Source organism: Streptomyces sp. NPDC026417, assembly GCF_055567695.1.
This window is the reverse complement of the sequence record NZ_JBVHPY010000016.1, coordinates 116,208-224,938: the sequence shown is the minus strand read 5'-3', so window position 1 is coordinate 224,938 and position 108,731 is coordinate 116,208. Positions and strand designations below refer to the sequence as shown.

Below are 108,731 nucleotides of genomic sequence, written 5' to 3'. Positions count from 1 at the left end.
CGCATACACGGCAACGCTCGCGATCCCGGCATCCCGGCACGCCCGGGCCACGCGGACAGCGATTTCGCCACGGTTGGCGATGAGCACCTTGCGCACGATGGCTCCCTCCTTGAAACAAGCCGAGTTTAGGGACTGCCGACACGACCTTTCGACCCGTCCCCAATGGTGAGCTTGCCCACACGGAGCGTGATTCGAGGCTCGCTCGACCCGCGAAATCCCTTGTCGCACCGCGGTACGCAGGAATCCTCCCCTGAACCCTAGCCCTCCGATGTGGTCAAGGTCTCTGTGAGAGCGTGCTGCGGCCCACAGGGTTTCTTTGTGGAGTCCCTACGAATGGCCCAATGATTCTTTGCCCTGCGCCGGGCCCTTGTCCCGCGGTTTACCCGTTAGTAGCGTTCGCTTGTTCGGACGTACTTGGGGTAACAGCACGCGGAAGTGGGTGGGGACCGGTGGTGCGCAGACCGGCGGCGTGGGTGGCGGCGATCGTGCTCTTCGTGGAGGCGTTCGGCATCGCGCTGCTGAACTGGTACCTCGGCATGGTCGTCGACCGGCAGGACATGTCCCTGGCCGGGCTCGACCCGCACAAGATGTCCGTCTCGTCGAAGGTCGGCGGACTGGTCTTCGGCCTGTACTTCGCGCTGTGCGGGCTGGCGGCACTGCTGGTGGCCCTGCGCAACCGGCCGCCGGCCGGCGTCGGCCGGATCCTGCTGATCAGTGCCGCCGTGGTGCACGCCCTGCTCGGCGCCTTCGCCGTGGGTCTGGTCGGCTGGGGCGCGTTCGCCTTCATGATGGTGGTGCTCGGGCTGATCGTGCTCGTCCTGATGGCCTACGACCGCCGGACGGGACCGGCGGACGCGCCGCCGGAGAAGGGCGCCGGTGGCGGCGGGGAAGCGCCGGTCACGGCACCTCCGGCACCCCCGGCCCCCACGGCGACCTGATCACCTCTCGCTCGGCGTCCACAACTCCGTGATGCCCACGCCGAGCCGGGCCAGCAGCCGGCGCACCGTGGGCAGGGAGATGCCGATGACGTTGCCGTGGTCGCCCTCGATGCCCTCGACGAAGGGGGCCGAGCGGCCGTCGAGCGTGAACGCCCCGGCGACGTGGAGGGGTTCGCCCGAGGCGACGTACGCGGCGATCTCGGCGTCCGTGGGCTCCCCGAAGTGGACCACGGTGGAGGCGGTCGCCGAGACGTGGCGCTTGGCCGTGGTGTCCCAGATGCAGTGTCCCGTCTGGAGCGTCCCGGCCCGGCCGCGCATCGCCTTCCAGCGGGCGGTGGCCTCCTCGGCGTCGGCGGGCTTGCCGAGCGCCTCCCCGTCCAGGTCCAGGACCGAGTCGCAGCCGATCACGAGGGCCCCCTGCACCTCGGGCCTGGCCGCCACGACGGAGGCCTTCGCCTCGGCCAGGGCGAGCGCGAGTTCGGCGGGGGTCGGGGCGGTCACGGCGTCCTCGTCGAATCCGCTCACGATCACCTCGGGGGCGAGTCCGGCCTGGCGCAGCAGGCCGAGCCGGGCGGGGGACTGGGAGGCGAGCACGAGGCGGCGGCGCGGCTGATCGGTCATGCGATCAGGGTATCGGCGCGGCCCGGATGTCCTGCCGGCCTTCGGCGCGCCGTCACTTCACGCCGAGGACGATCATGGCGAGCACCATGGCGAGCGCCACGAAGAGCCCGAGGCGGCGCATCTTGTCCTGCATGTCGCGCAATTCCTCGGGCGGCTCGTTCTCGGGGTCGGACCACAACATGCCTCCGATCGTGCGGCGGCGCGCCGCCGGGCGCCTGAGTACGCGTACTCAACTTCCCTAAAAGGGTCCAGGGTTCCATTAGTTAGTCACCCAGTGCTACCGTCATGGGCATCACTAAGGGAACTCCAGTCCCTTTTAGGGAGGGAACCGTCGTGTTCACCACTGCCTGGACCGCCTCGCCCCAGCTCCCCGCCGAGGGCTTCACCCCCAACCGGTCGCGGGAGGGCTTCTGGCGCCAGTCGCTGCGCCAGGTCGTCCGCGTCACCGCGGGTGGCGACCGCCTCCGCGTCCACCTCTCGAACGCCTACGGGACCTCGCCGCTGCGCATCGCGGGTGCCACCGTCGCCCGAACGGCCGCGGGGGCGGCCGTCGAACCGGCCTCGCTCCGACGGCTCACGTTCGCCGGGGCGGACGCCGTCGTGGTCCCGCCGCACGGCCTCGCCGTCAGCGACCCGGCCGGGCTCGTCCTGGCAGCGGGGCAGTCACTGACCGTGACCCTCCACCTCGACGCCGTCACGGGTCCCGCGACCTTCCACGCGCAGGCCTTCACCACCGGCTACCGGGGTGCGGGGGACCGGCTGCAGGACGTCACGGGCGACGGCTTCGACGAGACCGACGCGTCCTGGTACTTCCTCTCCGCCGTGGAGGTCGACGCGGGCCGCGGAGACGCCGTCGCCCTGCTCGGGGACTCCATCACGGACGGCTTCGGCTCCACCCCGGGCACCGACCGCCGCTGGTCCGACGCGCTGGCCGGGCGCACCGGACGGCCCGTGCTGAACGCGGGCATCGGCGGGAACCTGCTGCTCAACGACTCGGCCTGGTACGGCGAGCGGGCCGTCCACCGCCTCGCCCGCGACGTCCTCGACCATTCCGGCGTCGACACGCTGGTGGTCCTGGCGGGGCTCAACGACATCGGTTTCAGCGAGACGGACGCACAGCCCACGTACCAGCCCGCCCCGCGCGTCGAGGCCGGCGAACTCGTCGACGGCTACCGCGCGTTGATCCGGCAGGCCCGCGCGAGGGGGCTGCGGGTGATCGGCTCGACGCTCCTGCCGTTCGGCGGCTCCGACCACTGGGGCGAGCGCGCGGCGAAGGTGAGCCACGAGGTCAACGAGTGGATCCGCACCTGCGGCGAGTGGGACACGGTGGTGGACCTGAACCGGGCACTCGCCGACCCGGCGGACCCCGAACGGCTGCACCCCGCGTACGACTTCGGCGATCACCTGCACCCGAACGACGCGGGATACGCGGTGATGGCCGAAGTCCTCGCGGAACTCCTCTGACCGGTACCGGTCCTGGCGGATCCGGCCGGTACCGGTCCCGGCGGACCTAGTGGGGCCAGTACGTGCGGCCCCAGGCCTGTGGGCCCGGTGCGGGGAGCCGGTACTGGGCCACCCGCGCCGGATCCGCCCAGGCGTCCCGCTCGCGGGGCGCGCCGGACGGCGTGTCCGCCGCCGCGGCGCGCACCCGGACCACCGCCAGTGCGGCGGCCAGCTCCTCCGGGGTCGGATTGCCCCGTACGACCTTGATCGTCATGACCACTCCCTGGGGCCTAGAGGGGGATGTTGCCGTGCTTCTTCGGGGGCAGCGAAGCCCGCTTGCTCCGCAGCTGACGCAGACCGCGCACGACGTGGGCACGGGTGTCGGACGGCATGATCACACCGTCGATGTAGCCGCGCTCGGCCGCCGTGTAGGGGTTGAGGAGGGTGTCCTCGTACTCCTGGATGAGCCGGGCCCGGGTGGCCTCCTGGTCCTCCGCGGCGGCGATGGTCCGGCGGTGCAGGATGTTGACCGCGCCCTGCGCGCCCATCACCGCGATCTGCGCGGTCGGCCAGGCCAGGTTGAGGTCGGCGCCCAGGTGCTTGGAACCCATGACGTCGTAGGCGCCGCCGAACGCCTTGCGGGTGATGACCGTGATCAGCGGGACCGTCGCCTCGGCGTACGCGTAGATGAGCTTGGCGCCGCGGCGGATGATGCCGGTGTGCTCCTGGTCGACGCCCGGCAGGAAGCCCGGCACGTCCACGAAGGTGAGGACCGGGACGTTGAAGGCGTCGCAGGTGCGCACGAAGCGCGCGGCCTTCTCGCTCGCGTCGATGTCCAGACAGCCCGCGAACTGCATCGGCTGGTTGGCGACGATGCCCACCGGACGGCCCTCCACCCGGCCGAAGCCGGTGAGGATGTTCGGGGCGAACAGCGCCTGCGTCTCGAAGAACTCCGCGTCGTCCAGCACGTGTTCGATCACGGTGTGCATGTCGTACGGCTGGTTGGCGCTGTCCGGCACGATCGTGTCCAGCTCGCGGTCCTCGTCCGTGAGGGTGAGGTCCGCCTCCTCCGGGAACACGGGGGGCTCGCTGAGGTTGTTCGACGGCAGGTACGACAGCAGCTGCTTGACGTACTCGATGGCGTCCTTCTCGTCGCCCGCCATGTGGTGGGCCACGCCGGACGCCGAGTTGTGCGTACGAGCGCCGCCGAGCTCCTCGAAGCCGACGTCCTCGCCGGTGACCGTCTTGATGACGTCCGGGCCGGTGATGAACATGTGCGAGGTCTGGTCGACCATGATCGTGAAGTCGGTGATGGCCGGGGAGTAGACCGCGCCGCCCGCGCAGGGCCCGACGACCAGGCTGATCTGCGGGATGACGCCGGACGCATGGGTGTTGCGGCGGAAGATCTCGCCGTACATGCCGAGCGCGCTCACGCCCTCCTGGATGCGGGCGCCACCGGAGTCGTTGATGCCGATGACCGGGCAGCCGGTCTTCAGCGCGAAGTCCATGACCTTCATGATCTTCTGTCCGAAGACCTCGCCCAGGGCTCCGCCGAAGACGGTGAAGTCCTGCGAGAACACGGCGACGGGGCGCCCGTCGACCGTGCCGTACCCGGTGACGACACCGTCGCCGTACGGGCGGTTGTTCTCCATGCCGAAGTCCGTCGAGCGATGCCGCGCGAACTCGTCCAGCTCGACGAAGGAGCCCTCGTCGAGGAGCAGTTCGATACGCTCGCGCGCCGTCAGCTTGCCCTTGGCGTGCTGCTTCTCGACGGCGCGCTCCGAGCCGGCGTGCGTCGCCTCTTGGATGCGGCGCTGCAGATCCGCGAGCTTGCCCGCGGTGGTGTGGATGTCGGGGTGGTGCAGCTCTTCCGGCTCGGACATCGGGATGCGGCTCCCTGCCTGCTCAGTGGGGACGTGAGGGTGACGTGCTCAGGGCTTTGCTACTGACTCGTAGGGTAGTGGCGGCGATACCGTTCGGCAGTGCGGCGTTTACCACACCTAGGGTGGGTTGCATGACGCCGCGAGATTCCTCCGACCCGACCGAAGAGCCCGGCAACGGCCCGCGCGAGAGCCGCTGGTCGGACCTGGACCGCCCGCCCCTCAACGCCGTCGCCCTGCGCCGGGCGCTGGTGCGCGAGGGCGGCTTGTGGACCTCGCTCGACGTGGTACCCGTGACCGGCTCCACCAACACCGACCTGGCCGGACGGGCCGGGACCGCGGCCGAGGGCGCCGTCCTGGTCGCCGAGGAGCAGCACGCCGGACGCGGCCGCCTGGACCGCCGGTGGACCGCGCCGCCGCGCTCGGGCCTCTTCTTCTCCGTGCTGCTGAGGCCCGCCGAGGTGCCCGTCGAGCGCTGGGGCTGGCTGCCGCTGCTCGCCGGGGTGGCGGTGGCGACGGCGCTGCCGAGGGCCGCGGGGGTCGACACGGCACTCAAGTGGCCCAACGACCTGCTGGTCACCGTCGACGGCGAGGAGCGCAAGACGGGCGGCATCCTCGCGGAGCGCGCCGGCGGCGACGGCGTGGTCATCGGGATCGGTCTCAACGTGACCCTGCGCCAGGAGGAACTGCCCGTGCCGGGGGCCGGATCGCTCGCCCTGGCCGGGGCGGTGTCGACGGACCGCGACACCCTCCTGCGGTCGCTGCTGCGGTCGCTGGAGGAGTGGTACGGCACGTGGCGCGCGGCGGGTGGCGACCCCGACGCGTCCGGTCTGCAGGCGACGTACGCCGCCGGGTGCGCGACGCTGGGACGACTGGTCCGGGCCGAACTGCCCGGAGGCACGTCGATCAGCGGTGAGGCGGTGGCCGTCGACGGGGACGGCCGTCTGGTGCTGGCCACCGAGGAGGGCATGCAGCAGCCGGTGGGCGCGGGAGACATCGTGCATCTGCGACCCGTCTGACCGGCACCGCGCGACGGGGGCCGCCGGGCACCGGAACCCCGGGCGTTCGGGGCGCGCGCCCCGGGGCAGGAGTCCCAGGTCGGCACGGGACGGGCGGCCGGAGCGAAAGGTTTCGAGGCGGGACCTCCGCGCGTACGAGTCAGGAGTGAGCCAGCGCACACCTGCCGTAGAGTTGAGCGCGGTCGATACCTGACCGCGGCAGATCGGAAGGGCAGCAGGCGTGACCGTCGACGACACCGGCTCCGGCACGGGTGCACACCCCGATCCCGACGGCGAGCAGGGGCGCACCGCCGGGCCGGCCGCCGAAGGGTCGCGGGGCCGGGTCGACGCGCACGGGCGCACGGACGCCTGGCCCGGCCGGACCGAGGCGCCCGACCCGGTGGACGGCGAGGACGAGCAGGGACCCGAGGGCGATCCGCTGGCCCTGCGGCTCGAACAGCTCATCCTCGGCGCCGAGCGCCGGTACACCCCTTTTCAGGCGGCGCGCAGCGCAGGCGTCTCCATGGAGCTGGCCTCCCGGTTCTGGCGGGCCATGGGATTCGCCGACATCGGCCAGGCCAAGGCACTCACCGAGGCGGACGTGCTCGCCCTGCGCCGGCTCGCCGGTCTCGTCGAGGCGGGGCTGCTGAGCGAGGCGATGGCCGTGCAGGTCGCCCGCTCCACCGGACAGACCACGGCGCGTCTGGCCGAGTGGCAGATCGACTCCTTCCTGGAGGGCCTGACCGAGCCGCCGGAGCCGGGGATGACACGCACCGAGGTGACGTACCCCCTGGTCGAGCTGCTCCTGCCCGAGCTGGAGGAGTTCATCGTCTACGTCTGGCGGCGTCAGCTCGCCGCCGCGACCGGCCGCGTCGTGCAGGCCGCGGACGACGAGGAGATGGTCGACCGGCGGCTGGCCGTGGGCTTCGCCGACCTGGTCGGGTTCACGCGGCTGACCCGCCGGATGGAGGAGGAGGAGCTCGGCGAACTCGTCGAGGCCTTCGAGACCACCGCCGCCGACCTGGTGGCGGCGCACGGCGGCCGGCTCATCAAGACCCTGGGCGACGAGGTGCTCTACGCGGCGGACGACGCCGGGGTGGCCGCGGAGATCGCCCTGCGGCTCATCGAGACCATGGCGAACGACGAGACGATGCCGGAACTGCGCGTCGGCATCGCCTTCGGCACGGTCACCACCCGGATGGGCGACGTCTTCGGCACGACGGTGAACCTGGCCAGCAGGCTGACGTCGATAGCGCCCAGGGACGCCGTCCTGGTGGACGGCGCGTTCGCGGAGGAACTGGTCCGTACGAGCGAGGCGCCCGCCTCCGAGGCGGAGGCGGCCGAGGCCGCGGCCGCCGCGGAGAAGGAGGGCGAGGAGCCGCCCACCTACCGCTTCGCGCTGCAGCCGATGTGGCAGCGGCCCGTGCGCGGGCTCGGGGTGGTCGAGCCCTGGCTCCTCACCCGCCGGAGCGCGACCCCCTGACCAGCGGGTCGACGCACAGCCCGATGACCGGCACGCACAGGCCGGGGTCGGCCGGTCCGGGTTCCGGGGCACGGCTGCTGTGACTCGGCGAGGGCCGCGGCGCGGGGGAGGCGGGCGCAGGCTGCGAGGGGGCCGGCGGCGGCGGGGTCACCCGGTCCGCGGGGGCGTCCGGGATGCCGGTCCTGTCGGTGGCGGGCTCCGCGCGCCGGGACGGCGAGGGCGCGCCCGCGGTCGGTGAGGGCGCAGCCGTCGCTCCCGCGGTGGGCGTGGGGCTCGCGCCGCCCATCACCGCCGTCGCCGAGGCCCTCGCGGAACCCGGTGCCGGGGCCGGCTCCACCGTCGCCGCCGCGTTGCCCGCCGCCGTGCCCGCCGGGTCGGCCGTCGCGTCCGGTCCGGGGGACCCTGCCTCGGTGTGCGCGGCGCCGCCGCCGAGCGGTTCGGGCACGAGTCGTACGAGGCTGAGGGCGCCGGCGGCCAGCGCGAGGCCGCTCACGGCGAAGAGCGTCCGGCGGGGCCGCGGCCTGCGGTGCCGTCCCCGGACGGGCCGGGTCCACAGCGGAGCGCCGTTCCCCGCGCCCGCCGGGATGGCCGGCCGTGCCGGGGTCGTCTGCTGCGCCGGGATCGCCGGTTGCGCCGGGCGCTCCGTGTCGGCCGGTCTCGTCGCTTCCGCTGTCTTCGCCATGGCGATCCTTCCCGATGCGTCGGCGCTCCCCGGTGCGCTGTGGCGGTGCGCAGGTTATGCGCGGCTTGCGTGTGTACGGGAGGAGTTGGGGTCACTGTCACCCGAATGAGGAGCCCAGCGGGACGGGACGCCTTTTCCTGGGCGGGCTCGGCTGCGATGATCGGTGCGTCGGAAGTTAACCCGCGTTAACCAGGAGGGCGTCATGGCGGAGCAAGCGGACGAGCGGCGGTTCGGGGAGTTCGTCGTCGTACGGCGGCACGGACACGTCGCAGAGCTCGCGCTCGACCGGCCCAAGGCCATGAACGCGGTCTCGACGGACATGGCCCGCTCCCTCGCCGGTGCCTGCGACGCCCTCGCCGCCGACCGGGACGCGCGAGTGGTGGTGCTGACCTCCACCCATGAGCGCGCCTTCTGCGTCGGCGCGGACCTCAAGGAGCGCAACTCCTTCAGCGACGCCGACCTGGTGCGCCAGCGCCCCGTGGCGCGGGCGGCGTACACCGGGGTGCTGGAGCTGCCGATGCCGACCGTCGCCGCCGTGCACGGGTTCGCGCTGGGCGGCGGTTTCGAGCTCGCGCTGGCCTGCGACCTGATCGTGGCCGACCGTACGGCGGTGGTCGGACTGCCCGAGGTGTCCGTCGGGGTCATCCCCGGCGGCGGCGGCACGCAGCTGCTGCCCCGGCGCGTGGGGGCGGCCCGGGCCGCGGAGCTGATCTTCACCGCCCGTCGGCTCCCGGCCGGCGAGGCGCGGGAGCTGGGCCTGGTGGACGAGCTGGTGGACGAGGGCCGGGACCGGGAGGAAGCCCTCGCCCTCGGCGCCCGGATCGCCGCGAACTCGCCGGTCGGCCTGCGGGCCGCCAAGCGCGCGCTGCGCCTCGGGCACGGGCTCGACCTCCGCGCGGGCCTGGAGGTCGAGGACGCGGCCTGGCGCTCGGTCGCCTTCTCCGGCGACCGTGCGGAAGGCGTGGCCGCCTTCAACGAGAAGCGGACCCCGGACTGGCCGGGGGAGTGACACCGGGCACGGCCGTGCTGCGCCCGTGACGCACCAGCCGGCCGTGCGCCCCGGACGGCGGGACGGTACGGCCAGTCGGGCGTCTGTTCGTGGGCCCGAGTGCCCTGATTGTCGGAAATTTACCTAGCCTGTGGTGATGGGAGAGGACAGACGGCTGAGGGCCGTGGTGGCGCTGGCGCAGGGGATGGCGGCGGCGCACAGCCCGCGGGAGTCCTGGCGGGCCGCGGCGCTCGGCGCGTGCCGCGCGCTGTCCGGGAGTTTCGCCGCGCTCTCCGTGTGGGAGCGCGAACTCGGCCGGCTCCGCGTCCTGGCGAACGTGGGCGAGCGCGCCGCCGACGAGGCGGAGTTCCCCGAGGGGGAGGCCTACCCCGTCCACCAGTTCCCGGAGATCACCGAGTTCCTGCACGAACGCTGGGCCTGCGGCGGCGAGCCGAACGCATGGGTGGAGACGGCGGAGGGCCCGGCCGAGGGCCGCGCCGAGTACTGCCACCAGCGGGTCGCCGCGCTGCGACGCCGCGGCCGGGGGTGCTGCGTCGTCGCCCCGATCGTCCTGCACGGCCGCGCCTGGGGTGAGCTGTATGTGGCGCGGCCGGTCGGCGAGCCCGTCTTCGACGGCGCCGACGCGGACTTCGCCACCGTCCTGGCCTCCGTCGTGGCGGCCGGCATCGCCCAGACCGAGCGCCTGGAGGAGGCCCGCCGGCTGGCCTTCACCGACGCCCTGACCGGCCTGGCGAACCGCCGCGCCGTCGACGTGCGCCTCGACGAGGCCGTCGAGCTGCACCGGCGCGACGCCGCGGTGGTGAGCCTCGTCGTCTGCGACCTCAACGGCCTCAAACGGGTGAACGACACCCGCGGGCACGCCGTCGGCGACCGGCTGCTGGAACGTTTCGGGTCCGTGCTGTCGCTGTGCGGGGCGATGCTTCCCGGCGCCCTGGCCGCCCGGCTGGGCGGGGACGAGTTCTGCCTGCTGGCCGTCGGGCCGGCGGCGGACGAGGTCGTCCGGGTGGCCGACGAGCTGTGCCGGCGGGCGGCCGAGCTGGAACTCGGGGACGGCGTGGCCTGCGGGGTCGCCTCCACCGAGGACCCGATCGGTCCCGTACGGTCCGCGCGGCGGCTCTTCCGGCTGGCCGACGCCGCCCAGTACCGCGCGAAGGCCGTCCGGGCCACCAGGCCGGTGGTCGCCGGCCGCGAGGGTCCCGACGACCCCGTGGTGCGCCTCGCGGACACCCCGTCGCCCGCCGCCGCGGAGCGCCGCCGCTTCCGCGGCCGTCACGAACCCCGGCCGTGAGCGGCGCCCGGAGCGCCGCTGTGACGTACCTCGGAGTAAGGGGTCAACCCGCCACCCACTAGTGACATCATCGAATTCACTGCGTACGCTCCTGAATATGGATATGCACACTGTGGTGGTGGGGACGTCGGGCGTGACCGCGTCCGACGTGCTCGCCGTGGCGCGCGGCGGCGCCCGGATCGAGATCTCCGGCGAGGCCGTGGCGGCCCTCGCCGCGGCCCGCGGGATCGTGGAGGCGCTGGCCGCCAAACCGGACCCCGTGTACGGCGTCTCGACCGGCTTCGGTGCCCTCGCGACCCGGCACATCAGCCAGGAACTCCGCGCTCAGCTGCAGCGCAACATCGTCCGCTCGCACGCCGCCGGCATGGGCCCGCGCGTGGAGCGCGAGGTGGTCCGCGCGCTGATGTTCCTGCGGCTCAAGACCGTCTGCTCGGGACACACGGGCGTACGGCCCGAGGTCGCGCAGACCATGGCCGACATCCTGAACGCGGGCATCACCCCGGTCGTCCACGAGTACGGCTCGCTCGGCTGCTCCGGCGACCTGGCGCCGCTCTCGCACTGCGCGCTGACCCTCATGGGCGAGGGCGACGCCGAAGGCCCCGACGGCACCGTCCGGCCCGCCGGCGACCTGCTCGCCGAGCACGGCATCGCGCCCGTCGAGCTGCGCGAGAAGGAAGGCCTCGCCCTCCTCAACGGCACCGACGGCATGCTCGGCATGCTCGTCATGGCCCTCGCCGACCTGGACATGCTCTACAAGTCCGCCGACGTCACCGCGGCCCTCTCCCTCGAGGCCCTGCTCGGCACCGACAAGGTCCTCGCCCCGGAGCTGCACGCCATCCGCCCGCACCCCGGTCAGGGCGCCTCCGCGGCCAACATGCTGGCGGTGCTGAAGGGTTCCCAGCTCACCGGGCACCACCAGGACGACGCGCCCCGCGTCCAGGACGCCTACTCCGTGCGCTGCGCCCCCCAGGTCGCCGGCGCCGGACGGGACACCCTCGCCCACGCCCGCACGGTCGCCGAGCGCGAACTGGCCTCGGCCGTGGACAACCCGGTCGTCCTGCCCGACGGACGCGTGGAGTCGAACGGCAACTTCCACGGCGCCCCGGTCGCGTACGTCCTCGACTTCCTGGCCATCGCCGCGGCCGACCTCGGCTCGATCGCCGAGCGCCGCACCGACCGCCTGCTCGACAAGAACCGCTCGCACGGCCTTCCGCCGTTCCTCGCCGACGACGCCGGCGTCGACTCGGGCCTGATGATCGCCCAGTACACGCAGGCCGCCCTCGTCAGCGAGATGAAGCGGCTCGCCGTACCGGCCTCGGCGGACTCCATCCCGTCCTCGGCGATGCAGGAGGACCACGTCTCGATGGGCTGGTCGGCGGCGCGCAAGCTGCGGACGGCCGTGGACAATCTCACGCGCATCGTCGCCATCGAGCTCTACGCCGCCACCCGCGCGATCGAGCTCCGCGAGGGACTGGCCCCGGCCCCCGCCTCCCAGGCGGTCATCGAGGCCGTGCGCGTGGCCGGCGTCCAGGGCCCCGGCCCCGACCGCTTCCTGGCGCCCGACCTGGCCGCGGCCGACGCATTCGTCCGGGGCGGTGGTCTCGTGGCCGCGGTGGAGCCCGTGACGGGACCGCTCGCCTAGCCGCCGGACACCCCGGCGCACCGGTGACAAAGGTGCTGGTGGGGCCGCTGCCGACCGGGCGGTGGCCCCACCTGTGCTAAAGTCCCGTTGATACGCTATTCAGTTATCCCCTTACTTCTGCGCCTGATCGGAATCTTCCGCAGGCGCGTTTTGTTTTGCAGAACGACGCCCCCCTCCGACAGCCGGGGACGCTCTTCTTTTGAGCCGGGGCCCGCGCCTTACGGGTGCGGGCCCCGACTCCTGCTCTTTATGGGGCCCAGGAAGGAAATCCAGAGCCAGCATGACTCGATCCGAACGCGCCGCCCGCACCACTTCTTCGGGCCGGCCCACCGGCGCCGCCGCCCGGCGTCCCCAGAGGAACGGCACCCGGGGCGCAGGCAAGGGCGGCCCGGTCCGCAAGGCGGTGGCGCCGCAGGAGTTCTCGCTGCCCGAGACCGTCACGCCCGCACTGCCCGCCGTCGAGTCCTTCGACGCGCTGGACATGCCCGCCGCGCTGACCAAGACGCTGGCGGCGCAGGGCGTGACCGAGCCGTTCCCGATCCAGGGCGCCACCCTGCCGAACACCCTCGCGGGACGCGACGTGCTCGGCCGCGGACGCACCGGCTCGGGCAAGACGCTCGCGTTCGGACTCGCCCTGCTGGCGCGGACCGCCGGCCGCCGGGCCGAGCCGAAGGCCCCGCTCGCGCTGGTCCTGGTGCCCACCCGTGAACTCGCCCAGCAGGTCTCCGACGCCCTCACCCCGTACGCGACCGCCGTCAACCTGCGGCTGACCGTCGCGGTGGGCGGCATGTCGATCGGGCGGCAGGCCGGATCGCTGCGCCGCGGCGCCGAGGTGCTGGTGGCCACCCCCGGCCGCCTCAAGGACCTCATCGAGCGGGGCGACTGCGCCCTCGACCGGGTCTCCATCACCGTCCTCGACGAGGCCGACCAGATGGCCGACATGGGCTTCATGCCGCAGGTCACGGCGCTGCTGAAGCAGGTCGAGCCGGACGGGCAGCGGATGCTCTTCTCGGCGACGCTGGACAAGAACATCGACCGGCTCGTCCGGATGTTCCTCACCGACCCGGTGGTGCACTCCGTCGACCCGTCCGCGGGCGCGGTGACGACGATGGAGCACCACGTGCTGCACGTCGCCGACGAGACCGACAAGAAGGCCGTCGCGATGCGCATCGCCGCCCGCGAGGGCCGGGTGATCCTCTTCGTGGACACCAAGCGCGGCGCGGACCGGTTCACCAAGCGGCTGCTGGCCAACGGCGTCCGCGCCTCCGCCCTGCACGGCGGCCGGAGCCAGCCGCAGCGCAACCGCACGCTCGACCAGTTCAAGAACGGCGACGTCACCGCGCTCGTCGCGACGAACGTGGCGGCCCGCGGCATCCACGTCGACGACCTGGACCTGGTCGTCAACGTCGACCCGCCGACCGACCACAAGGACTACCTGCACCGCGGCGGGCGCACCGCCCGCGCGGGCGAGTCCGGCAGCGTCGTGACCCTGGTCCTGCCCGAGCAGAAGCGGGAGATGACGCGGCTGATGGCCGACGCCGGCATCAGCCCGCGCACGGCCCGCGTCACGTCGAGCGACGCGGAACTCGCCCGGCTCACCGGGGCGCGCGAGCCCTCCGGCGTCCCGATCGTCATCGAGGTGCCCCAGCCCGTCGAGCAGCCGAAGCAGCGCCCCAGGTCGAGGCCGAGGACCGGGGCCGGCACCGGCACGGGCCGCCGCACCGGCGGTACGGGAGGCACGGCCGGCCGCACGGGCGGCACCGGCTCCGCGGGCGGCCGCTCCGGCGGCACCGGGGGCCGCGGCGGATCCGCCGCCGGGGGCCGTACGGGCTCGGGTGCGACGGGCCGTACCGGCTCGGGCACCGGTGGCCGTGGCGCCGCCGGCGCGGGTGCGGGCGGTACGCGTTCGGGTTCCGGGCGGGGCCGCGGTCGCGCCCCGCAGCGCGGTGGCCAGGGCGGCGGCGGGCGCAGCGCCGCGTAGGCGCTGTCCGGTTCCGGCCGGTCCTCGCACCCGCGACGACCGGCCCCCCGGGCCACCCGGCCGTGGCCGGGTCCCGGGTGAAAATCCGGGCCCGGCACGCATCCGGCCTGCCGGACGAAGTCGGGCTCCCGGAGGCCCGGGGCAGCGGCTAGACGTCGCCCAGGAATCCCGGGTCCACCGAGTCGAGTTCCTGGCAGAAGTGCCTGCTCACGCCGAGCAGTTCGGCGAGGGGGACCGCGCGGCGGCTGGTCGCCCCCAGGTCCCGGCGGGCTTCGGCGGACCACAGGAACGGCACGACCGAGATGCCCTGCGTCCCCGTCAGGGCACCCGACTCGGCGCGCCAGCCGGGCCAGCGCAGCGTCTCGTAGAACTGCTCCATGCCGCCGGTCAGCAGCCAGGTGAGCCACGGGCCGTACCCGGCGCCGAGGGCCTCCCAGCGCAGCGAGTCCGGCGCGAAGTACACGACCTCGCCCGGATCGCCGGGGCGCCCCGACGGCCGCGGGTCGGCCCCGTTGAGCGTGAAGACGCCGCCCAGGACGTCATGGCCGATGACGAGGCTGTCGCGCGGGCGCCAGGCGGGGTCGAAGTGCTCGGGGAAGCCGTTGACCCCGGCCAGTGACGGCACCCCGCGCAGTCCCGGCGGACCCGAGAGCGCACCGGGTCCCGGACTGCCGTAGACGCGCAGCCACCCGCTGTCCAGCACCAGGCCACCGGAGTTGAGGACGAGCGCCCCGAGCCGGGAGCGGGCGGTGATCTGCAACTGGAGGAGGGACGCGCGCGCCCGCTCCGGGTCCACGGGGAGGACGTCCACGTGCACCTCGCTCGCGGCCAGGTCCGCGGAGACGAGGGGCCAGGCGGGCTCCTCGACGTCGGTCAGCTCGATCAGGTCTCGCATGGGTCCCACCCGGGGGTCTAGCGGGCCGCGGCCGCCGTGCTCAACGGGCCGTCGTACGTTGCTCAGCAGGCCGTCGCCGCTCAGTAGGCCGTGGCGCGTTCCCGGCGCACCGAGTACGCCACGAACCCGGCCCCGAGGCCGAGGAAGAGCGTGCCGCCGACGACGTACGGCGTGGTGTCGACGCCACCGGTGTCGGCGAGCCGGGCACCGTCGTCGGCCGACTCGGCGGAGGTCCGGGTGACGTCCGTGGACGTCGCGGATCCGGACGCGTCGGACCAGGCCGCCGAGTTCGGGGAACTCGCGGAGGTCCGGGTCATGGACGCCGAGTGCTGCGCGGGTGCGTCCTGCGTGGCGTTGGCGGACGGGACGAACCACAGGGCCCCCAGGAGGGTCCCGGCGGCGGTGGCGGTCAGCAACGATCGACGTGCGGCGGACACGGAATATCGATCCCCTTGTGGCGCTGGCGAATTGGCCGTGTGGGGCGATGCTAATGAAAGGCGCGGGTCGTGGGAAAGTCGCGCATCGTCCGGGTCGTACGCTCCCTCCCATGAGTACTCCTGAGACATCACGGTTTGTACGGCTTCGTGTCGAACTGGTGCTGGAGGTCGACGACACCGACGCCGTCACCAAGGCCGCTCTGCAGCGGATCGCCGGCGACACCGACATGCCCTCGGACGAGCGGTCGCACGCCGAGGGTGCAGTGACGGAAGACACTGCCGAGGCCCTCGCCTATCTCGTCGACCCGTTCGACCTGGTCAGTGAGGTGCCGGGGATCGAGCTCGCCCAGGCGTCGTGGAGCAGCGAGCAGATCGACTACGACCCCGATTCGCCGGATTGGGACCTGGACGAGGATGATGCAGCGGAGGACGACGAGGAGAACGGGCTCGGCTGACGCGGCTTGGGGAAAATCGTGACCCCGGGGGGCAACCGCCGTCCGGGGTTTCTTCGTCTCACCAGGCGCACTGACCACTTCCGCACCACGTTCGGTCCCGGTCCCGCCAGTCGGCCCGGTCGATTCGACGTGGCGTGCCCCACACATCCGAGGGATGTGGAACGGGATGTACCGGTCGTAGCGTTGACAGTTCTTACGGGGACTCTCGGGACTTCGGGTTTTCGGCAACGATGGAGAAGCGTGTGATGACGGACAGTAAGCGGCGCAAAGGTCTGATGGCCGCGTCCGCGCTGCTCGGCGGGGTGCTGGTGCTCTCTGCGTGCAGCGGGGGCGACGACAAGGCCGGCGCGTCGGACGGCGGTGACAGCACCTCGCAGGCCAAGGTCGACGAGGCGGCCGCCAAGAAGACGTCCGAGGCGCAGATCAAGATCACGCCCAAGGACGGCTCCGACAACGCCTCCATCAACACCGGCACCAAGGTCACCGTGAGCAAGGGCAAGCTCACGGAGGTCACGCTGAAGACCGCCGCGGGCACCGCGGTGGCCGGCCAGATATCCGCGGACAAGAAGAGCTGGGCCCCCACGGGCCAGCTGGAGCGCGCCACGACCTACGAGATCACCGCCGAGGCGAAGGACTCCGCAGGCCGCGCCGCCCACGAGAACGCCACGTTCACCACGGTCTCCCCGGACAACAGCTTCATCGGCAACTTCACGCCCGAGGACGGCTCCACCGTCGGCGTCGGCATGCCGGTCTCGATCAACTTCGACAAGGCGATCACCAACAAGGCCGCCGTGCAGAAGGGGATCACCGTCTCCTCCAGCAGCGGCCAGGAGGTCGCCGGCCACTGGTTCAGCCCGAACCGTCTGGACTTCCGTCCGGAGGAGTACTGGCAGAGCGGCTCGACCGTCACCCTGAAGCTGAACCTCGACGGTGTCGAGGGCGCGAACGGCGTGTACGGCGTGCAGCAGAAGACGGTCACCTTCAAGGTCGGCCGCAACCAGGTCTCGGTCGTCGACGCGGAGACCAAGACCATGAAGGTCACGCGGGACGGCAAGACCGTCAAGACCATCCCGATCTCCGCGGGCGCTCCGGAGAACAAGACGTACGAAGGCCAGATGGTGATCTCCCAGAAGTTCAAGGAGACCCGGATGGACGGCTCGACCGTCGGCTTCACCAAGGAGGACGGCAAGGGCGAGTACGACATCAAGGACGTGCCGCACGCCATGCGCCTGTCCGCCTCCGGCACCTTCATCCACGGCAACTACTGGGGAGCCAAGTCCATCTTCGGCTCGGTGAACACCAGCCACGGCTGCGTGGGCCTGTCGGACACCAAGGGCGCCAACGACCCGAACACGCCCGCGGCCTGGTTCTACAACAACTCGCTGATCGGTGACGTGGTCGTCGTCAAGAACACCGGCGACAAGACCATCGCCCCGGACAACGGTCTGAGCGACTGGAACCTCGACTGGGCGGCCTGGAAGGCCGGTTCGGCGGCCTGACCCCCTGCGCGACCGAGCGCGGCGGCCTCCCCGGCAGGGGCGGCCGCCGCTTTCGCGTTCTCGGGAGGGGCAGGGGGCGGAAGCCCGGGCGGCACACGGGGTTGCGAGCCGGCGCACACCCCGCGGTGACTGTCATCCACAGCCTTCTCATCGTTCTCTTATGGCGCCCTTATCCCCGCATCACGCGCCGTGCCTAGCTTGCGGCCATGTTCTTCACCTACCTGAGGCGCGAACTGCGCCGCCGCAGAAAAGCGGCCCTCGTCGTCGCCTCCGGACTCGCCCTCGGCATCGCCCTGGTCATCGTGGTCAGCTCGGTCTCCTCGGGCATGGAGAAGGCGCAGGGCAAGGTCCTCCAGTCGCTCTACGGGCTGGGCACGGACATGACGGTCACCAAGGCCGCCGCGGCCCAGGGCGACGGCGACGGCCGCCCGCGCTTCAACTTCGACGCCCGCTCCGAGGACTCCGACGAGGAGCAGAGCAGCGACCGCGTCATGGTCCAGGGATTCCAGACCCTGTCCGCCAAGACGGTCGCCGAGGTCGGTGAGCAGCCGGGCGTCTCGGACGCCGTCGGTGGCCTGAGCCTGCAAGTGGTCAAGGTCAGCGGCCAGTTCAGGCAGGGCCGGTTCCGCCAGGACCAGAACGGCGGCGGCCGGCAGGGCGGCGGGCCCGGAGCGCAGCCCTCGCCGCAGGGCCGGGTGGAGGGCGGCGGCGCCGAGTTCGACGTCAACAGCTACTCCGTCTACGGCACCGACGTCACCAAGCCCGCCCTCGGTCCGCTCACCTCCTCGAAGATCACCAGCGGACGCACCTTCAAGACCTCGGAGACCGACGCCAAGGTCGTCGTCGCCGACACGTCGTACGCCAAGGAGAAGAAGCTCGCGCCGGGCGACACGGTCACCGTCAAGGGCGTCAAGTACAAGGTCATCGGCATCGCGACGCCGGACAGCGGTGACGCCGCGGCCAACCTCTACATCCCGCTGGAGCAGGCCCGGACGCTCAGTGACTCCAAGGGCAAGGTCACCACGATCTACGTCAAGGCGTCCGACTCGCAGCAGATCGACGCCGTCAAGAACACCATCCAGAAGAACATCTCCGGCACGACGGTCACCACGTCCGCCGACCTCGCCGACACCGTCTCCGGCTCCCTGTCGACCGCGTCCGACCTCGCCTCGAACGTCGGCAAGTGGCTGTCCGTCGCCGTGCTCGTGGCCGCGTTCCTGGTCGCCGGGCTGCTCACCTCCTCGGCCGTGTCCCGCCGCGTGCGCGAGTTCGGGACGCTCAAGGCGCTCGGCTGGAAGTCCGGCCGGGTGACCCGCCAGGTCGTGGGCGAGGCCGTCGTCAACGGCCTCGTGGGCGGCGCCCTCGGTATCGCCCTCGGCCTCGCCGGCGCGTACGCCGTGACCGCGATCAGCCCCACCCTGCAGGCACAGCTGGGCGGTTCGGCCGGCGGCCCAGGCGGTGGCGGCCCCGGGGGCGGCATGGGGGGCCCGGCCCGGCAGACCGCGTCCAAGGCCCTCGACGTCGCGCTCACCGCACCGGTCAGCCTCGGCACGATCGCGCTGGCGGTCGCACTCGCCGTCACCGGCGGTCTGATCGCCGGTGCCTTCGGCGGCTGGCGGGCCTCCCGGCTGCGGCCCGCGGACGCCCTGCGCCGCGTCGAGTAGCCCTCGCCGCCCTTGGCCGCCCATCGCCCGCATCAATTCCAGGAGTTGCACCATGTACGAACTCAGAGGCGTCACCAAGCGCTATCAGCGGGGCAAGGAGACCGTCGACGCGCTCGCCGGTGTCGACCTCACCATCGCGGACGGCGACCGGCTCGTCATCCAGGGGCCCACCGGTGGCGGCAAGTCCACCCTGCTGCAGATGCTCGGCGGACTCGACCGGCCGACCGCCGGCAGCGTCGAACTCGACGGCACGGACCTCGCCAAGCTGTCCGAGGCCAGGCTCACCAGGGTCCGCAGCGAGAACATCGGCTTCGTCTTCCAGAGCTTCAACCTCATTCCGACGCTCACCGCCCAGGAGAACGTGGAGACCGCCCTGGTCCCGATGAGGCCGAAGGCGGGGGAGCGGCGCCGGCGGGCCGCCGAGGCGCTGGAGTCGGTGGGCCTCGCCGAGCGGCTCGGGCACCTGCCGGCCGAGCTGTCCGGCGGGCAGCAGCAGCGCGTCGCCATCGCCCGCGCGCTGGTGAAGCAGCCGAAGGTGCTGCTCGCCGACGAGCCCACGGGCAACCTCGACGAGTCCATGCGCGACGAGATCATGGACGTACTGGAGACCATGTGGAAGGAGCACGGGCTCACGTTCATCATGGTGACGCACGATTCGGCGATCGCGAGGAAGGCACCGAGAGTCGCGACGATCCGCAAGGGCCGGATCACCGTCAAGGAGAACACGTCGGCCTGAGCGCGCGCCCGGCTCCGCACCGCGCGAGAAGCGGCGTTTTGCGCAGCAAACGGAAGGCAGGCGTCAACTCCTCACTCCCATCACACTATTGAGCGACTGATCACCCCCCGGCATACTGCGTCATCCGGGGGGTGTGCGTACACAGGTACGAGACTGCCCCTGGCCGGATGAATGGGGAATTCATCCGGACCTCATCTCCAGGGGGAGACTTGCGCAAACAAGTGAAGAGAGCAGGCGCGGCCACGGTCGCCACGGCGGCCGCGGTGGCACTGGCGGCGGGCATGACCAGCCCGGCGTCGGCGGCCAGGGCCGACGGGACGAGCGGCGCTGCGACACCCGCCCTCACGGCCAAGCACCGGATCACGCTGGTCACGGGCGACCGTGTCGTCGTCGGCGCCAAGGGCCGCGTCGTCGGCTTCGAGCGCGCCAAGGGGCGCGAACACATACCCGTCCAGGTACGCAAGACCGACGGGCACACCCTCGTGATACCGGCCGACGCGCAGCGTCTGATAGCAGGCGGCAAGCTGGACCAGAGGCTCTTCGACGTCACCGAGCTGAACAGGTCCGCCAGCCGAAAGGCCCAGAAGCAGGGCCTGAAGCTGATCGTCGGTTACCGGGGCGCCGCGGCCGGCGCGAAGGCGGACGTCCGGGACGCCGGTGAGACCAAGGTCCGCAGGACCCTGAAGTCCCTGAACGCGGACGCGGTCCTCACCCCGAAGGGGGACGCGGGCCGGCTGTGGACCGCGGTCACCGACGAGGGCTCCGCCGCCTCCGGCATCGCGCACGTCTGGCTGGACGGCGTCCGCAAGGCCAGCCTCGACAAGTCCGTGGCGCAGATCGGTGCCCCCAAGGCCTGGGCGGCCGGCTACGACGGCAAGGGCGTCAAGATCGCCGTCCTGGACACCGGTGTCGACGCGACCCACCCGGACCTCAAGGACCAGGTGCTGGAGTCCAAGAACTTCTCCACCTCGGCCGACGCCACCGATCACTACGGCCACGGCACCCACGTCGCGTCCATCGCCGCGGGCACCGGCGCGAAGTCGAACGGCAAGTTCAAGGGCGTCGCGCCCGGCGCGAAGATCCTGAACGGCAAGGTGCTCAGCGACGAGGGCTACGGCGAGGACTCCGAGATCCTCGCGGGCATGGAGTGGGCCGCCGCACAGGGCGCCGACGTCGTCAACCTCAGCCTGGGCGGCGGTGACACCCCGGAGATCGACCCGCTCGAGGCCGAGGTCAACAAGCTCTCGGCGGAGAAGGGCATCCTCTTCGCCATCGCCGCAGGCAACGACGGCGACTTCGGCGAGCAGACGGTCGGCTCCCCGGGCAGCGCGGCCGCCGCGCTCACCGTCGGCGCCGTCGACGACGCCGACAAGCTGGCCTCCTTCTCCAGCCGCGGCCCCGGCCTCGACGGCGCCGTCAAGCCCGACGTGACCGCGCCCGGCGTGAACATCACGGCCGCCGCGGCGCCCGGCAGCGTCATCGACAAGGAGGTCGGCCAGAACCCGGCCGGCTACCTGACCATCTCGGGTACGTCGATGGCGACCCCGCACGTCGCGGGCGCCGCCGCCATCCTGAAGCAGCAGCACCCGACCTGGACGTACGCCGAGCTCAAGGGCGCGCTGACCGGCTCCACCAAGGGCGGCGCGTACACGCCGTTCCAGCAGGGTTCGGGCCGTATCCAGGTCGACAAGGCCATCAAGCAGTCCGTGATCGCCGACCCGGTCTCGCTGAACTTCGGTCTCCAGCAGTGGCCGCACACCGACGACACCCCTGTCACCAAGGCGATCACCTACCGCAACCTCGGGACCACCGACGTCACGCTGAACCTCTCGGTGGCCGCCACCAACCCCAAGGGCCAGGCGGCTCCGGCGGGCTTCTTCAGCCTCGCGGCCAAGACGGTCACCGTCCCGGCGGGCGGCAAGGCCTCCGTCGGCCTCACGGCCAACACCAAGCTCGGCGGCACCACGGACGGCGCGTACTCCGCGTACGTCACGGCGAGCGGCAGCGGCCAGAGCGTCCGCACGGCCGCCGCGGTGCAGCGCGAGGTGGAGTCGTACACGGTCACGCTCAAGCACATCGACCGTGACGGCAAGCCGGCCGTGAACTACGGCTCGGATCTGACCGGCGTCTCGGGCCTCGCCAACGAGAAGTGGTTCTCTCCCTACGACGCCTCGGGCACGGTCAAGGTCCGCGTCCCCAAGGGCGGTTACATCCTCAACACCGGTCTGTACGTGGACCCCGCGGACTTCACCAAGGGCGCCGACTGGATCGCCCAGCCCAAGCTGAACGTCGCCAAGGACACGACGATCACGCTGGACGCGCGGACCACGAAGCCGGTGGACATCACGGTGCCGGACGCGGCCGCCAAGTCGGTCTTCGCGTCGCCGGACTTCACCGTGGACACCGACCGCGGTTCCTACTCGTACGGCTGGTGGCTGGACACGTACGAGAACTTCCGCACCGCGCACCTCGGTCCGCAGATCACCGACGGTTCGCTCTCCCAGCAGTGGGACGCGCACTGGACCAAGGGTGACGACGAGCAGTACGACACCACCACGGCCGCGAAGGTCAAGCAGGTGGCCACCGGCTACACCAAGCACTACAAGGCGAGCGAACTGGCCACGCTGAAGATCGGCCTGGGCGCCTCGTCGAGCGGCAAGAAGGGCGCGATCACCGCGTTCGGCTGGCTGCCCGGCAGCTCCGGCGGCTCCGCCATCGGCATCCAGCAGAGCCTCCCCGGCACCCGGACGCTGCACGTGTCCACCGGTGGCGGCGTGAAGTGGAGCATGGAGTTCGAGCAGTCCGCCGGGGTCGACGAGGACGGCTGGCCCATCAGCGAGGCGTACTACACGCTGGGCAACTCGCAGAGCTTCACCGGCGGCAAGAGCTACGAGAAGACCTTCAACACGGCCGTGTTCGGTCCGCGCATCGGCGGTTCCTACGGCGTGTTCCGCGAGGGCAACGGCATCTACGGCTACCTGCCGCTGTTCGCCGACGGCAAGACCCACGCCGGCTCCTCGGCGTTCACCTCGGTGACCACGACGCTGTACCGCAACGGCACCAAGGTCGGCTCGAACGAGGACCCGCTCTTCGGCGACGCCCGGTTCAAGGTCCCGGCGGGTGAGGCCGAGTACAAGCTGACCAGCTCGGTCAAGCGCAGCGTCAAGGTCGCCGCGGCCTCCACCCGGATCGACGCCAGCTGGACCTTCCGCTCCAAGAAGGCGGACTTCGCCAAGCTGCCCGCCTCCACGGTCCGCTTCAACGCCGCGACCGGTCTGGACAGCCGGGTCGAGGCCGACAAGAAGGTCTCTGTCCCGGTCACCGTGCTGGGCGCGGCGGCGGGCAGCAACCTCAAGTCGCTGTACGTGTACGCGTCCTACGACTACGGCCAGACGTGGACCCAGCTGACCGTGAAGAACGGCAAGGTCACCGTCAAGAACCCGGCGAAGGGCCAGGGCATCTCCTTCCACGCCAAGATCACCGACAAGAAGGGCAACAAGTCGACGATCTCGATCTACAACGCGTACTACGGGAAGTGACCGTGAACCGTCCGGTGCGATCCACGTGATGCGCCGGACGGGTCCGGTCCCGTGATCCACCCGCCGCTGACCGGTTTCGCCCAGCGCGGACATGCGCGACGGCCCGTCGGAAGCAGAGCTTCCACGGGCCGTCCGTGTTTGTGTGGGGGCATGACCGTATCGACCGTGGAGTACATCCGGTACCGGATCCCCGAGCACCAGTCGGCGGAGTTCCTGGCCGCCTACACCCGGGCCGCCGCCCAGCTCGCCGCGGCCCCGCAGTGCGTGGACTACGAGCTGGACCGCTGCGAGGAGGACTTCGAGCACTTCGTCCTGCGGATCACCTGGACCTCGACCGAGGATCACCTGGAGGGTTTCCGGAAGTCGGAGCTCTTCACCGACTTCCTCGCCGAGATCCGCCCCTACATCGGCGACATCGAGGAGATGCGCCACTACAAGCCGACGAGCGTGCGCGGCACCGGCGCGGCCGTGCCCACCCTCTACTCCTGGGCGGGCGGCGCCGAGGCGTTCAGCCGGCTCACCGAGGCGTTCTACGAGAAGGTGCTCAAGGACGACGTGCTCGCCCCCGTCTTCGCGGGCCTCGCACCCGAGCACGCCGCGCACGTCGCGCTCTGGCTCGGGGAGGTCTTCGGCGGACCGCCGGCCTACTCCGAGACCCAGGGCGGTCACGGCCACATGGTGGCCAAGCATCTGGGCAAGGGCATCACGGAGCCCCAGCGCCGGCGCTGGGTCAACCTGCTCCAGGACGCGGCCGACGACGCGGGCCTCCCCACCGACGCCGAATTCCGCTCCGCGTTCGTTGCCTACGCGGAGTGGGGCACCCGCCTCGCCGTCCACTTCTCCGGCCCGGACGCCACACCCCCCGCCGAGCAGCCGGTACCCAGGTGGACGTGGGGGGCCGCGCCGCCGTATCAGGGGTGAGGGCGCGTCCCGGCCCGACCCGTGCGGGGTCCGAGGATGCCTTCTTCGCGGGGGGTGGTACAGCCCGTGCGGCGTCCGAGGACGAGGCCGTCCAGGCCGAAGCGGGGGTCCGGGGGCGGCAGCCCCGGGACATCCGCGGCGCCGTGCGGGTGCCGGGCCGGGGGCGGCGTACCCGGGGCGAGGACTACGGCGGGGTCACCGACCCCGCACGCGTCGCATCCGCCCCCCAAGCCGCCAGCAACCTCAGCGCCTCCGCCGAAGCGGACCCCGGCTCGGCGTGATACGTGATCATCGCCTGCTCCCCGTCGTCCGGGAGCCGGAACGTCTCGAAGGACAGGGTCAGTTCGCCCACCAGCGGATGCTGCAGCCGCTTCACCCCGTGGCTCTTCTCCTTGACGTCGTGCGTCGCCCAGAGCCGCCGGAACTCCTCGCTCTTCACGGACAGTTCGCCCACCAGGGCGGACAGCCGCGGATCGTCGGGATGGCAGCCGGCGTCCATCCGCAGGAAGCTGACGATGTCGCTCGCCTTCTGCTCCCAGTCCACGAACAGCTCGCGGTACTCGGGCCGCAGGAACACCATCCGCGCCCAGTTCCGCTCCTGCGGAGGCAGCTCGGCCCAGTCGCCGAAGACGGCCGCCGCCATCCGGTTCCAGACGAGGATGTCCGAACGCCGCCCCGTGATGTACGCGGGAACCCCGTCCAGCGTGTCCAGCTGCCGGAGCGCCCCCCGCACCTGCTGCGGCCGGGCCGTCTGCTTCTTCTTGTGCTGCTTGGGCTTGGCGAGGTGGGTCAGATGCGCGTGCTCGGCGTCGCTCAGCCGCAGCGCGCGGGCGATCGCGTCCAGGACCTCGGCGGACACGTTCCGCCCGTTGCCCTGCTCCAGGCGCGTGTAGTACGCCACGGAGACCCCGGCCAGCTGGGCCAGCTCCTCGCGGCGCAGTCCGGGCACCCTGCGGTGCCGCCCGAACTCCGGCAGCCCCACGTCCTCCGGCTTCAGCCGGGCCCGGCGCGTACGCAGGAACTCGCTGAGCTCGGCGCGCCGGTCCAGCGACTGCCCCGCGTCCCCGGCGGGCTGATGGGTGGGCTGTTCGTCCATACGTCCAGTATTCACGGTCGTACGCCCAGGAACCTGACCCCGCCAGTAGTAGGACCAGTGGACGTAGGCAGAGCCGTGACCTGGGTGAATGTCGGGCGAGGGGGCAGGCTGGACGACGTGCCCGGTCAGCAGGCGACCGGGCGCGACACCCCTCCTGAGGAGAACCCCCGGCATGACCACTGTTGCTGCGTACGCCGCCCCCGCCGCCAAGGCTCCGCTGGAGCGCACCACGATCGAGCGACGGCCGGTCGGCGAGTTCGACGTACTGATCGAGATCAAGTTCGCCGGCATCTGCCACTCGGACATCCACCAGGCCCGTGAGGGCTGGGGAGAGGCCATCTTCCCGATGGTGCCGGGTCACGAGATCGCGGGCGTCGTCACCGAGGTCGGCTCCGGCGTGTCCAAGTTCGCCGTCGGTGACCGCGTGGGCGTCGGCTGCATGGTCGACTCCTGCCGCGAGTGCGACAACTGCAAGGCCGGCCTGGAGCAGTACTGCGCCAAGGGCATGACCGGCACGTACAACGCGGTCGACAAGAACGGCGAGCCCACCCACGGCGGCTACTCGACCCACATCGTCGTCGACGAGAACTACACCGTCCGCATCCCCGAGGGCCTGGCCCTGGACGAGGCCGCGCCGCTGCTCTGCGCCGGCATCACCACGTACTCCCCCCTGAAGCACTGGAACGCGGGCCCCGGCAAGAAGGTCGCCATCGTCGGCATGGGCGGCCTCGGCCACATGGGCGTCAAGATCGCGCATGCGCTCGGTGCCGAGGTGACGGTCCTCTCCCAGTCGCTGCGCAAGCAGGAGGACGGCCTGAAGCTCGGCGCCGACCACTACTACGCGACCAGCGACCCGAAGACCTTCGAGGAGCTGCGCGGCACGTTCGACCTGATCCTGTCCACCGTCTCGGCCCCGCTGGACCTGGACGCCTACCTGTCCCTGCTGCGGACGGACGGCGCCTTCGTGAACGTGGGCGCGCCCGAGGAGCCGGTCGCGCTCAACCTGTTCTCCGTCATCGGCGGTCGCAAGACCCTCGCGGGCTCCGGGATCGGCGGCATCCGGGAGACCCAGGAGATGCTCGACTTCTGCGCCGAGCACGGCTTCGGCGCCGAGATCGAGCTGATCAGCGCCTCCGAGATCAACGAGGCGTACGAGCGGGTCCTGGCGAGCGACGTCCGCTACCGCTTCGTCATCGACACGGCGACGATCTGACCCCACGGAACCCACCCCGAGGGCGCCCCCGGAACCCGGCCCGGCGCCCTCGGCCTCTTCCCCCGTCGCGTCGTGGGGCGAGTCGGGCAACCATTCGGCGTGCCGGTGTGTCAGATCTGGACCGGAAGAGGTCTGGAGAGGCATGAGCGATCACTGGAACGCGACACCCGTCGGGCCCCGCCCCGCACCCGGGAAGTGGTTGCTGCGCATTGCCGCAGTGGGCGCCTTCATCGCCGCCCCCGGGGTGGCCGTCGGCTACTTCGAGGGGTTCCGGGACGGTACCGAGGCCGGCGCCTTCGCCTGGGTCACGATGTTCGTCGGCGGTCTGGTGACCGGCTTCGCGGCGTGGGTGGCCCTCCTCCGAGGACTCGACCCCGAGTCGAGGAGGGAGCGCCGCCGCAGGGTCGCCGCGATACGTTCCCGGCAGGCGGTCCTGCCGGCCACCGAGCTCAGCCACCGTGCCCTTGCCGACGCGGCCCCGCGTTCCGCGGACCGGTCCCGCAGGCCGCGGCCGGCCGCACCCGCGAGCGGCGGCCGACGGCAGGTGACCTGGTGGCGCGAGGGCGACCTGCTCGCCGCCTTCGGTCTCCGTGGCATCGCTGCCTGGACCGGCGCCATGGCGCTCGCCGGGTGCGGCGGAGTGCTGCACCTCATCGGCGGGACCGGCCGCGGCTGGTTCTTCCTGCTGCTCTCGGCCGGCGGCCTGGTGGTCGGCGTGTTCGAGGCGCGGGTCGCCCGCGGTCTCGCGCGCGTGGCCGTCGGCGAGGACGCCCGCCCCATGCACTGGGTGCTGCTGCGCGAACCGGAAGGGGGCGAGGCGTACCTGGTCCTGTACCGGGCCGACGGCGATCCGGACGAGGCGGCGCCGATGCTCCTGCGGCTCGCCGGGAAGCGGCAGGCGCGACGCCTTCCGCCGACGGGCGTCGCCGACGTCCACGGTCTGCTGCGCCCCGTCACCGTGCTGGTGCCGTGGATCGACGGCTCGCCCGTGTGGACCCGGCATCCCGTGACCGCGCTCGACCTGACCACTGCCCGCGACCGGGCACGGCTGACCTACCTCAAGGGGCCCGAGCCCGGGCCCACGGCCGGTGAACGCTCTTCGTGAGTGTCCGCGGTCATCCACGCCCGTGGAATCGCTCGGCCGTCTCGCGTGTTGATGCCGGTGGTAGGGGATGCCGGTCGTGTGCGGGCCGCGTAGCCCGAGTGACCGAGCTGACAGAGAGTGGAGGGGCCGTAATGGCTGCGCAGACGCAGAGGGCCGTGCTGGCGGGCGGATGCTTCTGGGGGATGCAGGACCTGATCCGCAAGCTCCCGGGGGTGACGGCGACCCGGGTCGGATACACCGGGGGTGACGTGCCGAACGCGACGTACCGCAACCACGGCACGCATGCGGAGGCCATCGAGATCCTCTTCGACCCGGAGAAGACCGACTTCCGTACGCTCCTGGAGTTCTTCTTCCAGATCCACGACCCGAGCACCAGGAACCGTCAGGGCAACGACATCGGCCTGAGCTACCGCTCGGCGATCTACTACGTGGACGACGAGCAGAAGCGGATCGCCGAGGACACGATCGCGGACGTGGACGCCTCCGGGCTCTGGCCGGACAAGGTCGTCACCGAGGTCGAGCCCGTGGGCCCGTTCTGGGAGGCCGAGCCCGAGCACCAGGACTACCTGGAGCGGTACCCGGACGGCTACACCTGCCACTTCCCGCGTCCCGGATGGCGGCTGCCCACCCGCGCGGCGGGCTGACCGCACCGAGCGGCCCGGTCGAGCCCGAGGGCTCACCGGGCCGAGGCGTGTCCTCGCCCCTCGGGGCCGCCGGGCCGCAACCGCACCGGCCACGCGCCGCGGTGCCCCGGGACCCGGCTCCCGCAGGCCGGCGACCCGCCCGGGTGGTCACTGCGGCAGTGTCGCCGGGCTGCCGCCGTTCGCCTCGTATCCCGCGACCGCGAGGGCGCGGTAGACCGCGTAGTCCGCCGCGGGGTCGGACGTCAGGGTCCAGGGCAGTGCCCCGACGTGCCCGTCGATGTGGACCAGCTGGTGCATCGCCTCGGACCACCGCTCGCCGCGGACCAGGAAGAACACCAGGAGATGGCGGACGTGGGCCAGCATCGGGTCGTCCGGGCGGGCCGCGTGCACCGCGAAGAGCGCGCCGTGCATCGCCCTTGTGACGATCTCGCTCTGGTAGAAGCCGCTGACCAGATTCACCTCGGGCAGGTGCTCGAAGACGGCGAAGAGGGGCATGGCGGCCAGCAGGGAGCCCTGGGGGGCCCGGGCCGCGGCGGCCTCCGCGAACGAGTACGCCACCTCACGCGAGCCGTGCCACTTCTCGCACCAGTAGTGCAGCGCCGCCAGGTGCGCGCCCATGTGGGCCGGCGCCCGGTCGAGGATCTTCAGCCACAGCTGCTCGAACTCGGTCCGCTCGTAGCCCAGTCCGCGCGCCACGGACAGCTCGATGATGTACGGGATCGGGTCGCCGGGGGCCAGCAGTGCCGCGTCGCCGCACGCCGCCCTGGCCTCCTCCATGATGATCCGGAACTCGTCCGTCCCGGGTCTCGACGTCCGCCACGCCTGCTGCACCAGGAACTCCGCGTGCACCGCCGCGCCGCCCGCGTCCTTGGGCTCCTCGGTCCGCCACACGCGCAGCCACTGCCCGCCCGGCACCTCGGCGACCCCGCCGGGCCGCTGCCTGAGCTCCAGCGAGGCCGCGCCCGCGAAGGCCTGCACCCGCTGCCAGCGGCGCTCGCCGTCCGCCTCCGTGCCGGCCAGGAGCTGGGAGGCCGCGCGGTAGTCCTGGGTGCGCTGCACCAGGTCCAGCACGTCGACCAGGTCGCCGTCCGGTCCCGGCATGCGCACGTCCAGCTCCTCCTGGCGCAGGAAGCCGTAGTTCGCCGGGTCCGCGGCGTCCGGGTCGCCGGGCGCGACCTGCTGAATGCCGGCCCGCCTGCGCATGAGGAACGGCCCGAGGACCGCCCCCAGCATGACCAGCGCGATCAGGACCCAGAGAATCTCCATGCCCCAAGCGAACCAGACGGGTCCGACAGTTGGCCAACCCGGTCGGCCGCAACCGCCCCGACACCGCCCCGCGCCCCCACCCGCGGTCGCCGTTTGGCGCGGAACGACCCCTCCCGGGGCCCCGTGACGGCCCGAGTGCCGTCACGGGCCCCGCGGGCGCACTACCCTCGGTGCCCATGAGCGACAGGCACATCAGTCAGCATTTCGAGACCCTGGCGATCCACGCGGGCAACACCGCCGATCCCCTCACCGGCGCGGTCGTACCGCCGATCTACCAGGTCTCGACCTACAAGCAGGACGGCGTCGGCGGGCTGCGCGGCGGATACGAGTACAGCCGCAGCGCCAACCCGACGAGGACCGCCCTCGAAGAGAACCTCGCCGCCCTGGAGGGCGGGCGCCGGGGCCTCGCGTTCGCGTCCGGACTGGCTGCCGAGGACTGCCTGCTGCGCACGCTGCTCAGCCCCGGCGACCACGTGGTGATCCCGAACGACGCCTACGGCGGCACGTTCCGTCTCTTCGCGAAGGTCGTCTCGCGGTGGGGCGTGGAGTGGTCGGTCGCCGACACCAGCGACCCCGCGGCCGTACGGGCCGCGCTCACCCCGAAGACCAAGGCGATCTGGGTCGAGACGCCGTCCAACCCGCTGCTCGGCATCACCGACATCGCGGCGGTCGCCCAGGTCGCGCGCGAGGCGGGCGCCCGCCTCGTCGTGGACAACACCTTCGCGACCCCCTACCTCCAGCAGCCGCTCGCACTCGGCGCGGACGTCGTCGTGCACTCCCTGACCAAGTACATGGGCGGCCACTCGGACGTCGTGGGCGGCGCGCTCGTCGTGGCCGACGAGGCCCTGGGCGAGGAACTGGCGTACCACCAGAACGCGATGGGCGCGGTCGCCGGGCCCTTCGACTCCTGGCTGGTGCTGCGCGGCACCAAGACGCTCTCCGTGCGCATGGACCGGCACAGCGAGAACGCGGGCAAGGTCGCCGAGATGCTCACCCGGCACGCGCGCGTGACGAGCGTGCTGTACCCGGGTCTCCCGGAGCACCCGGGCCACGAGGTCGCCGCCAAGCAGATGAAGGCGTTCGGCGGCATGATCTCCTTCCGCGTCGAGGGCGGCGAGGAGGCGGCGGTCGAGGTCTGCAACCGCGCCAAGGTGTTCACGCTCGGCGAGTCCCTCGGCGGAGTCGAGTCCCTGATCGAGCACCCGGGACGCATGACGCACGCCTCCACGGCCGGCTCGCTCCTGGAGGTGCCCGGCGATCTCGTCCGCCTCTCCGTGGGCATCGAGAACGTCGACGACCTGCTCCAGGACCTCCAGCAGGCCCTCGGCTAGGCAGCGCTCACCAGCCGGTGAGGGGTGGAGTCGTGTCCGACGGCGGCTCCACCCAGGGGCGCGTGGCCGACGCCCAGACGACGAACGCGACGGCCGCCGCGAACAGCAGCAGCCACAGCAGCCTGCGGGCGGCGGTACGGCGCCGCAGCATCCGCCCGCCGCGCCGTACGACGTCGGGGTAGAGGTCGGGCGGGACCTGGGCCGGGGACTGTTCCAGCAGCCGCCGTACGGCCGCCTCGCGCTCGGGCAGGTTCACGACGAGGCCACCTCCGCCAGGGCCGGTGCCGGTCCGCGGGGCGGATGCAGCAGGGTCGCCATCGCGCGGGCGCAGATCGCCCGGACGCGTTCGGGGGGCAGGCCGAGCAGCGCCGCCGTCTGCTCCTCGGCGACCCCCTCGTACAGCCGCAGGACGAGGATCAGCCGCTCCTGGGGCGTGAGACGCGCCAGGACACTGCCGGGGTCGGGCCGGGCCCGGCCGAGCCCGCCGTACTGGTGCCAGGCCGTCCGGGCGAAGCGGCCCGCCAGCTCCTGGCGGGCACGGTCGTACGGGTCCTCCCCGCGCAGCCGGTCCCAGCGGGCGTACGTGTGGGCCAGCGCCTGCGTCAGCAGGCGCCGCGCGCGCGGGTTGGCGCCCGGGGGCTCCGCCGTGAGCAGGGTCGCGGCATGCAGCAGCCGCCCCGCCGCGCCCGCGACGAACGCCTCGAACTCCCGGGCGCGGCGGGCGTGGTACGACGCCCGCCGTTCTCGCACTCCCGCGCCTCCCGCCTGAGGGTGACCCGGAGGGGTCTGTGGGACCTGAGGGGAACGGTGGTCCCGGCCGCGTACGGCACGCCAGGCCGTGTGCGGCGGGCCCGCTCTCATATGAGGCCAGGCCCGGCCTCGCGGTCAAGAGTCCGGCGCAGATGCACGCGCGCGTGTGCGAGGAGGAATGCCCGAGAAGGAGGACCTGCGCCGGGACGGACGTGGACGGGGCCGCCGGTCAGGATGCCGAATGCGACTCCGCCACCGGGCCGCCCTGCGTCGCCTGGCGGGCCGACAGGGCGTCGTTGAAGCGCGTGAGGAGCGTGCAGAACGCGTCGCGCTCCTCCGGCGCCCAGTCGTGCGTCAGCTCGGCCATCAACTGACGCCTCGAAGAGCGCACTTCCTCCAGGCGCGACTGCCCGCGCGGGGAGAGCTGGAGCACCACGGCCCGCCCGTCCTCGGGGTGCGAGGTGCGCTTGACGAGTCCGGTGTCGACCAGCGGCGCCACCTGCCGGGTGACCGTCGACGAGTCGATCCCCATGCTCGCGGCGAGCGCCTTGACGCCCATCGGGCCTTCCTTGTCGAGGCGGTTGAGCAGCAGGTACGCGGCCCGGTCCATGGAGTTGCGCACCTGCCCCACCCCGCCGAGCCGGGTCTGTTCGGCACGGCGCGCGAACACCGCCACCTCGTGCTGCAGCGTGTCGAGAAGACCGGTGTCACCGACGGTCGTCATGTCCATCGACATTTCAGGTGTTGTGGGCATGGCCGGGGGCTCAATTCATGCGTGGGGTCCTGGGTTGGGGGACAGGGTACGCGGCCGGGGGGCGGGCCGTACCGGCGCTGCGCAAACCAGTCTCGGCCCGTGGTCACACCAGGAGTGACGCGCTGTGAACTGCGAGACTGGTGGTCATGAGCTACAGCACGGCTGACTCCTTGCAGGCGGTGACCCTGGACGACGTGCGGGGAGCGCAGAAGATGCTCTCCGGCGTGTCGCGGGTGACGGCGATGGAGGGCAGCAGGCATCTGTCCCAGCTGGTCGGCGCGCCGGTGCACCTCAAGTGCGAGAACCTCCAGCGGACGGGCTCCTTCAAGCTGCGCGGTGCCTATGTGCGGATCGCGGGGCTGCTTCCGGAGGAGCGTGCCGCCGGAGTCGTCGCCGCGAGCGCCGGCAACCACGCGCAGGGCGTCGCCCTCGCCTCCTCCCTGCTCGGCGTGCGCTCGACGGTGTTCATGCCCTCGGGCGCGCCGCTGCCCAAGGTCGCGGCCACGCGCGAGTACGGCGCCGAGGTGAGGCTGCACGGTCAGGTGGTCGACGAGACGCTGGCCGCGGCGCAGGAGTACGCGGCCGAGACGGGCGCCGTGTTCATCCACCCCTTCGACCACCCCGACATCATCGCGGGGCAGGGCACGGTCGGCCTGGAGATCCTGGAGCAGTGCCCCGAGGTCCGCACGATCGTCGTCGGGATCGGCGGCGGCGGGCTGATCGCCGGGATCGCGACCGCCGTGAAGGCGCTCCGTCCCGATGTGCGGATCGTCGGTGTGCAGGCGGCGGGCGCGGCGGCGTACCCGCCCTCGCTGGCCGCGGGCCGTCCGCTGGCGGTGGAGAACCCGGCGACGATGGCCGACGGCATCCGGGTCGGCCGGCCGGGGGACGTGCCGTTCCGGATCGTCCACGACCTGGTGGACGACGTGCGCACGGTCTCGGAGAACCATCTGTCGAGCGCGCTGCTGCTGTGCCTGGAGCGGGCCAAGCTGGTCGTCGAGCCGGCCGGCGCCAGCCCCGTCGCGGCGCTGCTGAGCGAGCCCGGCAGCTTCGAGGGGCCGGTCGTGGCAGTGCTGTCCGGCGGCAATGTGGACCCGCTGCTGATCCAGCGCATCCTGCGGCACGGCATGGCCGCGGCGGGCCGCTATCTTGCCGTCACGCTGCGGCTGACGGACCGGCCGGGGGCCCTGGCGACGCTTCTCGGGGTGTTGTCAGTGGCCGACGCTAACGTCCTGGATGTGAGTCACGTCCGGACCGATCCGCGGCTCGGGCTCACGGAGGTGGAGGTCGAGCTGCACCTGGAGACGAAGGGGCCCGAGCACTGCGCCGAGGTCAACAGGGCGCTGCGCACGGCGGGTTACACGGTCATCGACTGACGGCCCGCGTCCCGTCGTCCCGGGTCGGGTAAATCCGTTGAGAGACGCGATACATCGCGTTATGGTGTGTCCCTCGCCACAACGGTGCCGCGAGACGCGAGGCGATGCCCGTCCGGGTGACGTCCCGGCGCTCGCGCGGCGCACGGCACGCAAATCTAGGATCTTTCCGTAGGAAATCCCCAACGCTTTTTGGGAGACCCACATGCCAGGCGCCATCTATGCCGAAGGCCTGGTGAAGACCTTCGGTGACGTAAAAGCCTTGGACGGCGTCGATCTCGATGTCCCGGAGGGCACCGTGCTGGGCCTGCTCGGGCCGAACGGCGCGGGCAAGACCACCACGGTCCGCTGCCTGACGACGCTGCTCCGGCCCGACAGCGGCAGAGCCGTCGTCGCGGGCATCGACGTGCTCAAGCACCCCGACGCCGTGCGCCGCTCGGTCGGACTGTCCGGACAGTTCGCCGCGGTCGACGAATACCTGACCGGCCGCGAGAACCTGCAGATGGTCGGCCAGCTCTACCAGATGCGGGCCAAGGCCGCGAAGGTGCGGGCGGAGGAGCTGCTGGAGCAGTTCCGCCTCACCGACGCCGCCGACCGCCCCGCGAAGACGTACTCGGGCGGAATGCGCCGCCGGCTCGACCTGGCGGCCGCCCTGGTCGTCTCGCCGCCGGTGATGTTCATGGACGAGCCGACCACCGGCCTCGACCCCCGCAACCGCCAGCAGCTGTGGGAGGTCATCAAGCAACTGGTCTCCGGGGGCACCACGCTGCTGCTGACCACCCAGTACCTGGAGGAGGCCGACCACCTCGCGCACGACATCTGCGTCGTCGACCAGGGCCGCGTCATCGCCCGCGGCACCTCCGACCAGCTCAAGGCGCAGACGGGCGGCGAGCGCGTCGAGGTCGTCGTGCACAACCGCGAGCACATCGCCACCGCCTCCGAGGTCCTGTTCGGCTTCGGCAAGGGCGAGACCACCGTCGAGGAGCACACCCGCAAGCTGACCGTCCCGGTCTCCGGCGGCGCCAAGCTCCTCGCCGAGGTCATCCGCGAGCTGGACGCCCGCGGCATCGAGATCGACGACATCGGCCTGCGCAGGCCCACCCTCGACGACGTCTTCATCTCGCTCACGGGCCATCTCGCCGAGGAGCGGGAAGAGGACGCCGCAGCCGCCGACGCGAAGAGCAAGCACCCGAAGGAGACCGTCAAGTGAGCGCCGCCACCGACGCCGTGCGGACCACGGCCCCGAGCAACGCCCTGACGCAGTCCGTGCGGGACTCGCTCGTCATCGCCAAGCGCAACCTGATCAGGATGTCCCGCATCCCGGAGATGGTGATCTTCGGGCTCATCCAGCCGGTCATGTTCGTGGTGCTGTTCTCGTACGTTTTCGGCGGGTCCATGCAGATCGGCGGCAGCACCAGCGCCACCGACTACCGCAACTTCCTGATGGCAGGCATTTTCGCGCAGACCGTCACCTTCGCCACCGCGGGCGCCGGGGCGGGCATCGCGGACGACATGCACAAGGGCCTCATCGACCGGTTCCGCTCGCTGCCGATGGCGCGCGGAGCGGTGCTGACCGGACGCACCCTCGCCGACCTCGTCCAGACCGCGCTCACCCTGCTGGTCCTCGCGGTCGTCGCCCTGCTGGTCGGCTGGCGGGTCGGCTCCGACGGCGACACGAACGCGGCCAAGGTGCTCGGCGCGTTCGGACTGCTCCTCCTGTCCGGGTACGCGTTCACCTGGATCGGCGCCCTGATCGGCCTCTCGGTACGCACCCCCGAGGCGGCCACCTCCGGCGGCCTGATCTGGCTCTTCCCGGTCACCTTCATCTCGAACGCGTTCGTGGACTCGTCGAACATGACGCCCTGGCTGCGCCACATCGCGGAGTGGAACCCGTTCAGCGCCACCGTCCAGGCCTGCCGCGTCCTCTTCGCCAATCCCGGCGTGTCGCAGTCCGACGCCTGGCCGATGCGGCACTCCGTCCTGGCCTCGATCATCTACTCGGTGCTGATCATCCTGATCTTCCGCACCCTCGCGGTGCGCAAGTACCGGTCCGCCACGGCGTGACCACGGCAGCGCGAAGCCCCCGGCGGCCGGCCGCCGGGGGCTTCGTCGAGACCTTCGTCGTGGAGGCTCAGCCCTGGTAGGGGTGGGCCTTGAGGATCTTGACCGAGGCGAGCTTGCCGTTCGGCAGCTCGTACTCGGCGTCGTCGCCGACCTTCTTGCCGTTCACGCCGGAGCCCAGCGGGGACTGCGGCGAGTACGTCTCGATGTCGGCGCTCGCGTACTCGCGGGAAGCGAGCAGGAACGTCAGGGTGTCGTCCTCGTCACCGTCGAAGGCGATGGTCACGACCATGCCGGGCGCGACCGCGCCATCGGCCGCGGGAGCCTCCCCGACCTTGGCGTTCTCCAGGAGCTGGGTCAGCTGGCGCACTCGGAGCTCCTGCTTGCCCTGCTCCTCCTTGGCCGCGTGGTACCCGCCGTTCTCGCGCAGGTCCCCCTCCTCGCGCGCTGCCGCGATCTTGGCGGCGATCTCCGTGCGCGCAGGACCAGACAGGTACTCCAGCTCGGCCTTGAGCTGGTTGTACGCCTCCTGGGTCAGCCAGGTGACGTTCTCGCTGGTCTGGGTCACAGGTGCTCCTCGTAGGTACTGGGAATACAAAGCATCGCCCTACCCAGAAGAATGTTCCTTCACGGGTGGGCGAAACCACGAGCCTAACAATTCAGCGGCTGAAGGGGGAGGACATAAGGCATGAGAATTACATCCGCGCAGGTCAGCGCAGAAGTGCCGAAAGTGGGGCGGGCCGTGTCGTCCGCTTGTCGCCGCGCGCCCTTCCGTAAGGGGCCGGGCGGTCGCCGGACCCGGCTCAGCCCGTGTGACAGCCGAGCAGCTCCGCCGTGGTGCCGCGCGCCGTCGTACGGAGCGTGAGGACCTTGTCGATGCGCGAGGAGCGCTGGTCGAAGCGGAAGTCCGCGCGCCCCACCTCCGCGCCGTCGGCGCTCTGCGAGCGCAGGGTGCAGTAGCCGTCCGCGTCCGCGTCCTTGCGCACCTCCAGATGCACCTCGACCGCATGGTCCGAGACGGCACTGAAGGCGATCACCTCACCGCTGATCCTGCTGCCGCCCACGTAGTAGGAGGCGAACCAGCCGACCAGCGCGAGCAGGACCAGGCCCAGCGCGCCGCCGATCACCTTGAGCCTGCGGTCGGCACGCTCGTCCGCGGAGCGGCCGTACCGGCCCTCGGGCAGCTGCGTGCTCGCCGTGCTCATGGTCGTCCTCTCGCAAGGGCCGGCAGACAGGTCCCGGCAGGGGCTCCGGAGGCCGGGCCCCGGAATTTTTCGCCCGCTTGTTCCGTCACTATAGAAGCCGCCCATCACGCCGATTCACGCCGGGCGCCGAGAGCCGACCCACCGAGGCGGCAGCCGACCGACTGAGGATTGAGTCTTGACTGACCAGCTGCGACTGATGGCCGTGCACGCCCACCCCGACGACGAGTCGAGCAAGGGCGCGGCCACCATGGCGAAGTACGTGTCCGAGGGGGTGGACGTGCTGGTCGTGACCTGCACGGGAGGGGAGCGCGGCTCCATCCTCAACCCGAAGCTGCAGGGGGACACGTACATCGAGGAGAACATCCACGAGGTGCGCAAGAAGGAGATGGACGAGGCCCGCGAGATCCTCGGCATCAAGCAGGAGTGGCTCGGCTTCGTCGACTCCGGCCTGCCCGAGGGCGACCCGCTGCCCCCGCTTCCCGAGGGCTGCTTCGCGCTGGAGGACGTCGACAAGGCCGCCGGCGAGCTGGTGAAGCAGATCCGCTCGTTCCGTCCCCAGGTGATCACCACCTACGACGAGAACGGCGGCTACCCGCACCCCGACCACATCATGACCCACAAGATCTCGATGGTGGCGTTCGAGGGCGCGGCGGACACCGAGAAGTACCCCGAGTCCGAGTACGGCGCCGCCTTCCAGCCGCAGAAGCTCTACTACAACCAGGGCTTCAACCGCCCGCGCACCGAGGCGCTGCACCACGCGATGCTCGACCGGGGCCTGGAGTCGCCGTACGGGGACTGGCTGAAGCGCTGGTCGGAGTTCGAGCGCGTCGAGCGCACGCTGACCACCCACATCCCCTGCGCGGAGTTCTTCGAGATCCGCGACAAGGCGCTGATCGCGCACGCCACGCAGATCGACCCCGACGGCGGCTGGTTCAAGGTCCCGATGGAGCTCCAGAAGGCGGTCTGGCCGACCGAGGAGTACGAGCTCGCCAAGTCCCTCGTCGATACCTCCCTCCCCGAGGACGACCTCTTTGCGGGCATCCGCGACAATGCCTGACATGAGCGCAAGCGCAAGCCTGGCAATGACGAACCTCGTCTCCCTCGCCAAGGAGGTCGACGAGAACAAGGTCACCCCCGGTGTCCTCGGCTTCATCGTGTTCGCGGTGATGGCCCTGGCCGTCTGGGGCCTGATGAAGTCGATGAACCGCCACATGCGGAAGGTCGACTTCGAGGACCCCGAGCAGGAGGGGGCCACCCCCTCCGAGGCGGCCCCCGGGGCCTCCGCGCCCAAGCCCCAGCGGGGCTGACCGCGCCCCGGCGGCGCGTCCGAGGGGGTGTCGTTCGGATCACCCCCGGGTCCGCGACGCCCGGCACGAGACCCCCTAGCGGTGAGTCGTCACCGGTACGCCCATGACCTCGCGGGCGTGCCGGTCGGGGACCATGCCCAGACGCCAGGCCTGCCAGCCCGCGTCCAGGTTGACGCCGCGCTCCAGCAGGAGCTGGTACGCCTCCACGTACTCGTCCAGCCTGCCGTCCCGGGCGCGGTGGGGTGAGCGCGCGAGCTGGGCCAGCTCCTCCTGCGCCACCGCGCCGCCGATCTCGGAACCGCCGGGAGCCGCGAACGGCAGCAGCGTGCAGCGCAGGAAACGGGCCCAGTCCTCGCCGCGGCGGTCACCGTAGGACGTGAACAGACCGATCGCCTCGTCGCACAGCGACAGCGCCTGCGGCGTGCGCGCATTGCCCGCGTCCACCACCGCCAGCTCCAGGCACGTCCACGCCTCGCCGTGCGCCACACCGATGCGCTGGAAGTCCGCCCGAGCGTCGACCAGCAGCTGCCGGGCGAAGCCCGAATTGCGCAGGGAACCGGTCTGCGCGGCCCGCTGGTCCCGGGTCACCCGGGCCGAGTGGTGCCGGGCACAGGCCAGACCGTAGACATCCCGCATCCGCGAGAACATCGTGCGCGAGCGCTCCAGCTCCCGCACCGCGTGGTCCAGGTTGCCCGTCTCCTCCAGCGCCTGCCCCAGGTAGTACACTGTCCACGCCTCACCGCGCGCGTCCTCGTTGTCCCGATGGCGCGACGCGGCCTGGCGCAGACCGTCGACCGCGGCCGACGGATCACCGTCGACGAGCCGGGCGCGCGCCAGCTGCGTCAGCGCCCAGGCCTCACCGCGCCCGTCGCGCGTCCGGCCGTACAGGTCCAGGGCCTCGCGCAGCTCACGTTCCGCGCGCGGGACGTCACCCATGCGCAGCCCCACCTGACCCAGCTGGAAGTGCGCCCACGCCTCACCGTGCACCGACTCGCTCTCGCGGTGCAGCACCAGGGCCTGTGTGAGCAGGTCGAGAGCCGCCGCCAGCCGGGCACGGTCGCGCTCCACCGCCGCCAGCGCATGCATCGTCCACGCACGGTCGGCCGCCAGCTCCGGCGCCGCCTGCAGGTCCATCGCCTCCTGCAGCCGCGCCGCCGCCTCCGCCAGATTGCCCTGATGATGCAGGGTGATCCCCAGGGAGCACAGGGCACGCGCGGCCCCCGCGTCATGGTGCGCCTCGAAGTACAGGTCCACGACCGAGGACAGCGTCGTCCGCGCCTTGTCGAGCTCACCGAGCTGGCGGGCCGCGATACCCGTCCGCCACTGCACCGAGCGGACCAGCAGCCCCTGGTCGACGGCCTGCGTCAGCTCACTGATCTCGCCCAGCCGGTACAGGTCGCCGCGCAGCAGGCAGTAGTCGCACAGGGCGCCGAGCAGGTTGAGCACCGCCGCCTGGTTCACGCCCTCCGCGTGGCGCAGCGCCGCCGTGATGAAGCTCGACTCGTCGTCCAGCCAGCGCAGCGCCGCGTCCAGGGAGGTGAAACCGTGCGGGCCGACCGCGCTCGACTGGAACGCCGAGTCCGCGCGCGTCGACGTCTTCCCGTCGACCAGGCGGATCACCGAGTCGGCCAGCTCCCCGTAGTTCACGATGAGCCGCTCCTGCGCCGCCGTCCGCTCGGCAGGCTCCTCCTCGTCCAGCAGCCGCGCGTGCGCGAAGCTCCGGACGACGTCGTGCAGGCGATAGCGGCTGCCCCGCACGTGACCGATCAGGCCCGCCCGGGCGAGCGCGGTCAGCTGACGGGCCGCCTCCTGCTCGTCCGTCGCCAGCAGGGACGCCGCGGCGGCCGCACCCAGCGACGCACGCCCGGCCAGCGCCAGCCGCCGCAACAGCCGCCGCGCCTGCTCCGACTGGTCGGTGTAGCGCAGCCACAGGACCCGCTCGACCGGGTCCACCGGACCGTACGCCCCGAGGTCGGTGGCCAGCTGCCGGGGGGTACGCGGACCGAGCGAGGAGCCCGCGATCCGCAGGGCCAGCGGCAGGCCGCCGCACAGCTCCCGGACCCGGTCGCAGGACTCGGCGTCGTACGGGCCCGACGTGTCCTGTGCCGCCGCGTTCAGCAACTCCTCGGCGCCGCCCGCGTCCAGCGCCTCCAACGGGAGGTGATGCACCCAGGCGGCAGGACCGGCGGGCAGCTCCAGGGGTTTGCGGGCGGTGACCAGCACCAGGCTGTCCGACCGCTCCGGAACCAGTGTGCGGACCTGCTCGGCGTCGGACGCGTCGTCGAGCACGATCGTGACCGGCAGCCCCGTCAGATGCTGGTGATACAGCTCGCTCAGCCGCCTGACCTGCTGCTCCGGCGAGGAACGCTCACGGAACAGCAGCTGCTCGCGCGGCGCCCCGAGCCGGTTCAGCAGATGCAGCAGGGCGTCGCGCGTCGACAGCGGCGGCTCCTCCGCGCTGTCGCCCCGCAGGTCCACCACGCACGCGCCCCGGAACTGGTCCCTGAGCTCGTGCGCCGCCCGCACCGCGAGAGTGCTGCGGCCCGAGCCCGGAGCCCCGTGCAGCACCACGACCGTCGGCTTCGTCTCCGTGCTCGCACGGGCCGCGTGCACCCACTGCGCCACCCGCGACAACTCCTGCCGACGCCCCGTGAACACGGCGTCCGGTTCCGGGAGTTGCCCGAAGGACTGCTCCAGGACCGTGCGCCTGCGGGCCGCGGCGCTCTTGTCCGTGCGCCGCAACTGCGGGGCCCCCTTCTTGGCGCCGGTGGACGCGCTCAGCACCCGCTGCTGGTCGAGGAACGGACGGATCCCGCGCACCTCCAGGGCGGTCAGCCACTGCAACCGCAGCTGCTCGGCCCCACCCGGCTGGCTCCGGGCGCCCGCCCGGCGGCTCGCGGCGGGCAGATGCCCGGCGCTCACCTTCGCCACGGTGGTCGCCGCGCCCGCCGCGCCGGCCACCGCACCCGCGCCCAGCGCCGTCCCCGCCCCGGTGCCCAGCGCCAGGTCGGCGACGCAGGCCGCGAGCGCCGCGACCCCGGCCACCAGCACCGCGGTGCCCGCACCCTCGCGCGCGTACCGCTGCCCGAAGCTGAGCTCGCCCGCCTCCGTCTCGTCCAGCGCGCGCGTGTACGCCTCGTACTCCTCCACGGCCGCCCGCGCCATGCCGTCCAGCGCGCCGCGCGCCCGCGCCAGCAGCACGGCCCCGTCGGTACGCCCGCCCGAGCGCCGCACCTCCTCCTCCACGGCCCGGGCCAACAGCCGCTCGGCCTCCGCCCGATGGCTGTCCCGCATCTCATGTCCCCCTTTGGCGGCAACTCCGTTGCCTATGAGTGTCCTTGGTCGGGGGCGTCAGCGACAGAGGCCCGGCGATCATCGGCGCGGCCCGCCGCGGAGCACGCGCGCGGTCACGGTCGGACCCGCGGTGGAGGCACGCCGGGTGAAGCGCGGCTTCTCCGTCGCCACGCCCACCGTGGCAGAGTGGGAAGGGTGAACCGACTGGCCCGTGAGACGTCCCCGTATCTGCTCCAGCACGCCGACAACCCCGTCGACTGGTGGCCCTGGTCGGCCGATGCCTTCGACGAGGCGCGCAAGCGCAACGTGCCCGTCCTGCTCAGCGTGGGCTACAGCAGTTGTCACTGGTGCCACGTCATGGCGCACGAGTCCTTCGAGGACGAGGCGACGGCCGCCTACCTGAACGAGCACTTCGTGAGCGTGAAGGTGGACCGCGAGGAGCGGCCCGATGTCGACGCCGTGTACATGGAGGCGGTCCAGGCCGCCACCGGCCAGGGCGGCTGGCCCATGACCGTCTTCCTCACCCCGGACGCCGAGCCGTTCTACTTCGGCACCTACTTCCCGCCCGAGCCCCGCCACGGGATGCCGGGCTTCCGGGAGGTCCTCGAAGGCGTGCACGGCGCCTGGACCGACCGCCACGACGAGGTGGCCGAGGTCGCCGGGAAGATCGTGCGGGACCTTGCGGGACGGGAGCTGAACTACGGCGGCACCGAGGTGCCGGGCGAGGAGGAGCTGGCCGGGGCACTGCTGGGACTGACCCGTGACTACGACGAGCAGCGCGGCGGCTTCGGCGGCGCGCCCAAGTTCCCGCCGTCCATGGTGATCGAGTTCCTGCTGCGCCACCACGCCCGCACCGGCTCCGAGGGCGCCCTGCAGATGGCGCGGGACACCTGCGAGCGGATGGCGCGCGGCGGCATCTACGACCAGCTCGGCGGCGGGTTCGCCCGCTATTCCGTGGACCGCGACTGGGTGGTCCCGCATTTCGAGAAGATGCTCTACGACAACGCCCTCCTGTGCCGCGTCTACGCGCACCTCTGGCGGGCCACCGGGTCCGCGCTCGCGCGGCGGGTGGCGTTGGAGACCGCGGACTTCATGGTGCGCGAACTGCGCACGGCCGAGGGCGGGTTCGCCTCCGCGCTGGACGCGGACAGCGACGACGGGACCGGCCGGCACGTCGAGGGCGCGTACTACGTGTGGACGCCGGAGCAGCTCCGCGACGTCCTCGGGGACGACGCGGAGAGCGCGGCCCGGCACTTCGGCGTGACCGAGGAGGGCACCTTCGAGGAGGGTGCCTCGGTGCTGCAACTCCCGCCGGGGGAAAGCGGGTTGGACGCGGAGCGGCTCGCCTCCGTCCGGGAGCGGCTGCTCGCCGCGCGCGGGGAGCGTCCGGCGCCGGGCCGGGACGACAAGGTGGTCGCCGCCTGGAACGGCCTGGCGATCGCCGCGCTCGCGGAGACGGGCGCCTACTTCGGGCGTGCGGATCTGGTGGAGGCCGCGATCGGGGCCGCCGACCTCCTCGTGCGGCTTCATCTGGACGACCGGGCGCGCCTGGCGCGGACCAGCAAGGACGGCCGGGCGGGTGCGCACGCGGGTGTCCTGGAGGACTACGCGGACGTGGCGGAGGGCTTCCTCGCGCTGGCGTCGGTGACCGGTGAGGGGGTCTGGCTGGAGTTCGCCGGGTTCCTGCTCGACCATGTCCTCGCGCAGTTCACGGACGCCGAGTCGGGTGCCCTGTTCGACACGGCGGCGGACGCGGAACGCCTCATCCGCCGGCCTCAGGACCCGACCGACAACGCCACGCCCTCGGGCTGGAGCGCGGCGGCCGGTGCGCTGCTGTCGTACGCGGCGCAGACCGGTGCGGAGCCCCACCGGACGGCCGCGGAGCGGGCGTTGGGCGTGGTGAAGGCGCTGGGTCCGCGGGCCCCGCGGTTCGTGGGCTGGGGTCTGTCGGTGGCCGAGGCGCTGCTGGACGGGCCGCGCGAGGTGGCGGTGGTCGGTCCGGTGGACGCGGAGGCCACCAGGGCGTTGCACCGGGCGGCGCTGCTGGGGACGGCGCCGGGTGCGGTCGTCGCGGTGGGGGCCGCGGACAGTGACGAGCTCCCGCTGCTGGCGGGCCGGCCGCTGCTGGGCGGTGAGCCCGCCGCGTACGTCTGCCGCAACTTCACCTGTGACGCTCCGACGTCGGATGTCGAGCGGCTCCGTGAGGCGCTGGGCGGCGCGGTTTCCGACTGAATCGGGTGGATACGGATCGGAAGATTCCGAAGTGGTCGGATAGATGGGGTTACTTGACCGAGCATTCCGAAACACTCTATTTATTTGAAGACCTTACGGATTTCACAGTTCCCACCTAGTCTCCTCACGGTGACGCGACGGTTGGTGACACGCCGTCGCGACAGGGGGTTTGGGATCTGGGGGGATCTGTTGCTCACATCTGTCTTCATCGCTGCCGTTTCGCTGGCTCTGTTCTGGATGGCGGCCTTCACCCTGTGGTGGCAGATGCACGCGTGGCGTACGCCCGAAGTGCTTGCTTCCACCCGTTTCAGCAGACCGGACGGCGGAGAGGGGCTGTCCTTCTCGCTGCTGCTGCCCGCGCGCCACGAGCAGGCGGTGCTGGACCACACGATCCAGCGGCTGCTCGAGTCCGGTCACGACGACTACGAGATCATCGTCATCGTGGGACACGACGACCCGGAGACGGCTGCGGTCGCCCGCCGGGCCGGGGCCCGCGACCCGCGTGTGCGGGTCGTCGTCGACACCCATGAGAAGAAGAACAAGCCCAAGGCCATGAACACGGCGCTGCCGCACTGCCGCGGCGACGTCGTCGGGGTCTTCGACGCCGAGGACCAGGTCCATCCGGAGCTGCTCGCCCACGTCGACCACGCGTTCCGCACCACGGGCGCGGACGTCGTGCAGGGCGGCGTGCAGCTGATCAACTTCAACTCCAGCTGGTACAGCCTGCGCAACTGCCTGGAGTACTTCTTCTGGTTCCGCTCGCGGCTGCACCTCCATGCGCAGAAAGGTTTCATTCCGCTCGGCGGCAACACCGTCTTCGTGCGCACCGACGTACTGCGCGAGGCGGGCGGCTGGGACCCGGACTGCCTCGCCGAGGACTGCGACCTCGGGGTGCGGCTCTCCAGTGTCGGCAAGAAGGTCGTCGTCGCGTACGACTCCGACATGGTGACCCGGGAGGAGACGCCGGGCAGCCTGGTCTCCCTGCTGAAGCAGCGCACCCGCTGGAACCAGGGGTTCCTGCAGGTCTACCGCAAGCGGGACTGGAAGCAGCTGCCGGGATTCGGGCAGCGGCTGCTCGCCCGCTACACGCTGATGACGCCCTATCTGCAGGCCCTCTCCGGCGTGATCATCCCGCTCAACGTGGCGGTCGCGCTCTTCCTCGACGTGCCGGTCGGCATCGCCTTCATCACCTTCCTGCCGGCCGTCACCGCGCTGGTCACGTTCGTCTTCGAACTGGTCGGGCTGCACGACTTCGGCAAGCAGTACGGACTGCGTGTGCGCTTCGTGCACTACCTCAAGCTCATCGCCGGCGGGCCCTTCTACCAGGTGCTCCTCGCCGGCGCGGCCGTTCGCGCGGTGTGGCGCGAGCAACGGGGCCGCACCGACTGGGAGTTGACCAGCCATGTCGGTGCGCATCTCACCGAGACGATCCGAGAGGACGTTCCTGCGTGACCTCCACCCTTCCCGCGGCGACCACCACGGTCCCCGCGCAGCGGCCTCGTGCGCCCAAAAACGTTCCTCTCGTCCGTCCGGTCCCGCGTCTGCGCCGTTCACGCTCCGATCTGATCCTGTGCGGGCTGCTGCTCGTGGCGATCATGGTCGTGCAGGGCTGGAACATCGCCGACTACCCGACCCTCAGCGACGACGAGGGCACCTACCTCGCCCAGGCCTGGGCCGTGCAGCAGGGCGACGGACTGGCCCACTACACCTACTGGTACGACCACCCGCCGCTCGGCTGGATCCAGATGGCGGCGCTGACCTGGATCCCCGCCAGGATCAGCCCGTCCTTGATGACCGTCGGACCGATGCGTACGACGATGCTGCTGGTCAGCGCCGCGAGCGCGGTCCTGCTGTACGTCCTCGCGCGCCGTCTGTCGCTGCCGCGCTGGGCGGCCGGCCTGGCCATGGCGATCTTCGGGCTCTCACCGCTGTCGGTGGTGCTCCAGCGCGAGATCTTCCTGGACAACATCGCGGTGACATGGACGCTGCTCGCGTTCTGCCTGGCGGCCTCGCCGAGCCGCCATCTCTGGCACCACTTCGCGGCGGGCCTCGCGGCCGCGGCGGCGGTGCTCACCAAGGAGACGATGCTCGTCGTCCTGCCGGCGCTCGTGGTCACCATGTGGCGCCACGGCCACCGCGACACCCGCAAGTTCGCCCTCACCGGCGCGGTCACCGCCTGTGTCCTGATCGGCCTGGCGTATCCGCTGTTCGCCCTGCTCAAGGGCGAGCTGTTCCCCGGGGCGGGACACGTCTCGCTGTGGGACGGCATCACGTACCAGATGAGCCGCCCCGGCTCCGGGTTCATCCTCGACCCCGGGTCCGGCTCGTACGGTGTGCTGCAGTCCTGGCTCTACTACGACCGCGTCCTGCTCCTCGGCGGTCTCGCGGGCGCCGTGCTGCTGATGCTCACCTGGCGCTGGTCGGTGACCGCCCGCGCGCTGGCCGGGCCGGCGCTCACCGTCGGCATCCTCGCGCTGGTCGCGTTGCGGCCGAGCGGCTATCTGCCCGCGATGTACGTCATCCAGGCGCTGCCGTTCCTCGCGCTGGTCCTCGCCGGAGGCGCCGCGAGCGTGGCGCACGCGGTACTGCGCCGGTGGCGGAGCACCGAGGAGAGGCGTCATGTCACCTGGGGGCGCCGGGCGACGGCGGCCCTGCTCGTGGCCGCGGCCGCCGCCCATGTCGTGCCGCGCTGGTACGACGGCGACCGCACCGCCGTGACCGCCGACGCGAACGCCCCGTACCGGGCCGCGTCGCACTGGCTCACCACCCGGGTGGTGAACCCCGAGGACACCCGGGTGCTCGTCGACGACGCGCTCTGGCTCGACCTGGTGCACGACGGCTACCGGCCGGGGCTCGGCGTCATCTGGTTCTACAAGGCGGACCTCGACCCGGCGGTGACGAGGACGATGCCGCGGGGCTGGCGCGACCTCGACTACGTGGTGGCCTCACCGACGGTACGGCGGGACGCGGTCGACCTGCCCAACGTCAGGGCGGCGATGCGGCACTCGACGCCGGTCGCCACCTTCGGCACCGGTGAGGACCGGATCGAGATCCGTCGGATCCAGGCCGTGGGAGGCCCCCGATGAGCCACGAGTCCACCGTTCCCGAGGAGATCGGGGGCCCGTCCGCGGTCCCCGGGGAACTCGGCGGCCCGGCAGTGCGCGCCGTCGAGGTGCCCGAGCCCGGGGCCGTCACGATCGTCGTGCCGACGTTCAACGAGTCGGCGAACGTACGGGAGTTGCTGCGCCGGATCACCGAGTCGGTGCCGGCCCGGCTGCCCTGCGAGGTGGTCTTCGTGGACGACTCCACGGACGACACCCCGGAGGTGATCTCACGAGCGGCGCAGGACTGCCCGTTCCCCGTCACCGTGCTGCACCGGGAGGAACCGGTCGGCGGCCTCGGCGGTGCCGTGGTCGAGGGGCTGCGGGCCGCGACCTCCGACTGGATCGTGGTCATGGACGGCGATCTGCAGCATCCGCCTTCTCTGGTACCGGAGTTGGTGGCCACGGGGGAGCGGGCGTCCGCCGGGCTCGTCGTCGCCAGCCGCTACGTGGAGGGCGGCAGCCGGGAGGGGCTGGCGGGCGGCTACCGCATCGTCGTCTCACGCGGCGCGACCTGGCTCACCAAGGCGCTGTTCCCGCGCAGGCTGCGCGGCATCAGCGACCCGATGAGCGGGTTCTTCGCGATCCGGCGCAGCGCGGTCACCGCCGACGTCCTCCAGCCGCTCGGCTACAAGATCCTCCTTGAGCTCGCGGTGCGCAGCCGCCCCCGCGAGGTCACCGAGGTCCCCTTCGTCTTCCAGGACCGGTTCGCGGGCGAGTCCAAGTCGACGGCGCAGGAAGGCTTCCGCTTCATGCGGCACCTGGTCGGGCTGCGGACCGCCTCGCCGGTGGCCCGGATGGTGGTCTTCGGCCTGATCGGGGCCACCGGGTTTTTGCCGAACCTGCTCGGCCTGTACGCGCTCACGGCCGCCGGAGTGCATTACCTGCCGGCCGAGATCGTCGCCAACCAGCTCGGGGTCGCCTGGAACTTCCTGCTCATCGAGCACCTGCTGTTCCGTGAGCGCCGCCGGCACCGCACCTGGTGGGACCGGGTGGGCCGGTTCGCGCTGCTCGCCAACGCCGATCTGGTCCTGCGCATCCCACTGATTGCCCTGTTCGTGCGGGAGTTCGGGATGGGGGCGCTGTCCGCCACCGCGCTGGCCCTGGTGACGACCTTCGTCCTGCGTTTCGCCGGGACCGAGGCGCTGGTCTATCTGCCGCGCAGGGCCGCCGGGTCCGGGCGCGGAAGCCGTAACCGCAGCCGCAGCCGCACAGCAAGGAGAGCCGCGTGACCCTCCGCTTCCGACCACGAAGAAGAACCTCGCTGCTGGCCGTGGCGGGTCTCGCCGCCGGTCTGCTGCTGGTCTCCCCGCAGCCCGCCGCGGCGGCGAACCTCGTCAAGAACCCCGGTTTCGAGACGGCCGGCACGGACGGGATGCCGTACTGCTGGGAGAAGTCCGGCTGGGGCGACAACGACTTCACCTTCTCGACCGTCGCGGGCGCCCACTCGGGCTCCAAGGCGATGAAGGTCGAGCTGACCCGGCGGGTCGACGGTGACCGCAAGGCGCTGATCACGGAGAGCGCGGCCTGTGCGCCGGTGGTCACGGCGGGCAAGCAGTACGACCTCGGGCTCTGGTACAAGTCGACGACCCCGGACACCTCCCTCACCCTGTTCCGGCACGACGCGAGTGCCGGCTGGCAGTACTGGACGGACCTGAAGACGCTGGAGACGGCGGCCGGCTGGACGCAGGCGTCGGTCCGCACGCCGGCGGTGCCGGCCGGCACCGACCGGATCACCTGGGGTGTCTCGGTGTACGGCACGGGGTCCGCGACCACCGACGACTACACGATGGAGCAGGTCGCCGACCCCGTGCCGCCGGTGCAGTGCACCGGCACGGCAGACGAGTGCGCCAACGGCAGGTGGACCGTGCTGCCCACGCAGAACCCGGTCCGCTCCATGCACTCCGTCGTGCTGAGGAACGGCAAGGTGCTGCTGATCGCGGGCTCCGGCAACAGCGAGGAGATGTTCGAGGCGGGCACGTTCACCTCGGCGGTGTACGACCCGGTGCAGGGGACGTACAAGCAGATCCCCACGCCCAAGGACATGTTCTGCGCGGGGCACGTCCAGCTGGCGGACGGGCGCGTGCTGGTGATGAGCGGGAACAAGGCGTTCCCGGTGGCGGGCGGTCACGGGTACGAGGGGTACAAGGAGTCGTACGTCTTCGACCCGGCCACCGAGACGTACAGCAGGACCAACGACATGAACGACGGCCACTGGTACCCGTCCGCGACGGTCATGGGCAACGGGGACGTGATCTCCTTCGGCGGACTGCGCGAGGACTCCACCGGGTCGGTGACCGCCGAGCGCTTCTCGGCCGCCGAGCAGCGGTGGCAGCCGCTGTGGAAGGTCAACCAGACCTGGTCGTACTGGGGTCTGTACCCGTCGATGATCCTGATGCAGGACGGCCGGCTGTTCTACTCGGGCAGCCACGTCTTCGGCAACGGCACCCCGGGCACCGGCTCCGCGGTCTACGACTACGACGCCAACACGACGACCGCGATCCCCGGGCTGCAGCGGAAGGACGAACGCGACCAGTCCGCGAGTGTGCTGCTGCCCCCTGCCCAGGACCAGAAGGTGCTCACCCTCGGCGGCGGCAACATCGACTCCAACCCGGACGCGAACCGGCTGACGGACATCATCGACCTGAAGGCCGCCAGTCCGGCGTACACGGCCGGGCCGCCGATCCCGCAGGGCAAGGTCGACCTCGGCAACGGCAAGGTCGCCCAGAGCGGCGGCCAGGGCAAGATGTACGTCTCGGCGGTCCTGCTGCCCGACGGCAAGGTCCTGGAGACGGGCGGTGCCCTGCACAACCGGGCCGATCCGGTGTACGAGTCGTCCCTCTTCGACCCGGCGACCTCCTCCTTCGACCCGGTGACACCCGACCCGGAGGAGCGCGGCTACCACTCGTCCGCGTTCCTGCTGCCCGACGGCCGGGTGATGACGACGGGTGACAACCCGGGCAACGGCAGCTGGAACCACGACGTGTCCGTCTACACCCCGCCGTACCTGCTCAAGGGCCCCCGCCCGGCGATCACTTCGGTGATCGACAGCGAGTGGCGGTACGGGGACACCCAGCGCATCACGGTGGACCGGCCCATCGCCAAGGCGGAGTTGATCCGCCCGGCCGCGGTGACGCATTCCTCCGACCCCAACCAGCGCTTCGTGGACCTCCCGCTGAGCGTGGACGGCAACAACGTCGACCTGAACGTGACGAGCAACCCGAACCTGGCCCCGCCCGGCTGGTACATGCTCTTCGCGGTCGACGCCAACGGGGTGCCTTCGGTGGCCGAGTGGATCCATCTGCAGGGGCCGTCCGCGCTGGCCGCGGACGCCGCCTCGGCGCACGTCCACTCCTTCGCCGACTCCCTGGAGGGCACGGTCAAGGCGCCGGGCAGGAAGCGGACCTCGCAGAACGTGAGCACGACGGTCTCCGGCTGCGACCCGCACTACGGCTCGGTCAACGTCTGCGTGCCGACGGCCTTCCCGGCGGCGGTGGAGAAGACGGCAGCGGCCCGGTGCGCCTGGCTGAAGACCAACGACTACGGCCGGCTGCGGGTCAACGGCCGGGACGATCCGCTGGGCCTGGATCGGAACGGCGACGGCAGGGCCTGCGGGAAGGGGGACCTGCGGAGGCCGTAGCTCAGCTTCCGAACTCCGCGAGGGCGCGCGCCACGATGGCCTCCAGGCGGTCGTGGTGCGCGCCCCGCCAGTAGGCGCGCCCGCACGCGGCGCACTGCGCGAAGACGTCGTACGACCGGCTCGTGCCGCCTTCGAGCCGGTCGGCGAGCTCCTCCTTGGTCGCCTCCGCGAGCAGGCCGTTGCACGCCGTGCACCGCGTCCACGGCTTCAGCTCGGGGGCGAAGCGGCCCAGCACGTCCCGCAGCTGGTCGTCGGGGAGGGTGCTGTAGACGAAGGCACCGGCCCACAGCTCGCGGCGGCGCAGCAGGCCGCGGTCCCGGCTGAGCAGGACGCGCCGCTCGGCGGCCGAGCGGGTGGCGAGGGCCGGGTCGCCGATGTCGGTGGACTCGTACGCCGTGTCCACGCCGAGCAGGCGCAGCCGGCGGGCGAGGGTTCCGAGATGGACGTCGAGGAGGAAGCGCAGCGGGGCTCCCGGCACGGACTGCGGGCGCCGGACGGCCCGCACCAGGACGGACTCGCCCGACGCGGGGATGTGCGACACCGGTACGTCCCGGCCGTCCACGGCCAGGGCGCCGACCTCGGTCAGCGGGACGCCGAGCGACTCGACGACATGCCCGAGCGTGGAGGCGCCGTCGGTGACGACTCCGGTGGCGCCGGCGCGCCGCGCGGGCGGCACGAACAGGCGCAGCTCGGGGGCGAATTCGACGTGGATCTCCGGTCCGTTCACCGGGTCAGGATGCCACGGGCGACCGTCCCGCGGCCTCCGGGTTTCCGGCAGGTGGGGCCGGGTGCGAGGACGTCCGGGGCGGCATCCGGCCGGCGCCCGCGCCGGCCGGAGGGGCCCCTCAGTAGGCGACCAGCGAGATGCCGATGTAGTGCGCGATGAACGCCGCGAGGGTGAGCGAGTGGAAGACCTCGTGGAAGCCGAACCACTGGGGGGAGGGGTTGGGGCGCTTGAGTCCGTAGATCACGCCGCCGGCGCTGTAGAGCAGGCCGCCGACGATCACCAGGACGAGGACCGCGACACCGCCCGCGTGCATGAAGTCGGGCAGGAAGAAGACGGCCGCCCAGCCCATGGCGATGTAGCAGGGGGTGTAGAGCCAGCGCGGGGCGCCGACCCAGAACACCCGGAAGAGGATGCCGGCGGCGGCGGCTCCCCAGATGCCCCACAGCAGCCACTGGCCCTTGGCCTCGGGCAGCAGCAGCATCGTCAGCGGCGTGTAGGTGCCCGCGATGATCAGGAAGATGTTCGCGTGGTCGAGTCTGCGCAGGACGCCGTCCATGCGCGGGCTCCAGTTGCCGCGGTGGTAGACGGCGCTCACGCCGAACAGCAGGCAGGCGGTCAGGGTGTAGATCCCGCAGGCCAGCCGGCCGCGGCCGGAGTCGGCGAGAGCCGTGAGGAGCAGACCCGCGACGAGCACGGCCGGGAACATTCCGAGGTGCAGCCAGCCGCGGAGCCGGGGTTTGACCGGGTGGGGCAGGGAGAGCTCGACGGGGCCGCGGCCGGCGGCCGGCGAGTCCGTGGGCGCGTCGGGGACGGGCGCAGTCATAGGAGCAATCGTACCTACGGAACCGTAGGTTACGCGTCAGTCCCGGGGTATCGGCCGGTCGATAGTGGCCAGGGTCTCACGGGAGGGGGGCGCGGTCACGGGAGGGTCCCCCGGCGGAACCCCGATTGCACGCGGGGAAACCCCCGGATGAGTGGCGATGCTCACGCCGCTCAGGTGTGAGGCCCTCTGGACATATGGGCGGATGCGTCGGATGATCAAATGAGTGCGGTCGGCACCGGATGAGCGCCCATGATCCATCACCGTGAAGCATCCGGGTCGCGGCCCCCACGGGGCATTCAACAACAAAACCCCTCATTTAGGAGCAATCGTGGCGCGCGACATCGCGGCTCCCACCGACGTCCCCACCTCTCACCAGGAACTGATCTCGTGGGTCAACGAGATCGCCGAACTGACCGAGCCGGACAGTGTGGTCTGGTGTGACGGATCCGAGGCGGAGTACGAGCGACTGAGCGAGGAGCTCGTCCGCAAGGGCACCTTCAAGAAGCTCGACCCGATCAAGCGCCCCAACTCCTACTACGCCGCTTCCGACCCGACCGATGTCGCGCGAGTCGAGGACCGGACGTTCATCTGCTCCGAGAAGGAGGAGGACGCCGGCCCGACCAACCACTGGAAGGCGCCCGCCGAGATGCGGGAGATCTTCCAGGGGCAGGACGGCAAGGGCGGTGTCTTCCGCGGCTCGATGCGCGGCCGGACGATGTACGTCGTCCCGTTCTGCATGGGCCCGCTCGGCTCGGACCTCTCCGCCATCGGCGTCGAGATCACCGACTCCGCCTACGTCGCCGTGTCCATGCGCACCATGACCCGGATGGGCCGCCCCGTCCTGGACGAGCTCGGCTCCGACGGCTTCTTCGTGCGCGCCGTGCACACGCTCGGAGCGCCGCTGGAGGAGGGCCAGGCCGACGTGCCGTGGCCGTGCAACTCCACCAAGTACATCTCGCACTTCCCCGAGACCCGCGAGATCTGGTCCTACGGCTCGGGCTACGGCGGCAACGCCCTGCTCGGCAAGAAGTGCTACGCCCTGCGCATCGCCTCCGTCATGGCACGCGACGAGGGCTGGCTCGCCGAGCACATGCTGATCCTCAAGCTGACCCCGCCGCAGGGCGAGTCGAAATACGTCGCCGCCGCCTTCCCGAGCGCCTGCGGCAAGACCAACCTCGCCATGCTGGAGCCCACGATCTCCGGCTGGACGGTCGAGACGATCGGCGACGACATCGCCTGGATGCGGTTCGGCGAGGACGGCCGCCTCTACGCGATCAACCCCGAGGCCGGCTTCTTCGGCGTCGCGCCCGGTACCGGCGAGCACACCAACGCCAACGCGATGAAGACGCTCTGGGGCAACTCCGTCTTCACGAACGTCGCGCTCACCGACGACAACGACATCTGGTGGGAGGGCATGACGGAGGAGACTCCGGCCCACCTGACGGACTGGAAGGGCAACGACTGGACGCCGGAGTCCGGTACGCCCGCCGCGCACCCCAACGCCCGCTTCACGGTGCCCGCCTCGCAGTGCCCGATCATCGCGCCCGAGTGGGAGGACCCCCGGGGTGTGCCGATCTCGGCCATCCTCTTCGGCGGCCGCCGCGCCTCCGCCGTACCGCTGGTGACCGAGTCCTTCGACTGGAACCACGGCGTCTTCCTCGGCGCGAACGTCGCCTCCGAGAAGACCGCCGCCGCCGAGGGCAAGGTCGGCGAGCTGCGCCGCGACCCGTTCGCCATGCTGCCGTTCTGCGGCTACAACATGGGCGACTACATGGGCCACTGGGTCGACGTCGCCAAGGGCCGGGACCAGGCGAAGCTCCCGAAGATCTACTACGTGAACTGGTTCCGCAAGAACGACGAGGGCAAGTTCGTCTGGCCCGGCTTCGGCGAGAACAGCCGCGTGCTGAAGTGGATCGTCGAGCGCCTGGAGGGCACGGCGGAGGGCGTCGAGACGCCGATCGGCGTGCTGCCGGCCAAGGGCGCACTGGACACCAAGGGACTGGAACTCTCCGAGTCCGACCTCGACTTCCTGCTCACGGTCGACCAGGAGGTCTGGCGCGAGGAGGCGGCACTGGTGCCCGAGCACCTCAACACCTTCGGTGACCACACGCCCAAGGAACTGTGGGACGAGTACCGCGCGCTGGTGCAGCGCCTGGGCTGACGCCCTCTCTGCTCCGCGGCCGGCCTGTTGCCCTGACCTGCGACGTCGTCGAGGTCGGCCGCGGTGACGACGACACGCCGCGCAATCCCCTTGCTCGGGGGATCTTCGCGGCTGTTGAGTGCTCCTGCAGGCGCCCCGCTCGACGAGCGGGGCGCTCGATTCAGCCTGTGGGGGGCACAGTTGAGAATCGCACACAGCCGTGGACGCATGACGGCCGCGCTCGCCGCACTGGGGATGGCGGGGGCCGGACTCACGGTGGCGGCGGCACCGGAAGCGGTCGCCGCGACGGACTCCGTGGCCAAGCTGCCGATCTCCTCGTACTCGGCGATGGTGATCGACTCGGTGCACGAGCGGGTCTATCTCACCGAGGACAGCAGGAGCAGCACCGACGGCGCCATCCAGGTCTACGACTTCGAGGGCCGGAAGGTGACGACACTCTCCTCCAGCGGCCCGGTCTCCGGCATGGCGCTCAGCGAGGACGGCGGCACGCTCTACGCGTCCAACTACGAGATGATCGCCGCGTACGACACCGGGACGCTGACCAGGAGCGTGTACGCCTACACCCCCTGGTACGCCTACTGCGGGCGGCAGGTCGCCCGCTCCGGCGGCAAGGTCTGGTACACGCAGAACTTCAACACCGGCGACTGCTACTCCTACGCGAACACCGTGTACGGAGTCTCCGGAGGCGCGGCGTACGACACCAAGTGGTCCGCCACCGGCCGCCTCCAGCTGGCGACCGGGGAGGGCGCCCCGGACCGGCTCTTCATGGGGCAGCCGCTCGGCAGCGGGGAGAACGACCCCTTCCTCACCTCGTTCGACACCGGCGGGGACACCCTGGTGCGGCGCGCCGCCCGGCGGTTCGCCGACGGCGACGGCAAGGGCGCGCTGAACTTCAAGGACATGTCGCTCTCGGCGGACGGCAAGCTGCTCGCGGTCGCCGACGCCGGGTACGGGACGCGCCTGCTCAACTCCGCCGACCTGTCCGACGCCGACGGCTCCTACGGGGCGCTGCCCACCGGCGCGACGGCGTCGGCCGTGGCGTTCAGCGGCGACGGCACCTATCTCGCCCGCGGTGCCTCCGCCTCCGGCAGCACGGCCGACCTGCTCGTACAGAAGGCCGACCCGCAGAGTGCGGCCACGCCGCTGGAGTTCGCCTTCGCCGGCAGCCTCGACGGGGACCGGGTCGTCCCGCGCGGTCTGGGCTGGTCCAAGGACGGGACGCGGCTGTTCGCGGTCACCACCAACGCGGCCGGCAGCGAGTACTGGCTGCACGTCATCCAACCCCCGGCCGCCCAGTACGACTCCCGGTTCACCGGTGGACTGACCTCCTCGCCCAGCAGGGCCGTGGTCGGCGAGCCACTGGCCGTCCGGGGCCGTCTCACCCTCGACGGCACCGCTCCGGTCGACCCGGTGAAGGTCTCCGCGGTCCGCACGGACGCCGACGGCACGCACCGGCTCGCCTCCGTCGAGGCCAAGTCCGACGGCACCTTCACGGTGCTCGACGAGCCGGACGCGGTCGGGAACGCCACGTACACCGTCTCGTACCTGGGTGATCTGACCCATCGCCCGGCCGAGGACGTCAGCCTGACGGTCGCGGTGGCCAAGGCGCCGACGGCGCTCGCGCTGACGGCCCCGGGCGAGGCCACCCTGGCCGACGGGGTCGAGATCACCGGGACGCTCAGCCGGCAGGGCCGGGCACTGGAGACCGGGGCCACCGTGCGGGTGGAGCGCACCGACCGGCTCGGCTCGGGCGCGCTGTCCTCGGTGGCGGTCGGCGCCGACGGCACGTTCACCGTCAAGGACCTGCCGCGGACCACGCGCACGGTCACCTACACCGTGAGCTACCCGGGCGACGCCCTCCACGAAGGATCGACGGCCTCGGCGGAGGTCGTGGTGCGGCGCCGCTGAGCGGAGATATGGCGCCCGGTCCGCACGTCGCTGCGGGTGCGCGCGGACCGGGGCCGATCAGGGGAGCCCGGAGGGCTCAGTGGGCGGCGAGCGCGTGGGGGCCGACGGCCGCGGCGTGCGCGTCCATGCGCTCGGCCGCCAGGATCGCGGCGGCCGTGTCGGCGCGGGAGGCCGCGACGACCAGGGCGCGGCCGGCGAGCGCGTGCGCCCGCTGGTGGAGCATGGCGAGGTGCGGTTCGTGGAGGGCGGCGGCCACCGCCGCCCTGACGGGCGCGGCCCCCGAGCGCAGCCGGGTCACCTGGCCGGCGAGCCGCTCGGCCGCCTGGTCCAGATCGGCCGAGGGTGCCAGTGCGCGCAGCTCGTCCGTCACCGCCAGCAGCGCCGCCAGATGACCCGCGAGCTGGATGTCCAGCTCCTCCTCGCGTGAGCGATGAGGGAAGTCGGGGGTGGTGCCGGCCATCGTGTGGACCGACTTGGTGCGGATCGGCTCGTACATGGGATGGCCTCCTGTGCTGTCAGGAAACCATCCTAGCTTGGATTGCGTCTAAAGTTGAGCCGGTTCACGAAAACCGGACGGTCGGGCACGCGCCGTGAACGTCAGAGCTGGCCGTAGCCGTCCAGGAACGTGCCGATACGGGTGACGGCGGACGTCAGGTCCGCGACCGACGGCAGGGTGACGACCCGGAAGTGGTCGGGCTCGGGCCAGTTGAAGCCCGTGCCCTGGACCACCATGATCTTCTCCTGGCGCAGCAGGTCCAGGACCATCTGCCGGTCGTCCTTGATCTTGAAGACCTTCGGGTCCAGTCGCGGGAAGAGGTACAGCGCCCCCTTCGGCTTCACGCAGGTGACGCCGGGGATCCGGGTCAGCAGCTCGTACGCCACGTCCCGCTGCTCCTTCAGCCGGCCGCCCGGCAGTACGAGCTCGTTGATCGTCTGGCGTCCGCTCAAAGCGGCCACCACGCCGTGCTGCCCCGGCATGTTCGCGCACAGGCGCATGTTCGCCAGGACCGTCAGGCCCTCGATGTACGACGCGGCGTGCGCGCGGGGGCCGGAGATCGACATCCAGCCGACCCGGTAGCCCGCCACCCGGTAGGCCTTGGACATCCCGTTGAAGGTGAGCGTCAGCAGGTCGGGGGCGATGGAGGCGGTCGGGGTGTGCGTGGCACCGTCGTACAGGATCTTGTCGTAGATCTCGTCGGAGCAGACCAGCAGGTTGTGGCGGCGGGCGATGTCGGTCAGCCCGCGCAGCATCGCCTCGTCGTACACCGCGCCCGTCGGGTTGTTCGGATTGATGATGACGATGGCCTTGGTGCGGTCGGTGACCTTGCGCTCCACGTCGGCGAGGTCGGGCATCCAGTCCGACTGCTCGTCGCAGCGGTAGTGGACGGCCGTGCCGCCGGACAGCGACACGGCGGCCGTCCACAGCGGGTAGTCCGGCGCCGGCACGAGCACCTCGTCGCCGTCGTCCAGCAGGCCCTGCATCGCCATCACGATCAGCTCGGAGACGCCGTTGCCGACGAATACGTGCTCGACGTCCGTCTCGATGCCGAGGGTCTGGTTGTGCATCACCACGGCCCGGCGGGCCGCCAGCAGGCCCTTGGCGTCGCCGTAGCCGTGTGCCGAGGAGACGTTGCGGAGGATGTCCTCAAGGATCTCGGGCGGGCACTCGAAACCGAACGCCGCCGGGTTCCCGGTGTTCAGCTTGAGGATGCGATGGCCTGCCGCTTCCAGCCGCATCGCCTCCTCGAGAACCGGGCCCCGGATCTCGTAACAGACGTTGGCGAGCTTCGTGGACTGGATCACCTGCATGACCGCGAGCTTACGGCCGCCCAACCGGTCGCGGGGGGTGTTTTCCACCACGTGAGACGTCGCGCTTCTGCCGATTTGTCGCCACGCTACGCCGCAAGCCCTTGCGGTCTCTACAATGCGCGGCCATGTCATGGCAGAGCGGCGCACCGGAGAGTCCGCCGAACGTGTACCTCCCGCGGGGCGACGCGGACGCGACGCCCGCCTACGAGGCGTACGCGGATCCGGCCGCGGCGCACGGCTGGCAGGACGCCTACGGTCCCGGGTCCGACGGGCCGCGCGACCCTCACGCCGGCGAGCGGGGCGGCACGGACCCGCGCCGCGGCGAGCACGGGAGTGCGGACCCGTACGGCGGTCCCGGCGCCGCCGCGACAAACGACACCGCGGTCCTCGACGGCGACGCGCTCGTCGCCGAGGAGCCGGGCCGCCGTGCCCGGCTGCTGCAACGCCGCCGCGCCAGGCTGCTGCGCCGGGTGGGTGTCGGCGCCGGGGCGGCCTGTGCCGTGCTGATCGCGGCGCTGCTCGCCGGGGCCCTCGACTCCGGTTCGTCCCCCTCTCCGCGGCCGCGCGGCGAGGGGGCGGACACCGGTACGCGCACGGCGCCGCCGTCTCCGGGCGCCTCGGAGCGGGCCTCCGCCGAGGCGTCGCCCTCGCAGTCCCCGTCCGCCGGGTCCGGGGCTTCGGCCTCCCCGACCCGGAGCGCGTCCGCGAGTGCCCCGAAGGCCACGGCGTCGCAGGCGCCCGCGAAGACGGCGTCGGCCACCGCGACGACCTCCGCGCCCGCCGAGCCGACCCGGACCGAGGACGACAAGCCCGGTCGCGGCCCCGGTTCGACCAAGCGGCCCCGGTAGCCGGAAAGCGCCGGCCGCGGCCGGAAAGCACTCCTTGCCGCCCCGGCACGACCCCCTCACAATGCGCATGACAAACAGGAGTCGACCGGAAGACCTCCGGTCACCCACCCATGTCGCACAACAGAAAACAGAGGGGACCCCCACATGAGAAAGCCTCTCGTCGCCGCGCTCTTCGCCCTGGTGATCGCCGGGGCCGGCGCGGCACCCGCGGTCGCGGCGCCCGCGCCCGCACCGGCCGAGCGGACGGCCACCGCACCGGCCGCCCCGGCCGTACAGGCGGTGAACTTCGCCGGCACCGTCGCGCTCAGCAACTGTTCCGGTTCCGTCGTGCGGATGCCGGCCTCCGAGGACGACGACCCCGCGCTCGTGCTCTCCAACGGGCACTGCCTGGAGACCGGCTTCCCGTCCGCCGGCGAGGTCGTCGTCGACCAGCCCTCCAGCCGCTCCTTCAGTCTGCTCAACTCCGCCGGCACCCGGGTCGCCACGCTGCGCGCGAGCAAGATCGCGTACGCGACGATGACCGACACCGACATCTCGATCTACCAGCTCACCCGGACGTACGCGCAGATCAGGAGCTCGTACGGCATCAGCGCGCTGACCCTCGACGCCGCGCACCCCGTCGCCGGGACCGCGATCAAGGTCGTGTCCGGTTACTGGAAGCGCATCTACAGCTGCAACATCGACGGGTTCGTCTACCGCCTGAAGGAGGGCGAGTGGACCTGGAAGGACTCGGTCCGCTACACCTCCGCCTGCAACACCATCGGCGGCACGTCGGGTTCGCCCGTCGTCGACAACGCCACCGGCAAGGTCGTCGCCGTCAACAACACCGGCAACGAGGACGGCGGGCGCTGCACCGACAACAACCCGTGCGAGGTCGACGCGAGCGGCAACGTCACCGTCCGCCAGGGCATCAACTACGCCCAGGAGACCTACCAGATCGTGCCCTGCGTCGGGATCGACAACAAGATCGACCTGAGCCGCAGCGGGTGCACCCTGCCCAAGCCGTAGCCGCCCGGGGGGGGGGGGGGGGGGGGGGGGGGGGGGGAGGCCCCCCCCCCCCCCCCCCCCCCCCCCCCCCCCCCCCCCCCCCCCGCCAGTACGTCCGTCCGCCGCCCGTCCTCGATCACGAACCGGCCGTCGACGAGGACGTGCGGGATCCCGGTCGGCAGGGTGCGCGGCGCCTCGAAGGTCGAACCGGCGGCGACCGTGTCCGGGTCGAAGAGGACGAGGTCGGCACGGTGGCCCTCGCGCACGAGACCGCGGTCGGGCAGCCGCAGCCGGGCGGCGGGGCGGCCGGTGAGGTGGGCGACGCACTCCTCCAGGGACAGCACGCCCAACTCCCGCACGTAGTGCCCCAGATAGTGCGGGAAGGTGCCGTACGCGCGCGGGTGCGGCTTGTCGCCCCGCAGGATGCCGTCGGAGCCGCCCGTGTGCACCGGGTGCCGCATGATCGCGCGGACGTTCTCCTCGTGGCCGACGTGCTGCAGGATCGTCGGCCCGAGGCCGTCGGCGATCAGGAGCCGGCGGGCCGTGGTCCACGGGGCCTCGCCGAGCCGGTCGGCGGACTGCCGGACGGTGCTGCCCACGTACGGGGCGAGAGCGGGGTTGCTCACCCCGGAGATCTCGATGGTGTCCCACTCGATGGGGACCCCGTGGCAGCCGTCGGCGCCGACCACCTCCATGTCGTACCGGATTCGCTCGGCGGTCGCGTCGTCCGTGAGACGGGCCAGCACCGCCTCCGGGCCGCCCTCGCCCGCCCAGCTCGGCAGCATCGCCGCGAGGGTGGTGCAGCCGGGGGTGTAGGGGTACGTGTCCAGGCTGATGTCCGCGCCCGAGGCGAGAGCGTCGTCCAGCAGGGCGAGCAGGTCCGGGGCCCTTCCCTCGTTCACGCCGAAGTTCATGGTGGCGTGGGCGAGATGGAGCGCGCAGCCCGCCTCGCGGGTGAGGGCCACCATCTCCTCGTACGCCTCCAGGGCGCCGGCCCCGTAGGAGCGGTGGTGCGGGCAGTAGTAGCCGTCGTACGCGGCCACCACCCGGCAGAGCTCGGTCAGTTCGGCGTCCCGCGCGTACATGCCGGGGGTGTACGTCAGCCCGGAGGACAGGCCGACCGCGCCCTCCCGCATGCCCTCGGCCACCAGGTGCCGCATCCGGTCCAGCTCTCCGGGGGTGGCCGCGCGGTCGTCCCAGCCGACGGCGAGCATCCGTACCGTGCCCTGCGGGATCAGGTAGGCGGCGTTGACCGCGATGCCCTCGCCGTCGAAGCCGTGGTCGAGCCGGTCGAGGTACTCGCCGACCGAGCGCCAGCTGAAGTCGATGTCGTCGCCGTGGCCGTTCCAGCCGGTGATCGCGCGGCGGACCTCGGTGAGGGTGCGGTCGTCGACGGGGGCGTACGACAGGCCGTCCTGGCCGATGACCTCCAGGGTCACGCCCTGGGCGGCCTTCGCGCTGTGGTCGGGGTCCCGCAGGAGGGCGAGGTCGCTGTGGGCGTGCATGTCGATGAAGCCGGGGGAGAGGGCGAGGCCGCCGGCGTCCAGGGTCCGGGTTCCCCCGGGCAGGTGGCCGTTCCTGCGGATCTCCGTGATGCGGCCGGTGTGGATGCCGACGTCTGCGCGGTACGGGGTCGTGCCGGTGCCGTCCACGACGGTGGCGTCTCTGATCACCAGGTCCATGGTGGGCGTCTCCTTCCGCGCCTGCGGCGCGTGTCTCCGGGCTGCGCCCGCGCTGTCTCTTTCCCGCGCTCCGCGCGGTTCCTGCCCGCCCACGACCGCCCGTCTCGGTCTGCTGGGCGCGCTGCGCGCGGTGCCGTCTTTCCGCGCTCCGCGCGGTTCCTTGTCCGGCCACGACCGCCCGTCTCGGTCTGCTGGGCGCGCTGCGCGCGGTGCCGTCTTTCCGCGCTTCGCGCGGTTCTTTGTCCGGCCACGACCACCCGTCTCGGTCTGCTGGGCGCGCTGTGCGCGGTGCCGTCTTTCCGCGCTTCGCGCGGTTCCTTGTCCGGCCACGACCACCCGTCTCGGTCTGCTGGGCGCGCGGTTCCTGTGCGCCCGTGACCACTCGGGTGGTGTCTAGAAGAACGTCCGTACGTAGTCCGTCACCGTGCCGTCCGGTTCGACCAGGGGGATCAGCTGCCACTTGTCGAAGGAGGTGCAGGGGTGGGAGAGGCCCATGCCGAGCCAGTCGCCGGTGCGCAGGTCCGCCTCGGGGGTCGTGCCGAGCCAGGTGTGCTGGTCGGAGAGGCCGGTCACCGTGACGCCGGTGGCCGGGCGCTCGGCGCCGTCGCGCCGGACGACCTGCGCCGTCGGCAGGTCCAGGTCGTAGGCGGCGTCCCGCTTGCCCGCGTTGGCGAACGCCTGCTCGGCCGAGGGCCGGGAGACCACCTGCGCCCAGAGGCGGAAGGCGGGCTGGAGCGCGCCCTCCTCGGGAACCCGGCCGAAGGGGGTGAGCCTGCTGTAGTGGCCGTCGTCGTGCGAGACGTACGCGCCCGAGCGCAGCAGCTTCAGCACCGGCAGGGACAGCTCGGGAATCTCCGCGAACACGTCCGCCACCGCGTCGAACCAGGCACTGCCGCCGGCGCTCACCACGATCTCGTCGACGTCGGCGCCGTCACCCCGGTCCGCGCCCGAGCCCTTGAAGCGCCCCGCCCGGTCGAAGTCCGCCGCCAGGGAGGTCAGCCGACGCAGCCACGCGCGGACGCGCTCCGGGTCGGCGTTCGGTACCTCGCCCTCGTAGCCCGCGACGCCGACCAGCCGCAGGGCCGGGGTGGCGGCCACCGCGTCCGCGACCGCCGCGCAGTCCGCCTCGGTGCGGGCGCCGGTGCGGGCGCCCTCCCCGGCGGCGAGCTCGACGACCACGTCCACCGGCCGGGGCGCGCCCCGCAGCGCGGCGTCCATCAGCTCGACGCCGCGCACCGAGTCGACGTAGCAGACGAAGCGGAACGACGGGTCCGCGGCGAGCTCGGCGGCGATCCAGCGCAGGGCGGACGCGTCGACCAGCTCGTTGGCGAGGAAGATCCGCCGGATGCCGAACGCCCGGGCGACGCGCACCTGGTGGGGCAGGGCGAGGGTGATGCCCCAGGCGCCGTGCTCGATCTGCCGCTGGAACAGCTGCGGGGCCATGGACGTCTTGCCGTGCGGCGCGAAGGCGAGGCCGTGGCGGGCCGCGTACGTCTCCATCAGTTCGAGGTTGTGTCGCAGGCGCTCGGCGGACAGGGCGAGGACGGGGGTGGTGAACCCGCCGGTGAAGAGATTGCGGCGCTCGGCGGCCAGCTCGCCGACGGTCAGTCCCTCGGCGTCCGGGGGGAGGCCCTTGAAGCGGTGGTCGACGCGGTCCTCCGCCAGGCGGGCGACGGCTTCGGCGGCGGTGTTCTCGGCGGCCATGGAGCCTCCTCCTCGGGGTCCGTTGCGTTATATGCAACGGCCATTGCGTATGTCGCTTACTGCTGTCTAACATCCCAGCCAACGCAGGGTCAACGGTGCCGTCGGCCCGCAGCATGCAAGGAGTCTGATCCCACGTGACCACCAACGGACCGGCAGCCGCCGGGCACCGCGCCGCCGACGGCCTCCCCGGTCCGGTCGAGGTGGTCGCGCTCGGCGAGTCCATGGTCACGTTCCTGCCCTCCCGTCCCGGCCGCCTCGCCGACGTGCCGTCCTTCGAGCGGGCCATCGGCGGCGCCGAGTCGAACGTCGCGTGCGTACTCGCCTCGGCCGGACACAGCGCGCGCTGGGTCAGCCGGGTCGGCGCCGACGGCTTCGGCGACCACCTGGTGGAGGCCGTCGCCTCCTACGGCGTCGACACCTCCGCCGTACGCCGCGACCCCGCACGCCCCACCGGCATCTACTTCCGCACCGCGGGCGACCGGGCCACCGACGCCCACGAGGTGGCGTACTACCGGGCCGGATCAGCCGCCTCCGCCATGGCCACGGACACCGTGGACCTCGACGCCGTCCGCTCCGGCCGGGTGCTCCACCTCTCCGGCATCACCGCCGCACTCTCCGGCGACTGTCTGGCCCTGCTCCGCGAGCTGACCTCCCCCCGCCCCGGCGGCCCCCTCGTCTCCTTCGACGTCAACCACCGCGTCCACCTCTGGCAGCACCGGGAACCCGGCGCCGTCCTGCTCGACCTGGCGCGCGGCAGCGACCTCGTCTTCGTCGGCGAGGACGAGGCCGAAACCGCCTGGGGCGTCACCGGCGGCCCGGCCGCGGTGCGCGCCGCGCTGCCCGAACCCGCCGCGCTGGTCGTCAAACAGGGCGACCGCGGCGCCACCCTCTTCGACGGGGACACCGCGACCTTCGTCCCCTCCCTCCGGGTCGACGTGGTCGCCCCGGTCGGCGCCGGCGACGCCTTTGCCGCCGGGTTCCTCTCCGCGACCCTGCGCGGACTGCCCGCCCGCGAGCGGCTGCGCCACGGCCACCTGATGGCCGCCGCCGCCCTCACCGTCCCCGGCGACCTCGCCGCGCCCTGCGCCCGCGCGGACGCGGACCGGCTGGCCGCCCTGGACGACCGGGCGTGGGAGACACTTCGACTCGGCCCCGGCTGGACCGAAGCCGTCGCGTGGGCCGACGAGGAGGTACGCACCCCATGAGCCAGACCGTCGACCGAGCACTGAGCATCCTGCCGCTGCTCGCCGAGGGGCCCGCCGATCTCGGGCAGGTCGCCGACCGCCTCGGCGTCCACAAGTCCACGGCGCTCCGGCTGCTGCGCACGCTGCACGAGCACGGCCTGGTCTACCGCCAGTCCGACCAGCGCTACCGCCTGGGCGCCCGGCTCTTCGCGCTCGCCCAGGAAGCCGTGGAGAACCTCGACATCCGGGAGATCGCCCACCCGCACCTGGTCCGTCTCAACGAACAGTGCGGGCACACCGTCCACCTCGCGGTGTACGAGGAGAGCGAGGTGCTCTACATCGACAAGGTGGAGAGCCGCTACCCCGTGCGCATGTACTCGCGGATCGGCAAGCCGGTGGCCATCACCGTGGCCGCCGTGGCGAAGCTCCTCCTCGCCGACCTGCCCGAGGCCGAGCGCCGGAGCCTCGCCGAGAAGTTCGACTACCCCCTGTACACGGCCCGTTCGACCCCCAGCGCGACCGCCTTCCTCAAGGAGCTGGCGACCGTGCGCGAGCAGGGCTGGGCCACCGACCTCGGTGGCCACGAGGAGTCCATCAACTGCGTGGGCGCCCCCATCCGGGGCGCCGACGGACGCGTGGTCGCCGCGATGTCGGTCTCCGCGCCGAACGTCGTCGTCACCGCCGACGAACTCCTCACGCTGCTCCCGCTGGTGCGCCGTACCGCGGACGCCATCAGCCGCGAGTACTCCGGCAAGACCCCAGCAAAGGACCCCGCATGACCGAGAAGACCGCACTCACCCCGAAGACCCACACCACCCCGCCCGCCAAGTTCTCGCACGGCGTCCGCAAGGGGAACATCCTCCAGGTCGCCGGCCAGGTCGGCTTCCTGCCCGCCGTCGAGGGGCAGCCCCCGACGCCCGTCGGCCCCGGCCTGCGCGAGCAGACCCTGCAGACCCTCGCCAACGTCAAGGCGATCCTCGAAGAGGGCGGCGCGAGCTGGGACGACGTGATGATGATCCGCGTCTACCTCACGGACGTCGACCACTTCGCCGAGATGAACGGCATCTACAACAGCTACTTCGAGGAGCAGGGCCTCACCGCGCCCCCCGCCGCCCGCACGACGGTCTACGTCGGCCTGCCGGCCGGACTCCTCGTCGAGATCGACGCGCTCGCCGTCCTCGGCTGACGCTCCGTCAACTCCCCGCACACCGTACGTCGTCACGGTGCGGCGCCCGTCATCCCCGGTGCGCCGTGCCGCGATCCCCCCTGCCCGAAAGCCTCATGCACTTACGAAACAGAGGACCTCCATGGCGTCCCCCCTGCTCGCAGCGACCGCTCCCGCCGCCGAGACTCCACCCCACACCGGCGGGCTGCTCCTTCTTCTCGACGGCACCGCCGGGCTGCTCACCGTCGCCGCCCTCGGCATCGCCCTCCTCCTGCTGCTGATCATCAAGCTCAGGCTCCAGCCGTTCATAGCCCTGCTGGCGGTGTCCATAGCCGTCGGCCTCGCCGCCGGGCTCTCGGTCACCGAACTCTTCGGCACGGTCCAGAAGTCCACGGCCGTCTCGGTCGTCGAGTCCGGCATGGGCGGCATCCTCGGCCATGTCGCGATCATCATCGGACTCGGCACCATGCTCGGCGCCATCCTCGAGGTGTCCGGCGGCGCCGAGGTGCTGGCCTCCCGGCTGCTGAACCTCTTCGGTGAGAAGCGCGCACCCCTCGCCATGGGCCTCACCGGCCTCATCTTCGGCATCCCGGTCTTCTTCGACGTGGGCATCTTCGTCCTCGCGCCGATCGTCTACGCCGCCGCCAAGCGTTCCGGCAAGTCGATCCTCCTCTACTGCATGCCGCTGCTCGCCGGCCTGTCGATGACCCACGCCTTCCTTCCGCCGCACCCCGGCCCGGTCGCCGCCGCGGGGCTGCTGCACGTCCAGCTCGGCTGGGTCATCCTCATGGGCATCGCCTGCGGCATCCCGGCCGTACTCGCCGCCTGGGTCTTCTCCGCCTGGATCGGCCGGCGCATCTTCGTCGCCGTACCGCAGGACATGGTGGAGGCCGCCGACGAGGCGAAGCGGGCCGTCGTCGAGGAACAGCGCGCCTCCGGCGTCGAGCCCCAGGAGAAGCCGGTACCGCTCGGCACGGTCCTCGGCATCATCGGCACGCCGCTGGTGCTGATCCTCGCCGCCACCTTCTCCTCGATCGCGTTCGAGCCGTCCACGGGCCGCTCGGTCGTCGAGTTCTTCGGAAGCCCGTTCGTCGCGCTCACCATCGCCCTCCTCCTCGCGTACTACCTGCTCGGCATCCGCCGCGGCTGGTCCCGCAAGTCCCTGGAGCGGGTGTCGACTTCCTCGCTCAAGCCGGTCGGCAACATCCTGCTGGTGGTCGGCGCGGGCGGCATCTTCGGAGCCGTGCTGAAGGCGAGCGGTGTCGCCCAGGCGCTCTCGGACACCTTCAACGACGTGGGCCTCCCGGTGCTGTTCCTCGCCTACCTCATCTCCCTGGTGCTGCGCGTCGCCCAGGGTTCGGCGACCGTCGCCATCGTCACGACGGCCGGCATCGTGGCGCCGCTGCTCGCCGACGGCGACCACTCGCAGGCGTTCGTCGCCCTGGTCATCATGGCGATCTCGGCGGGCTCCATCTTCGCCTCGCACGTCAACGACGGCGGCTTCTGGATGGTGGCCAAGTACTTCGGCATCACCGAACGCGACACCCTGAAGTCGTGGACGGTGCTGGAGTCCGTGCTGTCGGTGGCCGGCTTCGCGGTGGCGGCGGTTCTCAGCCTCTTCGTATAACAGCCGTGCAGCTAAACGGGGGCTGGCTGTGCCCGGCACAGGATCGTCGACCATACTGCCCGCTGTGGAGCAGCGCATAGGTTCGAGCAGCCAGTCCCCGGACGTGCCCGTCGTGCCCGTCGTCCCCGCCGCCGCGGTCGATCCGGCGTACGTCCCCGGGATCACGTCACCCGCGCCCGTGAAGCCGGAGGGCCCCGCCGACGCGGCCGGGTCCGAGGCCGAGGCGCCGCCGGTCCAGGACGCGGTGCCCGAGAGCGCCGCCGACGAGACCGGTCCCGACGAGGCGGCGCCCGAGGCGGACGCCGCCGACGCGGAGGCAGGCTCCGGCACCGGCCCGGAGGGCTCCGACGGCCCCGTCTCCGAGGGCCCGGTCTTCGAGGCCTCCGACCGGCGCGCCTCGGTCCGGGCCGACCACCGCGGCGTGGTGCTGCGGCTGGACGACCAGGAGGCGGAGTTCCGCTGGGACGAGATCGGCGCCGTCGAGACGGAGTCGCCCCGCTGGGGCAAGCGGTTCACGGTCACCGTGCACACGCCCGACCGCCGCTGGTACCCGATAGAGATCGAGGCGGCGGCCCGGGCGCGTTTCCCGGAGTGGGAGAAGCAGCTCGACGCCGTGCTGGACGCCTACTTCCAGGAGTGACGGGCGGTCAGCTCGCGCAGTACTGCGCCTGCTTGCCGATCGAGCGGTACATGCAGTCCGCGTTCTCCAGGAGCTGCAGCACCGCGTCCCGGTTGCGCGACGTCTCCCGCTCGATGACCTCGTCGGGCGGGTAGAAGCCGCCGCCACCGGACCGCGGGTACATCTCGAAGGTGTAGGCGAAGATCTTCTGGGTGCCCCAGAGGTAGTCGTCGATCGAGCCGTCCGTGATGTACAGGTCGCTGGACTGCTCGGCCGTGTAGCCGTTGCTCGCGCCCATCTTCCGGCCGACGGCCGCGAAGGCGTTGCGGTCGTCCGCCGTCATGCCCGTCGCGGTGTCGGAGTAGGTCCATCCGAAGGGCCAGAGGACCAGTTCGCTGTACGTGTGGAAGTCGATCCCGGCCGTGATCTGCTGCTTCCCGCCGACCACCCGGCCGCGCACGAAGTCGGCGACCACCTTGACCTCGGGAGCGGACTCCGGAGCCGCGCCCCGGTAGGTCTCCGAGGACGTGGAGCCCGAAGAGCCGCCACAGCAGCCCCACTTGTAGTTCCAGTTGCGGTTGAGGTCGGTCCCGACGTACGAACTGCCGCTGTTGGGCTGACGGTTCTTGCGCCAGGAGCGGTACGAGCCGGACGCGATGTCGTACTCGCCGCCGTCCGGGTTGAGGTCCGGGACGATCCAGATCTCGCGGCTGTTCACCATGTTCGTCACGCGGGAGTCGGAGCCGTAGCCCGCCCCCAGCTCGCGCAGCAGGTACAGCGCCATCTCCACCGTCAGGTGTTCACGCGCGTGCTGATGGGCGGTGAAGAGGACCTCCGGCTCGGCCTCGTCGGTGGCCACGTTGTCGCTGATCTTGATGGCGACGATGTCCCGGCCCTGGTACGACTTGCCGATCACGCGCTTGCTCATGATGCCCGGGTAGGCGGCCAGCCGCTGGTCGATCTCCGCGTTCGCCTCCGCGTAGTTGTGGTACTTCGCGTCGGCGGAGGGGAAGTCGAGGAGCCGCGCGTCGGAGCCGCTGGCCCGGTCCGGCGCCGAGCCGAGGAGCGAGACGTCGTAGCCGAGGCCGCGCAGCTTCCTGATCTGGTCCGCGCGGCCGGAGACGACCACGGTCTCCTCGTCGGCCTCGTCCACGGTCACGCCGGTCCGCTGGATGGCCGTCCGGGTCACCGGCGTGGTGCTCTGGTGGATCTCGTACTGGCGGATGTCGTCCGCCGAGGGGGCGGGGGCCTTCGCGCCGGTCGCCGTGGCATCGGTGGCCGTGGCGGTGAGGGGGGCGGCGAGGGCGAGGGCGAGGAGGGTGGCGAGGGCCGCGCTGCGCCGGCCGGTTCTGCCACCGCTTCCTCGTGTGCGAAGTCGCATGAAGTCTCCTAGTTTCTCCAGGGCTTCCGGGGTCGCCGGAAGAAGGGGAGTGGAGCGGGGGGTGGTCCATGGCGACGTGCCTGGTGCGGGTGTGGCGCTCATCGTGCGGGCGTGGCATGGTCAGGTCAAGAAGGTCAGGGAGGCCGGTGTCGGGAACCGGCCGAAAATCAGCCGGGTGCCGTAGGCGGGGGTCGCTCAGCCCGGGACCGTACACGCGCGGCCCGGCCGGTCACCGAAGGCGCGGCGGGCACAGCCTTGACCGGGTGTCTTCACCGCACGCCCCCTTGTGTCCCCGCCCGCTTTACGCTTCCTTGAACCACATGGCGGAGACCACTGGGAAGACAGCGTCAGGGGAGGTCACCTCCCGCCCTCGCAAGTCCAGTTGGAAGTACATCGGACCCGGCATCGTCGTCGCGGCGACGGGCGTGGGCGCCGGCGACCTCGTCGCCACGCTCATCGCGGGAAGCAACTTCGGGTACACGCTCCTGTGGGCGGCCGTCATCGGCTGCCTGGTGAAGATCTCCCTCGCCGAGGCGGCCGGCCGCTGGCACCTGTCCACCGGCCGCACCCTCTTCGACGGCTGGGCGAGCCTCGGCCGCTGGACGACCTGGTTCTTCGTCGTGTACGTGGTCGTCTGGGGCTTCGTCTACGGCGCGGCGGCGATGTCCTCGTCGGGGCTGCCGCTCCAGGCGCTCTTCCCGGACGTCATGGGCCTCAAGTGGTGGGCCATCCTCACCGGACTGGTCGGCCTCGTCTTCGTCTGGTTCAACAAGTACGCCGTCTTCGAGAAGGTCATGACGGTGCTCGTCGGCGTCATGTTCGTCGTCACCGTCTATCTGGCGATCCGGGTCACCCCGAACCTGGGCGACGCCTTCGCCGGTCTGCTGCCGGTGCTCCCCGACGAGAAGGACTCGGTCCTGAACACCCTCGGCCTGATCGGCGGCGTCGGCGGCACGATCACGCTCGCCGCGTACGGCTACTGGGTCAACGCCAAGGGCTGGACGAACACCGGCTGGATGAAGGTGATGCGCCTCGACAACCGCGTCGCGTACATCACCACGGGCATCTTCGTCGTCGCGATGCTCTTCGTCGGCGCGGAACTCCTGCACTCCTCGAACGTGGCCATCGCGAGCGGCGACAAGGGGCTGATCCAGCTCGGCGACATCCTGGAGGCGGAGTACGGGGCGGCGACCGCCAAGTTCTTCCTGATCGGCTTCTTCGCCACGTCGTTCACCTCGCTGATCGGCGTCTGGCACGGGGTGAGCCTGATGTTCGCGGACTTCGTGGAGCGCTTCCGGAAGGACCGCGCGGCCGGGGTGGCCCCCGGCGCCGGGATGTCCGCGGCGGCCACGGCCTCCGGCGAGGAGGTGGCGTCGGGCGCCCGGGAGAGGTCCTGGCCCTTCCGCGCCTACCTCCTCTGGCTGACCTTCCCGCCGATGGTGCTGCTGTTCCAGGGCCAGCCCTTCCGCCTGATCATCCTGTACGGCGTGCTGGGCGCCGCCTTCCTTCCCTTCCTGGCGGCCACGCTGATCTGGCTCCTCAACTCCGCGCGTACGCCTGCGGAATGGCGCAACGGCATGCTGAGCAACGCCATGCTGGCCGTCGCGGGCCTGCTCTTCCTGGTGCTGTGCGTGAAGCAGATCTGGGACCAGCCGTGGTCGGAGTTCTTCTGACCCCGGCCGCCCGGCTCAGAGCAGGTGGTCGGCCTTCCCGGCCTTGATGTCCCGGATCAGCGTACGGAGCGCTTCCCGCGAGTCGGTGAGGTAGGCGTCCTCGGCGCCGGCTATGGCGATGTAGGCGTTGTCGTCCTCGTCGGTGCCGAGGCGGAAACAACTGGCCCCTTCTCCGCAGAAGGGTTCCTCCCAGGTGATGTGTCCCATCGCGTTCTCCTCACAGGCTGTTGGCGATCTCGTGGATGAAGGCGCGGGACGCCTCGGGTGCCAGGGCGATGCCCTCCATCCAGTCCAAGTGGGCACGGTACTTGGCCAACTGCGCCGCCTCGCCCAGGAATTCCGGCCCGTGTGAGCTGTCGACCTGGGCGGTGTCGAGCTGCGGCACCGGTGCGTGAAGGTAGTTGACCGTCTGCCCGGCGCCGGGGAACGTCCCCGCCGAAAACGTGATGACCTGGACGCGCACGGCGGGGCGCTCGGACACCTCGATCAGGTGCAGGAGCTGGGCGCGAGCCACCTTGCGGCCCCCGAACTGCATACGCAACGCGGCCTCGTGGACGAGGCCGACGTACTCGGGCGGGTTCTCGCCCTCCAGGACCTGCTGCCGTTCGACGCGGTACGCGAGGCGCAGCGCGACCTCGTGCTCGGGGAGGGGCGGCAAGACGGCCCGGAAGAGTTCGAGCGCGTGGTCACTGGTCTGGAACAGTCCGGGGATGTGCGCCGTGTGCGCGGTGCGCATCCGTACGGCGTACGACTCCAGTTCGGCGATGTCCAGGAGACCGGGGGAGAGCGCGCCACGGTAACGCTCCCACCAACCACGTCCGGCGGGACGGGCCATGGCCTCCAGAGCCTCGATGTACGCCGGGTCCGAGCAGTCGCAGTTGTATGCCAGTGTGCGCAGACGCTCTGGGCTGATGGTGCGGATGCCGGTCTCGATGTTGGAGATCTTCGCGCGGTCGACACCCAGGAGTCCGGCGGCCTGGTCCGCCGTTATACCCGCGGCCATCCGCATCTTGCGCAGTTCGCTGCCCAGGCGCCGCTGACGTTCGGTGGTGACTGTCCTCGCTGGCATGACTTCCCTTCCGCGATGTCGTCAGCAGTCTGACGCCAGAGGCGATCTCGGGACCACGAATGGGTCAATATCGCCAATCGCGTGGCAATGTAACCATGCCCGTCCGTACAGTCGGTGACGTACCCGCTACTCACGGCAGCCGGAAGTGCATCGCGTGAGCCTGCCTGCGTACTCCTCTCCTGGGAGGGGCGGGCCCACGCCAGGGGGACAGGCCACTGCTGCCGAGGTGACGGCATCCGCGTACGACCACAGGAGCCCGCATGTCCCGCTGCCCGCTGGCGACCGCCTACCCCGCCGACCCGACCGCCCCGAGCCCGGAGACCCTGGCCTACAGCCTCACCCTGCCGGCGGCCCTGGCCAGCCCGAAGCTCGCGAGAGCGGCGACACGGGCCTTCCTGGCCGCACACAACCTGCACCGGATGATGGACGCGGGCCTCCAGGCGGTCGGTGAACTGACGGCTGTGGCCTGCCAGTTCACGGAATCGGTGGAGTTCTACCTGGCCCTCCGCTACCGGGCCGAGGCGCTGCGGGTGACCGTCTTCGACAACCATCCGCCGCACGCGCACCCCCGGCTGGCGGAGGAGTGCGCCACGCGCCGCCGGGCGGCCCTGCGCGTCCTGGCCTGCGTCTGCCGGGCCTGCGACGGCGACTGGGGCTTCGGCAAGGCCCGCGAACCGGGCGGTGGAACCCGCATGTGGGCGACGCTGCCGAGGGTCGGCGCTACGGCGTACGGGGAAGCGTAGAGGGACGGGGGACCGCGGTCGGGGCCACGAGGCCGCGGCGCCGCGTTGGCCAAGAACCCCTTGGTGAATCGAACTTGGCTGCGACTAGGGTGATCGAGGCGCATGCTCGGGGCGGCTGAGGACGACGAGGGGAACGGGGAACGCGGTGGGGCAGCAGAAGGACCTGGCAGCCCGGGAAGACCATCTGACGAAGCTGGCGGACGACCTGGACGGGATGCAGGAACACCTGACCCGTCAGGTCCGCCGCATGGACCATGTGGTCGATGCGATCGAGAAGGGCTGGCAGGGGCCCGCCGCGACGCGGTACCGCGAACTCCACCGCTCGGTCGCCGAGGACGCCGTACGCATCCGCGAGGTCATGAGTCGTCTCGAACAGGCTGTCCGGCTGAGCCGGGACGGATTCACCGAGCTCGAACTCGACATGATGGAACGCTTTCGGGCCGTGCACGTCGACGTCCGGGCGGAGGTGGACGCGCTGTCCACGCCGGCTGAACCGGAGCCGACGAGACCGCGCAGTCGCCTCGAACAGCTGTGAGGGCCGCTGTGCGGGGTGGCCCGGCGCGAGCACGACAGGGCGGCGGTGCTGCCGTCCGGAACGGGGGAAACGCATGACGGAAGGCAACGCGGAGGACGAGCTGATATCCGTCTCGTTCGCGACACTGGAGCACCTGACCGGCGAGCTGGACGACATCCTCAGGCAGCTCAACGGAAAGCTGGACGACCTCTACACGCGCCTGGTGCCGGTCGTCGCCTCCTGGCGGGGGGAGGCCCGCGACGTGTTCCTCGAGGAACTCGACAAGTGGGACCACTCCGCCAGGGATCTGGAGTCGGCCCAGAAGTGGCTGCACGAGGTCGTGACGAGTGGGCATCGCGGTTACGCGGCCGCACACCGCGCGGTGCTCAACGGGTGGGGCGGCGGCTCCTGATGGCGGAGCCACTCCCCACGGACGAGGAACGCGCACAGGAGCGGGCGAACGCACGGACCCGGTCGCCCAAGACGAGTGGCGGCGGATTCGACGTACAGCCGCAGCATCTGCATTACACGGCGATCGTGGTGCGCGACGGGCAGTTCGACTACGACAAGGGCGCTGCCGCCCTCGTCGACGCGCTGAACGAGTACAGCCAGTCGGCGGGAACGGGGTGGGGAGCCGACTCCTTCGCGGCGGCGTACAAGTCGGTGAGTGAGAAGTTCCTGGAACTGTGGGCGAAGAGCGTGCTCAGCGTGGGCGGCGTCGCCGTCAGCCTGACGGACACGGCGAACAAGTACACCCAGGCGGACTGGCACGCCCGCAAGATGTACGGTCCGCCGCCGGTGCAGAAGCCGCCGCCGGCCGTGATCGACAAGCTCCCCAAGTACGGGCCGGTCAACGACATCAAGTGGTCCGGCACCGGCGAGGACGCGGACTCCTGGGAGATCTCGGGAATCATGGGCGAGGTCCCCGACTTCCTCGCCGACGTCATCCGTCCCGCGATCGAGCACGGACTCCGGCTGGGCAAGATGCACGAGATCACCCCGGGAGCGAGGGACGAGGATCTCAAGGGCATGGCCACGGCTTGGCGTGCCGTCGAGAAGGACGCCAAGGCGGCATCGGACAACTTCAACGGTGCCATCAAGTTCATCAGCAACAACAAGGGCAACGACGAGTGGCAGGGCGCGATGAAAGCGTTCTGTCAGACCATCTGGGGCACCACCGAGTGGGGCCGGACCTATGACGCCCAGGGCAATCGAGCCTCCATGGGGCGCAGCTGGAAGACGAACCGCAGTGTCGTGCCAGCGAAGCTGCGGCCCGTCATCGAGATCCTGAGGCAGACCGCGACCACCGTTCAGGAGACCCTCGATCAGCTGGCCGAGGTGCGGATCAAGACCGCGGAGACGACCACCCGGCTCGGCAAGGAAGCCGCGAAGGCGACGGTCAGGGACCTCACCACGGACCTCGACATCTTCGAGTTGACTCGGCTCACGGCGACGTTGGCGTTCGGTGAGATCGTCCTGACGTTCCGCTCGCACATGGACAAGGCCGCCGCCGACGCCGCGGTCGAGAAGTACCACCAGGCATTCAGCGACGCGGCCACCAAGCTGAAGGGGCTGGAGATCGAGCTGGACGAGGCGATCCTCAGTGTGCCCACGTTCCGCGCGGAGGAGGCGCGCGCGGAAGCGTACGGCGCGCGCTCGCTGAACGACTTCAAGAAGGAACACAGCTGGCAGCGCCCGGAGAGCCAGATCCCGTACAAGTACTCCATCGACCTGGCGACCGAGGAGGAACTGTACGGCGGGCACAGCGTCGACAGGCACGTCGGATTGACGGACGACCAGCTGACGCAGCGGCTGCGGGACGAGTCGACGGGGTCGGGCGTCCTTCAAATTCCTGCCGCTTCCAGCTTCACCGACCTGAATTCGGCGCAGGAATACACTCAGTACAATATTCGGAGCAATTCGGCAGAAATTGACCATTGGCTCCAGAAGAGGCCGCCGACGCCTCTGACGGAGGATTTCTCGGTGCCGGCGGTCAGCGGAGGGAATCTGACGCAACCGGTCGTGACCGGCCGGACGGCGCCGGTGGTGAACAATCGAGCAACAGAACCGAAGGATGCGCACGGCGTCCTGACGGTACTCAGGTATGAGCCGAGCCTCGACCCACCGTTCGTCGTGCTGACGTCCATGCCCAAGTGATGTGTGAGGAGACGCTGATGGTCGAGCTCACAGAGTCGTCGTGGTCCCAGGCCGTCGACATGTATGCCCGTAGGTACAGCATTGCCAAGGTGACGAGCAGAGAGCACGAGGACTGGGCGCTCGACGTCAACACGTTGATGCATTGCGACACGCCCGACAATCGGGGCTGGCGCACGCAAGATGCCCTGGCTGGCGAGCCGGAGCGGATCGACGATCCGTACTACCCGTTCGCCCTGCGGCCGGACGACCCCGCAACGACGGGCGCTTGGAAATCCCGCCTGGATGAGATTCCGCGGTCCTCCGCCAAGCGGTTCCTCGTAGCTCTTTCCACGCTCTGGCTCAATGTGGAGGAGGAGCAGGATTTCGAGGAACGCAGAACAGGCTTGGAGGGGAAGGCGGATGTCATACTTTCACGTTTCCCGCAAGGATCCCGATTTTTCGCCAACACAGGAGGCCACAGCAAGAACCTCGACTATTACAAACGGATCTCGGGTTGTAACACCATTTCGGTCCATATTTGGGATCTCGGCCTGATCCTTGTCTCCGAGACGGAGGTCGGGTTGGTGTGGTCCTTTCACGCCTGGTGACCCGAAACCGTCGATCCCCGTTGCCCCCAGGAGAAACATGCGCACCCGCACCGCCACCTACCCCGACCGTGAGACCGCCCAGTGGGCGACCCAGCAGGTGGTCACGCGGAACGAGCAGGTCATCCACCGCTGGCTGGCCCAGTCCACCCGGCAGCGGCTGACGATCGAGGCGGCCTGGCCGTCCCGGGAGGAGCCCGTCGGACGGGTGCTGTTGCAGGCGATGATGCTGGCCGGCCGTGGCGCCGTCGACGTGCGGGCCGCCCGGGTCGTGCTGCGCCGTGAGCCCTCCGCCGCGCACGGGTTCGCCGTGCACGCCAGTTACCCGATCTACCTGTGAAGGCGGTGGACCGACCGTGGCGCTGACCCCCCTGGAACACGACCGCAAGTACGGCGAGCTGGACAACGTCCTGCGCGCCTACCTCGGCCAGCACGCCGACGACACGGAAGAGAAGCCGAGTGCCGCGCTCACGGCGTATCTCCGGCACACCTGGCACACCCGCCCCTGGGCGCTCGCCATCGCCGAGAGCCAACTGCGGGATTACGCGCGTACCCCGCCCGGGCGGCTCAGGGTCCGGCTGGGGGAGTTCTACGCGCTGCCGGACGTCGGCGTGGGCGACGCGGAGATCCTGGACTGGCTGATGGTGCTGGCCGACCACGTCCGGCGCAGCGTCGAGGAGGGCCGGGTACCGCCGCCTGCCGGCCCCGCCACGCACTGGGAGTGGCACGCCCGGTTCCCGGAACTCGGACAGTTCCTCGGCGGATGGTTCTCGCAGGACCTGCCCGACGAGTTCGACGGGCACGAAGCCGCGGTGGACGACTACCTCGCCACGACCGACGCCTCGCTCGTGGCCCGGCTGGTCGGGGAGATCCGGGAGCTGCTGGCCCTCGGGCTCGACGAGAGCGAGTACGCCGTGGGCGTCGCCGAGCTGGGGATGGAGGTCGACGTTCCCGCTCCGTACGCGGCGAGCGGATGGCTGGCCCTGGTGGCCGCGCGGCTCCGCTGAGGGGACGCCGACGAACGGACGCCCTCCCCCGGAGAAGTCCGGAGGAGGGCGTCCGTGAGGGCCGGGGTCAGAGCCCGTGCACGTGCGGCCCCACCGCGTTGGACCAGGCGTTGCCCGCCGACGCGTCCCAGTTCGTGGACCAGGTCATCGCGCCGCGCAGGGCCGGGTAGGTCCTGGACGGCTTGAACGTGCCGCAGTTCGTGCCCTTGGTCAGGCAGTCGAGGGCGTTGTTCACGATGGTGGGGGAGACGTAGCCGCTGCCCGCGCCGCTGGTGGAGGCGGGGACACCGAGGCCCACCTGGGACGGGGCGAGACCGCCCTCCAGCTGGATGCAGGCGAGGGCGGTGAGGAAGTCCACCGTGCCCTGGCTGTAGACCTTGCCGTCGCAGCCCAGCATCGAACCGCTGTTGTAGTACTGCATGTTGACGACCGTGAGGATGTCCTTGATGTTCAGGGCCGTCTGGAAGTAGGTGTTCGACGTCGACTGCATGTCGATGGTCTGCGGGGCCATCGTGATGACGAGGGACGAGCCCGCCTTCGCCGACAGGGACCGCAGCGCCTGCGTCATGTACGTGGCGTTGAGGCCGTTCTCCAGGTCGATGTCGACGCCGTCGAAGCCGTACGTCTGCATCAGGGAGTAGACGGAGTTGGCGAAGTTCGTCGCGGACGAGGCGTCGTTGACGGAGATCGTGCCCTTTTCGCCGCCGATGGAGATGATGACCTTCTTGCCCGCGGCCTGCTTGGCCTTGATGTCGGCCTTGAACTGGTCGACGGTGTAGCCGCCGAGCCCGGCCGAGTCCAGGTTGAAGGTGACCGCGCCCGGCGTGCTGGTGGCGTCCGCGAAGGAGACGGCGATGATGTCGTACTGCGACTGGACCTCGGACAGCTTCTGGACCTTGGCGCCGTTGTTGAAGTTCTGCCAGTAGCCGGTCACGGCGTGCGCGGGAACCGTCCCGCCGCCCCCGCCGCCCCCGCCGCCCGAGGCGGTCGTCGTGCCGGTGACCGCCGCCGACTTCACGGACTCACCGGCCGCGTTCGTGGCGGTGACCTGGAAGGAGTACGAGGTGGAGGCGGCCAGGCCCGAGACGGTCGCCGAGGTGCCGGCCACCGCCGTGACCTTCGTGCCGTCCCGGTAGACGTTGTAGCCCGTGGCGCCCGAGACCGTGTTCCAGGACAGCGACGCGGACGAGGACGTGGTGGAGGCGACTCTCAGGCCGGCCGGGGCCGAGGGGACGGTGGGCGCCGGGTCCGTGCCGCCCCCGCCGTCCGGACCGAACACGGAGAGGTCGTCGGCGTAGTAGGCGGCCTGTCCGTACCAGCCGTGCGTGTACACCGTCACCGAGGTCGTCGAGGCACCCGTGGTGAAGCTGGTCGTCAGCTGCTTCCAGGAGGAGGAGTCGGGCGTCCACGTGGAGACGTCCGTGGTCCCCGTGCCGCTCGCGCCGAGGTAGGCGTACCCGCCCTGCACCCAGGCGCTCAGCGTGTACGTGGAGTTGGGCTTGACCGCCACGGTCTGGGTGCACTTGGCGTTGTCCTGCCCGGCGGGCGTCGCCTTCAGCGCGGCCGAGCCGCCGTGCACCGGCGAGGACACGGTGGCGCCGCTGCCCGCGGAACACGTCCAGTTGCCGAGCCCGGACTCGTAGCCGCCGTTCCGGGCGTTGTTGACGTCCGCGGCCTGGGCCTCGGTGGCCAGGCCGGTGACAGTGAGGGCCGACGCCCCGAGGGCGGCGGCGAGGAATCCCGCCCATGTCCGTCTGCGTCTGGGCATGCCTGGTACGCGGTCCACTGGTGCCTCCGGTGAGGGGGAGAGGGCGGGGAGGTTGCGGAACGGTGGCCACCGCTGGAGGTACAAGGTGGTCCAGACCAATAAGGTTGTCAAGACCTCTGGCAGGGCCCGCTCCCCGCCAACATCCCGTCGGCAAGGGCGAGTTGCGACACCCGTGTCTCACTCTCCGTCGATCAAGCTCCCACCTTGCGTGAGTTGATCTGGCGAAGTCGGTGTTGAGCGCGGCATGCCGTGGATATGGTGCAGATGCAGGAGGACGTCACAGTGACGATCTGTGGCCATCTGTGACGGTCCATGGCGAAACAGGGGCGATCCGAAGGCGGCGGTTGACCAGTCCGCCTCGGTGAACGGGGTGGTGTCCAGCGTGCCGACCGCGATAGCCGTCACCAGTCCCGACCTGGTGCTCCCGCCGTACGACCGGCAGACCCCGCCCGCAGTGGTCCAGCCGCTGGGAACCCTCGAGAGCTCCCTCACCGGCATGCACACCCTCATCGAGCAGCACGGATACGTGATCTCGCTCTACCCCGCCGCGGCCCCCGACGCGCTCACCCGGCGGCTGCACACCGTCCGCTCGGTACTGGAGAGCGACCGCATCGCGCTGCTCGCCATCGACCTGCCGCCCCTCGGACTCGCCCTGCTGGCGCAGCAGTTGCGCCAGCTGTCCGCCTGCGACATCAGCCCCGGCGTGCTCGCCTCCGCCGCCCGGCTGCTCGCCCACTACATCTACGCGGGCGCCCACCTCGGCTCCGTCGCCAAGCTCGACCGCGTCCCCGTGTCCCTGAAGTCGCACGCCAAGTCCTGGGTGCCCGGCGCCCAGTTCGCCGTACTGGCCAACCCGCGTCCGCAGCTCGTCCGGGTCGGCCAGGAGGAGCTCGCGGGACCCGAGTTCGGCACCCGGCTGCTCGTCGCGGCCGACCAGCCGCCCTCCGACTGGGTCACCGCGACGCTCGCGCCCGCCTGGCAGGTGCAGGGCGTCGCGACCGTCCCGCTGCCCGGGCAGTCCGCACGCTGGTGGGGGACGGGGCGACTCGCCGAATTCGCCGCCGGTCTGTACGACGTGTCCGTGCTCTACCAGCTCGTCTCCTCCGTCCGGCGCGAGACGTGCCACTGGTGCGGGCTCGAACTCATCGGCGACCGCTGCGGGTTCTGCGCCGCACCGCTGCCCCCGCCGCCGGAGCTTCCCACCGCCGGCGTACGGGCAGCCTCTTCCGTACGCGCCCTGCCCCGGGGCGTCACCTAGGCGGCACCGGCACCACCGCACAGCCCGGAGAACCAGGCACGACCGCTCGACCCCGCCGTCCCCGCCCTCCCCGATCGAGGTTGTCCGCGTCATGAATTCACGCCAGCGCCGCGGCGTCATCCTGCTGGTCCTCTCGGCCCTGTGCGCCCTGGGCGCGTTCGCCGGAGTCCTCTCGGTGATCCGCGACGTGAACTCGAAGGTCGGCCCCGAGGTGGCGGCGTACCGCCTCAAGAACGACATCGCCCCCTACCGGGAGCTGTCCGCCGACCAGTTCGAGAAGGTCTCCATGCCCGAGCGCTGGCTGTCGTCCACGGCCGTTACCGACCTCTCCCGGATCCGCGGGAAGATCGCCGTCACCCGGCTGGAGAAGGGATCGCTGCTCCAGGACGACATGATCGTGGACCGGCCCTCCCTGGCGGCCGGCCAGCAGGAGATCGCGATCATGATCGATGCGGCGACCGGAGTGGCCGGAAAGATCAACCCGGGCGCGCGGGTCAACATCTACGCCACCTTCGAGGCGGAGAACGACAAGGGCAAGGACCAGTCCAAGGTCATCGTCGCCGACGCGCGCGTCATCGACGTCGGCAAGCTCACCGCGCTGGACCCGGGGCAGTCCAGCGACGACCGGCGCCGGACCGCGCGCGACGCCGTCCCCATCACCTTCGCGCTCGACACCGCCGACGCCCAACGCGTCGCGTACGCCGAGTCGTTCGCCACCCACGTCCGCCTCGCCCTGGTCGCGGGCGGCTCCGACACCACCGTCACCCCCGGCGACCGCACGTACACCCTCGACGAGGACAAGTAGGAGGCCGCGCATGTCGACCGCTCCCACCGGGGCCCGTCGTAAAAGGTGCCGCCGATGACCGTCCGCATCCTGCCCGCCGTCGGCGACATCGACTCGGCCCGCGCCCTCACCACGCTGCTGAGCCAGCTCGCCGACACCGAACCCGCCCCGCCCGTACCCGACTCGACGGCCCTCCTCGACACCCTCGCGCGCCTCGCGGCCGAGTCCCTGGACGAGCTGCCCGAGGTCGTCCTGGTGCACGAGCGGATCGGCCCGGTCCCCGCCCTCGACCTGATCCGCGACCTGGTCATGCGGTTCCCGGCCGTCGGCGTCGTCCTCATCACCGCCGACACCGGCAACGGCGTCCTCACCGCGGCCATGGACTCCGGCGCCCGCGGCATCATCGGCCTGCCCCTCGGCTACGACGCCCTCTCCGAGCGCGTCCAGGCCGCCGCCGCATGGTCCCTCGGCATGCGCCGCCACCTCGGCAGCACCCCCGAGCTGTACACCGGCCCCGGCGGCACCGTCGTCACGGTCACCGGCGCCAAGGGCGGCGTCGGCGCCACCGTCACCGCCGTCCAGCTCGCCCTCGCCGCCCAGGCCTCCGGGCGTACGGTCGCCCTGCTCGACCTGGACCTCCAGTCGGGGGACGTCGCCTCCTACCTGGACGTCCAGTTCCGCAGGTCGGTCGCCGACCTCGCCGGGATCAGCGACATCAACCCGCGCGTGCTGCAGGACGCCGTCTACCTCCACGACAGCGGGGTCGGCCTGCTGCTCGCCCCGGCCGAGGGCGAGCGCGGCGAGGAGATCACCGACCGGGTCGCCCGCCAGGTCCTGGCCGCCCTGCGCTCCCGGCACGACGTGGTCGTCGTGGACTGCGGCTCCCAGATGACCTCGGCGACGGCGGCGGCCGTGGAGATGGCCGACCAGGCGCTGCTCCTCGTCACCCCCGACGTCGTCGCCGTACGGGCAGCCAAACGCATGGTCCGCATGTGGGACCGGCTCCAGATCCGCAAGGCGGAGGAGACGACGACGGTCGTCAACCGGCACTCGCGCGGTACGGAGATCCAGCCGTCCCTCGTCGAACGCGTCACCGGCACCAAGGTCGCCCGCTCCACGGTCCCCGCCGCCTTCAAGGAGCTCCAGGCCGTGGTCGACGCGGGCCGCCTCCAGGACCTGGACGCCCGCTCGACGGTCAAGCAGGCGCTGTGGGCCCTGACCGGCGAGCTGGGTCTGGCGGTCCCCGCCCCCGAGGGCGGCGGAGGCCGGCGCCGCAAGCCCGCACCGGAACGCGGGGCACTCGCTCTGCGGCGCAAGGGCGGCGACCGGGGAGCGGTGACCCTCGAGTTCGCCGGGATGTTCCCCCTGCTGCTCGTCGTGATGACGATCCTCTGGCAGTGCGTGCTGTACGGCTACACCTGGTCCCTGGCCGGCAACGCGGCCGACGAGGCGGCCCGGGCGGCCACGGCGGCGTACGCCGCGACGGGTGACGCCGCGGGCGCCTGCCAGTCGGCGGGACAGGAGCACCTGCCCGGCGCCTGGCAGGGAGCGGACATCGACTGCACCCGTGAGGGCGACGTGTGGAAGGCCCGCGTCACCGCCCAAGTGCCGCTGTTCTTCCCGGGCTTCGACGCCGGCTGGGAGGTCGCGGGCGAGGCGGGCGCGGCGGTGGAAGGAGACGCGGAATGAGCCTCTCCGTACGCCTGCTGCCGCCGCGGGCACGCCGTGGGGTGGGCCTCGGCGGACGCCCGCTCGGTTCTGCGGGGCGCCCTGGGGTGGGCCTCGGCGGACGCCCGCTGCCGCCGCGGGAACCCCGAGGGGTGGGCCCCTCCGTACGCCTGCTGCCGCCACGCCCCCGCCGTGGGGTCGGCCTCGCCGGACGACTGCTCCCGTCACCGGGGCGCCGTGGGGTGAGCCCTTCGGCGCCCCCGCTCGGGCCGCCGGTACACGCAGGGCTGCGCCGTCGGTGGCACCGTCCCCGTCCCGAAGGACGCCCGGCGGCCTGGGGGACCGGGCCGCACGACCGCGTGGTGGCCGGGCCCCGGCCGAAGCGGTCGCGCCGCTGGGGCGACCGGGGGGTCTCCATGCTGGAGTTCGCCGGGTTCCTGCCGATCCTGCTGGTCATCGGGATGGCCGCCATCCAGCTCGGCCTGGTCGGATACGGCATCAACCAGGCCGGGACCGGGGCACGGGCCGCGGCCCGGGTCGCCGCCCTGAAGGACCCGGCGGCGGGCACCGCGGCAGGCCAGGCGGCAATGGACGGGCGGTTCCAGGCCGACGTCTCGGTCGGCGGCGGGGGAGAGACGGTGGTCGCCACCGTCCAGGTCGACATCCCCTCCGTCATCCCCTTCATGGACGGCTTCACCGCCGAACGCAGCGCCACCATGCCCAACGACCAGGACGACTGACCGGGAGGAGCTGACGACATGAGCCTGCGTTCCCGTATCACCGCAGCCCCCGAGGCCGGGGGCCCCGCCCGCGAGGACGGACACCTCGTCGCCGTCTACCGCGCCAAGCTCCTGGAGGAGATCGACCTCGCGGAGATGTCCAGCCTGGCGGCGGCCGAACGGCGCGCCCGGCTGGAGCGGGTCCTCGGCCACATCATCAGCCGCGAGGGCCCGGTCCTGTCCTCCGCCGAGCGCTCCCAGCTGATCCGGCGGGTCGTCGACGAAGCCCTCGGCCTCGGCGTGCTCGAACCCCTCCTCGCCGACGCGTCCATCACCGAGATCATGGTCAACGGTCCGGACTCGATCTTCGTCGAGCGGGCCGGCCGCGTCGAACAGCTCCCGCTGCGCTTCGCCTCCAACGAGCAGCTCATGCAGACCATCGAGCGCATCGTCTCCACCGTGAACCGCCGGGTCGACGAGTCCAACCCGATGGTCGACGCCCGTCTCCCCACCGGCGAGCGCGTCAACGTCATCATCCCGCCACTCGCCCTCACCGGCCCGACCCTGACGATCCGCCGCTTCCCCCGCGCCTACACGCTTCCGGAGCTCATCGGGCTCGGCTCCCTCGACGAGCAGATGCTGATGCTGCTCGCCGCCTTCGTCCGGGCCCGCTTCAACGTGATCGTGAGCGGCGGCACGGGTACCGGAAAGACGACCCTGCTCAACGCGCTCTCCGGACTCATCCCGGCCCACGAGCGCATCATCACCATCGAGGACTCCGCCGAACTCCAGCTCCAGCAGGAGCATGTCATCCGCCTGGAGTCCCGGCCCCCGAACGTCGAGGGCAAGGGCCACATCACCATCCGCGACCTGGTCCGCAACTCCCTGCGCATGCGCCCCGACCGCATCATCGTCGGCGAGGTCCGCGGCGGTGAGACCCTCGACATGCTCCAGGCGATGTCGACGGGCCACGACGGCTCCCTGGCGACCGTGCACGCGAACTCGGCCGAGGACGCGCTGATGCGGCTGCAGACCCTCGGATCGATGTCCGAGGTGCAGATCCCCTTCGAGGCGCTCAAGGACCAGATCAACTCCGCGGTCGAGGTCGTCGTGCAGCTCGCCCGGCACGTCGACGGCTCCCGCAAGATCGCCGAGATCGCGCTGCTCGTCTCGCACGGCCGCGAACAGTTCCGCATCTCCACCGTCTCCCGCTACGTCCCCGGCCCCACCGGCCCCGACCGCGTCGTCCACGGCCGCTTCGAACACCTCCCGCTGCCCCGCAGGATCGCCGAGAAGCTGTACGTGGCGGGCGAGCCGCTGCCCCCCGCCTTCGGCGTCGCCGAGGCCCTCGACGTCCGCAACACGAGGCAGGCCATCGGATGACGGCCCCCACCCCGCACGGGAGGCAGGGATGAACAACCCGGCCCTGCTCGCCCTCGGCGCCACCGTCCTGTGCGGCACCCTCGCCGTCGGGGGCGTCCACGCGTACGCCACCGGCCGCGCCCAGCGCCAGGCCCTCGAGGACCGTCTCTCCGGCGCCGGGCCCGTCCGCGCGGGGACCGGCCGCGTACGCCGTTTCGCCGGCGTCGACCGGCGGCTGCGCCGCACCCGACTCGGCCGCACCATCCAGCTGCGGCTGTCGGCCACCGGACTCGACCTGACCGCGGGCGAGTTCTTCACCTACGTCACCGCGGTCGTCGTGGCGCTGTGGCTGATCGCCGCCGCCACCCTCGCGCCCTTCTTCGGCCCGATCGCCGGACTCGTCGGCGTCTGGAGCGCGGCGATCTTCCTCAACTGGCAGCGGCAGAAACGCATCGAGGCCTTCATCAATCAACTCCCGGACGTGGCACGGCTGCTGGCCAACGCGACGGCCGCCGGTCTCGCCCTGCGCACCGCGCTGGCGATGGCCGCCGAGGAACTGGAGGCCCCCGCGGGCGAGGAACTGGCCCGGGTGGCCGACCACCTGTCCCTGGGCCGGTCCATCGACGACGCGCTCGGCGAACTCGCCGAGCGCCTCCCCTCCCGGGAGCTGGTCGTCCTCGTCACCACCCTCGTCCTCGCCAACAAGGCGGGCGGCTCGGTGGTCAGTTCGCTGCGGAACCTCACCCAGACCCTGGAGGACCGCAAGGAGACCCGTCGCGAGGTCCGCACCATGCTGTCCGAGGTCAACGCCACGGCCTTCACCGTGCCGCTCCTCGGCCTGGGCTCGCTGCTGCTGATCAACTCCTCGAACGAGGGCGCCCTGGCCCGGGTCACCGGCTCACCGCTGGGCCAGGCCCTCGTCCTGATCGCGCTCGGCCTGTACACCGTCGGTTTCTTCGTCATCCGCCGCCTCGGCAGGATCGAAGTGTGAGGAGGGGATTTCTGTGCTCGCCCTGCTGCTCGCCGTCCTGACGGGCGCGGCCGTCGCCGGCGTCCTCCTCGGCATCCGCATGATCCGCGCCGAGGCCAAGCTCCCCGGCGACCTGGCGCTCGCCCTGGAGGTCGGTGCGACCCGGGTCTCCAAGGCGGACTCGGCCGTCGACCGCCTCGGCATGCGCTTCGCGCCCGCCGTCCTGCGGATGATGGGCCCCCGCCGCGTCGACGCCAAACGCCGCCGTATCGACATGGCGGGCAACCCCGGCGGGCTCACCCTCAGCCGCTACGCGGCCCGCCGCGCGGTCTACGGGATCTTCGGCGTCGTCCTCGGCCTGGTGTTCCTCTCCAACGGCCAGGTCCTGTTCGCCCTCGCCACCCTGGCCTTCGGCCTGCTGGCCGCCGACGCCCTGATCTGGCAGGCCATCCGGGAACGCAAGGACGTCATCGACCGCACGCTGCCCGACTTCCTCGACGTGCTGGCGGTCGTCGTCTCCGCCGGCCTCGGCTTCCGGCAGGCCCTGGACCGGGTCGCGGAGAAGTACGAGGGTCCCTGGGCCGACGAACTGCGCATCACCCTGCGCCAGATGGACATGGGGGTCAGCCGGCGCCAGGCCTTCGACGAGCTGCGCCGCCGCAACTCCTCCGAGTCCGTGGCCCAGTTCGTCTCCGCACTCCAGCAGGGCGAGGAACTCGGCTCGCCCATCGTGGAGACCCTCATCCAGCTCGCCACCGACATGCGCAGGACCGACGCGCAGAACGCCCGCCGCCGTGCCGCGAAGACCATCCCCAAGGCGACGATGGTGACGCTCGTCTTCATGCTCCCCGCCACGATGATCCTGATCGCGACCGGGATGTTCCTGGGCTCCGGCACGAACTTCGGCTCGATCCTGGGGCGCTGATGAGAAGCCTCCGTCCCGGCCGGCAGCCTCCGGACCGCAGCGAGCGGCGCGGATGGACCCCGCGCCGCCCCGGGCGCACCTCCGCACGCCCGCTCACCGGCGGCCACCGGGCCGCCGAGCCGGACGCCGCCCGGCCCCGGAGCACCGGCGAGGGCTACCTCGCCGACGACGCTCCGGCCCCGGGCAGTGTCCGCCTCCAGCTCAACGCCCTGCAGGCGCTGTGCCGGCAGGCGTTCGCCGTGCGCCTCGCCGCCATCGCGATCGGTGCGCCCTTCGCCATGGCCAACGCGACGGACGGCCCGGCCCGGCACACGGTGCTCGCCGCCGCCGTCCTGGGCGTCATGGGCTCGTACGCCATGCTCCGGGACTGGGACCGCTTCGCCCCCCGCCTGCTCGCCCACCCGAGCCTGCTGGCGATCGACCTGACCTTCGGGGCGGTCCTGCTGCTCACCGCCTCCCCTGCCTCACCCCTCGCCTACGCCACGGTCTGCACGCCGCTCCTCGCGGGCCTGCTGTACGGCTGGCGCGGCTCCGGCGTCTTCACCGGCCTCCAACTGGTCGTTCTGCTCACCGTGTTCCGGAGCTGGGAGCACCGGCCCGGCGCAGGCGCCAGCACTCTGCTGATCGCCGGCTTCTGCGTCGGCGCCGGCATCATCGGCGTCACCCTGCGCAACCTGATGTTCCGCTTCGGCGCGGCGAGCCAGGCCCTCTCGGAGGCGACCTCACGGCTCGCGGTGGCGGAGGCCGTGGAAGGCGAACGGGCCCGCCTCGCCCGCGAGATGCACGACTCGGTGGCCAAGACGCTGCACGGCCTGGCGCTCGCGGCGGAGGCGCTGGCCGGCTCGGCCGACTCCGCGGACCCCGGCACGCTGAAGCGTCAGGCGTCGGTGGTGGCGGGCGCCGCCCGCCGGGCCGCGACGGAGTCCCGCGAACTGCTGTCGGACCTGCGCCGCCATACGGACCTCAGCACCGCACGACGGGACCTGCCCGGCGAACTCGCGCGCCGACTGGGGGACTTCACGGCCCGTACGGCCGTCCCGGCGGACCTGCGCTGCACCGGCGCGGTCCCCGCGCTTCCGCCCGCGACGGCGCAGCACCTCCTGGCGATCGTCTCGGAGGCGCTGGAGAACGCCCACCGCCACGCACGGGCCACCGCAGTGGTCCTCGACCTCGACGCCGACCTCTCCTCGGGGACCCTCCGGCTGGCCGTCCGGGACGACGGTGTGGGGCTGCCGCCCACCGCGGTGCTCGACGAACTGACGGAATCCGGCCACTTGCCCCCCGGCCCCTCGCCGAAGCGCCCGCGGCACGCCCGGGCGCCCGGAGGCGCTGCGCAGGGGAGCGGCCGGCTACCTCGTCCACGGCGAGTTCACGGCGGACGAACTGATCACCGCCGTACGGGACATGAGGCACGGACGGCGCACGGTCACGGATTCGCTCGGTGTTTCCTACGAACCGAGCGAAATGTCTTCGCAAGTGCAACCAGCTGTGGCACATTCGTCGGAGGCCCGGGGCGCGTCCGTCACCGGGTTGCCCCGCGGCGGGACCAACCGGCTCGACCACGGCCTGAGTTCACGGGAGGTGGAGGTCATGGATCTCATCGCGTCCGGCATGAACAACCGGCAGATCGCCGCCGCCTGCTTCATCAGCGAGAAGACCGTGAAGAACCACATCAACCGCATCTTCGCAAAGCTGCACAGTTCGTCGCGCAGCGAGGCGATCGCCCACTGGCTGGGCACCGCGCACGGGGGGTGGAACCGGTGACCCCCCACGCAAGTTGGGCCCCTGGACCCACCCGGAGTAGGCGGGTTCTCACGTACGGTGCTCGGGTCGGAAGTGGCGTCGTGTGGGAGGGCAGTGACGATGAGCAGGTTCGACAGCTGGACGCGGACCGTGATCTCCCGAATGCGGGGCAAGGACCGCGACGCGGGTGCGGGGTTCGTGGAGTACGCGGGGTTGATGATCATCATCGCGGGGATCTTCACGCTGATCGACGGGTTGGGGCTGGACGGGTTGATCTCGGACGCGATCCTCAACGCGGTGACCGACGTCATCGGCGGCTGACGACCCCGTCCCCCCTGGGCGATCGTGGGCAGACGCTGCCGATCTACATTTGGCTGACGGCCATTCTGCTGTTCGCCGCATTCGCCCTCTTCGCGTTCGCCCAGGCGGCGTCCGCCCGCAATGGAGCTCAATCCGCGGCGGACGCTGCGGCGTTGGCGGCGGCCCAGGACGCCAGGGACGAACTCGTCGACGGCCTGCTGGTCGCCATCGGGCAGGGAGACGGATGGCTTGACTGGCTGGGCGACGAACTCGTCGAAGGCGACGGAGCCACGGCCGCGGCGCAACAGCTGGCGGCCGAGAACGACGCGTCTCTGGTGGGCGGCGCCGATCTCGTCGAGGTGAACGGCGCTCCGGGATTCGCGGTCGAGATCGAGACCAACTACACGGTGGGCGACTCGATCATCCCGGGGACCGAGGGCATGCAGGCGCACGCCCATGCCACCGCCGTCATCGAGCCGCGCTGCGACTTCGACCCCGACGCGGATCCGGAGAAGCCCGTCGAGCTGGACTGCGATGGCGAGAGCGTGAACATCGACCCCGAAGATTTCGATCCGGACGACCTTCCCGACGCGTCCGTGATGTTCTCTGTGCATCTGGCCGAGTGAGAGGAAGCCGTACCGATGAACTTCCGGCGCACCACGAAGGGCCGTACGGCACTGAAGGCGGTGACGGTCGCAACTGGCCTGCTTCTTACGGTGGCCGGGTGTGGCGGCGGGGGAGACGACTCGACCGACAAAGGGGCCTCGTCGTCGCCTCCCGCTGCGAGCAACAGCGACGACGGGGCGAAGGAATCGAAGACACCCGATGCGGATCCCGTACTTGCGGAGGTCAAGGGGGAGGGGGGTGTGACTCTCACGATCTCTTCCGCCAAGCGGGACGAAGGCGGCTTCGTCACGGTTGAAGGCACTGTCGTCAACGGCACCGGCAAAGCCTGGTCGGTGGGTGACTGGCGGGGAGACGAGCGGGAGCTGGCCAAGAACGGAGGGTCGATGGCCGGCGCCAACCTGGTCGACGAGAACGGCAAGAAGAAGTACCTGGTCCTTCGGGACACCGAAGGGCGCTGTCTGTGCACGAGGTTCAGCGGCGGGCTCGGACAGGGGGAGAGCACACAGTGGTTCGCCCAGTTCCCCGCCCCGCCGGCAGGAACCACGAAGGTCAGCTTCCAGGTCGGCTCCATGCCCCCGGCTTCCGTCGAACTCTCCGAGGGCGAGTGACCATGCCCCTCCCGAACCGCAGCACCGCGACAACGCTCACGGCCCTGGTCGTGCTGGTCACCCTCGGTCTCCCCGGCCCCGCGTACGCGGACGACGAGGATCCGAGCGCGCCGCCGGGCAGTGTGACGACGTCCCCGCCGCCCGAGGTGGACGGGAACAGCCCGGGGCTGAAGCTGGCCGACGGCGCCACCCTCGCCCCCGCCAAGGTCCTGGACATCAAGTCGGTCGTGGAGGACCTCGGCGGTGAGGAGCGCCGGGAGGACACGAACGAGAACGTGACCTTCGCGCTGCAGGCGGAGGTGCTGTTCCCCAAGGACAGCTCGAAGCTGAACCCCGAGGCACGCTCGCGCATCCAGGCGATCGCGGACGAGATCAAGGCGCAGAACGCCACGAACGTCCGGGTCTTCGGGTTCACCGACAACCTCGGCTCCTACGCACACGGCCTGACGCTCTCCAAGAAGCGCGCGGAGGTGGTCCACGACGAACTCGCCGGGGACCTGGGCGGCGACGTCACCTTCGAGGTGCGCGGCTACAGCGAGGACTACCCGATCGCCGACAACACCTCCGAACAGGGGCGGCGGAAGAACCGCCGGGTGGAGGTGTCGTTCCCCAGGAGCGGGTCCTCGGGCGAGGGCGAGCAGAGCTGACGGCGCCCGCCCCCGCTCAGGCGGGCCGGTGGTCCCCCGTCCCGCCGTCGATCAGCTCGCGCAGGATGTCCATGTGGCCCGCGTGCCGAGCGGTCTCCTCGACCATGTGGACCATGACCCAGCGCAGGGACACGGACGTGCCGCTCCACGAGGTGCCCACGTCGTCCAGCGACAGCTCCGCGACGGTGCGGTCGGCGGCGGCGCGGGCACGGCCGTAGAAGTCGGTGATCCGCTCCGTCGTCTCGCCGGGGCCGGCCGCCATGTCCTCCTCGGTGGACGGGTCGAACCACAGTGGCTCGACCTCCCGCCCGAAGGTCCGGCAGAACCAGCCGTACTCCACGGACGCGAGGTGCTTCACCAGGCCGAGCAGATTGGTGCCCGACGGCGTCATCACCCGCCGGACCTGTTCGTCGTCGAGCCCGGCGAGCTTCCAGAGCACCGCGTCGCGATGCCGGTCGAGGCTCGCCTGCAGGATTTCCTTGTCGCCACCGGTGTACGGCACCCGAACGGCACCCGAGTCGGTCGTCATACCCGGAACGTAGCAGCGGCCACCGACAGCGCCCGGCCCGCTCCGCCCCGCGGAAAACCGCTCGCACGAGCACCGGCGGCCGGGGAGGATCGGTGCCATGAGCGCGAACCGTTCCTTCGAAGCCCTGGTCGCCGAGGCCGCCGCCGCACCGGTCGAGGGCTGGGACTTCTCCTGGTTCGAGGGCCGGGCCACGGAGGAGCGCCCGCCGTGGGGGTACGCACGTGCCATGGGGGAGCGGCTCGGCCGGGCCGGTGCCGCGCTCGACCTGCAGACCGGCGGCGGCGAAGTCCTCGCTTCCGCGCCCGCGTTGCCGCCGCTCATGGCCGCGACGGAGGGCTGGCCGCCGAACGTCCGCAAGGCCACCGCGCTGCTGCACCCGCGCGGCGCCGTGGTCGTCGCCTCGCCGGAGGACGCGCCGCTGCCCTTCGCGGACGCCGCCTTCGACCTGGTCACGAGCCGCCACCCCGTCGCGACGCACTGGACGGAGATCGCCCGGGTCCTGCGCCCGGGCGGTACGTACTTCTCGCAGCAGGTGGGCCCCGCCAGCGCCTTCGAGATCGTCGAGTACTTCGTCGGACCGCAGGCGCGGGAGATCCGGAACGCCCGGCACCCCGACCGCGCCCGCGCCGCCGCACGAGCCGCCGGGCTCGACGTCGTCGACCTGCGCACGGCGCGGCTGCGCATGGAGTTCCTCGACATCGGGGCCGTCGTCCACTTCCTGCGCAAGGTGATCTGGATGGTCCCCGACTTCACGGTCGAGCGGTACCGGGACCGGCTGCGCACCCTGCACGACGAGATCGAGAAGAACGGCCCCTTCGTCGCGCACAGCACGCGCTTCCTCGTCGAGGCGCGCAAGCCGCTGGACTGACCGTGTCGGAGTCCGTGACCGGAGCGGCGACCGGGCCGGGCGACGGGACGGCCGTCCGCATCCCGGATGTCCGCACACGGTTTCCACATCGTTATCGAGAGCGGCTCGCCCCCGGTCATGCGTCTCACGTAGGTTCAGACCAAGGTAATTCGCGTGAGCAAAGCTGCGCGTGTGGCACCGCGCAGTGGAGGGGGCTGCGCGGTGCCGACTTCCTTTCTCCGGCCTACGCCGTGCCGTCCGGACGGCCGGCACCCCGGACCTCGATGCGCACCCCGCGCCGCACCCCCCAGCGCTCCATCGCCCCGGCCTCCGCCTCCAGGACGTGCCGGCACCGCAGGCGCGGCAGGCCGAGCCGGCCCGGACGCATCGTCCGCACGGCCGTCACCCGCAAGGTCCGGTCCAGATAGGCGACGTCGATCGCGAACCGCATCCCCAGGGTGTGCACCGCCTGCGCCGGACTCAGCAGCAGTGCCCCTTCGATCCCGTCCCGCCCGAGCAGACCGCGGCGTCTCGCCCGCGCCGACTCCGCGAGTTCCAGCGGCACGGGCGCGCTCGTCCCGGGCGCGGTGAAGGTGGCCATGGCTGCGAAGGTAGCGACGGCGTCAAGCGGGCGTCGCGACGCGTGTCACCCACCCGGAGGACGGCGGACCGGGTGTCCCGCTCGCCTCACAGGTGCGCGCGAACCCCCGAAACCTCCACGGATTCCCCTTGATTGCCTTGGAATCCGCTGTGATTCGGCCATGAACAGGCCCTGAATCGCTGGTTCCGCGCCCATCCCGGCGTCGCCGGGCGACTGCGGAGAGTAGTTGTGGCACGCCGATGCACGCAGCATCACTTACGAAGGGTTATGGTGGAAACCCCCCCTCGGGCCGGTCCGTCTCCCCCCCACGGACCGGCCCGTTTTTTATGCCCTCAGGACCGCCCGGCCCAGATGTTGGTGCCCGGCGTCGACACGGCGAACGTGTCGATCTCCTTCAGCTCCTCGTCCGTGAGCTTCGGCGCGCTGAGCGCGGCCACGTTCTCCTCCAGCTGGCGCACGCTGGAGGCGCCGATCAGTGCGGAGGTCATGCGCTCGTCGCGCAGCACCCAGGTGAGCGCGAGCTGGGCGAGGGACTGGCCGCGGCGGGCCGCGATGTCGTTCAGGCCGTTCAGCCGGCGGAGGACCTCGGTGTCGGACGCCAGGCCCGGGTCGAGCGACTTGCCCTGCGTGGCGCGCGACCCCTCGGGGACGCCCTTCAGGTACTTGCCCGTCAGCAGGCCCTGGGCGAGCGGCACGAAGGAGATGCAGCCCATGCCGGCCGCCTCCAGCGTGTCGAGCAGGCCGTCGTCCTCGGTCCAGCGGTTGATCATGGAGTACGACGGCTGGTGGATGAGCGGGCGTACGCCCATCTCCGTCAGCAGCCTGGCCGCCTCGGCGGTCTGCTCGCTCGTATAGGAGGAGATGCCGACGTACAGCGCCTTGCCCTGCCGGACCGCGGACGCCAGCGCACCCATCGTCTCCTCCAGCGGGGTGGCCGGATCGAAGCGGTGCGAGTAGAAGATGTCGACGTAGTCCACGCCCATCCGCTGCAGCGAGGCGTCCAGCGACGACAGCAGGTACTTGCGGGACCCCCACTCCCCGTACGGGCCGGGGTGCATGAGATAGCCCGCCTTGGTCGAGATGACCAGCTCGTCCCGGTACGGTGCGAAGTCCTGACGCAGCAGCTTGCCGAAGTTGAGTTCGGCGGAGCCGGGCGGCGGCCCGTAGTTGTTCGCCAGGTCGAAGTGGGTGACGCCGAGGTCGAAGGCGCGGCGCAGGAGGGCGCGCTGGGAGTCGAGCGCCCGGTCGTCGCCGAAGTTGTGCCAGAGGCCGAGCGAGAGGGCGGGCAGCTTCAGGCCGCTGCGGCCCGAGCGGCGGTATTCCATGGAGTCGTACCGCTCGGTCGCCGCGCGGTACAGGGGGGAGTCGTTCATGGACACGAAAGTACGTCAGCCCACTGACACCCCCGGGCCGGGCCCCGGCGGCACGGGGGTAGGCTTCGCCTCCGGGGACCGCCATATGGACAGGGATTGCGCCCGCTCGCCCCTGTCTGATCGCACGGAGGGGCTGACAACACGTGACCTTGCGCGACAACCTGCGCCGTCTGCTGGTCAGGTTCTACACACGCAGGGTGGAAGGCCACCTCGACCACGACCAGGTGCCCAAGCACATCGGCGTCATCATGGACGGCAACCGGCGCTGGGCGAAGGCCGCGGGCAGCACCGCGGCCCAGGGCCACCGGGCCGGGGCGGACAAGATCGAGGAGTTCCTCGGCTGGTGCTCCGAGACCGATGTCGAGGTCGTCACCCTCTGGCTGCTCTCCACGGACAACTTCGACCGTCCCAAGGAGGAGCTGGTCCCGCTCCTGGAGATCATCGAAGGCGTCGTCCGCACCCTCGCCGCCGACGGCCGCTGGCGCGTCCACCACGTGGGCACGCCCGACATCCTGCCCTCGCAGATGCAGACCGTCCTCAAGGAGGCCGAGGAGACCACCGCCCACGTCGACGGGATAGTGGTCAACGTCGCGATCGGCTACGGCGGCCGGCAGGAGATCGCCGACGCCGTGCGCTCCATGCTCCTTGACGCCGCCGACAAGGGCACCGCGATCGCGGACCTCGCCGAGTCCGTCGACGTCGACCTGATCGGCAAGCACCTCTACACGGGTGCCCAGCCCGACCCCGACCTGGTGATCCGCACCAGCGGCGAGCAGCGCCTGTCCGGATTCATGCTGTGGCAGACGGCCCACTCGGAGTACTACTTCTGTGAGGTCTTCTGGCCGGCCTTCCGCAAGGTCGACTTCCTGCGCGCTCTGCGCGACTACGCGGCGCGACACCGGCGCTACGGCGGCTGACGCCGGAGTACCCCCGGGACGCCGGTCATCAGGAGTTAACGAACGCGCCGTCATGCCCTGTGGCATGGCGGCGCCCGTTCGAGGGCATAAAGCCTCCAGGTCGACACCCGAACCACGGGTGTCGGATCTCAGCGGACGGCACGGGGCCGTCCGCCCGGGAGGCCCTTTGCACCAGCCCGACCGTGTGGTCAGCACGGACGAAGCGGAGGGCCGGTCCCCGGCCCGCGCAGCGTGGCCCGAGACCGGTCCAGATCTCCTTCGTCGCTCCCCGACCTCATCCGAGGGGGTACGTCCTTCCGTGGTGACCAGCGCAAAGCGCCACAAGCCAGACCGGCGCACCTATGTTCTCGACACCAGCGTCCTGCTGGCCGATCCGCACGCGATGAACCGCTTCGACGAGCACGAAGTCGTGCTGCCGATCGTGGTGGTCACGGAACTGGAGGCCAAGCGGCACCATCCCGAGCTCGGTTACTTCGCCCGGCAGGCCCTGCGGCTGCTCGACGAGTTCCGGGTGCGGCACGGCCGGCTCGACGCCCCGATTCCGGTCGGGGACCTCGGCGGGACCGTTCGCGTCGAGCTCAACCACTCGGACCCCAGCATCCTGCCCAGCGGCTACCGCCTGGGGGACAACGACTCCCGCATCCTCGCGGTTGCCCGCAACCTGCAGGCCGAGGGATACGACGTCACCGTCGTGTCCAAGGACCTGCCGCTGCGGATCAAGGCGTCGTCCGTCGGGCTCCTCGCCGAGGAGTACCGGGCGGAACTCGCCGTCACGGGCTCGTCGGGCTGGACCGGGATGTCCGAGCTGACGCTGCCGGGCGAGCAGGTGGACGTCCTCTTCGAGGAGGGGCACGCCTACGTCCCGGAAGCGGCCGAGCTGCCGGTGCACACGGGCCTGACGATCCAGTCGGAGCGCGGCAAGGCGCTGGGGCGGGTCACGCCCGAGGGCAACGTCCGCCTCGTCCGCGGCGATCGCGAGGCCTTCGGCATCAAGGGGCGGAGTGCCGAGCAGCGCATCGCGCTCGACCTCCTGCTCGATCCGGACATCGGGATCGTGTCGATGGGCGGCCGGGCCGGCACCGGTAAATCCGCGCTCGCGCTCTGCGCGGGCCTGGAGGCCGTCCTGGAGCGGCGCCAGCACCAGAAGGTGATGGTCTTCCGTCCGCTGTACGCGGTCGGCGGGCAGGAACTGGGCTACCTGCCCGGCTCCGAGTCCGAGAAGATGAGCCCCTGGGCGCAGGCGGTGTTCGACACCCTCTCCGCGGTCACCAGCCGCGAGGTCATCGAGGAGGTCACCGCGCGCGGGATGCTGGAGGTCCTCCCGCTCACGCACATCCGCGGCCGCTCCCTCCATGACGCCTTCGTGATCGTGGACGAGGCCCAGTCACTGGAAAGGAACGTGCTGCTGACCGTGCTGTCCCGGATCGGGGCCAACTCGCGGGTCGTACTGACCCATGACGTGGCACAGCGGGACAACCTGCGCGTCGGCCGGTACGACGGAGTGGTCGCCGTCGTCGAGAAACTGAAGGGCCATCCGCTCTTCGCGCACGTCACCCTCAACCGGTCCGAGAGGTCCCAGATTGCCGCGCTTGTGACCGAAATGCTGGAGGACGGACACATCTAGAACACCCCGCCCCCTACCGTCCAACCTGGGGCATATACGGGTCGGTTGACGCCGTCCGGCAAAGGCGAAGAGCCTAGCCGGGCGGCGTCTTGGCGCGTGCTCGTTTCCGAAAAACTCGTGAGGCAAACGAGGTGTGAGCTTTCACACGCAACACAGAATTGCCTTGCGGCGTCGGGGTACGGCAGAGTCTCACTCCTGTCAGGCCCCGCATACGACACAGGTGTACCCCCAGCGGTACGGCACAACAGGAACCACCAGAACTCCATAGAGCCGTCGTATGCCGCCCGAGCACCACGCGGCGCTCCCCGCAAGGGAGTTGCCCACCGGGTCCGTGCCTCCCGTGACCCCGCAGTTGGGAGGCCAGCGCCAGGGGCACGATTGCGTCCGCGAGGGTCACCTACAGCGGGCGATGCTGGAAGGAAACCGAGTGAGCCGGATTTCGGTCCGGGGATTCGCAGTGGCCTCGGCCACCGCGGTCACCGCTGTTGGCGCCGTCACCGGTGTTGCCGCGGGCAGCACCGCGCAGTCCCCCAACGACGCCGAGGCGACGGCCAGCGACGCGACGCTCCTCGCGGACATCCCCGCGGGACAGCAGGCTCAGGTGCAAACCGCATCCCTGACCCAGCAGGCCGACGCACAGGCCATCGCCGCGGACGCCAGCGCCAAGAAGGACGCGGAGGAAGCGGCCCGCAAGCAGGCCGCCGAGGACGCGATCGCCAAGCAGAAGGCCGCGGAGAAGGCCGAGAAGGAGGCGAAGGAGCGCAAGGAGGCGGAGGCCAAGGCCACCCGCTCCACCACGCGCGACGTCTCCAGCTTCTCCGTCCAGAGCTCGTACACCGTCGCGCAGATCCAGGCGATGGCGCGCCAGATGGTGCCGAGCGCTCAGTTCCAGTGCTTCAGCAACATCGTGGACCACGAGTCCAGCTGGAACTACAAGGCGGTCAACGCCTCTTCCGGTGCCTACGGTCTCTTCCAGGCACTGCCCGGCTCGAAGATGTCGTCCGTCGGCTCCGACTGGCAGACGAACCCGGCCACCCAGATCAAGTGGGGCCTCAACTACATGGACAGCCGCTACGGCAGCCCGTGCGAGGCCTGGTCGTTCTGGCAGGCCAACCACTGGTACTAGGCGGCCCGCCGCACGGCGGCTCAACCTCGCGAAGCCCCTCACCGTCCTTGGGTGAGGGGCTTCGGCCGTGCCGGGGCCCGGGGATGTACGGTCGGACGGAACGACTCCGGGGGGAGTGGTGGGGAGCAACGGGGGAAGAGGACGGATCATGTCGCGAGTGCCCAGATGGCTCGGTCGTATCGGCGCAGGACTGACCGAGTTGGGAGAGCGGTTGGACGAGCGCCGCGCCGAGGTCGAGCGGGAAACACAGGGGGAGCAGGACGCGGACACCCCCCGCAGCTCCGCGGAGGCCGGCCCCGGCAACCGCGAGCCGAGCCGTGTCCGGAAGACCGGTACGGCCGGCGGCGAGGAGCCCGCGGCTCCCGGCTCCGAGGACGCCGAACCCGCCGCCCCCGAGCAGGTCCCGGCGCCTCCTCTCTACGCGCCTGCCGTGGCGGCCCGGCCCGAGCCCTCCGCGGCCGTGCCGTGGGGCATGCGGGTCGCCGCCGAGGCCGGCTGGCGCCTGCTCGTCCTGGCGGGCACCGTGTGGGTGCTGATGCGGGTCATCAGCGCCGTCCAGCTGGTGGTGCTCGCCTTCGTCGCGGCTCTGCTGATCACGGCGCTGCTCCAGCCCACGGTGGCCCGGCTGCGCCGGCACGGCGTCCCGCGCGGGCTGGCCACGGCGCTCACCGCGATCCTCGGCTTCGTGGTCATGGGCCTGGTCGGCTGGTTCGTGGTCTGGCAGGTCATGGAGAACATCGACAACCTCTCCAGCCAGGTCCAGGACGGCATCGACGAGCTGCGCAAGTGGCTGCTGAACAGCCCGTTCCACGTGACCGACAAGCAGATCAACGAGATAGCCAAGAACCTGCGCGAGGCGGTCGGCGCCAACACCGACCAGATCACGTCCGCAGGTCTGGAGGGCGTCACGGTCATCGTCGAGGCGCTGACCGGGATCCTGCTGACGATGTTCTCGACACTGTTCCTGCTGTACGACGGCAAGCGGATCTGGGAGTGGTCGCTCAAGCTGGTCCCGGCCGCCGCCCGTCCGGGTGTCGCCGGCGCGGGTCCGCGGGCCTGGCGCACGCTGACGGCCTACGTCCGGGGCACGGTGATCGTCGCCCTGATCGACGCCATCTTCATCGGCCTGGGCATCTACTTCCTCGACGTCCCGATGGCCGTACCGCTCGCGGTCTTCATCTTCCTCTTCGCCTTCATCCCGCTGGTGGGCGCGGTGGTGTCCGGCGCCCTCGCCGTCGTCGTCGCGCTCGTCACGCAGGGCGTGTTCGCGGCCGTCATGGTGCTCGCCGTGGTCCTCGCCGTGCAGCAGATCGAGGGGCACATCCTGCAGCCCTTCATCCTCGGGCGGGCGGTGCGGGTGCATCCCCTGGCGGTCGTCCTGTCCGTCGCGGCCGGCGGGATGATCGCGGGTATCGGCGGGGCGGTGGTGGCCGTGCCGCTGGTGGCGGTCACCAACACGGTCGTCGGCTACCTCCGCTCGTACACGGAGGAGACGGCCCTCCGCCAGGCCTCGCCCCCGCCGGACGCCTGACCGCTCCCGGCGCCGAACGCCCGAAGCCCCGTCCACCACACCGGTGGACGGGGCTTCGAAGCGAGGGGGACTACTCGGCGAGGACGGCTTCCGCGTCCAGCGTCGTACCGACCGCCTGGATCACCGAGGCGATCTTGACGGCCTCCTGGATCGTCTCGCGGTCGACACCGGCCTTGCGGAGCACCTGCTCGTGCGAGTCGAGGCACTGCCCGCAGCCGTTCACGGCCGAGACGGCGAGCGACCACAGCTCGAAGTCGACCTTCTCGACTCCCGGGTTGCCGATGACGTTCATCCGCAGTCCGGCGCGCAGCGTCCCGTACTCCGGGTCGGAGAGCAGGTGCCGCGTGCGGTAGAAGACGTTGTTCATCGCCATGATGGCCGCTGCCGACTTGGCGGCGGTGTACGCCTCCGGCGAGAGGTTCGCCTTGGCCTCCGGCTCCAGCTCGCGCAGCACGCGCGGCGACCGGGAGGCGATGGCGCAGGCGAGCACCGTGCCCCACAGCTGCTGCTGCGGAAGCTCGGAGTTGCCGATCACCGAACCGAGGTTCAGGCGGAGGTCCTTGGCGTAGTCCGGTATGGCGGACTTCAGTTCATCGAGGGCCATGAGGATCACTCACCGGCCAGCAGCGCGACCGGGTCGAGGGTGGTCTCGCCCTTGGTCCAGTTGCACGGGCACAGCTCGTCCGTCTGCAGGGCGTCCAGGACCCGCAGGACCTCCTTGGGGTTACGGCCGACGGAGCCGGCGGTCACCATGGAGAACTGGATCTCGTTGTTCTGGTCGACGATGAAGACGGCACGCTTGGCGAAGCCGTCCTCGCCCTCGATGCCGAGGTCGCGCATGAGCTCGTGCTTGGAGTCGGCCATCATCGGGAAGGGCAGGTCACGCAGGTCGTCGTGGTCCTTGCGCCAGGCGTGGTGGACGAACTCGGAGTCGCCGGAGAAGCCGAGGACCTGGGCGTCACGGTCGGCGAACTCGCTGTTCAGCTTGCCGAAGGCGGCGATCTCGGTCGGGCACACGAAGGTGAAGTCCTTGGGCCACGCGAAGATGACCTTCCACTGACCCTCGTAGGTCTTGTGGTTGATCTGCTGGAACTCCTCGCCCTTCTCCAGCGAGACGCAGGCGGTCAGGTCGAACTCGGGGAACTTGTCACCGACAGTGAGCACGCGCTCTCCTTGCAGCGAGGAAACAGCCCTTTTGAGGATGTTTCCCATGGGTTGGACGCCGATGATGTTGGCACAGGCTGCATTGATTAGTGAAATAGCTACACTCGGTCGTGTTGATCGGTGTCAGCTATCAGTAGCGGTGAGTGAGAGGCAGGTCATGGCACACGCCAAAAGCCCCGCGGGGTCCGTGGTCACCCCGGGAGCCAAGGGCTCCCTCGGGCCGAAGGCGTCCCTCGGCTCCAAGGGCAACGGGCGGCGCCAACCCAGCCTCGCCCAGCTGCGGGCCTTCGCCGCCGTCGCCGAGTACCTGCACTTCCGTGACGCCGCCGCCGCGATCGGGATGAGCCAGCCCGCCCTGTCGGGTGCGGTCTCCGCCCTCGAGGAGACCCTCGGGGTGACCCTGCTGGAGCGTACGACCCGCAAGGTGCTCCTCTCGCCCGAGGGTGAGCGGCTCGCCGTACGCGCCAAGGCCGTACTGGACGAGGTGGGGGCGCTGATGGAGGAGGCGGAGGCGGTGCGGGCGCCGTTCACGGGCGTACTCCGGCTCGGCGTGATCCCCACCGTGGCGCCCTATCTGCTGCCGACCGTCCTGAACCTGGTCCACGACCGCTACCCCGACCTGGACCTCCAGGTCCACGAGGAGCAGACGGCCAACCTGCTGGAGGGTCTCGCCGTGGGGCGGCTCGACCTGCTGCTGCTGGCGGTCCCGCTCGGCATGCCCGGCGTCGTCGAACTCCCGCTGTTCGACGAGGACTTCGTGCTGGTCACCCCGCTCGACCACTGGCTCGGCGGCAGGGAGGGCATCCCGCGGGAGGCACTGCGCGAGCTGAACCTGCTGTTGCTGGACGAGGGCCACTGCCTGCGCGACCAGGCCCTGGACATCTGCCGGGAGGCCGGCCGGGCCGACGCGCCCGTCACCACCACCGCCGCTGGACTCTCCACGCTGGTGCAGCTGGTGGCGGGCGGTCTCGGCGTGACCCTGCTGCCGAGGACGGCCGTGAAGGTCGAGACGACCCGCAGCAACCAGCTCCTCACCGGGTACTTCGCCGATCCGGCGCCCACCCGGCGGATCGCACTGGCGATGCGCGCCGGGGCCGCGCGCGGCGCCGAGTACGAGGAGTTGGCCGCGGCCCTGCGGCAGGCCCTGCGGCCCCTGCCCGTCCGGGTGCTCTGAGCCGGGACGGGCAGGGGCCGGGTGCTACTCGGTACGCAGCCCGTCCGGCCGCATCAGCCGCAGCAGCGGGGGCAGGCTCAGTACCGTCACCAGCAGGACGACCGCCGCACCGATGCCCGCCATCGACAGCACGCTCGGCCAGTCCACGGACACCGAGGTGCCGGTCATCTTCAGCAGGACGGTGCCCAGGGTCAGCCCCACCGTGGCGGCGAGCAGCAGGCCCAGGCCGATCGGGATCGCGGTCTGCCAGAGCACGGAGAGGCTCAGCGTCCGGCGCCGGGTGCCGAAGGCGACCAGGGCCGACAGGAGCTTCTTGCGCTCGCGCAGCTGCTCCAGCTGCGAGACCAGCAGGCTCGCGCCGATCAGCACGAGGACGCAGGTCGCGCCGACGAACAGCCCGGTGCGGATGGAGGTGAAGCGTCCCGAACGTTCCGTCGCCGACCAGGAGTTGGCGTCCGTGAGCGGGCCGAGCGTCGCCGCCGTGTTCCGTACGAGATCGCGGACGTCCGGCACCGAGCCGTCGATCCGCAGGTAGAGCTGGCCCTCGACCGCCGAGACCGCCTTCGCGGGCAGGGCACCCGGGGTGATCAGGATGCCGCCGCGCTCCCACCCCGAGGGGTCCTCGCGCGGCCCCGCCTTCTTGAGCCCCCGGGGCACCGTCCAGGCGACCTCGCTGCGCCGGGGGCTGCCGCCGTAGGACGGGTCGATGTAGAGCGTGCGGCCGGGCTCGGCCATCGCGACGGTCCCGTCGTCGTACTGGGCGCCCTCCACGACGAAGATGTCGCCGTCGCGGCACGAGGTCAGCCGGGCCGCCTCGCGCAGGGCCGCGCAGTCGCCGACCGTCAGGTTCGAGGACAGCTCGGGGTCCTTGGCGCGTTCGCCGAGCGAGGCGTAGGACAGCGGCGTCACATGCCGTACGCCCGCGGTCCGTTCGAAGCGGCCGGCGGCTTCGGCGACGGGGACCTCGTGCGGCACGGTGACCTGCATCTGCGCCCGTGAGACGTCGTTGCGCGACTCCTTGGTGTAGTCGCCCTCCACGCCGGCGAAGAGCATCTGCAGGGCGATCGCCCCGGCCACCGCGACGGCGATCCCGTTGACCATCCGCGCCGCGCTGCCGCTGCTCAACTGCAGTCGGCGTACGGCCAGTTGCCAGGCCACTCCGCCGGAGTTCAGTCGGGCGACGACCGATTCGACCACCCAGGGCAGCAGCGCGGTGACACCGACCAGCAGCAGGATGACACCGCCGGCCACGAGATACTGGTTGAAGTTCCCGTTGTCCCGGCCCTGGCCGACCATCGGGTACAGCATGGCCAGTCCGCCCAGCGGCAGCAGCAGCCGCCACCACAGGCGGCGCCGGGCCGGCCGTGCCGTGCGCACGACCCCCAGCGGTTCGATGACGACTCCGCGCAGCGCGAAGAGCGTCACCGCGACCGCGGCGGCGGGGACGGCCACGGCGATCAGTGCGGCCAGCGCGGGAGTCGGGTTGAGGTCACCGGGGAACACGCTGATCTCGAAGAGCTCGATCATGCCCGCGAGTTGCCGGCCCCCTAGGAAGAACCCGGCTCCGAAGACCAGTCCGGCGAGCGCTCCCGCCAGGGCCTCGCCGGCCGCGATCCGGCGGGTCATCCGCCCGTCGGCGCCGACCAGCCGCAGCGCCGCCAGCCTGCGGTCGCGCCGCTCGCCGCCGAAGCGCACCGCCGCGGCGATGAACACCCCGACCGGCATCAGCAGCACCACGAAGACGATCAGGATGAGCAGCAGCAGGACCGGATCGAGGTCCTCGCCCTGTTGGGTCGACCCGAAGGAGTCGATGCGCTCGATCCGGACGGCGCTCGACCGCCCGGTCGCCGACAGGTCCCGGGTCCCCGCGTAGAAGACGAGTTCGTGCGGGCCGACCAGTCCCGCGTCGCCGACCGTCCCGGTGATCCGGTACGGCAGCCGCTCGCGCAGCAGCCTGCCCTCGGCGGACTTCAGCAGCCGGTCCAGGTCGGGGGAGACGACCATCTCGCCGGCCGCGGGGAACGCCCGGACGCCGGGCGGCAGCGGCGCCCGCGGCCCCTCGGGCTGCAGCAGCCGGCCGCGCACGTCCGCGGAGCGGAACGTGGTGTCGGCGGCGCCCACGAGCAGCGTGCGGTCGGTCTTCCGCGCGACCACCGAGCTGAACGTCATGTCGTTGCGGGCGCGTTCCCGGTCGTGCCGGGCGCCCAGGGCGCTCGGCAGGGCCGTCGTGAGCAGCAGCAGCGCCACGCCCAGCCCCACGCCGACGGCCGTCAGCAGGACGCGCACCCAGCCCTCGCGGCCGCCGGTGACCGCGAACCTGGCGCCCATGGCCAGGTCCCGGGTCCACTGGCGGGCGCTCATACGACGCGCTCCATGTCGCGGGACCTGCCGTCGCGTACGACGATCTCGCGGTCGGAGTAGGCGGCCACCCGGGCCTCGTGCGTGACGAGGACGACGGCGGCGTTGGTCGAGCGGGCGGCGTCCGTGAGGAGTTCCATCACGCGCTCGCCGTTGAGCGAGTCCAGGGCGCCCGTCGGCTCGTCGGCGAACAGCACGCGGGGGCTGGTGACCAGCGACCGGGCGACGGCGACCCGCTGGCCCTGGCCGCCGGAGACCTCGCCGGGCCGCTTGGCCGCGAGGCCGTCGACCTCCAGGCGCTCCATCCAGGACAGGGCGGTGCGCTCGGCCTCCTTGCGGCCGGTGCCGTTCAGCCGCAGGGGCAGGGCGACGTTCTCGACGCAGGTCAGCTCCGGGACGAGCTGGCCGAACTGGAACACGAACCCGAAGTCGCTGCGCCGCAGAGCGCTGCGCCGGGCGTCGCTCATGCCTGCCAGCTCCTGGCCGTTGTACGTGATGGAGCCCGAGTCGGGCGGCACGATGCCGGCCAGGCAGTGCAGCAGCGTGGACTTGCCGGAACCGGAGGGGCCCATCACGGCGACGACCTCGCCCGGGTGGATGGAGAACTCGGCGCCGTCGAGGGCGGTGGTCGGACCGTAGGTCTTGCGGAGGTCCGTGGCCGTCAGCAGGGAGCCCGGGGGAGGAGTCATCGGGTCACCGCCTCGGCGAGCTTGTCGAGGCGCGCCGCGGTGAGTTCGAGCCAGCGCAGATCGGCCTCCAGGTGGAAGAGCGCGTGGTCGCAGATCAGCTGGTCCGCGAGGTCGCCCCGGCGCTTGCGGTCGGTGAGGATCCGCATCATCCGCAGGTGCTCGGCGCGCTGCGTGTCGAGGATCTCCGCCGCGTCGCGATGGGTGAGCAGCGCCAGGACGACCTTCGTGTACAGGGTCGACTGGAGGTACGGCTCGGGGGGCTCGGGAGTCGCGAGCCAGCGCTGGACATCGGTGATGCCCGCCTCGGTGATCGCGTACCGCTTGCGTTCCGGGCCGTCGCCCGCCTCGATCCCGTCGACCTCGACGAGGCCGTTCTTCAGCAGGCGGGACATCGTCGAGTAGACCTGGCCGTAGTGCAGGGACCGGTCGTGACCGAACTTTTCGTCGAAGGCCCGCTTGAGGTCGTAGCCGTGGCGGGGCCCGGACTCGAGGAGTCCCAGGAGTGTGTGACCGATGGACATGCGCCGCACTCTACACACGGCGTATACACCCCGCGTATACACACGGCGAACAGTCGCCCGCGGAGCGTGCTTCCCTCCAGGTCGGAGGGCATTGTCACGGTTCCGTCACCGGACTTCCGGCGCTACTCCTCCGGGTCTTCGGAGGGGGCCGCCGGAGGCCGGCCCCGGCGCGGGATCGGGCCGGCCGCGCCGGGCAGCCGCCCGGCCTCCGCCAGGGCCCTCCGCAGCAGGAACTCGATCTGGGCATTGGTCGACCGCAGCTCGTCCCCGGCCCAGCGGGCCAGTGCGTCGTGGACGAGCGGGTCCAGCCGCAGCAGCACCTGCTTGCGCTGCTGCGGCCGTCGCTTGGGCGGCCCTTCCCCGGGAGCGCCCTCCGAAGGAGCCGTCACTGGTAGAGGGACCCCGTGTTCAGGACGGGCTGCGCCGCGCGGTCCCCGCACAGCACCACCATCAGGTTCGACACCATGGCCGCCTTCCGCTCGGAGTCCAGCTCCACGATTTCCCGCTCGGCGATCCGGGCGATCGCCGCCTCGACCATCCCGACCGCACCGTCGACGATCTGCCGCCGCGCCGCCACGACGGCTCCCGCCTGCTGGCGCTGGAGCATCGCCGACGCGATCTCGGGAGCGTACGCGAGGTGCGTGAACCGCGACTCGATGATCTGCACGCCGGCCGCCTCCACGCGCGCGTGGAGTTCGACGGCGAGCTTCTCGGTGATCTCCTCCGCGTTGCCGCGCAGCGACAGGCCGTCCTCGTCGTGCGCGTCGTACGGGTACTCGATGGCGATGTGCCGCACGGCCGCCTCGGTCTGGGTGGCGACGAACTCCAGGAAGTCGTCCACCTCGAAGCTGGCCTGCGCGGTGTCCTCCACCTTCCAGACCACGACCGCGGCGAGCTCGATCGGGTTGCCGTACGCGTCGTTGACCTTGAGGACGGCCGTCTCGTGGTTGCGGACCCGCGTCGAGATCTTGGTCCGCGAGGTCAGGGGGTTCACCCAGCGCAGTCCGTCCTGCCGGATCGTCCCCCGGTACCGCCCGAAGAGCTGCACCACCCGGGCCTCGCCGGGCGCCACCGTGTTCAGTCCGCACATGGCGAAGAAGGCGGCGACGCCGATCACGACACCGCCGGTGATCAGCGCGGCCTTGACGCCCGCCGCGGTGACCGTCGTGGCACCGGCGATCAGGCCGGCGCCCGCCAGCAGGCCCAGCAGGCCCAGCAGCAGCGCCAGCCCGCCGCCGATGCTGTGGGCGGCGAACTCCCGTACGCGCGGTGCGGGCATCTCGGGCAGGTCGGCGCCGGCTCCGGCGGCCTGTGCGGTCTCGTGTGCGGACATGGGTGTCCCCCCGTTCCGGCCGCACGGCGCAGATCCGTGCGGCACTGATTCTGCTCACTGCGTTCTATCTAAGTGATATCACTTTAACCGACTCGGCAACCTTCTCCGCCCATGGATCGTCGGTTCTTTTGGAGCGGGTGCTGATTCTCACGTCCGTAAAAGACCGGATCGGCTGCGCTTTGTCATACCGCGCGGTGTTAGCTTTCTGAGCTGACCTGAGCGACGAACCTGTGTGACGCACGAGCACGACGCGACACATGTGCGCGACACGACCACGCGACACGAGACCGAAGCGGAGCGGATCGGACCCATGGGACGAGCGGAAGAGAGACGAGCGCGGCAGCGCGGTGGCCGCCGCGCGGCGCCCAAGAGCTCGTCGTCCGGGGCCAAGGGGACGCGCGGAGGCATACGCCGCTTCTTCACCTGGAAGAAGGTCGTCGGCACGTTCTTCGGCCTGTGCCTGCTCGGCATGCTGGCCTTCGTCGTGCTGTACCTGGTCGTCGACGTCCCCAAGGGCAACGCGGCGGCACAGCTGCAGAGCAACGTCTACAAGTACAGCGACGGCAAGGTCCTGGCCCGCAACGGCGACGTGAACCGCGAGATCGTGGACCTCGCCGAGGTCCCCAAGAAGGTCCAGCGCACCTTCGTGGCCGCCGAGAACAAGTCCTTCTACAAGGACTCCGGCGTCGACTTCAAGGGCACCGCCCGCGGACTCGTCAACACCCTCTCGGGCAAGGGCAAGCAGGGTGGCTCGACGATCACCCAGCAGTACGTCAAGAACTACTACCTCACCCAGGACCAGACCGTCACGCGGAAGCTGAAGGAACTGGTCATCTCGCTCAAGGTGGACCGCCAGAAGTCCAAGGAGGACATCCTCGCGGGCTACATCAACACCAGCTACTACGGCCGGGGCGCCTACGGCATCCAGGCCGCGGCACAGGCCTACTACCAGGTGGACGCCAAGCGCCTCACGGTCCAGCAGGGCGCGTACCTCGCCTCGCTGCTCCAGGCCCCGAGCCAGTACGACTGGGCGGTCGCCACGGACACCGGCAAGAGGCTGGTGAAGAACCGCTGGAACTACACCCTCGACAACATGGTCGAGGAGGGCTGGCTGGACTCGGCCGAGCGCCAGGGCCTGACGTTCCCGAAGCCCAAGGACCCCAAGGGCGCACCGGGTATGGAGGGCCAGACCGGCTATCTGGTCGACGCGGCCAACAAGTCGCTGATGAAGCAGCTCGTCGCGCAGGGCTCCGCTGCCAACCTGGAGGACGCCGAGGCGAAGGTCGAGGCGGGCGGCTGGACGCTCACCCTGAACATCGACAAGAAGAAGCAGGACCAGCTGGAGAAGGCGGTCAAGACCCAGCTGACCAGCAAGCTGAACGCCAAGAAGCGGTCGGTCGACGGGGACGTGCAGGCGGGCGCCGCGTCCGTCGACCCCCGGACCGGCAAGGTCCTCGCGCTGTACGGCGGCAAGGACTACCTCAAGCACTACGTGAACAACGCGACGCGGCGCGACTACCAGCCGGCGTCGACCTTCAAGCCGCTCATCCTCGCGGCGGCCCTGGACCAGGACGCCCGGACGCAGGACGGCAAGCCGATCACGGCGAGCACCGTCTACGACGGCACGAGCAGGCGCCCCGTGGTGGACAACGGCACCAAGGTCGGGTTCGCACCCCCGAACGAGGACAACCAGAGCTACGGCGACGTCACCGTCCAGACCGCGATGAACAAGTCCGTCAACTCCGTCTTCGCGCAGATGGGCGTCGACGTCGGCATGGACGAGGTGCTGGAGACCGCGGGCGAGCTGGGCATGGACACCGAGGGCCTGGAGGCGGTGCCCGCACAGACCCTGGGCACCATGGGCGCCAGCCCCCTGGAGATGGCCGGCGTCTACGCCACCCTCGACAACCACGGCAAGAAGATCACCCCCGCCGTGGTGAAGAAGGCCGAGCACAAGGACTACGAGGTCCAGTTCCCGGACCCGATCGGGGAGCGGGTCGTCAGCCGGGAGGCCGCCGACACGGTCACCTCGGTGCTGACCGGCGTGGTCGACGACGGTACGGCCCGGCAGTCGGTCGCCCAGGCGGTGGACCGCAACGGCCAGCAGGTCGCCGGCAAGACGGGCACCTCCGACAACAACAAGTCGGCCTGGTTCACCGGCTACACGCCGAACCTGGTCACCTCCGTGGGCCTCTTCGGCGAGGACGCCAAGAAGCACACCCAGGTCACGCTGAAGGGCGCCACGGGTCTCATCCCGGGCAGCGGCCGGATCAACGGCGGCGGCTACCCCGCCCGGATATGGGCCTCGTACACCTTCGAGGCCATGGGCAAGGTCACCCGCTTCGACCTGGAGACCACCCAGGGAGCGGCGATCGCGCCGACCGAGGAGCCGTCGGCGACACCGACGCCGAGCGACACCCCGTCGGCGACCCCCTCGACCAAGGAGCCGACGACGGAGCCGCCGACCAGCGACAGCGCGACGCCGACGGACAAGCCCACCGGCAGACCGACGACCAAGCCGCCGGTCACGCCGAGTCCGTCGTCCAGCGTCGGGATCCCCGAGGACCCCTTGCGGCCCGACGACGAACGGTGAGCACACGAGGAGGGCGCCCGGCCACTTGGCCGGGTTGAATCCCCCCTCCCCCTTCGATGTGTCCCGTCGGTGGCTGTTTGGCCCAACACGGGGCGAGGGGGGCCGGGCAGGAAATTC

Annotated in this window: 99 protein-coding genes and 2 pseudogenes; 65 read left to right on the top strand and 36 right to left on the bottom strand. The window is 71.3% G+C overall.

Annotated elements, in window-relative coordinates; genetic code table 11:
• A partial coding sequence (locus ACZ4NT_RS25095) for a biotin carboxylase N-terminal domain-containing protein (protein WP_279617129.1) occupies positions 1–96 on the bottom strand: 96 nt, incomplete at its 3' end.
• A 353-nt stretch (positions 97–449) separates the two neighbouring features.
• Here ACZ4NT_RS25095 and ACZ4NT_RS25090 point away from each other — a divergent pair.
• Entirely contained in the window at positions 450–938 is a 489-nt protein-coding gene (locus ACZ4NT_RS25090) for a hypothetical protein (RefSeq protein WP_467727701.1), read from the top strand.
• On the opposite strand, the gene ACZ4NT_RS25085 is transcribed toward ACZ4NT_RS25090, so the two are convergent.
• Both ACZ4NT_RS25085 and mmpB read right to left on the bottom strand, forming a co-directional pair.
• Positions 939–1,559 carry a Maf-like protein gene (locus ACZ4NT_RS25085; protein WP_121405669.1) on the bottom strand — a complete coding sequence of 207 codons (621 nt, stop codon included), beginning with the start codon at positions 1,557–1,559 and terminating at the stop codon, positions 939–941.
• Between the two features lie 52 nt (positions 1,560–1,611).
• Entirely contained in the window at positions 1,612–1,740 is a 129-nt protein-coding gene (gene mmpB, locus ACZ4NT_RS25080) for a morphogenic membrane protein MmpB (RefSeq protein ID WP_121405670.1), read from the bottom strand.
• A 152-nt stretch (positions 1,741–1,892) separates the two neighbouring features.
• Between mmpB and ACZ4NT_RS25075 the strand changes: the two genes are divergently transcribed.
• Positions 1,893–3,023: an SGNH/GDSL hydrolase family protein gene (locus ACZ4NT_RS25075; RefSeq protein ID WP_467727698.1), complete on the top strand. Its 1,131-nt coding sequence runs from the start codon at positions 1,893–1,895 to the stop codon at positions 3,021–3,023.
• A gap of 46 nt (positions 3,024–3,069) precedes the next feature.
• Here ACZ4NT_RS25075 and ACZ4NT_RS25070 read toward each other — a convergent pair whose 3' ends face one another.
• Together ACZ4NT_RS25070 and ACZ4NT_RS25065 are read right to left on the bottom strand one after the other, a co-directional pair.
• A complete protein-coding gene (locus tag ACZ4NT_RS25070) occupies positions 3,070–3,276 on the bottom strand; it encodes an acyl-CoA carboxylase epsilon subunit (protein ID WP_121405672.1) in 207 nt (68 codons plus the stop codon).
• A gap of 16 nt (positions 3,277–3,292) precedes the next feature.
• A complete protein-coding gene (locus ACZ4NT_RS25065; protein WP_121405673.1) occupies positions 3,293–4,885 on the bottom strand; it encodes an acyl-CoA carboxylase subunit beta in 1,593 nt (530 codons plus the stop codon).
• 131 nt (positions 4,886–5,016) lie between these two features.
• On the opposite strand from ACZ4NT_RS25065, the gene ACZ4NT_RS25060 reads away from it, so the two are divergent.
• Together ACZ4NT_RS25060 and ACZ4NT_RS25055 are read left to right on the top strand one after the other, a co-directional pair.
• The gene (locus tag ACZ4NT_RS25060; RefSeq protein WP_121405674.1) at positions 5,017–5,901 is read left to right on the top strand and encodes a biotin--[acetyl-CoA-carboxylase] ligase; all 885 of its coding nucleotides are present in this window, start codon (positions 5,017–5,019) and stop codon (positions 5,899–5,901) included.
• Positions 5,902–6,121: 220 nt separating this feature from the next.
• Positions 6,122–7,363, top strand: a complete 1,242-nt coding sequence (locus tag ACZ4NT_RS25055; RefSeq protein ID WP_121405675.1) for an adenylate/guanylate cyclase domain-containing protein — start codon at positions 6,122–6,124, stop codon at positions 7,361–7,363.
• On the opposite strand, the gene ACZ4NT_RS25050 is transcribed toward ACZ4NT_RS25055, so the two are convergent.
• Positions 7,338–8,045, bottom strand: coding sequence for a hypothetical protein (locus ACZ4NT_RS25050; RefSeq protein ID WP_467727695.1), 708 nt, complete (start codon positions 8,043–8,045; stop codon positions 7,338–7,340). The two genes, ACZ4NT_RS25055 and ACZ4NT_RS25050, sit on opposite strands and share 26 nt — an antisense overlap.
• 202 nt (positions 8,046–8,247) lie before the next feature.
• Here ACZ4NT_RS25050 and ACZ4NT_RS25045 point away from each other — a divergent pair, with 202 nt between their 5' ends.
• The 4 genes from ACZ4NT_RS25045 to ACZ4NT_RS25030 all read left to right on the top strand — a co-directional run bounded on the left by ACZ4NT_RS25045 (position 8,248) and on the right by ACZ4NT_RS25030 (position 13,965).
• Positions 8,248–9,054 (top strand): enoyl-CoA hydratase-related protein, encoded by an 807-nt coding sequence (locus ACZ4NT_RS25045; RefSeq protein WP_121405677.1) that lies wholly within the window; start codon positions 8,248–8,250, stop codon positions 9,052–9,054.
• Between the two features lie 136 nt (positions 9,055–9,190).
• A complete protein-coding gene (locus tag ACZ4NT_RS25040; protein WP_121405678.1) occupies positions 9,191–10,342 on the top strand; it encodes a sensor domain-containing diguanylate cyclase in 1,152 nt (383 codons plus the stop codon).
• 103 nt (positions 10,343–10,445) lie between these two features.
• Positions 10,446–11,984, top strand: coding sequence for a histidine ammonia-lyase (gene hutH / locus ACZ4NT_RS25035; protein ID WP_467727709.1), 1,539 nt, complete (start codon positions 10,446–10,448; stop codon positions 11,982–11,984).
• A 280-nt stretch (positions 11,985–12,264) separates the two neighbouring features.
• Complete coding sequence (locus tag ACZ4NT_RS25030; protein ID WP_467727693.1) at positions 12,265–13,965, top strand: DEAD/DEAH box helicase; 1,701 nt, start codon at positions 12,265–12,267, stop codon at positions 13,963–13,965.
• Positions 13,966–14,113: 148 nt separating this feature from the next.
• Here the strand turns inward: ACZ4NT_RS25030 and ACZ4NT_RS25025 are convergent, their stop codons facing one another.
• Both ACZ4NT_RS25025 and ACZ4NT_RS25020 read right to left on the bottom strand, forming a co-directional pair.
• On the bottom strand, positions 14,114–14,860 hold the full coding sequence (locus ACZ4NT_RS25025) for a DUF2625 family protein (protein WP_121405681.1): 747 nt from the start codon (positions 14,858–14,860) through the stop codon (positions 14,114–14,116).
• 80 nt (positions 14,861–14,940) lie between these two features.
• Positions 14,941–15,297: a hypothetical protein gene (locus ACZ4NT_RS25020; protein ID WP_467727690.1), complete on the bottom strand. Its 357-nt coding sequence runs from the start codon at positions 15,295–15,297 to the stop codon at positions 14,941–14,943.
• A 110-nt stretch (positions 15,298–15,407) separates the two neighbouring features.
• Between ACZ4NT_RS25020 and ACZ4NT_RS25015 the strand changes: the two genes are divergently transcribed.
• The 6 genes from ACZ4NT_RS25015 (at position 15,408) to ACZ4NT_RS24990 (ending at position 24,111) form a co-directional block, all read left to right on the top strand.
• On the top strand, positions 15,408–15,752 hold the full coding sequence (locus tag ACZ4NT_RS25015; protein ID WP_121405683.1) for a hypothetical protein: 345 nt from the start codon (positions 15,408–15,410) through the stop codon (positions 15,750–15,752).
• Positions 15,753–15,997: 245 nt separating this feature from the next.
• Entirely contained in the window at positions 15,998–17,251 is a 1,254-nt protein-coding gene (locus ACZ4NT_RS25010) for an Ig-like domain-containing protein (RefSeq protein ID WP_121405684.1), read from the top strand.
• Positions 17,252–17,457: 206 nt separating this feature from the next.
• Positions 17,458–18,915 (top strand): ABC transporter permease, encoded by a 1,458-nt coding sequence (locus ACZ4NT_RS25005; protein WP_121405685.1) that lies wholly within the window; start codon positions 17,458–17,460, stop codon positions 18,913–18,915.
• A 52-nt stretch (positions 18,916–18,967) separates the two neighbouring features.
• A complete protein-coding gene (locus ACZ4NT_RS25000; RefSeq protein ID WP_467727688.1) occupies positions 18,968–19,651 on the top strand; it encodes an ABC transporter ATP-binding protein in 684 nt (227 codons plus the stop codon).
• Between the two features lie 221 nt (positions 19,652–19,872).
• On the top strand, positions 19,873–23,190 hold the full coding sequence (locus ACZ4NT_RS24995; protein WP_467727686.1) for a S8 family peptidase: 3,318 nt from the start codon (positions 19,873–19,875) through the stop codon (positions 23,188–23,190).
• Between the two features lie 150 nt (positions 23,191–23,340).
• Positions 23,341–24,111: a globin domain-containing protein gene (locus tag ACZ4NT_RS24990; protein WP_121405688.1), complete on the top strand. Its 771-nt coding sequence runs from the start codon at positions 23,341–23,343 to the stop codon at positions 24,109–24,111.
• A gap of 184 nt (positions 24,112–24,295) precedes the next feature.
• Here the strand turns inward: ACZ4NT_RS24990 and ACZ4NT_RS24985 are convergent, their stop codons facing one another.
• A complete protein-coding gene (locus ACZ4NT_RS24985) occupies positions 24,296–25,207 on the bottom strand; it encodes a helix-turn-helix domain-containing protein (RefSeq protein ID WP_467727683.1) in 912 nt (303 codons plus the stop codon).
• A gap of 172 nt (positions 25,208–25,379) precedes the next feature.
• Here ACZ4NT_RS24985 and ACZ4NT_RS24980 point away from each other — a divergent pair, with 172 nt between their 5' ends.
• The 3 genes from ACZ4NT_RS24980 (at position 25,380) to msrA (ending at position 28,169) form a co-directional block, all read left to right on the top strand.
• Complete coding sequence (locus ACZ4NT_RS24980) at positions 25,380–26,420, top strand: NAD(P)-dependent alcohol dehydrogenase (protein WP_467727681.1); 1,041 nt, start codon at positions 25,380–25,382, stop codon at positions 26,418–26,420.
• Between the two features lie 142 nt (positions 26,421–26,562).
• Entirely contained in the window at positions 26,563–27,525 is a 963-nt protein-coding gene (locus ACZ4NT_RS24975) for a hypothetical protein (RefSeq protein ID WP_467727679.1), read from the top strand.
• Between the two features lie 131 nt (positions 27,526–27,656).
• Positions 27,657–28,169, top strand: a complete 513-nt coding sequence (msrA, locus tag ACZ4NT_RS24970; RefSeq protein WP_121405692.1) for a peptide-methionine (S)-S-oxide reductase MsrA — start codon at positions 27,657–27,659, stop codon at positions 28,167–28,169.
• Between the two features lie 147 nt (positions 28,170–28,316).
• Here the strand turns inward: msrA and ACZ4NT_RS24965 are convergent, their stop codons facing one another.
• On the bottom strand, positions 28,317–29,435 hold the full coding sequence (locus ACZ4NT_RS24965) for a hypothetical protein (RefSeq protein WP_467727676.1): 1,119 nt from the start codon (positions 29,433–29,435) through the stop codon (positions 28,317–28,319).
• A 176-nt stretch (positions 29,436–29,611) separates the two neighbouring features.
• Between ACZ4NT_RS24965 and ACZ4NT_RS24960 the strand changes: the two genes are divergently transcribed.
• On the top strand, positions 29,612–30,766 hold the full coding sequence (locus ACZ4NT_RS24960) for a cystathionine gamma-synthase (RefSeq protein WP_121405694.1): 1,155 nt from the start codon (positions 29,612–29,614) through the stop codon (positions 30,764–30,766).
• 7 nt (positions 30,767–30,773) lie between these two features.
• On the opposite strand, the gene ACZ4NT_RS24955 is transcribed toward ACZ4NT_RS24960, so the two are convergent.
• From ACZ4NT_RS24955 to ACZ4NT_RS24945, 3 genes are all read right to left on the bottom strand, one after another.
• Positions 30,774–31,022, bottom strand: coding sequence for a hypothetical protein (locus ACZ4NT_RS24955; RefSeq protein WP_121405695.1), 249 nt, complete (start codon positions 31,020–31,022; stop codon positions 30,774–30,776).
• Positions 31,019–31,516, bottom strand: coding sequence for a sigma factor-like helix-turn-helix DNA-binding protein (locus ACZ4NT_RS24950; RefSeq protein ID WP_183116986.1), 498 nt, complete (start codon positions 31,514–31,516; stop codon positions 31,019–31,021). The genes ACZ4NT_RS24955 and ACZ4NT_RS24950 overlap by 4 nt, the downstream gene beginning before the upstream one ends.
• A 229-nt stretch (positions 31,517–31,745) precedes the next feature.
• The gene (locus ACZ4NT_RS24945) at positions 31,746–32,252 is read right to left on the bottom strand and encodes a MarR family transcriptional regulator (RefSeq protein WP_183117035.1); all 507 of its coding nucleotides are present in this window, start codon (positions 32,250–32,252) and stop codon (positions 31,746–31,748) included.
• 164 nt (positions 32,253–32,416) lie between these two features.
• Between ACZ4NT_RS24945 and ilvA the strand changes: the two genes are divergently transcribed.
• From ilvA to ACZ4NT_RS24930, 3 genes are all read left to right on the top strand, one after another.
• The gene (gene ilvA / locus ACZ4NT_RS24940; protein WP_121405696.1) at positions 32,417–33,646 is read left to right on the top strand and encodes a threonine ammonia-lyase; all 1,230 of its coding nucleotides are present in this window, start codon (positions 32,417–32,419) and stop codon (positions 33,644–33,646) included.
• Positions 33,647–33,848: 202 nt separating this feature from the next.
• Positions 33,849–34,853, top strand: a complete 1,005-nt coding sequence (locus tag ACZ4NT_RS24935) for an ATP-binding cassette domain-containing protein (RefSeq protein WP_121405697.1) — start codon at positions 33,849–33,851, stop codon at positions 34,851–34,853.
• Positions 34,850–35,707 (top strand): ABC transporter permease, encoded by an 858-nt coding sequence (locus ACZ4NT_RS24930; protein WP_121405698.1) that lies wholly within the window; start codon positions 34,850–34,852, stop codon positions 35,705–35,707. Before ACZ4NT_RS24935 ends, ACZ4NT_RS24930 begins: the two co-directional genes overlap by 4 nt.
• 67 nt (positions 35,708–35,774) lie before the next feature.
• On the opposite strand, the gene greA is transcribed toward ACZ4NT_RS24930, so the two are convergent.
• Together greA and ACZ4NT_RS24920 are read right to left on the bottom strand one after the other, a co-directional pair.
• Entirely contained in the window at positions 35,775–36,272 is a 498-nt protein-coding gene (greA, locus tag ACZ4NT_RS24925) for a transcription elongation factor GreA (RefSeq protein ID WP_121405699.1), read from the bottom strand.
• Positions 36,273–36,507: 235 nt separating this feature from the next.
• Complete coding sequence (locus tag ACZ4NT_RS24920; protein WP_121405700.1) at positions 36,508–36,909, bottom strand: DUF4307 domain-containing protein; 402 nt, start codon at positions 36,907–36,909, stop codon at positions 36,508–36,510.
• Positions 36,910–37,105: 196 nt separating this feature from the next.
• Between ACZ4NT_RS24920 and mca the strand changes: the two genes are divergently transcribed.
• Entirely contained in the window at positions 37,106–37,966 is an 861-nt protein-coding gene (gene mca / locus ACZ4NT_RS24915) for a mycothiol conjugate amidase Mca (protein WP_183117036.1), read from the top strand.
• Positions 37,959–38,216 (top strand): hypothetical protein, encoded by a 258-nt coding sequence (locus ACZ4NT_RS24910; RefSeq protein WP_467727671.1) that lies wholly within the window; start codon positions 37,959–37,961, stop codon positions 38,214–38,216. The genes mca and ACZ4NT_RS24910 overlap by 8 nt, the downstream gene beginning before the upstream one ends.
• A gap of 75 nt (positions 38,217–38,291) precedes the next feature.
• Here ACZ4NT_RS24910 and ACZ4NT_RS24905 read toward each other — a convergent pair whose 3' ends face one another.
• Positions 38,292–41,510 carry a tetratricopeptide repeat protein gene (locus tag ACZ4NT_RS24905; RefSeq protein ID WP_467727669.1) on the bottom strand — a complete coding sequence of 1,073 codons (3,219 nt, stop codon included), beginning with the start codon at positions 41,508–41,510 and terminating at the stop codon, positions 38,292–38,294.
• Between the two features lie 195 nt (positions 41,511–41,705).
• Here ACZ4NT_RS24905 and ACZ4NT_RS24900 point away from each other — a divergent pair, with 195 nt between their 5' ends.
• The 5 genes from ACZ4NT_RS24900 (at position 41,706) to ACZ4NT_RS24880 (ending at position 50,483) form a co-directional block, all read left to right on the top strand.
• Entirely contained in the window at positions 41,706–43,742 is a 2,037-nt protein-coding gene (locus ACZ4NT_RS24900; protein ID WP_467727667.1) for a thioredoxin domain-containing protein, read from the top strand.
• Positions 43,743–43,931: 189 nt separating this feature from the next.
• A complete protein-coding gene (locus ACZ4NT_RS24895) occupies positions 43,932–45,194 on the top strand; it encodes a glycosyltransferase (RefSeq protein WP_121405705.1) in 1,263 nt (420 codons plus the stop codon).
• Positions 45,191–46,828: a phospholipid carrier-dependent glycosyltransferase gene (locus ACZ4NT_RS24890; RefSeq protein ID WP_121405706.1), complete on the top strand. Its 1,638-nt coding sequence runs from the start codon at positions 45,191–45,193 to the stop codon at positions 46,826–46,828. Before ACZ4NT_RS24895 ends, ACZ4NT_RS24890 begins: the two co-directional genes overlap by 4 nt.
• Positions 46,825–48,075 (top strand): glycosyltransferase family 2 protein, encoded by a 1,251-nt coding sequence (locus ACZ4NT_RS24885; RefSeq protein ID WP_121405707.1) that lies wholly within the window; start codon positions 46,825–46,827, stop codon positions 48,073–48,075. Before ACZ4NT_RS24890 ends, ACZ4NT_RS24885 begins: the two co-directional genes overlap by 4 nt.
• Positions 48,076–48,218: 143 nt before the next feature.
• On the top strand, positions 48,219–50,483 hold the full coding sequence (locus ACZ4NT_RS24880) for a galactose oxidase-like domain-containing protein (protein WP_467727706.1): 2,265 nt from the start codon (positions 48,219–48,221) through the stop codon (positions 50,481–50,483).
• Between the two features lies 1 nt (position 50,484).
• On the opposite strand, the gene ACZ4NT_RS24875 is transcribed toward ACZ4NT_RS24880, so the two are convergent.
• On the bottom strand, positions 50,485–51,210 hold the full coding sequence (locus ACZ4NT_RS24875) for a Mut7-C RNAse domain-containing protein (protein WP_121405709.1): 726 nt from the start codon (positions 51,208–51,210) through the stop codon (positions 50,485–50,487).
• Between the two features lie 118 nt (positions 51,211–51,328).
• On the bottom strand, positions 51,329–52,033 hold the full coding sequence (trhA, locus tag ACZ4NT_RS24870; RefSeq protein WP_121405710.1) for a PAQR family membrane homeostasis protein TrhA: 705 nt from the start codon (positions 52,031–52,033) through the stop codon (positions 51,329–51,331).
• Positions 52,034–52,361: 328 nt separating this feature from the next.
• Here trhA and ACZ4NT_RS24865 point away from each other — a divergent pair, with 328 nt between their 5' ends.
• The gene (locus tag ACZ4NT_RS24865) at positions 52,362–54,194 is read left to right on the top strand and encodes a phosphoenolpyruvate carboxykinase (GTP) (RefSeq protein WP_121405711.1); all 1,833 of its coding nucleotides are present in this window, start codon (positions 52,362–52,364) and stop codon (positions 54,192–54,194) included.
• Positions 54,195–54,401: 207 nt separating this feature from the next.
• Positions 54,402–56,102 carry an Ig-like domain repeat protein gene (locus ACZ4NT_RS24860; RefSeq protein ID WP_467727662.1) on the top strand — a complete coding sequence of 567 codons (1,701 nt, stop codon included), beginning with the start codon at positions 54,402–54,404 and terminating at the stop codon, positions 56,100–56,102.
• A gap of 76 nt (positions 56,103–56,178) precedes the next feature.
• On the opposite strand, the gene ACZ4NT_RS24855 is transcribed toward ACZ4NT_RS24860, so the two are convergent.
• Together ACZ4NT_RS24855 and ACZ4NT_RS24850 are read right to left on the bottom strand one after the other, a co-directional pair.
• On the bottom strand, positions 56,179–56,598 hold the full coding sequence (locus ACZ4NT_RS24855; RefSeq protein WP_467727660.1) for an SCO4983 family protein: 420 nt from the start codon (positions 56,596–56,598) through the stop codon (positions 56,179–56,181).
• A gap of 101 nt (positions 56,599–56,699) precedes the next feature.
• Complete coding sequence (locus ACZ4NT_RS24850) at positions 56,700–57,911, bottom strand: pyridoxal phosphate-dependent aminotransferase (RefSeq protein WP_121406406.1); 1,212 nt, start codon at positions 57,909–57,911, stop codon at positions 56,700–56,702.
• A gap of 125 nt (positions 57,912–58,036) precedes the next feature.
• On the opposite strand from ACZ4NT_RS24850, the gene ACZ4NT_RS24845 reads away from it, so the two are divergent.
• Together ACZ4NT_RS24845 and ACZ4NT_RS24840 are read left to right on the top strand one after the other, a co-directional pair.
• A complete protein-coding gene (locus tag ACZ4NT_RS24845) occupies positions 58,037–58,759 on the top strand; it encodes a hypothetical protein (RefSeq protein WP_467727656.1) in 723 nt (240 codons plus the stop codon).
• 144 nt (positions 58,760–58,903) lie between these two features.
• Positions 58,904–59,767, top strand: a complete 864-nt coding sequence (locus tag ACZ4NT_RS24840; protein WP_467727654.1) for a S1 family peptidase — start codon at positions 58,904–58,906, stop codon at positions 59,765–59,767.
• Here the strand turns inward: ACZ4NT_RS24840 and ACZ4NT_RS24835 are convergent.
• Both ACZ4NT_RS24835 and ACZ4NT_RS24830 read right to left on the bottom strand, forming a co-directional pair.
• Positions 59,689–61,428 (bottom strand): N-acyl-D-amino-acid deacylase family protein, encoded by a 1,740-nt coding sequence (locus tag ACZ4NT_RS24835; protein ID WP_467727652.1) that lies wholly within the window; start codon positions 61,426–61,428, stop codon positions 59,689–59,691. The genes ACZ4NT_RS24840 and ACZ4NT_RS24835 overlap by 79 nt on opposite strands.
• 393 nt (positions 61,429–61,821) lie before the next feature.
• Entirely contained in the window at positions 61,822–63,132 is a 1,311-nt protein-coding gene (locus tag ACZ4NT_RS24830; RefSeq protein ID WP_467727650.1) for an amino acid deaminase, read from the bottom strand.
• Positions 63,133–63,266: 134 nt separating this feature from the next.
• Here ACZ4NT_RS24830 and ACZ4NT_RS24825 point away from each other — a divergent pair, with 134 nt between their 5' ends.
• From ACZ4NT_RS24825 to ACZ4NT_RS24805, 5 genes are all read left to right on the top strand, one after another.
• The gene (locus tag ACZ4NT_RS24825) at positions 63,267–64,337 is read left to right on the top strand and encodes a sugar kinase (RefSeq protein ID WP_467727648.1); all 1,071 of its coding nucleotides are present in this window, start codon (positions 63,267–63,269) and stop codon (positions 64,335–64,337) included.
• On the top strand, positions 64,334–65,095 hold the full coding sequence (locus tag ACZ4NT_RS24820) for an IclR family transcriptional regulator (RefSeq protein ID WP_121405717.1): 762 nt from the start codon (positions 64,334–64,336) through the stop codon (positions 65,093–65,095). Before ACZ4NT_RS24825 ends, ACZ4NT_RS24820 begins: the two co-directional genes overlap by 4 nt.
• Positions 65,092–65,502: a RidA family protein gene (locus tag ACZ4NT_RS24815; protein WP_121405718.1), complete on the top strand. Its 411-nt coding sequence runs from the start codon at positions 65,092–65,094 to the stop codon at positions 65,500–65,502. Before ACZ4NT_RS24820 ends, ACZ4NT_RS24815 begins: the two co-directional genes overlap by 4 nt.
• Positions 65,503–65,623: 121 nt before the next feature.
• Entirely contained in the window at positions 65,624–67,108 is a 1,485-nt protein-coding gene (locus ACZ4NT_RS24810) for a GntT/GntP/DsdX family permease (protein ID WP_121405719.1), read from the top strand.
• A 64-nt stretch (positions 67,109–67,172) separates the two neighbouring features.
• The gene (locus ACZ4NT_RS24805) at positions 67,173–67,748 is read left to right on the top strand and encodes a hypothetical protein (RefSeq protein ID WP_121405720.1); all 576 of its coding nucleotides are present in this window, start codon (positions 67,173–67,175) and stop codon (positions 67,746–67,748) included.
• Positions 67,749–67,755: 7 nt separating this feature from the next.
• Here the strand turns inward: ACZ4NT_RS24805 and ACZ4NT_RS24800 are convergent, their stop codons facing one another.
• Positions 67,756–69,108 (bottom strand): M14 family metallopeptidase, encoded by a 1,353-nt coding sequence (locus ACZ4NT_RS24800; RefSeq protein ID WP_467727644.1) that lies wholly within the window; start codon positions 69,106–69,108, stop codon positions 67,756–67,758.
• Between the two features lie 320 nt (positions 69,109–69,428).
• Here ACZ4NT_RS24800 and ACZ4NT_RS24795 point away from each other — a divergent pair, with 320 nt between their 5' ends.
• Positions 69,429–70,781, top strand: a complete 1,353-nt coding sequence (locus tag ACZ4NT_RS24795) for an Nramp family divalent metal transporter (RefSeq protein ID WP_467727642.1) — start codon at positions 69,429–69,431, stop codon at positions 70,779–70,781.
• Positions 70,782–70,796: 15 nt separating this feature from the next.
• Here ACZ4NT_RS24795 and ACZ4NT_RS24790 read toward each other — a convergent pair whose 3' ends face one another.
• Positions 70,797–70,988, bottom strand: coding sequence for a hypothetical protein (locus ACZ4NT_RS24790; RefSeq protein WP_389390553.1), 192 nt, complete (start codon positions 70,986–70,988; stop codon positions 70,797–70,799).
• A 10-nt stretch (positions 70,989–70,998) separates the two neighbouring features.
• Positions 70,999–71,850 carry a helix-turn-helix domain-containing protein gene (locus tag ACZ4NT_RS24785; protein ID WP_467727640.1) on the bottom strand — a complete coding sequence of 284 codons (852 nt, stop codon included), beginning with the start codon at positions 71,848–71,850 and terminating at the stop codon, positions 70,999–71,001.
• Between the two features lie 260 nt (positions 71,851–72,110).
• On the opposite strand from ACZ4NT_RS24785, the gene ACZ4NT_RS24780 reads away from it, so the two are divergent.
• The 7 genes from ACZ4NT_RS24780 (at position 72,111) to ACZ4NT_RS24750 (ending at position 76,855) form a co-directional block, all read left to right on the top strand.
• The gene (locus ACZ4NT_RS24780; RefSeq protein WP_467727638.1) at positions 72,111–72,593 is read left to right on the top strand and encodes an ATP-binding protein; all 483 of its coding nucleotides are present in this window, start codon (positions 72,111–72,113) and stop codon (positions 72,591–72,593) included.
• A gap of 145 nt (positions 72,594–72,738) precedes the next feature.
• On the top strand, positions 72,739–73,128 hold the full coding sequence (locus ACZ4NT_RS24775; RefSeq protein ID WP_467727636.1) for a WXG100 family type VII secretion target: 390 nt from the start codon (positions 72,739–72,741) through the stop codon (positions 73,126–73,128).
• 73 nt (positions 73,129–73,201) lie between these two features.
• Positions 73,202–73,519 carry a WXG100 family type VII secretion target gene (locus ACZ4NT_RS24770; protein WP_467727634.1) on the top strand — a complete coding sequence of 106 codons (318 nt, stop codon included), beginning with the start codon at positions 73,202–73,204 and terminating at the stop codon, positions 73,517–73,519.
• Positions 73,519–75,264, top strand: a complete 1,746-nt coding sequence (locus ACZ4NT_RS24765; RefSeq protein ID WP_467727633.1) for an RNase A-like domain-containing protein — start codon at positions 73,519–73,521, stop codon at positions 75,262–75,264. The genes ACZ4NT_RS24770 and ACZ4NT_RS24765 overlap by 1 nt, the downstream gene beginning before the upstream one ends.
• 17 nt (positions 75,265–75,281) lie before the next feature.
• Positions 75,282–75,851 carry a hypothetical protein gene (locus ACZ4NT_RS24760; RefSeq protein WP_467727631.1) on the top strand — a complete coding sequence of 190 codons (570 nt, stop codon included), beginning with the start codon at positions 75,282–75,284 and terminating at the stop codon, positions 75,849–75,851.
• Between the two features lie 37 nt (positions 75,852–75,888).
• Complete coding sequence (locus ACZ4NT_RS24755) at positions 75,889–76,188, top strand: RNase A-like domain-containing protein (RefSeq protein WP_467727630.1); 300 nt, start codon at positions 75,889–75,891, stop codon at positions 76,186–76,188.
• A gap of 16 nt (positions 76,189–76,204) precedes the next feature.
• On the top strand, positions 76,205–76,855 hold the full coding sequence (locus tag ACZ4NT_RS24750) for a contact-dependent growth inhibition system immunity protein (RefSeq protein ID WP_467727628.1): 651 nt from the start codon (positions 76,205–76,207) through the stop codon (positions 76,853–76,855).
• Positions 76,856–76,922: 67 nt separating this feature from the next.
• Here ACZ4NT_RS24750 and ACZ4NT_RS24745 read toward each other — a convergent pair whose 3' ends face one another.
• The gene (locus ACZ4NT_RS24745; RefSeq protein ID WP_467727626.1) at positions 76,923–78,623 is read right to left on the bottom strand and encodes a chitinase; all 1,701 of its coding nucleotides are present in this window, start codon (positions 78,621–78,623) and stop codon (positions 76,923–76,925) included.
• 382 nt (positions 78,624–79,005) lie between these two features.
• Here ACZ4NT_RS24745 and ACZ4NT_RS24740 point away from each other — a divergent pair, with 382 nt between their 5' ends.
• The 13 genes and pseudogenes from ACZ4NT_RS24740 (at position 79,006) to ACZ4NT_RS24680 (ending at position 90,234) form a co-directional block, all read left to right on the top strand.
• Positions 79,006–79,881, top strand: coding sequence for a hypothetical protein (locus ACZ4NT_RS24740; RefSeq protein WP_467727624.1), 876 nt, complete (start codon positions 79,006–79,008; stop codon positions 79,879–79,881).
• A gap of 91 nt (positions 79,882–79,972) precedes the next feature.
• Entirely contained in the window at positions 79,973–80,686 is a 714-nt protein-coding gene (cpaB, locus tag ACZ4NT_RS24735) for a Flp pilus assembly protein CpaB (RefSeq protein ID WP_121405729.1), read from the top strand.
• A 54-nt stretch (positions 80,687–80,740) separates the two neighbouring features.
• Positions 80,741–82,354 (top strand): AAA family ATPase, encoded by a 1,614-nt coding sequence (locus tag ACZ4NT_RS24730; RefSeq protein ID WP_121405730.1) that lies wholly within the window; start codon positions 80,741–80,743, stop codon positions 82,352–82,354.
• 395 nt (positions 82,355–82,749) lie between these two features.
• The gene (locus ACZ4NT_RS24725; protein WP_121406409.1) at positions 82,750–83,073 is read left to right on the top strand and encodes a TadE/TadG family type IV pilus assembly protein; all 324 of its coding nucleotides are present in this window, start codon (positions 82,750–82,752) and stop codon (positions 83,071–83,073) included.
• A gap of 18 nt (positions 83,074–83,091) precedes the next feature.
• Positions 83,092–84,435 carry a CpaF family protein gene (locus tag ACZ4NT_RS24720; RefSeq protein WP_121405731.1) on the top strand — a complete coding sequence of 448 codons (1,344 nt, stop codon included), beginning with the start codon at positions 83,092–83,094 and terminating at the stop codon, positions 84,433–84,435.
• Between the two features lie 28 nt (positions 84,436–84,463).
• Positions 84,464–85,405, top strand: a complete 942-nt coding sequence (locus ACZ4NT_RS24715; RefSeq protein ID WP_121405732.1) for a type II secretion system F family protein — start codon at positions 84,464–84,466, stop codon at positions 85,403–85,405.
• A 13-nt stretch (positions 85,406–85,418) separates the two neighbouring features.
• On the top strand, positions 85,419–86,309 hold the full coding sequence (locus ACZ4NT_RS24710) for a type II secretion system F family protein (RefSeq protein ID WP_183116991.1): 891 nt from the start codon (positions 85,419–85,421) through the stop codon (positions 86,307–86,309).
• Positions 86,309–87,205, top strand: a pseudogene (locus ACZ4NT_RS24705) (histidine kinase); the annotation flags it as partial. The gene ACZ4NT_RS24710 and the pseudogene ACZ4NT_RS24705, both read left to right, overlap by 1 nt.
• A 427-nt stretch (positions 87,206–87,632) precedes the next feature.
• Positions 87,633–88,073: pseudogene (locus tag ACZ4NT_RS24700) on the top strand (LuxR C-terminal-related transcriptional regulator); the annotation flags it as partial.
• Between the two features lie 99 nt (positions 88,074–88,172).
• Entirely contained in the window at positions 88,173–88,373 is a 201-nt protein-coding gene (locus ACZ4NT_RS24695) for a hypothetical protein (protein ID WP_467727712.1), read from the top strand.
• On the top strand, positions 88,370–88,978 hold the full coding sequence (locus ACZ4NT_RS24690; RefSeq protein WP_467727704.1) for a pilus assembly protein TadG-related protein: 609 nt from the start codon (positions 88,370–88,372) through the stop codon (positions 88,976–88,978). The genes ACZ4NT_RS24695 and ACZ4NT_RS24690 overlap by 4 nt, the downstream gene beginning before the upstream one ends.
• 15 nt (positions 88,979–88,993) lie before the next feature.
• Positions 88,994–89,587, top strand: a complete 594-nt coding sequence (locus tag ACZ4NT_RS24685; RefSeq protein ID WP_467727621.1) for a hypothetical protein — start codon at positions 88,994–88,996, stop codon at positions 89,585–89,587.
• A 2-nt stretch (positions 89,588–89,589) separates the two neighbouring features.
• Positions 89,590–90,234 carry an OmpA family protein gene (locus tag ACZ4NT_RS24680; RefSeq protein WP_467727619.1) on the top strand — a complete coding sequence of 215 codons (645 nt, stop codon included), beginning with the start codon at positions 89,590–89,592 and terminating at the stop codon, positions 90,232–90,234.
• A 16-nt stretch (positions 90,235–90,250) separates the two neighbouring features.
• On the opposite strand, the gene ACZ4NT_RS24675 is transcribed toward ACZ4NT_RS24680, so the two are convergent.
• On the bottom strand, positions 90,251–90,763 hold the full coding sequence (locus ACZ4NT_RS24675; protein WP_121405738.1) for a DinB family protein: 513 nt from the start codon (positions 90,761–90,763) through the stop codon (positions 90,251–90,253).
• A 97-nt stretch (positions 90,764–90,860) separates the two neighbouring features.
• On the opposite strand from ACZ4NT_RS24675, the gene ACZ4NT_RS24670 reads away from it, so the two are divergent.
• Positions 90,861–91,631: a class I SAM-dependent methyltransferase gene (locus tag ACZ4NT_RS24670; protein WP_121405739.1), complete on the top strand. Its 771-nt coding sequence runs from the start codon at positions 90,861–90,863 to the stop codon at positions 91,629–91,631.
• Between the two features lie 223 nt (positions 91,632–91,854).
• Here ACZ4NT_RS24670 and ACZ4NT_RS24665 read toward each other — a convergent pair whose 3' ends face one another.
• Positions 91,855–92,211, bottom strand: a complete 357-nt coding sequence (locus ACZ4NT_RS24665; RefSeq protein WP_121405740.1) for a DUF192 domain-containing protein — start codon at positions 92,209–92,211, stop codon at positions 91,855–91,857.
• A 332-nt stretch (positions 92,212–92,543) separates the two neighbouring features.
• Positions 92,544–93,584, bottom strand: coding sequence for an L-glyceraldehyde 3-phosphate reductase (gene mgrA, locus ACZ4NT_RS24660; protein WP_467727617.1), 1,041 nt, complete (start codon positions 93,582–93,584; stop codon positions 92,544–92,546).
• Positions 93,585–93,727: 143 nt separating this feature from the next.
• Between mgrA and ACZ4NT_RS24655 the strand changes: the two genes are divergently transcribed.
• From ACZ4NT_RS24655 to ACZ4NT_RS24640, 4 genes are all read left to right on the top strand, one after another.
• Positions 93,728–94,501 carry an isoprenyl transferase gene (locus tag ACZ4NT_RS24655; protein WP_121405742.1) on the top strand — a complete coding sequence of 258 codons (774 nt, stop codon included), beginning with the start codon at positions 93,728–93,730 and terminating at the stop codon, positions 94,499–94,501.
• Positions 94,502–94,799: 298 nt separating this feature from the next.
• The gene (locus ACZ4NT_RS24650) at positions 94,800–96,125 is read left to right on the top strand and encodes a PhoH family protein (protein WP_121405743.1); all 1,326 of its coding nucleotides are present in this window, start codon (positions 94,800–94,802) and stop codon (positions 96,123–96,125) included.
• A 427-nt stretch (positions 96,126–96,552) separates the two neighbouring features.
• Complete coding sequence (locus tag ACZ4NT_RS24645; RefSeq protein WP_467727615.1) at positions 96,553–97,251, top strand: aggregation-promoting factor C-terminal-like domain-containing protein; 699 nt, start codon at positions 96,553–96,555, stop codon at positions 97,249–97,251.
• A gap of 148 nt (positions 97,252–97,399) precedes the next feature.
• Positions 97,400–98,782, top strand: a complete 1,383-nt coding sequence (locus ACZ4NT_RS24640; protein WP_121405745.1) for an AI-2E family transporter — start codon at positions 97,400–97,402, stop codon at positions 98,780–98,782.
• A 70-nt stretch (positions 98,783–98,852) separates the two neighbouring features.
• Here the strand turns inward: ACZ4NT_RS24640 and ACZ4NT_RS24635 are convergent, their stop codons facing one another.
• Both ACZ4NT_RS24635 and ACZ4NT_RS24630 read right to left on the bottom strand, forming a co-directional pair.
• Positions 98,853–99,386: an alkyl hydroperoxide reductase gene (locus ACZ4NT_RS24635; RefSeq protein WP_121405746.1), complete on the bottom strand. Its 534-nt coding sequence runs from the start codon at positions 99,384–99,386 to the stop codon at positions 98,853–98,855.
• 5 nt (positions 99,387–99,391) lie between these two features.
• Entirely contained in the window at positions 99,392–99,946 is a 555-nt protein-coding gene (locus ACZ4NT_RS24630) for a peroxiredoxin (protein ID WP_121405747.1), read from the bottom strand.
• 277 nt (positions 99,947–100,223) lie between these two features.
• Here ACZ4NT_RS24630 and ACZ4NT_RS24625 point away from each other — a divergent pair, with 277 nt between their 5' ends.
• A complete protein-coding gene (locus ACZ4NT_RS24625; RefSeq protein ID WP_121406412.1) occupies positions 100,224–101,120 on the top strand; it encodes a LysR substrate-binding domain-containing protein in 897 nt (298 codons plus the stop codon).
• A 24-nt stretch (positions 101,121–101,144) separates the two neighbouring features.
• Here ACZ4NT_RS24625 and ACZ4NT_RS24620 read toward each other — a convergent pair whose 3' ends face one another.
• The 5 genes from ACZ4NT_RS24620 to ACZ4NT_RS24600 all read right to left on the bottom strand — a co-directional run bounded on the left by ACZ4NT_RS24620 (position 101,145) and on the right by ACZ4NT_RS24600 (position 106,021).
• A complete protein-coding gene (locus ACZ4NT_RS24620; RefSeq protein ID WP_467727612.1) occupies positions 101,145–103,481 on the bottom strand; it encodes an ABC transporter permease in 2,337 nt (778 codons plus the stop codon).
• Positions 103,478–104,167: an ABC transporter ATP-binding protein gene (locus ACZ4NT_RS24615; RefSeq protein ID WP_121405749.1), complete on the bottom strand. Its 690-nt coding sequence runs from the start codon at positions 104,165–104,167 to the stop codon at positions 103,478–103,480. The genes ACZ4NT_RS24620 and ACZ4NT_RS24615 overlap by 4 nt, the downstream gene beginning before the upstream one ends.
• On the bottom strand, positions 104,164–104,688 hold the full coding sequence (locus tag ACZ4NT_RS24610) for a PadR family transcriptional regulator (protein WP_121405750.1): 525 nt from the start codon (positions 104,686–104,688) through the stop codon (positions 104,164–104,166). The genes ACZ4NT_RS24615 and ACZ4NT_RS24610 overlap by 4 nt, the downstream gene beginning before the upstream one ends.
• Before the next feature lie 122 nt (positions 104,689–104,810).
• Positions 104,811–105,077, bottom strand: coding sequence for a type II toxin-antitoxin system antitoxin (locus ACZ4NT_RS24605; RefSeq protein WP_467727610.1), 267 nt, complete (start codon positions 105,075–105,077; stop codon positions 104,811–104,813).
• Positions 105,074–106,021 (bottom strand): SPFH domain-containing protein, encoded by a 948-nt coding sequence (locus tag ACZ4NT_RS24600; protein WP_121405752.1) that lies wholly within the window; start codon positions 106,019–106,021, stop codon positions 105,074–105,076. The genes ACZ4NT_RS24605 and ACZ4NT_RS24600 overlap by 4 nt, the downstream gene beginning before the upstream one ends.
• A 310-nt stretch (positions 106,022–106,331) precedes the next feature.
• Here ACZ4NT_RS24600 and ACZ4NT_RS24595 point away from each other — a divergent pair, with 310 nt between their 5' ends.
• A complete protein-coding gene (locus tag ACZ4NT_RS24595; RefSeq protein ID WP_121406413.1) occupies positions 106,332–108,614 on the top strand; it encodes a transglycosylase domain-containing protein in 2,283 nt (760 codons plus the stop codon).
• Positions 108,615–108,731 lie beyond the last annotated feature (117 nt).

Coding starts and splice junctions, on each gene's coding strand:
- ACZ4NT_RS25085 (WP_121405669.1), bottom strand. CDS start 1,559: ATGACCGATCAGCCGCGCCGCCGCCTCGTGCTCGCCTCCCAGTCCCCC.
- mmpB (WP_121405670.1), bottom strand. CDS start 1,740: ATGTTGTGGTCCGACCCCGAGAACGAGCCGCCCGAGGAATTGCGCGAC.
- ACZ4NT_RS25070 (WP_121405672.1), bottom strand. CDS start 3,276: ATGACGATCAAGGTCGTACGGGGCAATCCGACCCCGGAGGAGCTGGCC.
- ACZ4NT_RS25065 (WP_121405673.1), bottom strand. CDS start 4,885: ATGTCCGAGCCGGAAGAGCTGCACCACCCCGACATCCACACCACCGCG.
- ACZ4NT_RS25060 (WP_121405674.1), top strand. CDS start 5,017: ATGACGCCGCGAGATTCCTCCGACCCGACCGAAGAGCCCGGCAACGGC.
- ACZ4NT_RS25050 (WP_467727695.1), bottom strand. CDS start 8,045: ATGGCGAAGACAGCGGAAGCGACGAGACCGGCCGACACGGAGCGCCCG.
- ACZ4NT_RS25045 (WP_121405677.1), top strand. CDS start 8,248: ATGGCGGAGCAAGCGGACGAGCGGCGGTTCGGGGAGTTCGTCGTCGTA.
- ACZ4NT_RS25040 (WP_121405678.1), top strand. CDS start 9,191: ATGGGAGAGGACAGACGGCTGAGGGCCGTGGTGGCGCTGGCGCAGGGG.
- hutH (WP_467727709.1), top strand. CDS start 10,446: ATGCACACTGTGGTGGTGGGGACGTCGGGCGTGACCGCGTCCGACGTG.
- ACZ4NT_RS25030 (WP_467727693.1), top strand. CDS start 12,265: ATGACTCGATCCGAACGCGCCGCCCGCACCACTTCTTCGGGCCGGCCC.
- ACZ4NT_RS25025 (WP_121405681.1), bottom strand. CDS start 14,860: ATGCGAGACCTGATCGAGCTGACCGACGTCGAGGAGCCCGCCTGGCCC.
- ACZ4NT_RS25015 (WP_121405683.1), top strand. CDS start 15,408: ATGAGTACTCCTGAGACATCACGGTTTGTACGGCTTCGTGTCGAACTG.
- ACZ4NT_RS25010 (WP_121405684.1), top strand. CDS start 15,998: ATGACGGACAGTAAGCGGCGCAAAGGTCTGATGGCCGCGTCCGCGCTG.
- ACZ4NT_RS25005 (WP_121405685.1), top strand. CDS start 17,458: ATGTTCTTCACCTACCTGAGGCGCGAACTGCGCCGCCGCAGAAAAGCG.
- ACZ4NT_RS25000 (WP_467727688.1), top strand. CDS start 18,968: ATGTACGAACTCAGAGGCGTCACCAAGCGCTATCAGCGGGGCAAGGAG.
- ACZ4NT_RS24990 (WP_121405688.1), top strand. CDS start 23,341: ATGACCGTATCGACCGTGGAGTACATCCGGTACCGGATCCCCGAGCAC.
- ACZ4NT_RS24985 (WP_467727683.1), bottom strand. CDS start 25,207: ATGGACGAACAGCCCACCCATCAGCCCGCCGGGGACGCGGGGCAGTCG.
- ACZ4NT_RS24980 (WP_467727681.1), top strand. CDS start 25,380: ATGACCACTGTTGCTGCGTACGCCGCCCCCGCCGCCAAGGCTCCGCTG.
- ACZ4NT_RS24975 (WP_467727679.1), top strand. CDS start 26,563: ATGAGCGATCACTGGAACGCGACACCCGTCGGGCCCCGCCCCGCACCC.
- msrA (WP_121405692.1), top strand. CDS start 27,657: ATGGCTGCGCAGACGCAGAGGGCCGTGCTGGCGGGCGGATGCTTCTGG.
- ACZ4NT_RS24965 (WP_467727676.1), bottom strand. CDS start 29,435: ATGGAGATTCTCTGGGTCCTGATCGCGCTGGTCATGCTGGGGGCGGTC.
- ACZ4NT_RS24960 (WP_121405694.1), top strand. CDS start 29,612: ATGAGCGACAGGCACATCAGTCAGCATTTCGAGACCCTGGCGATCCAC.
- ACZ4NT_RS24945 (WP_183117035.1), bottom strand. CDS start 32,252: ATGTCGATGGACATGACGACCGTCGGTGACACCGGTCTTCTCGACACG.
- ilvA (WP_121405696.1), top strand. CDS start 32,417: ATGAGCTACAGCACGGCTGACTCCTTGCAGGCGGTGACCCTGGACGAC.
- ACZ4NT_RS24935 (WP_121405697.1), top strand. CDS start 33,849: ATGCCAGGCGCCATCTATGCCGAAGGCCTGGTGAAGACCTTCGGTGAC.
- ACZ4NT_RS24920 (WP_121405700.1), bottom strand. CDS start 36,909: ATGAGCACGGCGAGCACGCAGCTGCCCGAGGGCCGGTACGGCCGCTCC.
- mca (WP_183117036.1), top strand. CDS start 37,106: ATGGCCGTGCACGCCCACCCCGACGACGAGTCGAGCAAGGGCGCGGCC.
- ACZ4NT_RS24910 (WP_467727671.1), top strand. CDS start 37,959: ATGCCTGACATGAGCGCAAGCGCAAGCCTGGCAATGACGAACCTCGTC.
- ACZ4NT_RS24905 (WP_467727669.1), bottom strand. CDS start 41,510: ATGCGGGACAGCCATCGGGCGGAGGCCGAGCGGCTGTTGGCCCGGGCC.
- ACZ4NT_RS24885 (WP_121405707.1), top strand. CDS start 46,825: ATGAGCCACGAGTCCACCGTTCCCGAGGAGATCGGGGGCCCGTCCGCG.
- ACZ4NT_RS24880 (WP_467727706.1), top strand. CDS start 48,219: ATGCCGTACTGCTGGGAGAAGTCCGGCTGGGGCGACAACGACTTCACC.
- trhA (WP_121405710.1), bottom strand. CDS start 52,033: ATGACTGCGCCCGTCCCCGACGCGCCCACGGACTCGCCGGCCGCCGGC.
- ACZ4NT_RS24860 (WP_467727662.1), top strand. CDS start 54,402: ATGACGGCCGCGCTCGCCGCACTGGGGATGGCGGGGGCCGGACTCACG.
- ACZ4NT_RS24855 (WP_467727660.1), bottom strand. CDS start 56,598: ATGTACGAGCCGATCCGCACCAAGTCGGTCCACACGATGGCCGGCACC.
- ACZ4NT_RS24850 (WP_121406406.1), bottom strand. CDS start 57,911: ATGCAGGTGATCCAGTCCACGAAGCTCGCCAACGTCTGTTACGAGATC.
- ACZ4NT_RS24845 (WP_467727656.1), top strand. CDS start 58,037: ATGTCATGGCAGAGCGGCGCACCGGAGAGTCCGCCGAACGTGTACCTC.
- ACZ4NT_RS24840 (WP_467727654.1), top strand. CDS start 58,904: ATGAGAAAGCCTCTCGTCGCCGCGCTCTTCGCCCTGGTGATCGCCGGG.
- ACZ4NT_RS24835 (WP_467727652.1), bottom strand. CDS start 61,428: ATGGACCTGGTGATCAGAGACGCCACCGTCGTGGACGGCACCGGCACG.
- ACZ4NT_RS24830 (WP_467727650.1), bottom strand. CDS start 63,132: ATGGCCGCCGAGAACACCGCCGCCGAAGCCGTCGCCCGCCTGGCGGAG.
- ACZ4NT_RS24820 (WP_121405717.1), top strand. CDS start 64,334: ATGAGCCAGACCGTCGACCGAGCACTGAGCATCCTGCCGCTGCTCGCC.
- ACZ4NT_RS24815 (WP_121405718.1), top strand. CDS start 65,092: ATGACCGAGAAGACCGCACTCACCCCGAAGACCCACACCACCCCGCCC.
- ACZ4NT_RS24810 (WP_121405719.1), top strand. CDS start 65,624: ATGGCGTCCCCCCTGCTCGCAGCGACCGCTCCCGCCGCCGAGACTCCA.
- ACZ4NT_RS24800 (WP_467727644.1), bottom strand. CDS start 69,108: ATGCGACTTCGCACACGAGGAAGCGGTGGCAGAACCGGCCGGCGCAGC.
- ACZ4NT_RS24795 (WP_467727642.1), top strand. CDS start 69,429: ATGGCGGAGACCACTGGGAAGACAGCGTCAGGGGAGGTCACCTCCCGC.
- ACZ4NT_RS24790 (WP_389390553.1), bottom strand. CDS start 70,988: ATGGGACACATCACCTGGGAGGAACCCTTCTGCGGAGAAGGGGCCAGT.
- ACZ4NT_RS24785 (WP_467727640.1), bottom strand. CDS start 71,850: ATGCCAGCGAGGACAGTCACCACCGAACGTCAGCGGCGCCTGGGCAGC.
- ACZ4NT_RS24780 (WP_467727638.1), top strand. CDS start 72,111: ATGTCCCGCTGCCCGCTGGCGACCGCCTACCCCGCCGACCCGACCGCC.
- ACZ4NT_RS24770 (WP_467727634.1), top strand. CDS start 73,202: ATGACGGAAGGCAACGCGGAGGACGAGCTGATATCCGTCTCGTTCGCG.
- ACZ4NT_RS24765 (WP_467727633.1), top strand. CDS start 73,519: ATGGCGGAGCCACTCCCCACGGACGAGGAACGCGCACAGGAGCGGGCG.
- ACZ4NT_RS24760 (WP_467727631.1), top strand. CDS start 75,282: ATGGTCGAGCTCACAGAGTCGTCGTGGTCCCAGGCCGTCGACATGTAT.
- ACZ4NT_RS24755 (WP_467727630.1), top strand. CDS start 75,889: ATGCGCACCCGCACCGCCACCTACCCCGACCGTGAGACCGCCCAGTGG.
- ACZ4NT_RS24745 (WP_467727626.1), bottom strand. CDS start 78,623: ATGCCCAGACGCAGACGGACATGGGCGGGATTCCTCGCCGCCGCCCTC.
- cpaB (WP_121405729.1), top strand. CDS start 79,973: ATGAATTCACGCCAGCGCCGCGGCGTCATCCTGCTGGTCCTCTCGGCC.
- ACZ4NT_RS24730 (WP_121405730.1), top strand. CDS start 80,741: ATGACCGTCCGCATCCTGCCCGCCGTCGGCGACATCGACTCGGCCCGC.
- ACZ4NT_RS24725 (WP_121406409.1), top strand. CDS start 82,750: ATGCTGGAGTTCGCCGGGTTCCTGCCGATCCTGCTGGTCATCGGGATG.
- ACZ4NT_RS24720 (WP_121405731.1), top strand. CDS start 83,092: ATGAGCCTGCGTTCCCGTATCACCGCAGCCCCCGAGGCCGGGGGCCCC.
- ACZ4NT_RS24715 (WP_121405732.1), top strand. CDS start 84,464: ATGAACAACCCGGCCCTGCTCGCCCTCGGCGCCACCGTCCTGTGCGGC.
- ACZ4NT_RS24695 (WP_467727712.1), top strand. CDS start 88,173: ATGAGCAGGTTCGACAGCTGGACGCGGACCGTGATCTCCCGAATGCGG.
- ACZ4NT_RS24685 (WP_467727621.1), top strand. CDS start 88,994: ATGAACTTCCGGCGCACCACGAAGGGCCGTACGGCACTGAAGGCGGTG.
- ACZ4NT_RS24680 (WP_467727619.1), top strand. CDS start 89,590: ATGCCCCTCCCGAACCGCAGCACCGCGACAACGCTCACGGCCCTGGTC.
- ACZ4NT_RS24675 (WP_121405738.1), bottom strand. CDS start 90,763: ATGACGACCGACTCGGGTGCCGTTCGGGTGCCGTACACCGGTGGCGAC.
- ACZ4NT_RS24670 (WP_121405739.1), top strand. CDS start 90,861: ATGAGCGCGAACCGTTCCTTCGAAGCCCTGGTCGCCGAGGCCGCCGCC.
- ACZ4NT_RS24665 (WP_121405740.1), bottom strand. CDS start 92,211: ATGGCCACCTTCACCGCGCCCGGGACGAGCGCGCCCGTGCCGCTGGAA.
- mgrA (WP_467727617.1), bottom strand. CDS start 93,584: ATGAACGACTCCCCCCTGTACCGCGCGGCGACCGAGCGGTACGACTCC.
- ACZ4NT_RS24640 (WP_121405745.1), top strand. CDS start 97,400: ATGTCGCGAGTGCCCAGATGGCTCGGTCGTATCGGCGCAGGACTGACC.
- ACZ4NT_RS24635 (WP_121405746.1), bottom strand. CDS start 99,386: ATGGCCCTCGATGAACTGAAGTCCGCCATACCGGACTACGCCAAGGAC.
- ACZ4NT_RS24620 (WP_467727612.1), bottom strand. CDS start 103,481: ATGAGCGCCCGCCAGTGGACCCGGGACCTGGCCATGGGCGCCAGGTTC.
- ACZ4NT_RS24615 (WP_121405749.1), bottom strand. CDS start 104,167: ATGACTCCTCCCCCGGGCTCCCTGCTGACGGCCACGGACCTCCGCAAG.
- ACZ4NT_RS24610 (WP_121405750.1), bottom strand. CDS start 104,688: ATGTCCATCGGTCACACACTCCTGGGACTCCTCGAGTCCGGGCCCCGC.
- ACZ4NT_RS24600 (WP_121405752.1), bottom strand. CDS start 106,021: ATGTCCGCACACGAGACCGCACAGGCCGCCGGAGCCGGCGCCGACCTG.
- ACZ4NT_RS24595 (WP_121406413.1), top strand. CDS start 106,332: ATGGGACGAGCGGAAGAGAGACGAGCGCGGCAGCGCGGTGGCCGCCGC.